The sequence below is a fragment of the Streptomyces sp. NPDC046379 genome (assembly GCF_055587785.1).
In genome coordinates this window covers 1-115,343 of the sequence record NZ_JBVJFP010000019.1, presented here as the reverse complement: position 1 = coordinate 115,343, position 115,343 = coordinate 1, and the positions used below count along the sequence as shown (strand labels likewise).

General features: G+C 72.2%; 85 protein-coding genes and 9 pseudogenes (1 of these 94 running past the window's edge). 57 read left to right on the top strand and 37 right to left on the bottom strand.

The window, feature by feature from the left end; genetic code table 11:
- From ACZ6KF_RS28455 to ACZ6KF_RS28435, 5 genes are all read right to left on the bottom strand, one after another.
- Positions 1 to 413 carry the beginning of an MFS transporter gene (locus ACZ6KF_RS28455; RefSeq protein WP_356632052.1) on the bottom strand. Its footprint begins 1,180 nt before the window's first position, so 413 of the gene's 1,593 nt are visible here — the first part of the coding sequence; its start codon is at positions 411 to 413; its stop codon lies off the left edge, out of view.
- A gap of 312 nt (positions 414 to 725) precedes the next feature.
- Positions 726 to 1,862: an endo-1,4-beta-xylanase gene (locus ACZ6KF_RS28450; RefSeq protein ID WP_469240963.1), complete on the bottom strand. Its 1,137-nt coding sequence runs from the start codon at positions 1,860 to 1,862 to the stop codon at positions 726 to 728.
- Between the two features lie 726 nt (positions 1,863 to 2,588).
- On the bottom strand, positions 2,589 to 3,806 hold the full coding sequence (locus tag ACZ6KF_RS28445; RefSeq protein ID WP_356632048.1) for an FAD-dependent oxidoreductase: 1,218 nt from the start codon (positions 3,804 to 3,806) through the stop codon (positions 2,589 to 2,591).
- Positions 3,803 to 5,221, bottom strand: a complete 1,419-nt coding sequence (locus ACZ6KF_RS28440; protein ID WP_469240960.1) for an FAD-dependent oxidoreductase — start codon at positions 5,219 to 5,221, stop codon at positions 3,803 to 3,805. The genes ACZ6KF_RS28445 and ACZ6KF_RS28440 overlap by 4 nt, the downstream gene beginning before the upstream one ends.
- On the bottom strand, positions 5,218 to 7,443 hold the full coding sequence (locus tag ACZ6KF_RS28435) for a molybdopterin oxidoreductase family protein (RefSeq protein WP_469178928.1): 2,226 nt from the start codon (positions 7,441 to 7,443) through the stop codon (positions 5,218 to 5,220). Before ACZ6KF_RS28435 ends, ACZ6KF_RS28440 begins: the two co-directional genes overlap by 4 nt.
- A 444-nt stretch (positions 7,444 to 7,887) precedes the next feature.
- On the opposite strand from ACZ6KF_RS28435, the gene ACZ6KF_RS28430 reads away from it, so the two are divergent.
- Positions 7,888 to 8,061 (top strand): hypothetical protein, encoded by a 174-nt coding sequence (locus ACZ6KF_RS28430; protein WP_356632042.1) that lies wholly within the window; start codon positions 7,888 to 7,890, stop codon positions 8,059 to 8,061.
- Positions 8,062 to 8,394: 333 nt separating this feature from the next.
- Positions 8,395 to 11,334, top strand: a complete 2,940-nt coding sequence (locus ACZ6KF_RS28425; protein ID WP_469240957.1) for a SpoIIE family protein phosphatase — start codon at positions 8,395 to 8,397, stop codon at positions 11,332 to 11,334.
- A 153-nt stretch (positions 11,335 to 11,487) separates the two neighbouring features.
- On the opposite strand, the gene ACZ6KF_RS28420 is transcribed toward ACZ6KF_RS28425, so the two are convergent.
- The gene (locus ACZ6KF_RS28420) at positions 11,488 to 12,960 is read right to left on the bottom strand and encodes an FAD-dependent monooxygenase (protein ID WP_356632036.1); all 1,473 of its coding nucleotides are present in this window, start codon (positions 12,958 to 12,960) and stop codon (positions 11,488 to 11,490) included.
- 957 nt (positions 12,961 to 13,917) lie between these two features.
- Here ACZ6KF_RS28420 and ACZ6KF_RS28415 point away from each other — a divergent pair.
- The 10 genes from ACZ6KF_RS28415 (at position 13,918) to ACZ6KF_RS28370 (ending at position 24,124) form a co-directional block, all read left to right on the top strand.
- The gene (locus tag ACZ6KF_RS28415; RefSeq protein ID WP_356632034.1) at positions 13,918 to 14,985 is read left to right on the top strand and encodes a type III polyketide synthase; all 1,068 of its coding nucleotides are present in this window, start codon (positions 13,918 to 13,920) and stop codon (positions 14,983 to 14,985) included.
- Between the two features lie 186 nt (positions 14,986 to 15,171).
- Positions 15,172 to 16,167 carry a class I SAM-dependent methyltransferase gene (locus ACZ6KF_RS28410; RefSeq protein WP_356632032.1) on the top strand — a complete coding sequence of 332 codons (996 nt, stop codon included), beginning with the start codon at positions 15,172 to 15,174 and terminating at the stop codon, positions 16,165 to 16,167.
- Positions 16,168 to 16,263: 96 nt separating this feature from the next.
- Positions 16,264 to 16,884: an NAD(P)H:quinone oxidoreductase gene (gene wrbA, locus ACZ6KF_RS28405; RefSeq protein WP_356632030.1), complete on the top strand. Its 621-nt coding sequence runs from the start codon at positions 16,264 to 16,266 to the stop codon at positions 16,882 to 16,884.
- A 169-nt stretch (positions 16,885 to 17,053) separates the two neighbouring features.
- Positions 17,054 to 17,428: a DoxX family protein gene (locus ACZ6KF_RS28400; RefSeq protein WP_469159742.1), complete on the top strand. Its 375-nt coding sequence runs from the start codon at positions 17,054 to 17,056 to the stop codon at positions 17,426 to 17,428.
- Positions 17,429 to 17,563: 135 nt separating this feature from the next.
- Entirely contained in the window at positions 17,564 to 18,547 is a 984-nt protein-coding gene (locus ACZ6KF_RS28395; RefSeq protein WP_356632026.1) for a carbohydrate kinase family protein, read from the top strand.
- Entirely contained in the window at positions 18,544 to 19,572 is a 1,029-nt protein-coding gene (metF, locus tag ACZ6KF_RS28390; RefSeq protein WP_469240954.1) for a methylenetetrahydrofolate reductase [NAD(P)H], read from the top strand. The genes ACZ6KF_RS28395 and metF overlap by 4 nt, the downstream gene beginning before the upstream one ends.
- A 1-nt stretch (position 19,573) precedes the next feature.
- Positions 19,574 to 20,644, top strand: a complete 1,071-nt coding sequence (locus ACZ6KF_RS28385) for a methyltransferase (RefSeq protein ID WP_469178920.1) — start codon at positions 19,574 to 19,576, stop codon at positions 20,642 to 20,644.
- Between the two features lie 230 nt (positions 20,645 to 20,874).
- On the top strand, positions 20,875 to 21,804 hold the full coding sequence (locus tag ACZ6KF_RS28380; protein WP_356632020.1) for an aromatic prenyltransferase: 930 nt from the start codon (positions 20,875 to 20,877) through the stop codon (positions 21,802 to 21,804).
- A 34-nt stretch (positions 21,805 to 21,838) separates the two neighbouring features.
- A complete protein-coding gene (locus tag ACZ6KF_RS28375; protein ID WP_356632018.1) occupies positions 21,839 to 22,300 on the top strand; it encodes a TetR/AcrR family transcriptional regulator in 462 nt (153 codons plus the stop codon).
- Positions 22,301 to 22,597: 297 nt separating this feature from the next.
- Positions 22,598 to 24,124, top strand: coding sequence for a DHA2 family efflux MFS transporter permease subunit (locus ACZ6KF_RS28370; protein ID WP_356632016.1), 1,527 nt, complete (start codon positions 22,598 to 22,600; stop codon positions 24,122 to 24,124).
- 516 nt (positions 24,125 to 24,640) lie between these two features.
- Here ACZ6KF_RS28370 and ACZ6KF_RS28365 read toward each other — a convergent pair.
- A complete protein-coding gene (locus ACZ6KF_RS28365) occupies positions 24,641 to 25,528 on the bottom strand; it encodes a sigma-70 family RNA polymerase sigma factor (RefSeq protein ID WP_356632014.1) in 888 nt (295 codons plus the stop codon).
- Between the two features lie 573 nt (positions 25,529 to 26,101).
- Between ACZ6KF_RS28365 and ACZ6KF_RS28360 the strand changes: the two genes are divergently transcribed.
- From ACZ6KF_RS28360 to ACZ6KF_RS28350, 3 genes are all read left to right on the top strand, one after another.
- Complete coding sequence (locus tag ACZ6KF_RS28360) at positions 26,102 to 27,331, top strand: acyltransferase family protein (RefSeq protein WP_356632012.1); 1,230 nt, start codon at positions 26,102 to 26,104, stop codon at positions 27,329 to 27,331.
- Positions 27,332 to 27,529: 198 nt separating this feature from the next.
- Positions 27,530 to 28,327 carry an SDR family NAD(P)-dependent oxidoreductase gene (locus tag ACZ6KF_RS28355; RefSeq protein WP_356632010.1) on the top strand — a complete coding sequence of 266 codons (798 nt, stop codon included), beginning with the start codon at positions 27,530 to 27,532 and terminating at the stop codon, positions 28,325 to 28,327.
- A gap of 121 nt (positions 28,328 to 28,448) precedes the next feature.
- Entirely contained in the window at positions 28,449 to 30,101 is a 1,653-nt protein-coding gene (locus ACZ6KF_RS28350) for an FAD-binding oxidoreductase (protein ID WP_469159745.1), read from the top strand.
- A 75-nt stretch (positions 30,102 to 30,176) separates the two neighbouring features.
- On the opposite strand, the gene ACZ6KF_RS28345 is transcribed toward ACZ6KF_RS28350, so the two are convergent.
- A complete protein-coding gene (locus tag ACZ6KF_RS28345) occupies positions 30,177 to 30,725 on the bottom strand; it encodes an RICIN domain-containing protein (protein WP_356632006.1) in 549 nt (182 codons plus the stop codon).
- A gap of 288 nt (positions 30,726 to 31,013) precedes the next feature.
- Positions 31,014 to 32,822, bottom strand: coding sequence for a gamma-glutamyltransferase (gene ggt / locus ACZ6KF_RS28340; RefSeq protein WP_469240953.1), 1,809 nt, complete (start codon positions 32,820 to 32,822; stop codon positions 31,014 to 31,016).
- 242 nt (positions 32,823 to 33,064) lie between these two features.
- Between ggt and ACZ6KF_RS28335 the strand changes: the two genes are divergently transcribed.
- Both ACZ6KF_RS28335 and ACZ6KF_RS28330 read left to right on the top strand, forming a co-directional pair.
- Positions 33,065 to 33,241, top strand: a complete 177-nt coding sequence (locus tag ACZ6KF_RS28335; RefSeq protein WP_469159748.1) for a hypothetical protein — start codon at positions 33,065 to 33,067, stop codon at positions 33,239 to 33,241.
- 450 nt (positions 33,242 to 33,691) lie between these two features.
- Positions 33,692 to 35,044 (top strand): glycoside hydrolase family 18 protein, encoded by a 1,353-nt coding sequence (locus ACZ6KF_RS28330; protein WP_469159749.1) that lies wholly within the window; start codon positions 33,692 to 33,694, stop codon positions 35,042 to 35,044.
- Positions 35,045 to 35,372: 328 nt separating this feature from the next.
- On the opposite strand, the gene ACZ6KF_RS28325 is transcribed toward ACZ6KF_RS28330, so the two are convergent.
- The 3 genes from ACZ6KF_RS28325 to ACZ6KF_RS28315 form a co-directional block, all read right to left on the bottom strand.
- Positions 35,373 to 36,272, bottom strand: coding sequence for a S1 family peptidase (locus tag ACZ6KF_RS28325; protein WP_469240951.1), 900 nt, complete (start codon positions 36,270 to 36,272; stop codon positions 35,373 to 35,375).
- A 1,092-nt stretch (positions 36,273 to 37,364) separates the two neighbouring features.
- Positions 37,365 to 38,132, bottom strand: coding sequence for an SDR family oxidoreductase (locus ACZ6KF_RS28320; protein WP_356631998.1), 768 nt, complete (start codon positions 38,130 to 38,132; stop codon positions 37,365 to 37,367).
- Positions 38,133 to 38,442: 310 nt separating this feature from the next.
- Positions 38,443 to 39,408, bottom strand: a complete 966-nt coding sequence (locus tag ACZ6KF_RS28315; protein WP_356631996.1) for a glycoside hydrolase family 6 protein — start codon at positions 39,406 to 39,408, stop codon at positions 38,443 to 38,445.
- 376 nt (positions 39,409 to 39,784) lie between these two features.
- On the opposite strand from ACZ6KF_RS28315, the gene ACZ6KF_RS28310 reads away from it, so the two are divergent.
- The 6 genes from ACZ6KF_RS28310 (at position 39,785) to ACZ6KF_RS28285 (ending at position 46,259) form a co-directional block, all read left to right on the top strand.
- Complete coding sequence (locus tag ACZ6KF_RS28310) at positions 39,785 to 40,798, top strand: LacI family DNA-binding transcriptional regulator (RefSeq protein WP_469240948.1); 1,014 nt, start codon at positions 39,785 to 39,787, stop codon at positions 40,796 to 40,798.
- Positions 40,799 to 41,244: 446 nt separating this feature from the next.
- Complete coding sequence (locus tag ACZ6KF_RS28305; protein ID WP_469240946.1) at positions 41,245 to 42,519, top strand: aspartate kinase; 1,275 nt, start codon at positions 41,245 to 41,247, stop codon at positions 42,517 to 42,519.
- Positions 42,520 to 42,631: 112 nt separating this feature from the next.
- Complete coding sequence (locus ACZ6KF_RS28300; protein ID WP_356631990.1) at positions 42,632 to 43,450, top strand: 2-amino-3,7-dideoxy-D-threo-hept-6-ulosonate synthase; 819 nt, start codon at positions 42,632 to 42,634, stop codon at positions 43,448 to 43,450.
- A 65-nt stretch (positions 43,451 to 43,515) separates the two neighbouring features.
- Positions 43,516 to 44,622, top strand: a complete 1,107-nt coding sequence (griH, locus tag ACZ6KF_RS28295) for a 3-amino-4-hydroxybenzoic acid synthase (protein WP_356631988.1) — start codon at positions 43,516 to 43,518, stop codon at positions 44,620 to 44,622.
- Between the two features lie 867 nt (positions 44,623 to 45,489).
- Positions 45,490 to 45,921 (top strand): hypothetical protein, encoded by a 432-nt coding sequence (locus ACZ6KF_RS28290; protein ID WP_356631986.1) that lies wholly within the window; start codon positions 45,490 to 45,492, stop codon positions 45,919 to 45,921.
- Entirely contained in the window at positions 45,915 to 46,259 is a 345-nt protein-coding gene (locus ACZ6KF_RS28285) for a type II toxin-antitoxin system PemK/MazF family toxin (RefSeq protein ID WP_356631984.1), read from the top strand. Before ACZ6KF_RS28290 ends, ACZ6KF_RS28285 begins: the two co-directional genes overlap by 7 nt.
- A 95-nt stretch (positions 46,260 to 46,354) precedes the next feature.
- Here ACZ6KF_RS28285 and griF read toward each other — a convergent pair whose 3' ends face one another.
- The 8 genes from griF to ACZ6KF_RS28245 all read right to left on the bottom strand — a co-directional run bounded on the left by griF (position 46,355) and on the right by ACZ6KF_RS28245 (position 55,042).
- Positions 46,355 to 47,275: a grixazone synthase gene (griF, locus tag ACZ6KF_RS28280; protein ID WP_356631982.1), complete on the bottom strand. Its 921-nt coding sequence runs from the start codon at positions 47,273 to 47,275 to the stop codon at positions 46,355 to 46,357.
- 49 nt (positions 47,276 to 47,324) lie between these two features.
- The gene (locus tag ACZ6KF_RS28275; protein WP_356631980.1) at positions 47,325 to 47,729 is read right to left on the bottom strand and encodes a tyrosinase family oxidase copper chaperone; all 405 of its coding nucleotides are present in this window, start codon (positions 47,727 to 47,729) and stop codon (positions 47,325 to 47,327) included.
- Between the two features lie 85 nt (positions 47,730 to 47,814).
- Entirely contained in the window at positions 47,815 to 49,191 is a 1,377-nt protein-coding gene (locus ACZ6KF_RS28270) for an aldehyde dehydrogenase family protein (RefSeq protein WP_469159754.1), read from the bottom strand.
- Complete coding sequence (locus ACZ6KF_RS28265) at positions 49,191 to 50,252, bottom strand: AMP-binding protein (protein WP_356631976.1); 1,062 nt, start codon at positions 50,250 to 50,252, stop codon at positions 49,191 to 49,193. The genes ACZ6KF_RS28270 and ACZ6KF_RS28265 overlap by 1 nt, the downstream gene beginning before the upstream one ends.
- A 172-nt stretch (positions 50,253 to 50,424) precedes the next feature.
- Positions 50,425 to 51,774 (bottom strand): MFS transporter, encoded by a 1,350-nt coding sequence (locus tag ACZ6KF_RS28260; protein WP_469178905.1) that lies wholly within the window; start codon positions 51,772 to 51,774, stop codon positions 50,425 to 50,427.
- A 236-nt stretch (positions 51,775 to 52,010) separates the two neighbouring features.
- Entirely contained in the window at positions 52,011 to 53,390 is a 1,380-nt protein-coding gene (locus tag ACZ6KF_RS28255) for an FAD-binding oxidoreductase (RefSeq protein WP_469178903.1), read from the bottom strand.
- Positions 53,391 to 53,518: 128 nt separating this feature from the next.
- Entirely contained in the window at positions 53,519 to 54,310 is a 792-nt protein-coding gene (locus ACZ6KF_RS28250; protein ID WP_356631970.1) for an AfsR/SARP family transcriptional regulator, read from the bottom strand.
- Between the two features lie 114 nt (positions 54,311 to 54,424).
- Entirely contained in the window at positions 54,425 to 55,042 is a 618-nt protein-coding gene (locus ACZ6KF_RS28245; RefSeq protein WP_356631968.1) for an NAD(P)-binding domain-containing protein, read from the bottom strand.
- Between the two features lie 211 nt (positions 55,043 to 55,253).
- Here ACZ6KF_RS28245 and ACZ6KF_RS28240 point away from each other — a divergent pair, with 211 nt between their 5' ends.
- A complete protein-coding gene (locus tag ACZ6KF_RS28240) occupies positions 55,254 to 56,384 on the top strand; it encodes a LuxR C-terminal-related transcriptional regulator (protein WP_356631966.1) in 1,131 nt (376 codons plus the stop codon).
- 370 nt (positions 56,385 to 56,754) lie between these two features.
- Here ACZ6KF_RS28240 and ACZ6KF_RS28235 read toward each other — a convergent pair whose 3' ends face one another.
- The 3 genes from ACZ6KF_RS28235 to ACZ6KF_RS28225 all read right to left on the bottom strand — a co-directional run bounded on the left by ACZ6KF_RS28235 (position 56,755) and on the right by ACZ6KF_RS28225 (position 60,390).
- Entirely contained in the window at positions 56,755 to 57,411 is a 657-nt protein-coding gene (locus ACZ6KF_RS28235; protein ID WP_356631964.1) for a lytic polysaccharide monooxygenase auxiliary activity family 9 protein, read from the bottom strand.
- Positions 57,412 to 57,495: 84 nt separating this feature from the next.
- Positions 57,496 to 57,942, bottom strand: a complete 447-nt coding sequence (locus tag ACZ6KF_RS28230; protein WP_469178899.1) for a DoxX family protein — start codon at positions 57,940 to 57,942, stop codon at positions 57,496 to 57,498.
- A 78-nt stretch (positions 57,943 to 58,020) separates the two neighbouring features.
- Entirely contained in the window at positions 58,021 to 60,390 is a 2,370-nt protein-coding gene (locus ACZ6KF_RS28225) for a family 49 glycosyl hydrolase (RefSeq protein WP_469240944.1), read from the bottom strand.
- A 743-nt stretch (positions 60,391 to 61,133) separates the two neighbouring features.
- Here ACZ6KF_RS28225 and ACZ6KF_RS28220 point away from each other — a divergent pair.
- The 5 genes from ACZ6KF_RS28220 to ACZ6KF_RS28200 all read left to right on the top strand — a co-directional run bounded on the left by ACZ6KF_RS28220 (position 61,134) and on the right by ACZ6KF_RS28200 (position 67,449).
- Positions 61,134 to 62,315 (top strand): ROK family transcriptional regulator, encoded by a 1,182-nt coding sequence (locus ACZ6KF_RS28220; RefSeq protein ID WP_356631958.1) that lies wholly within the window; start codon positions 61,134 to 61,136, stop codon positions 62,313 to 62,315.
- Between the two features lie 56 nt (positions 62,316 to 62,371).
- The gene (locus tag ACZ6KF_RS28215) at positions 62,372 to 64,105 is read left to right on the top strand and encodes an alpha-glucosidase (protein ID WP_356631956.1); all 1,734 of its coding nucleotides are present in this window, start codon (positions 62,372 to 62,374) and stop codon (positions 64,103 to 64,105) included.
- 47 nt (positions 64,106 to 64,152) lie between these two features.
- Positions 64,153 to 65,469, top strand: coding sequence for an ABC transporter substrate-binding protein (locus tag ACZ6KF_RS28210; protein WP_356631954.1), 1,317 nt, complete (start codon positions 64,153 to 64,155; stop codon positions 65,467 to 65,469).
- Positions 65,470 to 65,629: 160 nt separating this feature from the next.
- Complete coding sequence (locus ACZ6KF_RS28205; RefSeq protein ID WP_469178894.1) at positions 65,630 to 66,523, top strand: carbohydrate ABC transporter permease; 894 nt, start codon at positions 65,630 to 65,632, stop codon at positions 66,521 to 66,523.
- Between the two features lie 2 nt (positions 66,524 to 66,525).
- On the top strand, positions 66,526 to 67,449 hold the full coding sequence (locus tag ACZ6KF_RS28200) for a carbohydrate ABC transporter permease (RefSeq protein ID WP_356631950.1): 924 nt from the start codon (positions 66,526 to 66,528) through the stop codon (positions 67,447 to 67,449).
- Positions 67,450 to 67,578: 129 nt separating this feature from the next.
- On the opposite strand, the gene ACZ6KF_RS28195 is transcribed toward ACZ6KF_RS28200, so the two are convergent.
- On the bottom strand, positions 67,579 to 68,514 hold the full coding sequence (locus ACZ6KF_RS28195; RefSeq protein WP_356631948.1) for a helix-turn-helix domain-containing protein: 936 nt from the start codon (positions 68,512 to 68,514) through the stop codon (positions 67,579 to 67,581).
- A gap of 128 nt (positions 68,515 to 68,642) precedes the next feature.
- Here ACZ6KF_RS28195 and ACZ6KF_RS28190 point away from each other — a divergent pair, with 128 nt between their 5' ends.
- From ACZ6KF_RS28190 to ACZ6KF_RS28180, 3 genes are all read left to right on the top strand, one after another.
- Positions 68,643 to 69,686: a saccharopine dehydrogenase family protein gene (locus tag ACZ6KF_RS28190; RefSeq protein WP_469240942.1), complete on the top strand. Its 1,044-nt coding sequence runs from the start codon at positions 68,643 to 68,645 to the stop codon at positions 69,684 to 69,686.
- Positions 69,687 to 69,892: 206 nt separating this feature from the next.
- Positions 69,893 to 70,396: a hypothetical protein gene (locus ACZ6KF_RS28185; RefSeq protein ID WP_356631944.1), complete on the top strand. Its 504-nt coding sequence runs from the start codon at positions 69,893 to 69,895 to the stop codon at positions 70,394 to 70,396.
- A gap of 106 nt (positions 70,397 to 70,502) precedes the next feature.
- A complete protein-coding gene (locus ACZ6KF_RS28180) occupies positions 70,503 to 72,032 on the top strand; it encodes an SPFH domain-containing protein (RefSeq protein ID WP_356631942.1) in 1,530 nt (509 codons plus the stop codon).
- A 280-nt stretch (positions 72,033 to 72,312) separates the two neighbouring features.
- On the opposite strand, the gene ACZ6KF_RS28175 is transcribed toward ACZ6KF_RS28180, so the two are convergent.
- Both ACZ6KF_RS28175 and ACZ6KF_RS28170 read right to left on the bottom strand, forming a co-directional pair.
- Entirely contained in the window at positions 72,313 to 75,651 is a 3,339-nt protein-coding gene (locus ACZ6KF_RS28175) for a GH32 C-terminal domain-containing protein (RefSeq protein WP_469240940.1), read from the bottom strand.
- Positions 75,652 to 76,024: 373 nt separating this feature from the next.
- Positions 76,025 to 78,958, bottom strand: coding sequence for a GH32 C-terminal domain-containing protein (locus ACZ6KF_RS28170; RefSeq protein WP_469240938.1), 2,934 nt, complete (start codon positions 78,956 to 78,958; stop codon positions 76,025 to 76,027).
- A gap of 257 nt (positions 78,959 to 79,215) precedes the next feature.
- Between ACZ6KF_RS28170 and ACZ6KF_RS28165 the strand changes: the two genes are divergently transcribed.
- The 7 genes from ACZ6KF_RS28165 to ACZ6KF_RS28135 all read left to right on the top strand — a co-directional run bounded on the left by ACZ6KF_RS28165 (position 79,216) and on the right by ACZ6KF_RS28135 (position 86,875).
- Positions 79,216 to 80,268 (top strand): LacI family DNA-binding transcriptional regulator, encoded by a 1,053-nt coding sequence (locus tag ACZ6KF_RS28165; protein ID WP_356631936.1) that lies wholly within the window; start codon positions 79,216 to 79,218, stop codon positions 80,266 to 80,268.
- Between the two features lie 142 nt (positions 80,269 to 80,410).
- Positions 80,411 to 81,715, top strand: a complete 1,305-nt coding sequence (locus ACZ6KF_RS28160) for an extracellular solute-binding protein (protein WP_469159767.1) — start codon at positions 80,411 to 80,413, stop codon at positions 81,713 to 81,715.
- A gap of 78 nt (positions 81,716 to 81,793) precedes the next feature.
- Positions 81,794 to 82,729: a carbohydrate ABC transporter permease gene (locus ACZ6KF_RS28155; RefSeq protein ID WP_356631932.1), complete on the top strand. Its 936-nt coding sequence runs from the start codon at positions 81,794 to 81,796 to the stop codon at positions 82,727 to 82,729.
- A gap of 1 nt (position 82,730) precedes the next feature.
- Positions 82,731 to 83,603, top strand: a complete 873-nt coding sequence (locus tag ACZ6KF_RS28150; protein WP_356631930.1) for a carbohydrate ABC transporter permease — start codon at positions 82,731 to 82,733, stop codon at positions 83,601 to 83,603.
- A 44-nt stretch (positions 83,604 to 83,647) separates the two neighbouring features.
- Entirely contained in the window at positions 83,648 to 85,120 is a 1,473-nt protein-coding gene (locus tag ACZ6KF_RS28145; protein WP_469240936.1) for a glycoside hydrolase family 32 protein, read from the top strand.
- A gap of 226 nt (positions 85,121 to 85,346) precedes the next feature.
- Entirely contained in the window at positions 85,347 to 85,790 is a 444-nt protein-coding gene (locus ACZ6KF_RS28140; RefSeq protein WP_356631926.1) for an ATP-binding protein, read from the top strand.
- A 122-nt stretch (positions 85,791 to 85,912) separates the two neighbouring features.
- Positions 85,913 to 86,875, top strand: coding sequence for a carbohydrate kinase family protein (locus ACZ6KF_RS28135; protein WP_356631924.1), 963 nt, complete (start codon positions 85,913 to 85,915; stop codon positions 86,873 to 86,875).
- A 264-nt stretch (positions 86,876 to 87,139) separates the two neighbouring features.
- On the opposite strand, the gene ACZ6KF_RS28130 is transcribed toward ACZ6KF_RS28135, so the two are convergent.
- Complete coding sequence (locus tag ACZ6KF_RS28130) at positions 87,140 to 87,469, bottom strand: helix-turn-helix transcriptional regulator (RefSeq protein ID WP_356631922.1); 330 nt, start codon at positions 87,467 to 87,469, stop codon at positions 87,140 to 87,142.
- A 132-nt stretch (positions 87,470 to 87,601) separates the two neighbouring features.
- Here ACZ6KF_RS28130 and ACZ6KF_RS28125 point away from each other — a divergent pair, with 132 nt between their 5' ends.
- The gene (locus tag ACZ6KF_RS28125) at positions 87,602 to 87,991 is read left to right on the top strand and encodes an STAS domain-containing protein (protein ID WP_469178879.1); all 390 of its coding nucleotides are present in this window, start codon (positions 87,602 to 87,604) and stop codon (positions 87,989 to 87,991) included.
- A 207-nt stretch (positions 87,992 to 88,198) separates the two neighbouring features.
- Here ACZ6KF_RS28125 and ACZ6KF_RS28120 read toward each other — a convergent pair whose 3' ends face one another.
- Positions 88,199 to 89,047 carry an SDR family NAD(P)-dependent oxidoreductase gene (locus tag ACZ6KF_RS28120; protein ID WP_356631918.1) on the bottom strand — a complete coding sequence of 283 codons (849 nt, stop codon included), beginning with the start codon at positions 89,045 to 89,047 and terminating at the stop codon, positions 88,199 to 88,201.
- A gap of 288 nt (positions 89,048 to 89,335) precedes the next feature.
- On the opposite strand from ACZ6KF_RS28120, the gene ACZ6KF_RS28115 reads away from it, so the two are divergent.
- On the top strand, positions 89,336 to 90,502 hold the full coding sequence (locus tag ACZ6KF_RS28115; RefSeq protein ID WP_469240933.1) for an alpha/beta hydrolase family protein: 1,167 nt from the start codon (positions 89,336 to 89,338) through the stop codon (positions 90,500 to 90,502).
- A 334-nt stretch (positions 90,503 to 90,836) separates the two neighbouring features.
- Here the strand turns inward: ACZ6KF_RS28115 and ACZ6KF_RS28110 are convergent, their stop codons facing one another.
- The gene (locus ACZ6KF_RS28110; protein WP_469240931.1) at positions 90,837 to 90,989 is read right to left on the bottom strand and encodes a hypothetical protein; all 153 of its coding nucleotides are present in this window, start codon (positions 90,987 to 90,989) and stop codon (positions 90,837 to 90,839) included.
- Between the two features lie 1,526 nt (positions 90,990 to 92,515).
- Here ACZ6KF_RS28110 and ACZ6KF_RS28105 point away from each other — a divergent pair.
- Together ACZ6KF_RS28105 and ACZ6KF_RS28100 are read left to right on the top strand one after the other, a co-directional pair.
- A pseudogene (locus ACZ6KF_RS28105) lies at positions 92,516 to 93,303 on the top strand (class I SAM-dependent methyltransferase); the annotation flags it as partial.
- A gap of 191 nt (positions 93,304 to 93,494) precedes the next feature.
- A complete protein-coding gene (locus tag ACZ6KF_RS28100) occupies positions 93,495 to 93,695 on the top strand; it encodes a hypothetical protein (protein ID WP_469240967.1) in 201 nt (66 codons plus the stop codon).
- Between the two features lie 215 nt (positions 93,696 to 93,910).
- Here ACZ6KF_RS28100 and ACZ6KF_RS28095 read toward each other — a convergent pair.
- Positions 93,911 to 94,078, bottom strand: a pseudogene (locus ACZ6KF_RS28095) (hypothetical protein); the annotation flags it as partial.
- 62 nt (positions 94,079 to 94,140) lie between these two features.
- On the opposite strand from ACZ6KF_RS28095, the pseudogene ACZ6KF_RS28090 reads away from it, so the two are divergent.
- The 3 genes and pseudogenes from ACZ6KF_RS28090 to ACZ6KF_RS28080 all read left to right on the top strand — a co-directional run.
- Positions 94,141 to 95,106: pseudogene (locus ACZ6KF_RS28090) on the top strand (TerC family protein); the annotation flags it as partial.
- 412 nt (positions 95,107 to 95,518) lie between these two features.
- Positions 95,519 to 95,907: pseudogene (locus ACZ6KF_RS28085) on the top strand (transposase); the annotation flags it as partial.
- A gap of 1,758 nt (positions 95,908 to 97,665) precedes the next feature.
- Complete coding sequence (locus tag ACZ6KF_RS28080; protein ID WP_469240929.1) at positions 97,666 to 99,078, top strand: hypothetical protein; 1,413 nt, start codon at positions 97,666 to 97,668, stop codon at positions 99,076 to 99,078.
- Positions 99,079 to 99,436: 358 nt separating this feature from the next.
- Here the strand turns inward: ACZ6KF_RS28080 and ACZ6KF_RS28075 are convergent.
- A pseudogene (locus ACZ6KF_RS28075) lies at positions 99,437 to 99,589 on the bottom strand (IS5/IS1182 family transposase); the annotation flags it as partial.
- 553 nt (positions 99,590 to 100,142) lie between these two features.
- Between ACZ6KF_RS28075 and ACZ6KF_RS28070 the strand changes: the two are divergent.
- From ACZ6KF_RS28070 to ACZ6KF_RS28055, 4 genes are all read left to right on the top strand, one after another.
- Positions 100,143 to 100,250, top strand: coding sequence for a keywimysin-related RiPP (locus tag ACZ6KF_RS28070; RefSeq protein WP_356631907.1), 108 nt, complete (start codon positions 100,143 to 100,145; stop codon positions 100,248 to 100,250).
- Between the two features lie 135 nt (positions 100,251 to 100,385).
- Positions 100,386 to 102,257: an asparagine synthase-related protein gene (locus ACZ6KF_RS28065; RefSeq protein ID WP_469178866.1), complete on the top strand. Its 1,872-nt coding sequence runs from the start codon at positions 100,386 to 100,388 to the stop codon at positions 102,255 to 102,257.
- Entirely contained in the window at positions 102,254 to 102,511 is a 258-nt protein-coding gene (locus ACZ6KF_RS28060; RefSeq protein WP_469160899.1) for a lasso peptide biosynthesis PqqD family chaperone, read from the top strand. Before ACZ6KF_RS28065 ends, ACZ6KF_RS28060 begins: the two co-directional genes overlap by 4 nt.
- Before the next feature lie 78 nt (positions 102,512 to 102,589).
- Positions 102,590 to 103,006 (top strand): lasso peptide biosynthesis B2 protein, encoded by a 417-nt coding sequence (locus tag ACZ6KF_RS28055; RefSeq protein ID WP_469178864.1) that lies wholly within the window; start codon positions 102,590 to 102,592, stop codon positions 103,004 to 103,006.
- A 236-nt stretch (positions 103,007 to 103,242) separates the two neighbouring features.
- On the opposite strand, the gene ACZ6KF_RS28050 is transcribed toward ACZ6KF_RS28055, so the two are convergent.
- On the bottom strand, positions 103,243 to 103,929 hold the full coding sequence (locus ACZ6KF_RS28050) for a DUF2238 domain-containing protein (protein WP_469178862.1): 687 nt from the start codon (positions 103,927 to 103,929) through the stop codon (positions 103,243 to 103,245).
- A 1,825-nt stretch (positions 103,930 to 105,754) separates the two neighbouring features.
- Between ACZ6KF_RS28050 and ACZ6KF_RS28045 the strand changes: the two genes are divergently transcribed.
- Entirely contained in the window at positions 105,755 to 106,285 is a 531-nt protein-coding gene (locus tag ACZ6KF_RS28045; protein ID WP_469178932.1) for a hypothetical protein, read from the top strand.
- 308 nt (positions 106,286 to 106,593) lie between these two features.
- Entirely contained in the window at positions 106,594 to 107,364 is a 771-nt protein-coding gene (locus ACZ6KF_RS28040) for a hypothetical protein (RefSeq protein ID WP_469178860.1), read from the top strand.
- A 572-nt stretch (positions 107,365 to 107,936) separates the two neighbouring features.
- Here ACZ6KF_RS28040 and ACZ6KF_RS28035 read toward each other — a convergent pair.
- Positions 107,937 to 108,158 (bottom strand): hypothetical protein, encoded by a 222-nt coding sequence (locus ACZ6KF_RS28035; RefSeq protein WP_469178858.1) that lies wholly within the window; start codon positions 108,156 to 108,158, stop codon positions 107,937 to 107,939.
- Between the two features lie 240 nt (positions 108,159 to 108,398).
- Between ACZ6KF_RS28035 and ACZ6KF_RS28030 the strand changes: the two genes are divergently transcribed.
- Positions 108,399 to 108,863, top strand: coding sequence for a hypothetical protein (locus ACZ6KF_RS28030; RefSeq protein WP_469178856.1), 465 nt, complete (start codon positions 108,399 to 108,401; stop codon positions 108,861 to 108,863).
- A 215-nt stretch (positions 108,864 to 109,078) separates the two neighbouring features.
- Positions 109,079 to 109,195: pseudogene (locus ACZ6KF_RS28025) on the top strand (IS5/IS1182 family transposase); the annotation flags it as partial.
- A gap of 109 nt (positions 109,196 to 109,304) precedes the next feature.
- On the opposite strand, the gene ACZ6KF_RS28020 reads toward ACZ6KF_RS28025, so the two are convergent.
- Positions 109,305 to 110,393, bottom strand: a complete 1,089-nt coding sequence (locus ACZ6KF_RS28020) for a hypothetical protein (RefSeq protein WP_469240927.1) — start codon at positions 110,391 to 110,393, stop codon at positions 109,305 to 109,307.
- A gap of 206 nt (positions 110,394 to 110,599) precedes the next feature.
- Between ACZ6KF_RS28020 and ACZ6KF_RS28015 the strand changes: the two genes are divergently transcribed.
- Complete coding sequence (locus ACZ6KF_RS28015; RefSeq protein ID WP_469240925.1) at positions 110,600 to 111,016, top strand: hypothetical protein; 417 nt, start codon at positions 110,600 to 110,602, stop codon at positions 111,014 to 111,016.
- Between the two features lie 12 nt (positions 111,017 to 111,028).
- Here the strand turns inward: ACZ6KF_RS28015 and ACZ6KF_RS28010 are convergent, their stop codons facing one another.
- The gene (locus ACZ6KF_RS28010) at positions 111,029 to 111,880 is read right to left on the bottom strand and encodes a helix-turn-helix domain-containing protein (RefSeq protein WP_469178852.1); all 852 of its coding nucleotides are present in this window, start codon (positions 111,878 to 111,880) and stop codon (positions 111,029 to 111,031) included.
- Between the two features lie 189 nt (positions 111,881 to 112,069).
- Positions 112,070 to 112,315: pseudogene (locus tag ACZ6KF_RS28005) on the bottom strand (hypothetical protein); the annotation flags it as partial.
- A 1-nt stretch (position 112,316) separates the two neighbouring features.
- Between ACZ6KF_RS28005 and tap the strand changes: the two are divergent.
- A pseudogene (tap, locus tag ACZ6KF_RS28000) lies at positions 112,317 to 113,599 on the top strand (telomere-associated protein Tap); the annotation flags it as partial.
- 12 nt (positions 113,600 to 113,611) lie between these two features.
- Positions 113,612 to 113,959 (top strand): annotated as a pseudogene (gene tpg, locus ACZ6KF_RS27995) (telomere-protecting terminal protein Tpg); the annotation flags it as partial.
- A 1,028-nt stretch (positions 113,960 to 114,987) separates the two neighbouring features.
- On the opposite strand, the gene ACZ6KF_RS27990 reads toward tpg, so the two are convergent.
- Positions 114,988 to 115,188, bottom strand: a complete 201-nt coding sequence (locus tag ACZ6KF_RS27990) for a hypothetical protein (protein WP_469160481.1) — start codon at positions 115,186 to 115,188, stop codon at positions 114,988 to 114,990.
- Positions 115,189 to 115,343: the final 155 nt, after the last annotated feature.

Genomic DNA, 115,343 nt, shown 5'->3' with positions numbered 1-115,343 from the left:
ATGACGGCCAGGGTGATGGGCATGATGATCGCCGCGCCGACGCCGCCGGCCACCCGCGCGGCGATCATCACCTCGGCGTTCGGGGCCAGGCCCGCCACCACGCTCGCGGTGCCGAACAGGAGCAGACCGGCGATCAGCATGGGCTTGCGGCCCAGGCGGTCGCCGACCGCGCCGAGCGGCAGCAGCAGCGCGGCCAGGGTGAGGGTGTAGATGTTGATGATCCACAGGACCGTGTTCTGCGACGTGTCGAAGTCGACGGCCATGTGCGTCTGGGCGACGTTCAGCCCGGACATCGACGCCATGACGGCCATCAGCGCGATCGAGGTGGTGATCAGGATCGCGCGCAGCTGGCGCGCGTCCAGCGCGCCCCCGCCCCCGTCGGCGGGTGCCACCTGTTCAGGGTTCGTACTCATGGAGACCTCTCGGAGGAAGAGCAGGGCGCGCCCGGACGTCAGGCGGTGGAGCCGGGGGCCGCGCCGGCGGTGAGGCGCAGACGGCCGGGGGTGTCGTCCCTCCGGCCGGCCGGCGTCGGCCGACAGCTTCTGGAAGCCATAAGTAAATGATAGCAGCTCTCATTTTAGAGCCGTTGGGGTATGGGAGCGTCTCGCTCTTGTCCGGCTGGAGACGGCCGCCCGGACACGCGAAAACGCCCCCGCACCGGCCTGGAGGACCGGTGCGGGGGCGGCGGACCCCGCCGGGCGGACGGGGCCCGGCGGGGGAGCGGCTCAGTTCTCGCGCGCCTCCTTCAGGGTGTCCCGCAGCGCCCAGAAGGCGGGCTTGCGGGTGTAGTCGCCGGTCATCACGTTCGCGAAGCCCTCGCCCTGGAAGAACACCGGCACCCACGAGTACTTGTCGGTGAAGCCCCAGATGGTGAAGGAGTTGCAGCCGTCCACGGCCAGGCACGCCTCGAGCGCCCGCTGGTAGTAGTCGGCCTGCTTCTGCTCCATCGCCTCCGTGGGCACGCCGCTCTCCGGCAGGTCCATGCGCACGTCCAGCTCCGTCACGGCCGTCTCCAGGCCCAGTGCGTCGAACCGCCGCAGGTTGCTCTCCAGGTCGCCCGGGAAGCCGTAACGGGTGCTCAGGTGGGCCTGCACGGAGAAACCGTGCACCGGCACGCCCTGCGCCAGCAGCTGCTTGGTCAGGGCGTAGTAGGCGTTGCTCTTGGCGTTGACGCTCTCGACGTTGTAGTCGTTGAAGAACAGCAGCGCCTCGGGGTCGGCCTCGTGGGCCCAGTGGAAGGCGTCGGCGACGATGCCCGGGCCCAGCTCGCGGATCCAGATGTTGTCCGTCGTGCGCAGCCGGCCCTGGTCGTCGAAGATCTCGTTGGCGACGTCCCACTGCTGGATCCGGCCGGCGTAGCGGCCGACGACGGTGGTGATGTGGTCGCGCAGGATCGCCCGCAGCTCCTCCTTGGAGAAGCCGCCCTGCTCCAGCCACGCCGGGTTCTGGCTGTGCCACAGCAGCGTGTGGCCGCGCACCACCTGGCCGTGCTTCTCGGCGAACTCGACGATCGCGTCGGCCTGCCCGAACTCGTAACGGTCCTTCTCGGGGTGGACGAAGTCCCACTTCATCTGGTTCTCGGGGGAGACCGAGCTGAACTGGCGGGCCAGGACCTTGCGGTACTCCTTGTCCGAGGTGAACGGGTCCGGGTAGTCCTGCTCCAGGTGGTGGCCGCCGCCCGCCACGGCGGTGCCCACGACGAAGCCCTCGGGAGCGGCCTCGCGCAGCCGGTCGAACCGGGCCTCGGAGTGCGGCGCGGCCTGGCGGCCGTCCGCCGGGTCGGCCGTGGCCACACCCGTCACGAGCGGCAGGGACAGGGCGGCGGCGCTCACGGCCACGGTGGCGAAGCGAATGGGTCTCATGCGGGGAGTCTCATTCCGTCGTTCTTCGAATGTTTCGAAATGGAGCCCGAAACATTTGGGAATGAGGGAAGCTAAAGGCCCGCCGAGCGCAAGGTCAATACCCGTGCACGCACGCCCTGCGCCCGCCGTCCGGCGCCCGCCGGGCGGTCGCGGCGGCCCGCGGCGGCACGGCGGGCATGACGGTCCGTCAGAAGACGTGTGGGGCTGACTGGTTGGCCGCTGCCGTGGTCCGGGCCGGCCGCTGCGGAGCGGGCCGCCCGCCGCACGGAAGGCCGGCGCCGGGATGACGGCCGGGGACCGGGCGCGGCGGCGGGCAAGCGCCCGGCCGGGGAGGCGCGCTTTCGGAAAGCCGCGGCGGACCGCCCGGGCCGGTCAGGCGCCGGTGCGGCGCAGGCCGGTGGGTTCGTCCGGGTGGATCCGCAGGCGCGGCGTGCGGATGAGGCCGCTTTCGACGTCGAAGGTCACCCCCGGCCGGCTTCCGGCCGGCGCGCCGGTTTCTCACCGGCATCCCCCCGCGGCCCCGCCCGAGGGGCCGGCCGGCGGGCGCCGCCCCGCACAGGCGCGGCCGCACGTCGCCTTCTTGGCGACGCCGTGGGCGGAGCCCGCGACGGTGGTGGCCACATGGGCGCCGTGACCGTTGCCGTCCTGCGCGACGCTGTCCCCGTCGACGGGCGGCCCGGTGTCTGCCGGTCCCGCGGTGCCCGGGACCGGCAGACGCGGGGCGCGTCAGGCTCCGGCCGCCCGGGCGAGCAGTTCGTCGGGGGACGCGGTCAGCTCACGGCCGGTCAGGGCGCGCAGCGCCGGGTAGGCGCGGGTGTCCCCGGCGAGGACGCCGCCCAGGACGGTGCGCCCGTCCGCGGCCAGGACGACCTTGGCGTAGGCGCCGGCGCGCCGGTCCTCCCGCACGTACGCGATCGCGCCCTGCGTGCGGGCGTGCGCGTCGCCGAAGCCGGCCGCCGGTGCGCCGGCCAGCTTGAGTTCGGCGGCGTCGTCCGTGCCGTCGAACGCCTCGCCCGGTTCGCCGAGCAGCAGGCCGGCCACGGTGCGGGCCATCCGCAGGCCGGGGGCGGCCAGTCCGTGGCAGCGGCCCGCGACGGCCGCGCACTCGCCGATGGCCCAGATGTGCTCGTCGGCGGTGCGGCACCAGCGGTCCACCAGGAAGCCGCCGCGTTCGCCGCGGGCCAGCCCGAGCGGGGCGGCGAGTTCGTCGCGCGGGCGGATCCCGGCGGCGAAGACGACGAGCGCGGCCTCCAGCACGCTCCCGTCGGCCAGCTCCACCCCGCCGGCGCGGCCGCCGGGGCCGGCGGTGACCGCGCGCACGCCCGTGGAGCAGTGCACGGCCATCCCGAGCCGCTCCAGGGACCGGGCCAGCACCCGGCCGCCCGTCTCGTCGATCTGCTGCGGCATCGGCCACGGGGCGAGCTCGACGACATGGGGCCGCATGCCCAGCCGTTTCAGCCCGTCGGCCGCCTCCAGGCCGAGCAGTCCGCCGCCGACGACCACCGCCGCCCGGCCCGGGCAGGCGGCCCGGCGGATCGCCGCGACGTCCTCCACCGTCCGGTACACGAAGCAGCCGGGCAGGTCGTGGCCGGGCACCGGGGGCACGAACGGCCGCGATCCGGTGGCCAGCACCAGGGCGTCGTAGCCGATCTCGGTGCCGTCGTGGCAGGTGACCGTCCGCCTGCGCGGGTCGGCGCCGGTCACCCGGGCGCCCAGGCGCAGGCTCACCCGGTCCGCGCGCCCGGGGGCGGGCAGGGCCAGGTCGCCGGGCGCGGCGCCGGACAGCAGCGACGACAGCGCCACCCGGTCGTAGGCGGGCCGCGGCTCCTCGCCGAGCACCACGATGCGCCACCGCCCCTCGCGGTCGCGGGCGGTCATCTCCTCCACCAGCCGGTGGCCCGCCATGCCGTGCCCGGCCACCACCAGCGTGCGCGTCGCCGTCACCGCAGCTCCCCCTCCCGCTCGCCGGCGCCCGCGCCGGCGAGGTCCGTGCACAGCGTGCGCACCAGCGAGGCGCAGCTGCCGCAGCCCGTGGTCGCCCGGGTCGCCCGGGTGAGCGCCGCCTCGTCGCGGGCGCCGGCGTGCCAGGCGTCCTCCAGGGCCCTCCTGGTGACGCTGTTGCAGTGGCACACCACCGCGTCCGGCGGGAGCTGCCCGCCGCCCGCGTAGACGCCGTCGCCGCCGGCCAGCAGGGCGAACAGGTCGCCGGGCACGGGAGCGCCGCGCAGATGGAGCCCGCTGACCGCGGCCACCGCACGGGGCGAGCCGATGACGACTCCCTCACGGATCCGGTCCCCGTCCAGGACCAGGCGGGCGTAACGGCCGCGCGCCGGGTCGGCCAGGGCCACGGTCCGCTCCCCGTCCCCCGGCGGCCGGGTCCCGTGCGCCGGCAGGACGACCAGGTCCTTGCCCGGGGTGCGCGGCCGCAGCACCCGCCGCCCGGGCGTGTACGGCCCGCCGCGGCCGGTGAGGAGCAGGGCGAGCGCCTCGGCCTGCTCCCACGCGCCGAGCACCGTGCGGCCGAAGGCGCCCGCGGGTGCCGTGCAGTCGCCGATCGCGTGGATGTGCGGGTCGCCGGTGCGCAGCAGCCCGTCGACGACCACCCCGGCCGCCGGCCCGTCCTCGACCTGGAGACCGCAGGCCCGGGCCAGCCCCGTCTCGGGCACCGTGCCCGTGCACAGCAGTACCGCGCCCGCCGCCAGCACCTGGCCGTCGTCGAGGACGACCTTGCCCGGCCGGTACTCCTCGGCCCGCCGCCCCAGGCGCAGGTCGACGCCCTGCCCGGCCGCCCACCCGGCCAGGACCGCGGAGGCCTCCGCGTCCAGGTAGCGGTCCATCAGGCGGCCGGCGGGGTGGACCAGCACGGTCTCGTGCCCGGCCCGGCGCAGCGCCAGCGCCGTCTCCACGCCGCGCACCGAGCCGCCCAGGACGACGGCGGGCCCGGGCGGCAGCGGGCGGCAGTCGGCCAGGGTGCGCACCGTGCGCACCCCGTCGGCCGGCCGCCCGCACGGCCGGAGCAGGCCCCGCACCCGCGGCAGCCTCGGCCGGGCCCCGGTGGCCAGCACCAGCACCCCGTAGGGCAGCTCGCGGCCGTCGCCGGTGCGCACCGTGCGCGCGGCCCGGTCGACGGCCCTCACCTCCACCCCGGTCAGCCGGCGCACCCGGTCCGGCAGCGCGGGCAGCGCGGTCCGGCCGGCCTCGAGCGTGCCGTCCAGGACGGAGCCGAGCAGGGCCCGGTTGTAGGCGGGCCCCGGCTCGGCCCCGATCACGGTGACGGGGCCGGGGTGGCCGTGGTGGACCAGACGGGCGGCCAGCCGGTGCCCGGCCGGGCCGCCGCCCACGATGACGACGCCGCTCACGGACGCTCACCCGCCGGGGCCACGCGCACCGCGCTCACCTTGAACTCCGGCATCCGGCTGCGCGGGTCGAGCGCGTCGGACGTGAACAGGTTGGCGCGGCCGGCGCCCGGGAAGTGGAACGGCACGAACACCGTGTCGGCCCGCACCGCGCCGGTCACCCGCACCCGCGCCCGCGCCGTGCCGGACACGGAGGACACCTCCGCCAGGTCCCCGTCGGCCAGACCGAAGCGGCGGGCGGTGTCCGGGTGCATCTCCACCACCGCCTCCGGCGCCGCCCCGGCCAGCTCCGCCACCCGCCGGGTCTGCGCGCCCGACTGGTAGTGGGCCAGCACCCGCCCGGTCGTCGCGTACAGCGGGAAGTCGCCGCCGGGCTCGCTCGCCGGCGGCCGGTGTTCCACGGCCGTGAACCGGGCGCGCCCGTCGGGGTGCGCGAACCGGTCCAGGAACGCCCGCGGCGTGCCGGGATGGCCCTCTTCGGGGCAGGGCCAGTGCAGCGCCTCGCCGGCGTCCAGCCGGTCGTAGCTGATGCCGCTGTAGTCCGCGATGCCGCCCGCCGTGGCGCGGCGCAGCTCCTCGAAGACCTCCCGAGGGCGGGTGGGGAAGCGGTGCGCGGGCTGCCCCAGGCGCACGGCGAGCGCCCCCAGCACCTCCAGGTCGCTGCGCACGCCCGGCGGCGGGGCCAGATGGGCGCGCCGGCGCAGCACCCTGCCCTCCAGGCTGGTCATCGTGCCCTCCTCCTCGGCCCACTGCGTCACCGGCAGCACCACGTCGGCCAGCGCGGCCGTCTCCGAGGGCACGAAGTCGGCCACCACCAGCAGGTCCAGCGCGCCCAGGCGTTCGGTCACGTGCCCGGCCCGCGGCGCGGAGACCACCGGGTTGGACCCGAACACCAGCAGGGCCCGCGGCCCGCCGTCCGTGCCCAGGGCGTCCAGCAGCTCGTAGGCGCTGCGGCCCGGCCCGGGCAGCGCGCCGGCGTCCACGCCCCACACCCCGGCCAGGTGCGCGCGGGCGGCCGGGTCGGTCAGCGAGCGGTAGCCGGGCAGCTGGTCGGTCTTCTGGCCCATCTCGCGCCCGCCCTGCCCGTTGCCCTGCCCGGTCAGGGTGCCGTAGCCGCTGCCCGCGCGGCCGGGCAGGCCCAGCGCGAGGGCGAGGTTGATGAACGCCGAGGCCGTGTCGGTGCCCTTGCTGTGCTGCTCCACCCCGCGCCCGGTCAGCACGTAGGCCCTGCGGGTCGCCCCCAGCATCCGCACCGCCGTGCGCAGGTCCTCGGCGGGCACCCCGGTGACCTCCTCCACCCGCTCCGGCCACCAGGCCGCGCACGGCTCCCAGGCCGCGTCGAAGCCGCTGGTGCGCTGCTCGACGTACTCCTTGTCCAGCAGGCCCTCGGCGACGGCCAGGTGCAGCAGGCCCAGCGCCAGGGCCAGGTCGGTGCCGGGCACGGGCTGCAGGTGCAGCGCGGCCAGCTCGGCGGTGCGGGTGCGGCGCGGGTCGACGACGATCAGGTCCGCCCGCTCCAGGTGGCGCATCAGCGGCGGCATCGTCTCGGCCGGGTTGGCCCCGGCCAGCAGCACCACCTCCGCCCCGTCCAGGTCCGAGACCGGGAACGGCAGCCCGCGGTCCAGGCCGAAGGCATGCCCGGCCGCCGCGGCCGCCGACGCCATGCAGAACCGGCCGTTGTAGTCGATCTGGCTGGTGCCCAGGGCGACCCGCGCGAACTTGCCCAGCGTGTAGGCCTTCTCGTTGGTCAGCCCGCCGCCGCCGAACACCGCGACCGCGTCGGCGCCGTGCCGGGCGCGGATGTGCGCCAGCCGCCCGGCCACCAGGTCCAGCGCCTCGTCCCAGCCGGCCGGCGCGAGTTCACCGTCCGCGCCGCGCACCAGCGGCGTCACCAGCCGGTCGGCCACGCCGAGCACGGCGGGCGCCGTCCACCCCTTCTGGCACAGCCCGCCCCGGTTGACGGGGAAGTCCGCCACCGGCTCCACGGACGTCTGCCCCCGCCCGCCCGACAGGACGGTGGCGCACTGCAGGGCGCAGTACGGGCAGTGGGTCGCACTGCGCGACGGCGCGGCCGTGCCCCCGGCCGCCGCGTCCCCGGCCGCCGCGTCCCCGGCCGCAGGGTGTCCGACGGCCGTGTGCTCGGCCGCCGCCTGCCCGCCCACCGTGTGCTCGGCGGCCGTGTCCCCGCCGGTCGCGTGCCCGGCGGCCGTCTGCTCAGCGGACACGGTGACGCACCTGCCCCGGCGCCGGTATGGAACGGTACGGACGGTCCGCGGGCCCGCCGACGGGCCGGACGGCCTGCTTCCGTCCTTTTTCGTCACCGGGGTTCGCGTGCGCGGTCAGCCGCCCGCAGGCGACTCGTTGGCTGATCATCTTCTCCTCGGTTCCCTCCGGGTCGTGCCCCCCGCGGCCCGGCCCGCCAGGCGGCGGCCGCTCCAGTGCGAGCGGGGCGGATCGTACAGCCCGCCAGGTCACGCTACGGCACCGGGCTCGGGCCCGACTCGCCTGCCAGTAGGGCCAGTTGAGCCCGCCCGCACCGCCGCACCGCCCCCGCCCGCACCGCGGCCCCCCAACCCGCCCGCGCCGGCGGGGCCGGGCGCGGCGCCGCCGACGCCCGGGAAGCGATCACCGGCGGCGCACCGGCGGCGGCCCGCCTAGGATGCACAGTCATGTTCCAGGAGACCCCGATCTACACCCGTCTCGTCGCCGAGCGCGGCGACGTCCCCGCCCGTGTCCGGGGCGAGGCCGACCGCATACACCGCGACCTGGCCCGGGTGATGCGCTCCGCGCCGGCTCCCGGCGTCCCCCACGGCGGGCACCTCCCCAGAACCCCGGGCGGCTGACGGCGGGCCCCGGCCGCACGGCCCCGGGAAACCGTCCGCCGGAGCCCGGAGCCCGGAGCCCGGAGCCCGGAGCCCGGAGCCCGGAGCCCGGAGCCCGGAGCCCGGAGCCCGGGCCGCGGGCCGCGGGGCGGGCGTGCCGTGTCCGCCCGCGCGCTTACGATGGAACCGTATGACGGCACTGTGGACGCATCTGCCGGACGCGGGGTGCACGGGCTGCACGGGACCCGGCACGCCGTGCCCCTCACCGGCCGGTCGTCAGCGCCTCCTCGTCACCCAGGTCGCCGACGCCGCCGGTGTCGCCGACATCACCGACCATTCGTCCAGGACGGGCCCATGACCGATCCGTGGAGCGGTGCCCGCAGGATTGCCCGGGCCCACGAACTCTTCCTGCACCACGGCCGCGAACCGACCGATGAGGAGGTCAGGGAGGCGATCCTGGCCTCCTGGCGGCGCTCGCGGTCCCTCGGCGTCAGCCAGCAGCAGCTGGTCGTGCCCCTGGAACCGGACCTCGACACGGACACCCGTCTGGTACGGGCCTGCACCCCGGCCCTGGACGAGCTGAACGACCGCCTCGCGGGCGTCCCGGTCGCCATCCTCGTCACCGACGCCCAGGGCACCATCGTGGCCCGCCGCGGAGACGCCGCCCAGCTGTCCCTGATGGACGACGCCTCCCTGGTCCTGGGGGCCAGCTGCGCCGAGCGGCACATCGGCACCAACAGCATCAGCATGGCGCTGAGCACCCGCGCCCCGTTCGTCGTGGTCGGGCAGGAGCACTTCTTCCACAGCTTCCAGGTCCTGGTCTGCATGGCGGCCCCGGTGCACGACCCCATCAGCGGCGGCGTCGAGGCCGTGCTGAACCTCTCCATCCCCCGTGACGCCGCCCACCCCAGGATGGCCGTCCTGCTCGAGGACGCCGTCCGCCGGGCCGAGCACCGCCTGCTCGAACTGAGCACGGCCCGCGAGCGCGCGCTGGCCGGGCAGTTCCTGGCCACCGACCGGCCCGCGCACACCGTGCTGGACACCCGCCCCGGCGCTGCGGCCGCCTCACCGGAACCGCTGCGCACGCTCAGGGGCGAGGACCGCGCCGCCCTCCTGCACAAGGCCACCGAGATGATCTCCTCGGAAGGCGCCGCCCTCGTGGAGGTGCCGCTGCACGGCGGCGGCACGGCACTGCTGCGCCGCCGCTCCGTGCACCACGGGGAGGCCTACGGCGTCGCCATCGAGGTCAGCCTCAGCCCCGGCCCACCGCACCACCGGACCCACCACCCGCTCCCCGGCCGCGCCGCCCCGGCCCCCGTGCCCCCCATACCCCCCGCGGCCGGACCCCTCGCGCAGCCCTCCGCCGCGGGACCCCCCGCGCAGCCCCCCGCCGCCGCCCGCCCGGCGCCCCCGTCCCTCGCCCTCGCCGCGCCCGGTGGCCCCGCCGGCCAGGACGACCACCGGCTGCTGCTGGTGGGGGAGCCCGGCGTCGGCAAGCTCGCCGTCGCCGCCCGGCAGCGGCTGTCACTGCTCAACGAGACCGGCGCCCGCCTCGTCGAAACCCTGGACGTCCGCCGCATTACCGAGGTGTTCGCCGCCACGCTCGCGCCGCGCCTGGCCGATCTGGTCACCGTCGACCTGGCCGACGGAGTCGTCCGGGGCGCCGAACCGCCCCCCGGCCCCCTGCCGCCGTCCGCCCTCCTGCTGCGCACCGCGGCCCACGCCGGCGCCGTCCCCGCCGCGGGCGCCGCCCCTGCCGCGGGTGCCGCAGGCAGCCGCTTCGGAACGGGCCAGACCTTCGCCTACCCCCCGCACACCCCGCAGGCCCGCTGCCTCGCCCGCGCCCGCACCGTCCTGGAACCGGTCCTGGGCGAGGCCGCCGACGCCGCCCCGGACGACGCGCCGGCCGCCGCCGCCCGCCACCTCGGCCCCGGCGAGCACTGGCTGCTGGCCGTCCCGCTGCGCTACGGCGACCGCGTCCTGGGCATCGCGACCTTCTACCGCGCCGGAAGGGACCGCCCCTTCGAGCAGGACGACATCTCCCTCGCCGAGGAACTGACCGCACGGGCGGCGACCTGCGTGGACAACGGCTGCCGCTACACCCGCGAACGCCTGGCCAGTCTCACCCTCCAGCGCAGCCTCCTGCCCGGCGACATCACCCCCTCCCTCGCCGTGGAGGTCGCCTCCCGCTACCTGCCCGCCGACGACCGCACCGGCGTCGGCGGCGACTGGTTCGACGTGATACCCCTCTCCAGCGCCCGGGTGGCCCTGGTCGTGGGCGACGTCGTCGGACACGGCCTGCACGCCGCCGCGACCATGGGCCGCCTCCGCACGGCCGTGCGCACCCTCGCCGACCTCGACCTCCCGCCCGAAGAGGTCCTCGCCCGCCTCGACGACCTGGTCAGCCGCCTCGCCCCCGACAGCGAGGCCGAGGACCCGGCCAGCGGCGCCACCTGCCTGTACGCCGTCTACGACCCGGTCTCCCGGCAGTGCACCGCCGCCCGCGCCGGCCACCCGCCGCCCGTCCTGACCACCCCCGACGGCGCCACCCGCCTCCTGGACCTGCCCGCCGGCCCCCCGCTGGGCCTGGGCCGCTTCGTCCCCTACGCCTCCGCCACCACGGACATCCCCCCGGGCAGCGTCCTGGCCCTGTACACCGACGGCCTGGTCACCTCCCGCGGACAGGCACGCCCCGGCGACCGCCTCGACGACCTGCTGACCGCGCTCGCCCGCCGCGAGCCCTCCCTGGAACGCGCCTGCGACGACATCACCGCCGCCCTCGCCCCCGACGGCCCGCACGACGACATCGCCCTCCTGCTGGCCCGCACCCGCGTCCTGGCCCCCGACCGGGTGGCCCAGTGGGAACTGCCCCCCGAACCCTCCTCCGTCCGCGAGGCCCGCGCCCTCGTCGACCGCCGCCTCACCCGGTGGGGCCTGGACCACCTCGCCCACGGCACCGCCCTCATCGTCAGCGAACTGGTCACCAACGCCGTCCGCTACGGCGGCTCCGGCCCCGTCCAGCTGCGCCTGCTGCGCGGCGAGTCCCTGGTGTGCGAGGTCACCGACCACAGCAACTCCTCCCCGCGCATACGGCGTGCCGGGGCCTCCGAGGAAGGCGGCCGCGGTCTGTTCCTCGTCGCCCGCTACTCCCACGCCTGGGGCGCCCGCTACCGCACCCGGGGCAAGACGGTCTGGGCCGAACAGCCCCTGCGGGAGTCCCTGCCGCTGTCCCTGGACCCCGGCGCCGAGGAAGACCTTCTGCTCAGCCTCTACGACGACCCCTACGACCGCTGACGGGAACGCGGAAGGGCCGGCACCGCACGGGCGCCGGCCCTTCCGCGTTCCCGTCAGCGCCGGCCCCGAGGCCCTCGGCCAAAGCCCGGGGACCCGCCGTCGCCGTCGGCACGGCGCCCCGCACCCGCGCGCGGCGGCGGACGGCTGGTCGTCTCAAGCGGGGTCGGGGTCGCCGAACCAGCGGCGCAGCGCCTCGTCGAGCCCGGGTCCACCGTCGCCCGCCCAGGCGATGTACCCGTCGGGGCGGACCAGGAGCGCGGCGACCTCGTCGAAGGGGGAGGACAGCGTACCGGCGACGGTGGTGACCCGTCCCTTCCAGCCGGTCGCAGCCTCCCGCACCCCGGGCGCGCCGGCCAGGTCGAGCAGGACGCCCTGCGCCTGGTGCAGCAGTTCGGGGGTGCGGACCGGCCCGTCCGGGGTCTCCAGCGTGCGCGGCGGCAGCCGGCGGCCGGCCAGCGGATGGGCGTCGGGACCGACGTCGTAGCGGATGTCGAGGTGGCTGACCGCACCCGCCAGATGCCGTCTGACCTCCTCCAGGTCGATCAGTTCCGCGTACAGGTCGCGCAGCGCCTGGGAGTCGTCGCCGCCGAAGATGGTCATGCCCTGGGCGCGGGTGTTGGACAGCAGCCGGGCGCCCACGGGGTGGCGTTCGTCGTGGTAGGTGTCCAGCAGGTTCTCGGGCGCCCACCCCCCGACGGTGGCGGCGAGCTTCCAGCCCAGGTTGACCGCGTCCTGGATGCCGGTGCTCATGCCCTGGCCGCCCGCGGGCAGGTGGATGTGCGCGGCGTCGCCGGCGAGCAGCACACGGCCCTTGCGGTACTGGGCGGCCTGGCGGGTGGAGTCGGTGAAGGAGCTGACCCACAGGGCCTCCCCGCCCGAGATGTCCTCGCCGGTCACCCGCTGCCACGCCGCGGCGACTTCGGCGAACCCGGTGCTGCCGTCCCCGTCCTCGGGCGAGGTGCCGTACTCCGAGAGGATGATGCGGGCCACGCCGCCGGGCATCGGGAAGACCTGCACCAGGCCGCCCGGCAGCCGCTCGCCGAGGGGGCGCAGCCGCACCCCGCTGCCCGCCACGTCGGCGAGATGGATGAGCTGGGTCCCGGAGGTGCCGGGGAAGTCGATTCCCGCGGCCTTGCGCACCGCGCTGTGCCCGCCGTCGGCGCCCACCAGGAACAGCCCGCGCAGCCGCTCCCGTCCGCCGCCGGGGGCGGCAACGGTGACCGTGACGCCCTCCTCGTCCTCCTCCAGAGCGAGGAACCTGTGGCCTCTGCGGATGTCGGCGCCCTGTTCGAGCGCCCAGGCCTCCAGGATCGACTCCGTCTGCGACTGCGGGATCCCGCGGGCCCCGAAGTGCGCGTCCTCCAGGACGGTGTAGTCGAACGGGACCCCGCCGAAGTGGCCCATCGGGCTGGTCTCCAGGTCGCCGAAGCGCGGGACGAGCCCGCGCTGGTCCAGCGTCTCCAGGGTGCGGGCGGTGAATCCCAGGGCGCGGGACTGGCCGGTCGGCTGCGCCAGTTCCTCGGCGACGATGACGCTCGCCCCTCCGAGGCGCAGTTCGCCGGCCAGCATCAGTCCGGTGGGGCCCCCTCCGACGACGATGACGTCCGCACTCGATGTCCTGTCCATGTGGGTTTGTCCTCACTGTACGGCAGGGCGGTCATGCTTCTTCTTGTCGTTCTGTGGGATGCGTTGCCCGGGCGGCGGTGCGGCGAGGGCCGGCACGGCGTGGAACAGCAGGCGGGGGCAACGCGGCGCACCGCGCCCTGAACAGGCTGTCTCTTTGTGCCCGTAGTGGACCATTGCGGGCTCAACCCGACCTCGTGTCCGCCTGGAAGGGCGCTGAAAGGCCCTGGTGAAGGGGGAGTCGGACCGCCGGCGGGCGGGCGCCCTCCGGGCCGTGGGCCTCCCGGCCTCCCGGCCGCCCCACGGCGGACCCCGCCCGGCCGCGGGCGGCGGCGGCCACCGCGAGGCGCCGTCCGCCTGCCGTCGGGGCTGCCGCCCCGGAGCCGCCGCCCCGGAGCCGCCGCCGCGACCGGGCTGCGGCGCCCCTTCCCGCGCGCGACGGCCCGGAGCGTTCTCGCGGCCCGCCCCGGCATCGCCCCGCAGGCAAGGCCCGGCCGGCGTCCGCCGGAGGGGCGTCATCCGGTCAATGTGATCCACGTCACTTTCTGCCGACCTTGGTTCGGGAGACGCGCGCGTGTCACTATTCCCGCACGTCTCCCCTGCCTGGAACCTTCTAACGGCAGTGGTTCGAGGTCGTGACCGCCGGTTCGTCCGGGCGGAATCAGGCCATTTGAAGCACTCGACCCCCCCTCCGCCGTGCCCGCAGCCCGGGCGGGCGAGGCCCCGGATCGCGCAGGACCCGCCTCCCCGCGCACCGTGCTGCTCGGCAAGCCGCCGCGTCCCCTTCGCCGGAAGGCGTCCCCGGGCGCCGGCGTCCGGCTCCGAGGAAGAGTCCGCAGCCGAACGACGCCGCCGCACCGGCCGACGCCACCGGGCTCACCGCCTGGTCCGCCGGGAAACGGCGGACCAGGCGGCCTGCCACCAGCTCGACGTCTCCTCTCGCAGAAGTGGATTCCAGATATGCCGAGGCTGTGCAAACCGGCGATGAGCGCGCCGGAACATGTCATCACCGTGGAAGAGACTCTGGAGTTCGCCGAACGGGTGCACGCCGGGAAACCGCAGCTCCCGTTGGCGCTTCGCCTGATCCGGAACACGGGTGTGCGCAAGCGGCACATCGTCCAGCCCATCGAGAAGACGCTCACCCACCCGGGGCTGACCGAACGCAACCGCATCTACGAGCTGGAGTCGAAGAAGCGGGTCCCCGCGGTCGTCGAACAGGCGCTGGCCAACGCCGAGGTGACGGCCCGTGACATCGACGCGATCATCTACGTGTCGTGCACCGGGTTCTTGATGCCGTCGCTGACGGCCTGGCTGATCAACAGGATGGGTTTCCGTTCGGACACCCGGCAGATCCCGATCGCGCAGCTGGGCTGTGCGGCGGGCGGCGCGGCGGTGAACCGGGCGCACGACTTCTGCGCCGCGCATCCGGGCAGCAACGTGCTGATCGTCTCGTGCGAGTTGTGCTCGCTGTGCTATCAGCCCGACGCGGACGACGTGGGTTCGCTGCTGTCGGACGGGCTGTTCGGCGACGCGGTCGCGGCGGCGGTGGTGCGCGGGACCGGGGGAGTGGGGATCGAGCTGGAGCGCAACGCCTCCTACCTCATACCGGGCACGGAGGAGTGGATCTCCTACGACGTGCGCGACACCGGCTTCCACTTCCAGCTGGACCGCCGGGTGCCGGGCACGATGGAGCCGCTCGCGCCGGTGCTGCGGGAGTTCGCCAAGGACCACAGCTGGGACGCGGGCAGGCTCGACTTCTACATCGTCCACGCCGGCGGGCCGCGCATCCTCGACGACCTCGCCAAGTTCCTCGAGGTCGACCGCACCATGTTCCGGCACAGCTGGGCCACGCTGAACGAGTACGGCAACATCGCCAGCGCCGTCGTCCTCGAGGCGGCCCGCCGCCTGTTCGAGGAGGACGCCCCCGCTCCGGGCGCCACCGGCCTGATCGCCGGCTTCGGACCCGGCATCACCGCCGAGATGGCGCTCGGCACCTGGGCCGCCGACGTTCCGCAGCCCGTCGCCTGAGCGCACCCGGCGCCCGTCCCGGAGACCGGGCGGACCCGTCTGCGTCCCGGCGGACCCCTTCCGCCGCGACCGCGCCATCCCCTTGCACGCCGAACCCGGCGAGAACCGGGGCGAACACGTGGTGAACGCCCTGCGCACCGCGGTTCGCACCCACTTCGCCTCGACCCGGTCCCTAGGAGGGACAGCATGATCAAGCACCAGCCGCGCCCGGACAACATCATGCGGCTGATCAACGGCTACTGGGCCACCGGGATCCTCGCCGCCGCAGCCTGCCACGAGATCTTCACCCACCTGGAGAACGGCGCGGGCACGGCCTCCGAGCTGGCCGCCCGCGCCCAGATCTCCGAGCGGGGCGCGCAGGCCCTTCTCGACGGACTCGTCAGCGTGGGCCTGGTCGAGCTGCGCCGGAGCCGGTACCACAACACCGCCGAGGCGTCCGCCTACCTGGTCGAGGGCAGACCCGCCTCCCTCGCCAGCTTCGCCCGGCTCAAGCTGACGCACATGGCCAGCGTGAGAGACCTGGCCGAGGTGGTCCGCGCCGGGGGACCGGTGACCGACCCCGTGGTGGAGGTCGCCAACAACCCTCACTGGGAGGGGATCGTCACGGCCATCGCCGCCCAGTCCGTTCCCGCCGCGACGCTCGCCGCCGAGCTGCTCGGCCTCGCCGGGGCCGGCGAGATCTCCATCCTCGACGTGGGCGGAGGGTCGGGCATCTACTCGGCCACCTGGCTGGAGGCCAACCCGGCTGCCCGCTCCACCCAGATCGACTGGGAGCCGATCAACGCGGTCGCCCGCCGGCTGCTGGCCGAGCGCGGGGTCGCCGACCGCTTCACCTGCGTCAACGGCGACTTCCACACCACCGACTTCGGCGCCGCGCAGTACGACGTCGCCGTGTACTCCCACATCGCCCACCAGGAAGGGCCGGAGAGCAACATCGAGATCTTCGGCAGGCTTCGCCGGGCCCTCAAGCCCGGCGGCACCCTGGTCGTCAACGACTACGTCGTCGACGACGACCGCAGCGGCCCCGCCTTCCCGCTGATCTTCGCCTCCGAAATGCTGCTGAAGAGCAAGAGCGGCAGCACCTGGCGGCGCAGCGACTACCACGAGTGGCTGACCAAGGCCGGGTTCGAGGAGATCCTCTTCCACTCCGCGCCGCCCGGCACCCTGGTCCTCGCCCGGTAGCGGCACATAAGATCCGGGCCGCCCAACTTCCTTTCACCGCAAGGCAGTTATCGACTCCGGCACGGTCGGACGAACAGCTAGCAAAGGAAATCGACCATGGCATCCGTGAACGTATCGATCATCTACTACAGCTCCACCGGCAACGTGCACGCGCTGGCACAGGCCGCGGCCGAGGGCGCCGAGAAGGCCGGCGCGACCGTGCGCCTGCGCAAGGTCCGCGAGCTGGCGCCGCCGGAGGCCGTCAACGCCAACCCGGCATGGGCCCGGCACATGGAGGCCACCGCCGACGTCGCCGAGGCCACCCTGGAGGACCTCAGCTGGGCGGACGCGCTGCTGTTCGGCACCCCCAGCCGTTTCGGCAACGTGGCCAGCCAGCTCAAGGCGTTCATCGACACCGCCGGCGGCCTGTGGCACCAGGGCGGTCTCGCCGACAAGGTCGTCTCGGCGTTCACCGCCAGCGGCACCGCCCACGGCGGCCAGGAGTCCACCATCCTGGCGCTGAGCAACACCTTCTACCACTGGGGCGGCATCATCGTGCCCCCCGGTTACACCGACCCGGTCCAGTACCAGACGGGCAACCCCTACGGCGCCTCGCACGTCACGGGCGTCGGCCCCGCCGCTTCCGGCCCCGACGAGGCCGTCCTGCAGTCGGCCCGGCACCAGGCCCGGCGCGTCGTGGACATCGCCACCGCCCTCAAGGCCGGCCGCTCCGCCTGACGCCGCCACCGCGGGCGGGCGCCCCGCCCTTCGCCGGGCCGGGCGCCCGCCTCGCCACCGCCGCCTGCGCGCCCGCGCGTTCCTCCGCCGTGCGCCGCAGGCGGCGTCCTTTTCTCTGCCCGCGGGAAGCAGGGCCGCCGCGGGGTCCGGGCCCTGGAGGGGAACTCTCATGAACATCACGTTGTGGATCGTCGCCTCGGTGCTGGGCGCGGCCTTCCTGGCCGGCGGCGCCATGAAGCTGGCCCAGCCCAAGGAGAAACTGGCCGCCTCCGGCTGGGACTGGGTCGAGGACTACGACGGCGGCGTCGTCAGGGCCATCGGCGCCCTGGAAGTACTGGCCGGCGTCGGGCTCATCCTGCCCGCCGCCCTCGACGTCGCGCCGGTCCTGACGCCGCTGGCCGCCGCGGGCCTGGCCGTGCTGATGGCGCTGGCGGCCCTCACCCACGTCCGCCGCAAGGAAGGGCAGGGGGCCGCGGTGACCGTGGTCCTGCTCGCCGCCGCCGTCTTCGTGGCGTGGGGCCGCTTCGGACCGCACTCCTTCTGAAACACGCCCCGCCCGCGTCCCCCGCTCCGGCCTCCCGCCCGAGCGAGGCGGCCGCACGACGCCCCCGGGCCTGCCGGGCGCACCCGGCCCAGCACCGGCAGGTTCCTCCCGTCCCGGAGTCCAAGGAGCACTTCTGTGCGTATCGCCGTGACCGGATCGATAGCGACCGACCATCTGATGGTGTTCCCCGGACGTTTCGCCGAGCAGCTGATCGAGGGTCAGCTGGAGCGGGTCTCCCTGTCGTTCCTCGCCGACCGGCTCAAGGTGCACCGCGGCGGCGTCGCCGCCAACATCGCCTTCGGCCTCGGACGGCTGGGCCTGGACCCGCTCCTGGTGGGCGCGGCGGGCATGGACTTCCCCGAGTACGACGCCTGGCTGCGGGCCAACGGCGTCGACACCCGCGCGGTGCGGGTCAGCGAGACCCTGCACACCGCCCGCTTCGTGTGCACCACCGACCAGGACCAGAACCAGATCGCCACCTTCTACGCCGGCGCCATGGCCGAGGCCTCCCGCATCGACCTGGCCGAAACCGCCGCACGCTGCGGCCCGCTCGCCCTCGTCCTGGTCGGCGCCGACGACCCCGCCGCCATGCTGCGGCACACCGCCGCCGCCCACCGCCTGGGCGTCCCCGTGGCCGCCGACCCCTCCCAGCAACTGGCCCGCATCGACCGCGACCAGGCCCGCCGACTGGTCGACGGGGCCACCTGGCTGTTCACCAACGCATACGAGTCCGCGCTGCTGCGCGAACGCACCGGCTGGAGCGAGGACGACCTCCTCGCCCGGGTCGGCACCTGGATCACCACGCTGGGCGCCGACGGGGTGTCACTGGCCCGCGCCGGCGAGCCCCGGCTGCTCGTGCCGGCCGTCCCCGCGGACCCGATCGCCGACCCCACGGGCGCGGGCGACGCCTTCCGGGCCGGCTTCCTCGCCGGCGTGCTGTGGCAGTGGCCGCACGAGCAGGCCGCCCGGCTCGGCTGCGCGCTGGCCGCCACCGTGCTGGAGTCGGTCGGCACCCAGGAGTACAAGCTGCTCGCCGCCGACCTGACCGCGCGCATCGGCCGCGCCTACGGCGACGACACCGCCCGCGCCGTCGAACCCCGACTGGCAGGCGCGCTGTGAACGGCCACGCACGCCACGCGCCTGAACGCCCGGGGCCGCCCGTGACGACGTTCTCCTTCGAGTTCTTCCCCCCGAAGACGGCCAGGGGAGAGCAGACGCTGTGGCGAGCGATCCGGCGGATCGAACCGCTCGGGCCGGACTTCGTCTCCGTCACCTACGGCGCCGGCGGCTCCTCGCGGGACCGGACGGTGGCGGTCACCCGCCGCATCGCCGCCGAGACCACCCTGCGCCCCGTCGCCCACCTGACCGCGGTCGGCCACTCGGTGGCCGAGCTGCGCCACATCATCGGCCAGTACGCGGACGCGGGCATCCGCGACGTCCTGGTGCTGCGCGGCGATCCGCCGGGCGACCCCAAGGGGGCCTGGACGCCGCACCCGCAGGGCCTGCGGTACGCGTACGAGCTGGTCGAACTGGTCCGCTCGCTGGGCGACTTCAGGATCGGGGTGGCCGCGTTCCCCGAGAAGCACCCGCGCTCGGCCGACTGGGAGTCCGACATCCGGCATTTCGTCGCCAAGTGCCGGGCGGGCGCCGACTACGCGATCACGCAGATGTTCTTCCGCGTGGAGGACTACCTGCGGCTGCGTGAACGGGTCGCGGCCGCCGGCTGCGACGTTCCGATCATCCCGGAGATCATGCCGGCCACCGACCACCGGCAGATCGCCCGCTTCGCCGAACTCTCCGACGCGGCCTTCCCCCCGGCCCTTGCCGCGCGCCTGCACGCGGCCCGGGACAGCCCGGCGGACGGCCACCGCATCGGCGTCGAGTACGCGACCGCCATGGCCGAGCGTCTCCTCGCCGAGGGCGCCCCCGGTCTGCACTACATCACCCTCAACAAGTCCACGGCGGCCCTGGACATCCACCGCAACGTCCTGGGGTCGCCGCCGAGCACGGCAACCGCCCCCGTCCGCCCCGCCCCGCCCGGCGTGAAGCCGGGCCCGCCCCGCCCCGGGCAGGCCGCGCGCCTCGGCGTCGGGACGAGGGCCCCTTCAAGCCGGACCACTACCGCTCCCGAGAAAGGCCGGTGACATGACGCCAGAAGCCACGCTGGCTCGGTTTCGCGAATACATGGTGGGACCCTCCCGCTTCATGACCCTGCTGTCCTGCTTCGAGCTGGGCCTCGTCGACGCGCTGCGGGACCGGCCCGGACTGACGGCGGACGAACTGGGCGAGGTGGCCGGCGCCAAGCCGGCCGCCGTGGAACAGCTCCTGCTGCTGATGGTCAAGGAAGGCTTCGTCGCCCACGACGAGGCCTCCGGCACCTACACCCTCGACGCGCTCGCGGGCGTCGCCGAGAAGGACCTCGAGCAGGCGCTCGCCGATCTGGACATGATCAAGGCGGTCACGCTGAGGCAGCTGTTCTACCTCACCGAGAGCGTGCGCAGCGGCACGACCGTCGGCCTCAAGGAGCTGTACGGGTACGACGGCGACCTGTACGGCGCACTGGCCCAACTGCCGGAACTGCGCGAGCCCTGGGCGAAACTGATGAACACGGTCACCGCCCACGTCGACCCCTGGTTCTTCTCCCACATCGACATCCCGGCCGGCTCCCGCGTGCTCGACCTCGCCGGGAACACCGGCCTCGGCGCCGTCAACACCCTGAGACTGAAGAACTCCCCGGGGCTGCGGGTGACCACCTTCGACCTGCCCGAGAAGGAGGAGGAGTGCCTGCAGAACTTCCGGGCCCACGGCGTCGAGGAACAGTGCTCGTTCATCGGCGGTGACGTCTTCGAAGAAGTCCCCAGGGGATTCGACGTCGTACTCGTCAAGCACTTCCTGCCCATGTTCGACAAAAGCGACGTCCTCCGGATTCTCGAAGGCGTCCACAAGTCACTGGAAGTCGGCGGACAGGTCCACGTCCTGGTGCCGGTGTTCCCGGAGAATCTGAAGGACACCGAAAACTACACCGTCGACTTCTACCCCAGCTTTTTCATCGGCTGCACCATGGGGCAGGGCGGGCCGCAGAAACTGTCGACCTGGCAGAGCTGGCTCGAGGAATGCGGATTCACGGTCACCAAGGCCGTCACCGACGACCCGGCCAATCTGCCGCCGCACGCCCTCACCGTGGAAGCCCTGCTGTCCGCGACGAAGACCGCCTGACGGGCCGGTCCCGGACCTGCGTGATCACCCGCCTGCGGCGGGCGCGAACACGTCGAGCCGATATCAAGCCGAGGTCGAGCGGATATCGAGCAGAGCACCTGATCAAGCGACGGGCGAATGATACGGTCACGGAAATGGACCCCGTCCAGGCCCGAGCCCGGTAAACACCTTATGTCTTCCGTCGCTTCATTTCCTGTTCCCTCGGGAACGCGGTTGAACCTGGAGGATGAATGTCGGGAACGAAGAACGCAGAAGCCGTCTATTCGGCCATCGAGGAAGCGGCCGGGCTGCTGGACATCCCCTGCTCGCGGGAGAAGGTCCTCTCGGTCCTGTCCGCCTTCGGCGACGGGGTGTCGGAGGAATCCGTGATCGTCCTCGCCATGGCCGGCGGCGAGCGCCACGGAGGGGACATCGACTACAACTTCACGGTGCCGACCGAGGTGGGCGACCCGTACGAGATCGCCGTGGCGAACGGCTGGATCGAGGCGACGGACCACCCGGTCGCACGGCTGCTCCCGGAGATCGTGGAGGCCTGCCCCGTCACCTTCTACGGGGTCGAGAGCGGCGTCGTCGGCGGCTTCAAGAAGACCTACATCTTCTTCCCGCTGGACAACCTGGGGAAGCTGTCGACGCTTGCGTCGCTTCCGTCCATGCCGCCCAGCGTCGCCGAGCACGCCCGCACCTTCGCCGGCCTGGGCATGGGCGACCGGATCTCGATCATCGGCATCGACTACATACGCCACACGGTCAACGTGTACTTCATGGCGGGATCCCTCGAGGAGAAGGCCGTCCTGTCGCTGCTCCAGGACACGAAGCTGCCGGCCCCCGATCCGCAGTTCCTGGAGTTCGTGCAGAACTCCTTCTCGATCTACCCCACCTTCGGCTGGGAGTCCCCGGACGTCCGCCGGATCTGCTTCTCCTCGGTGAGCCCGGACGACACCGCGTACCCCACCACCCTCCACGAGGAAATCGCCCGGTTCGCACGCAACGCCCCCTACGAGTACGGCGGCGCACGGGTCCTCGTCTACGGCGCCACGATCTCGCGCACCGAGGAGTACCACAAGCTCGGGGTCTACTTCCGCAGGCCGCCCGCCTTCTGGGACAACCTGCCGCTGGCCGCCACGTTCGAGAAGCTCGCCGCCGCCCACCGCGGCGCATAGCAGCAGCACCGACGACCGACCAACAGGAGGAGAAATGTCGGAAACCATCGGGGCCGACGAGCGCGCCGCCCTGGACTCGCTGGGAGGCGTTCTCGGCGAGGCCGGCGCGGAGGCGCTCAACGGGCCGCGCGACCAACTGGCCGAGAGCCTGCTGCGGGCGGCCTTCGAACTGTGGGAAAACCCCCAGGTGCGGCCCAAGCTCCTGGGCATCCTGCACGCCGCGGTCAACAGCGAGGAAGGCGCGGAGCAGATGCGCCAGTTCCTCGCCAACCAGCTCTTCGCGCAGGCGGGCAAGGCGCTCGGCATCGCCGGCATGGACATCTACCAGGCGGCGGAGACCATCAAGGTCCCGGCGATCCACATCAACGCGGCGGCAGGACAGGTCTGGGGCGTCGTCCTGCTGCGCTACATCGTGAAGCTGGAGCCGATCGCGTCGGCGTCGAGCGAGGAGCTGATCCAGCTGCTCACCCCGACGATCCGGCGCTACCTGGGCTGACCGCCGGTCAGGCGGCGTTCGCCCACCGGCAGGTCACGGCCGGCTCCCGTCCCGTGACCCTGCCGGAGTCCCCCTCCGAGACGGCCCTGCGGCCCCGGAGACGGCACAGCGAACGCCGAGGCAGGCGCGCTGTGTCACATCTGTGGAGATCGTTTCGTCGTACTGCTGAGACACACCATCCCGCGTACCGGCGGGACGGGCGACCGGCCGGCGCCCCCCTGCATCGCGGGGGGCCGGCCGGTCGCCCGGGCCGGCGGAATGCCCGGCCACGGACCATTTCGGAGGAACGAGTTAGGTATGAGTAGCGCAGACAAGGAAACGCGGGGCGGGAGCGTCCTCGCCGACGCCGACCCGAAGCGGTGGACGGCGCTGGCCGTTCTGACGGCGATGCAGTTCATGCTCATGATGGACGTCACCGTCGTGAACATCGCCCTCCCCGAGATGGAATCGGACCTGGACTTCTCCCCCGGAGGTCTCGCGTGGGTGGTCAACGCCTACGTGCTGACCGCGGGCGGTTTCCTGCTGCTGGGCGGACGGCTCGCCGACATGTACGGCCGCCGCAAGATCTTCATCGCCGGTGTGCTGGTCTTCGGCATCTCCTCGGTCGTGTGCGGCGCCGCGGCCAACTCCGGGATGCTGGTCGGCGGCCGCTTCGTCCAGGGCTTCGGTGAGGCGCTGGCCGGCCCGGCGGCACTGGGCCTGATCCCGGTGCTGTTCCGCGACGCCAAGGAGCGCGCCAAGGCGCTGGGCATCTGGGGCGGCATGGCCGCGGTGGGCAGCGCGGTCGGTTCGGTCGTCGGCGGAGCGCTGACCGACCTGGTGGACTGGCGCTGGATCTTCTTCATCAACATCCCCGTCGCCGTGTTCGCGCTGATCATGGTTCCCCGGGTCATCCCGGAGAGCCGCATGACCCGCTCGAACGGCCAGGGAGTCGACGCGGTCGGCGCCATCGCCGCCACCGGCGGTCTGGTCGCGATCGTCTACGGCCTCCTGCAGGCCGCCGACGACCCGTGGGGCTCCGCGGACGTGCTGGTCCCGCTCTTCGGCGGCATCGCCCTGCTGATCTTCATGGCCGTGTGGGAGTCCCGCGTCCCCGCCCCGATGATCCCGCTGCGGTTCTTCACCAACCGCACCCGGGTCACCTCCAACGGCGTCAGCGTGCTCGCGCTCGCGTCCTTCTACACGTACGCCTTCCTGCTGACCCTCTACCTGCAGCAGGTGCTGGGCTACTCGCCGATGAAGACGGGTCTGACCTACATCCCGTTCACCGTCGCCATCGGCGTCGGGATGGGCGTGTCGACAGCGCTGATGCCGCGCCTGGGCGTCAAGCCGATCCTGATGCTGTCCTTCCTCGGCAGCGCCGGCGGCCTGCTCCTGGCCGCGGGCGGCCTCGCCACCGACGCGTCCTTCCTCACCGGGATCATGCCGGGCCTGCTCGTGTACGGCTTCTTCAACGCCGTCGGCTTCCCCGCCCTGACCAACGGCGCGCTGCACGAGGTCACCGGCCAGGACGCAGGTCTGGCCTCCGGCGTGCAGACCGCCATGCAGCAGGTCGGCGGATCGCTCGGCCTGGCCACCATGGTTCCCCTGGCCCTGCGCTACGTCGAGGACCACATCGCCGACGGCGACCTCCCGCAGATCGCGCAGACCGAGGGATACGCACTGGCGCTGCGCACCGCGGCCGGCGTCCTCGTCGTCGCGACCGTGCTCGTCCTGCTGCTGATGGACAAGGTGGACTCCAAGCCGCGCGACGCGGTCGCCGAGGCCACCAGCGGGGCCGCCGCCGCGGAAGAAGAGGGCGCCCGCACCCCCGCCGCCTCCTGACCGCACGCCGCGCTCCCACCGCCCCCGGGCCATCCCCCGGGGGCGGTGCCGTGTCGCCGGCCGCGCCGGCCGCGTGAGCACCCGGGGGGCACCGCCGGCCCGCGGCGCGAAGCCGGCCGCCCCGCCCGAGCGGACGCTGCGGCCATCCCCGCGGCCGGCCTTCCCGGTGCCCGGGCCCGCGCACCGCCAACGGCGCACCGCCGGCCCCGCAGCGGGCCGGTCCCGAGACATCCGGCGCCCCGGACGCCGCCCGCGCCCGGCGGCTCGCGCCGGCCCGGGCAGGGCGGCCGACGCCTGCGATCGCCGGCGGCGGGCCCGCCGCCAGGACGCTTCGCTGCCGCGCCGCACGCCTGCGGCGAGCCGGCCGGCCCGATCGGGCAACACCCTCCCGAACCGCTCCGGCTCCGGCCGCCGGCGCGGCCCCCGCGATTGCCCTCCGGGATCCGGTCACACATGCGGCGCGCCGTTCGTCAAGAAGACCAGGGCCGCGCGGAGCGGTCCCCGCACCGCGGACGGTCACATTCCCCCGCGCCGTCCGCGGTGCGGCGGCCCCAGCACCGCCAGGTCCATCCCGCGCAACTGCTCCGGGTCGGTGACGACGTCCATCTCGAGGATCTTCCCGCCGGAGATCTCGAACGTCATCGCACGCATGCCGCCGTTCTCCTGCTGCGCGAGAACCCCCGGCGATCCGTTGACGAGCGCCAGCCAGGCGACCTGGAGGAACGGCGCGAACCTCGACGCCCCCCGGGCCACCGCCACCGAACCCAGCGCCACGGGCACGCCGTTGTTGCGGGCCACCGCGTCGGGGTCCAGGACCGCGAGCAGCGCGTCGAAGTCGCCGTCGCGCGCGGCGGCGAGGAACGCCTGCACGACCTCCCGCTGCTGCGACGCGGCCGGATCGGCCGCCGATCGGCTGCCCCGCACCCGGTGCCGCGCACGGCTCGCCAGCTTCCGGGCCGCCGCCGGGCTGCGCTCCAGGATCGCCGCCACCTCGTTGAAGGGCACGCCGAACATGTCGTGCAGCACGAACGCCAGCCGCTCGGCGGGATCCAGCGTCTCGAGGACGACCAGCAGCGCCTGCCCCACCGAGTCGGCCAGCACCGCGTACTCCTCGGGACCGTCGTCCTCGTAGAAGGTGGCCACCGCGGGAACGAGGTCCTCCAGGGAGTCCTCCCGGCGCGCACGGCGCTGACGCAGCATGTCCAGGCATACCCGCCCCACCACGGTGGTCAGCCAGCCCCGCAGGTTCGTGATCTCGTCGTCGTGGGACCGGCTCAGCCGCAGCCAGCACTCCTGCACCGCGTCTTCCGCCTCGGCCGGTGAGCCGAGCATGCGGTAGGCGACCGACTGCAGATGCACCCGGTTCTCCTCGAAACGATCCGCCAGCCATTCAATCTCGTCCATCGCCGCTCCTTGTGGGCCTCGGCACCCCGCCCGGGCTGCCGTTCACCATGCGACGCCCGCACGGTCCCGGCGACCGGCCGGCCGGCGACGGCCGACGACGTCCGGGCTCGCAGATACGGGCGGTCACGGTCCCTCGGGATCCGCGGAGTGCTCTCACTGCACTGACGAGCGGGACACCGAGGTTGTGACCGGCGGCCGGCGCATCCCCCCGAAAAAGGCCCGGCTCCTCGGTCCCCTGCCGCACGCCACGAGCCACCAGGATGCCACCGCCGCCCGAACGCACCGCCCGCCCCCCGACCCGCCTTCGAGCCCTCTTCGATCCCCGCAGCGGCAGGGCGCCGCGACCGCGGCGCTTCCAGCAGAGCCGAGCACGCGCCGAGAGGGTCTGCGCACGGGTTCGCCGCACAACAGCGACACGGCCGTCGCGACCTTCCGGCCCGGCGTCCTCTCTCCCGCTCCAGGGGCTCGGCGACGCGACGGCCGGCCGCGCCGCCCAACCCCCCCGCTTCGCCTGCGAGTCCACCACGCGCTGACCACCCAGCACACCGCGTCCCCGACCGAAAGGCAGTGCACATGGCAGACCGAACCGCAGCACCGGCGCCCAGCGGTTCACCGCAGCGCCCGGCCACGCTTCCCTCGCTCACCGGCCTCCGGTTCCTGGCGGCCCTGCTCGTCTTCGTGTACCACGCCTCCTACCTCGTCGGCCCGCTGCGGCCGGACGCGCCCATCACCTTCTTCGCCGACCTCGACGTCGCGCAGCCGGTGGCCGACTTCTTCCTGCCCGCCGGACGCATCGGGGTGTCGTTCTTCTTCGTGCTCAGCGGCTTCGTCCTGGCATGGTCCTCGATCCCCGGCGACCGGATCACCGCGTTCTACCGGCGCCGTGCGCTGAAGATCTACCCCAACCACATCGTGACCTGGGCACTGGCGCTGTGGCTGTTCGCCTCCTCCACCCCGGTGGAGGCATGGCTGTCCAACCTCTTCCTGGTGCACACGTTCAGCAACCGGGCCGACATCGCGATGAGCGTCAACTTCCCGTCCTGGTCACTGTGCGCGGAGGTCCTCTTCTACGCCCTCTTCCCGCTGTTCATCGTCCTGGTGAGACGCATCGGGGAACGCAGGCTGTGGCTGTGGGCCGGCGCCATGGTCGCCGGTGTGGCGGCCATGGCGGTCGTGACGAAGCAGTTCATGGCCGGCGGCGCCCCGAGCCCGTTCGGCGACCTGACGGCGAACCAGGAGTGGTTCGGCTACGCCTTCCCGCCGCCGCGCCTGTTCGAGTTCGTCCTGGGCATGATCCTCGCCCGCATCGTCGCCGCGGGCCTGTGGCCGCGCATCGGCCTGCTGCCCTCCACGGCCCTGTTCTGCCTGGGCTACTGGGCCGCGCTCACCGTCCCGGACCCGTACAACTTCAGCCTCGCCACGGTCGTCCCGATCGGCATGATCCTGTGCGCCGCGGCCTCCCGCGACCTGCGGGGCGAAGGCGGTCCGCTCGCCGGCAGGCCCATGGTGTGGCTCGGGAACGTCTCCTTCGCCTTCTATCTCGTCCAGGGCATCGTGGTCTTCTACGGCCGGCCCGAGGTGCTGGGGACCCGCACCTACGAGACCCTGCCCGCCCTGGGCATGCTGGCCGTGCTGTTCCTGGCGAACCTGCTGGCGGCCTGGCTGCTGTACAGCCTCGTGGAGCAGCCGGTGATGCGCCGCTGGAGCCGCAGCAGGAAGCGGCCCGCGCCCAGCACGGCGCCCGAGACCGCGCAGACCGCTCCCCCCAGCAGGGGCCCCGTGCCGAGCGGCGAAGCCGTCTGAACCACGCCGAAGAGGTGCGGCACACCGGCGACGGCGAGGCTCCGCCCGCCAACCGCCGCACGGGTGCGCCGAGTTCCAGTACCGATCAAGAAGACCTATAGCAGCGGCGTGGAGAGTCGCTCCGAGCCGGAACCGAGCCCTCCCGGTCGGGAGGCCGGCGTCTGGCGGCCCTGCCCCCCCTGACCCAGGAGTCGTTCCATGCTCAACCTCGACCTTTCCCAGCGCACCGCTCTGGTCACCGGATCAACCGCCGGCATAGGCAAGGCAACCGCCGCCAGGCTGGCCGCCGCCGGCGCCCGGGTCTACGTGAACGGCCGCACCGAGGAGCGCGTGCACACCGCCATCGCGGACATCCGCAAAGCCGTCCCCGACGCCGACCTGCGTGCCGCGCCGGGCGACGTCGCCACGGTGGACGGCGTCCAGCAGATCATCGCCGCCCTCCCGGACGCCGACATCCTCGTCAACAACGCCGGCACCGCCGAACTGGGCCGCTTCACCGAGCTGGCCGACGAGAACTGGCAGCATCTGTGGGACCTGAACGTGATGAGCGGCGTGCGGCTGTCCCGCCACTACGTCACCGGGATGGTCGACCGCGGCTGGGGCCGCATCATCTTCGTCAACAGCTCCTCCGCCCTCGACATCCCGGCGGCCATGGTGCACTACGGCGTCACCAAGACCGCCCAGCTCGGCGTGGCCCGCGGCCTGGCCGAGTCCTACCCGGCCTCCGGAGTCACCGTGAACGCGGTGCTCCCCGGCCCCACCCACTCCGAGCTGAACGACCGCTACTTCGCCTTCCTCCAGCAACAGCGGCCGGACGTGCCGCTGGAGCAGATCCAGGAGGAGTTCTTCAAGGCCACCCACCCTCACTCGCTGATCGGCCGCTTCGCCGAGGCGGAGGAAGTGGCGAACCTCATCGCCTACGTGGCCTCGGACCTGTCCAGCGCCACCAACGGCGCCGCACTGCGCGTGGACGGCGGCGTGGTACGCCACGTCTGATCCGGCGCCCCGGCCTCCCGTCGCCTCCGCGCCGCAAGCCGCCGGCCGGCGACAGGAGGCCGAACACTCACTGATCCGTCAGAACCCGGGGGGTTGCACGATGGCACGTAATGATCAAGGTATGCACAGGCGGAACTTCCTGGCCGGGGGAGCGGCCGCCGGGGGAGCGGCGTTCCTGACGCAGACGGCCCTGGCCCCGCCGGCCGCGGCCGCCGGGACGGCGGTGGAGCCGGTCACCACGGTGACCCCCGGCGACAAGCGGTACCAGGACATGGTGCGCGGCTACAACCAGCGCTGGACCGCCGCGCCCGAGGCGGTCTGCCTCGCCGAGACGACGGCGCAGGTCCGGGCGGTCGTCCAGAGGGCCGTGCTGCAGGGCAAGCGCCTGACGGTGCGCAGCGGCGGCCACTGCCACGAGGACTGGGTCTACAACTCCGACGTCGACGTCGTCCTCGACATGTCCAAGATGAACAAGGTCTACTTCGACGCCGAGAAGAACGCCGTCTGCGTCGAGACCGGCGCGCAGTTGCTCAATGTGTACGAGCGCATGTACCGCTCCTGGGGCGTCACCATCCCCGCCGGCATCTGCTTCCAGGTCGGCGCCGGGGGCCATGTCAGCGGCGGCGGCTGGGGCCTGCTGTGCCGGCAGCTGGGCCTGGTGGTGGACCATCTGTACGGCGTCGAGGTGGTGACGGTCGCGGCCGACGGCACGGCGAGGGTCGTCGTGGCGACCCGCGAGCCGGGCGACCCCCACCGTGACCTGTGGTGGGCCCACACGGGCGGCGGCGGGGGCAACTTCGGCGTGATCACCCGCTTCTGGTTCCGTTCCCCGGGCGCGACGGGAACCGACCCCGCGCAGCTGCTCCCGCAGCCGCCGCCCGAGGTGTTCGTGCACGCCGTGTCCTGGCCGTGGGCCGACATGACCCGGGACCGCTTCCAGCGCCTTATCCGCAACTGGGGCGACTGGCACGCCAAGTACCTCAAGCCCGGCACCGTCAACGACCACCTGTTCAGCGCGCTGTGGCTGAACCACAGGTCGGGCGGCTACATCGGCATGGTCACCCAGCTCGACGCGACCGTCCCGAACGCGCGCAAGGTGCTGGACGACTTCCTGGCCGCCGTGACCGCCGGCGTGGACGTGGCCCAGGAGCCGATGACCACCCACATGGGAGAGATGGCGGCCATGACGGGTCTCGCCGAGCCGCGCCGGATGCCGTGGTTCCAGGCCGCCCGCTACGCCGGCACCACCAACCCGACGCTGAACGACCCCAGCCTCAAAAGCGACAACAAGTCCGCCTACTACCGCACTGCCATACCGGCGGCGCAGATCGACAGGATCTACGAACAGCTGACGCGGGACGACCTGGTCAATCCCACCGCCAACGTGCAGCTGAGCTCCTTCGGCGGCAAGGTCGCCGCCGTCGCCCCGGACGCCACCGCCTTCCCGCACCGCGAGGCCGCCTTCAAGGCGGCATGGTCGATCTGGTGGACCGACCCGGCCGACGAGGCGATGTCGCTGCGGTGGCTGCGCGAGTTCTACCAGAGCGTCTACGCCGACACGGGCGGCGTCCCGGTCGTCAACGAGGTGACCGACGGCTGCTACGTCAACTACCCGGACATCGACCTGAGCGACCCGAAGTACAACACCTCGGACGTGTCCTGGCAGGAGCTGTACTACAAGGGCAACTACGCCAGGCTCCAGCGGGTCAAGCAGAAGTACGACCCGCGCGACGTCTTCCGCCACAGCCAGTCCGTCAAGCTCCCCGGCGCGTAAGCGCACACGCGCAACGGGGCAGGGCCGGCGCCCCACGGGCGCCGGCCGAAGACGTCCGGCCGCGGCGCGGCACTCCTACTCCGCCTCCTCCTCGGCGGAGGGGGCGGGGATGAGGGTCCAGCCGTGGTAGATGGTGGGCTGGTTGTTCCACATGCGGATCAGGCGCATCTCGGCGTCGTTGCTGAGAACGTTGTCCACCATGCCGATGGCGTAGGACGTGCCGCGGGCGACGATGGCGCGCACCGGCGCCCGCCCGGGCGTGTCGGCGAGGCCGGGGACGGGCACCAGGTCCCAGTGCTGGCTGGCGGCGCCGTCGTCCTTGGGGTGCAGGCGCACGGGAGTGTTGCGGGCCGCCTCGCCGACGCGTGTGACGTGCTTGGTCCCGTTGGCGCTGCTGATGCGGTAGGAGCCGTTCTGCAGGCGGGTGAAGCGCCACAGCACCGCCGCGTTGTTCCACAGCGGGTCGGCGGTGAAGTTCTGCAGTTCGTCCCGGTCGTTGGTGTCGTCGTCGTTGACGCGGTCGGGCATCCAGTAGGAGTTCGTCACGGCATGGACGACCATGACCTGTCCGGTGGGCGCCGGGCTGGGCGCCGGGTACTCGAGATCCTGCTCGGATGTGGGCATGACAGACCTCTCTCTGTCCGGATGCGCGGTTCTCGCGCGAGGAAGGGCGAAACGGCGGCCGCAGCCCGGTACGCCCGGTCGGGCGTGACGGCCACGGACGACGGACGGACGGCCGCACCGCAGCTCCGGCGCCGACCACTGCGAGTGGCGGGCCGCTACGGGGAGCTACTAGTGGCCTGCCCGGCCCCGGCGCCGATATCCGCACCCCACCCGCATGGGCGACAAAAGGCAGATCATCACCCCGCCTGCCGCCTGCCGCCTGCCGCCTGCCGCCTGCCGCCTGCCTGCTCAGGGGTGGACGACCATCGCCGACCCGCCGCCCCTGCGGGTCCTCTCCGCGGCCGCCAGCCAGCGCCCGCCGGGCAGGCGCTGCACGCCGGTCGCCGCGCCGATCTCGGGGTTGGGCCGGAAGACGTGCCCGATCGCCTCGAGCCGGCCGCGCAGGACCGTGTCGTTCCACAGGCCCGGTTCCAGCTCGGTGGCGGCCTGGTTGCGCTGGCTGGCGCGCGGGGCGGCGATGGCGTCGACCAGCGGCAGATGCCGGTCGAGGTGACCGGTCAGGATCTGCAGCACCGTGGTGATGATGGTGGCGCCGCCCGGGGAGCCCACGGCGAGCACCGGTTCGCCCCGCTCCAGGACGATGGTGGGCGCCATCGAGGAGCGGGGCCGCTTGCCGGGGCCGGGCAGGTTGGGGTCGGGCACGGAAGGGCCGGCCGCCGGGGTGAAGGAGAAGTCCGTCAGCTCGTTGTTCAGGAGGAACCCGCGTCCGGGGACGGTGATGCCGCTGCCGCCGGTCTGCTCGATGGTCAGGGTGTAGGCGACGACGTCGCCCCACCTGTCGGCCACCGTCAGATGCGTGGTGCTCTCCCCCTCGTGCGTGGCCGGTACCGGCGTCCCGCCCGCCGCGCACGGGGCCGGTCGGCGCGGGTCGCCCGGCGCGAGCGGGCTGGCGAGGGCGGCGTCGTCGCGGATGAGGCAGGCGCGGGTGTCCGCGTAGTGCTGCGAGAGCAGTTCCCGTGTCGGCACGTCCGTGAAGGCGGGATCGCCCACCCAGCGGCCCCGGTCGGCGAAGGAGACCCGGGCGGCCTCGATCAGACGGTGCAGGTACTGGCTCTCGCCGAGCCGGGAGAGGTCGGTGCGCTCCAGGATGTTCAGGGCCTCGCCCACGGTGGTGCCGCCGGAGGAGGACGGCGCCATGCCGTACACGTCCAGTCCGCGGTACGCGACCCGGGTGGGGGCCCGCCGCTCCACCTCGTAACCCCTCAGGTCGGCCAGGGTCATCCGGCCCGGACGCACGGTGCGCTGCGAAGCGGCGTCGACCGGGGGACGGTTGACCGTGCCGACGATGTCGCGGGCCACAGGGCCGCGGTAGAGGGCGCGGGCGCCCTTGCTGCGCAGTTCGGCGTAGGTGCGGGCCAGGTCGGGGTTCTTGAGGACGGAGCCCACCTCGGGCAGCCGTCCGCCGGGCAGGAACAGTTTCGCGGTGGCGGGGAAGTCCGCGAAGCGGGCCTGGTTGCTCTCGGTCTGGGCGCGGAAGGTCGCGTCGACCGTGAACCCCTCCCGGGCCAGCCGTTCGGCGGGCTCGAGCAGGGTGTCCAGCGAGGCGCTGCCCCACGCGTCGAGCGCGGCCTCCCAGGTGGCCGGCGTGCCGGGAACGCCGACCGCCAGGCCGCTGGTGACGGCTTCGGCGAACGGGACGGCGGCGCCGTTCTCGACGAAGAGGTCCTCGTCCGCGGCGCGCGGCGCCGTCTCGCGGCCGTCGATGGTGTGCACCCGGCGGGTTTCGGCGTCGTAGTGGACGAAGTAGCCGCCTCCGCCGATGCCGGCCGAGTACGGCTCGGTGACGCCGAGCGCCGCCGCGGTGGCCACGGCCGCGTCCACGGCGTTGCCGCCTTCGCGCAGCACCTCGATGCCCACCGCCGAGGCGTCCGCGTCCACACTGGCCACCGCGCCGCCGTGGCCGACGGCGACCGGGCTCTTCGCCGCGGCCCCCGGCGGGGCGGTCGCCGAACCGGGCGGTGCTCCCGCCGCGACCGACACGGTGACGGCGGCGGCCGCCAGGAACGAGATTCGGCGCAGGGCGAGTCGACGACGCATCTTCGCGTACCTCCCGACGGCGGTGTGCGCCGAGCGTAGTCGACCGGCCGCCGGCAGTCAGCGGACCGGCGCGCCGCCCGCAGCCGCGGGCAGGGGACCGGAAGGGCCGCACGCGCCGGCCGCAGGCGCCGGCCGCACCGGCCCGCTCGGCGAGCACCCCGGCACCCTCCCGTGCCAGGCTGGTCCCGACGGCAGCTCGGCGCCGGAACGGCGCCGCACCCCTCGGCGATCGGAGACAGGCGATGGACCAGATCGGCGACAAGCCCGAGGACGTGCGCGAGCACCTCGCGCAGGAGCAGAAGCCTTCCGGCGGAAAGCCCCCGCAGCCGGACCCGGAACACCGGGGCGGGCAGACGGGCGACGACGAGACGGCCGCACCGGCCCGGAACGAGACCGACCCGCCGCCCACCCGCCAGTAGACCCGCCCCACGCACCCGCGGCGGCGGAACGCCCGCCGCCGCCGGCCCGGGCGCCTGCCGCCCTCGGCCCGGACGGTACCGGCGAAGGCGGCGACGCCCTTGGCCGGTACCGCCAGGGCCGGCGGGGCGGGCGCCGGGCCGGGTGGCCGGAGCAGGCGACGACGCGGTGGCCGGGGGAGGGCCTCGGTCATGTCATGCCGACTTCCTTCTGCGCGTGGGCAATCGGGGTGAAACCGGCACTGGCGGCCGTCACGCCGGGGCGCCGGTGGGACGTGCCGTAAAGGTTGGCGCCGGACCAGGGCGTACGGCAGGGGAGGGGCGCAGCCGATCGCATCCCCGTGTCCCGCGCGGCTCCGGTGGCGCCGGACGTCTTGACCGCAATGGTCCAGACCAATAGGTTCCTTCCGTCTTGCCCATGGAACCTTCCGGCACCGCACAGGAATGAGCCCCATGCGTCGAAGAACCCTCTCCGCCCTCGCCGTCGGCGTCAGCTCCCTCGCCCTCCTCGCCGGCCTGGCCCCGTCCGCGACCGCCACCGGAGACCGCGAGGACCGGGGCGGAGGTGCTCACGAGAACTCCACGCGTGCGTACAAGCGCGTCGGCTACTTCACCCAGTGGGGTGTGTACGGGCGGAACTTCCAGGTCAAGGACCTGGAGACCAGCGGCACGGCCGCCAAGCTCACCCACGTCAACTACGCCTTCGGCAACGTCGGCCCCGACGGCAAGTGCTTCATCGGCAACGTCCCCGGCGAGGCCGACGCCTGGGCCGACTACGTCCGCCCGCTGGACGCCGCCGGCTCCGTGGACGGCGTGGCCGACACCGCCGACCAGCGGCTGGCCGGCAACTTCAACCAGCTCAAGGAACTCAAGGCCCGCCACCCCGGCCTCAAGGTCCTGATCTCCCTCGGCGGCTGGAGCTGGTCCACCCACTTCTCCGACGCCGCCCGCACCCCCGCGTCGCGCAAGGCGTTCGTCTCCTCCTGCATCGACCTCTACATCAAGGGCAACCTGCCCGTCGACGGAGCGCGCGGCGGCGCCGGCGCGGCGGCGGGGGTCTTCGACGGCATCGACCTCGACTGGGAGTGGCCGGGCTCCGAGGGGGATGCCGACACCGTCTTCCGGCCCGAGGACAAGCAGAACTTCACCGCTCTGGTGCGGGAGTTCCGCACCCAGCTCGACGCCTACGGCGCGACCCTGAAGAAGCGCAAGCGCTACGAGCTGACCGCCTTCGTCCCCACCGCCCCGGCCAAGATCGACGCGGGCTTCGACGTGCCCCGCATCATGCGGGACCTGGACTTCGTCAACCTCCAGGGCTACGACTTCCACGTCTCCGGCGAGAAGACCACCGCCCAGCAGTCCGCACTCTTCGCGGACGGCGACTTCAGCGTCCACCAGACCGTCCGCGACTGGCAGCGCCGCGGCGCCCCCGCCCGCAAACTCGTGGTCGGCATGCCCTTCTACGGACAGGGCTGGACCGGCGTCACGGGCGGCGGCGACGGCCTCGGCCAACCCGCCGCCGCACCCGCACCGGCGACCTGGAGCCCCGGCTACGAGGACTACAAGGTCCTCAAGAAGCTCGCGGACTCGGGCACTTACACCCTCCACCGCGACCGGCGCAACGGCCACGCCTGGCTCTTCGACGGCACGACCCTGTGGACCTACGACGACCCGCAGGTGCTGCGCGTCAAGTCCGCGTACGTGCGGGCCCAGGGGCTCGGCGGCGCCATGTTCTGGTCGCTGGACGGGGACACGCCGGACGGTGAACTCATCACGGCCGTGGACCGCGGCCTGGACGGCCGCTGACGACCCGTCAGGACCCCGGCTCCCCGCCCGCCCGCACGGACCGCCGCCCCGGCGGCGGTCCGTGCGGGGACGGCCGCGCCCGCGCGCCGGCACAGCCCCCGCAGTCCGGCCGGCCGCGCCGGGCTGCGGGGGCTGTTCCGGGCGCGCCGGCCGGCGGTGAGCACCCCGGCGCCGCACGGGTTCCCGCCGTCACCTCCGGCAGCCGGGGCCCGGCCCGGCGGGCGGAGGATCCGGACGCCGCCGCGCACCGGGCCGCCGCGCACGGACCGGAGGCCGCCGGCGACGGCCGGCGGCCTCCGGGACCTGCCTGACGGGTAGTGCGGCGGGGCTAGAAGACGCTGAGGCCGTACAGGCTCAGCGGCCGGGTGACCGGCTCGTAGAACGTGGTGCCGCCGGTGCTGCAGTTGCCGCTGCCGCCGGAGAGCAGGCCGTAGGCGGTGCTGCCGGCGAAGAGCGGGCCGCCGCTGTCGCCGGGCTGGGCGCAGGCGTTGGTCTGGATCGTGTTGTAGACCAGCTGGCCGTTGCCGTAGTTGACGGTGGCGTTCAGGCCGGTGACGGTGCCGGTGCGGTAGCCCGTGGTGCTGCCGGAGCGCTCGATGCGCGTCCCGACGGCGGGGCTGCCGGCGTTGACGATGTCGCGGTACGTGCCGTTGTACAGGTACACGCGGCCGTCGGAGGCGGCGGGGTTGGAGTGCTGGATGACCCCGTGGTCGTAGGTCGGGAAGACGGTCTGGCCAGGCACCGCGGTGCCGATGCTCCAGCTGGACCGGCCGCTGGTGCAGTGGCCCGCGGTGAGCGCGAAGTTCGTGCCCGCGGAGTTGCGGACGTTGAAGCCGAGGGAGCAGCGGACGCCGGAGGAGGTGATGGCCTCGCCGCCGGCGATCAGACGGCTGAACTTGCCCGGGGTGCGCTTGATCTGCAGCGCCCCGGACTGGGCGCCGGCCGCCTTCCTGATCTTGTTGATCTCCGCCGCCGAGACCGTGCTGTCGGCGGTGACGACGACCTTGCCCGACGCCTCGTCGGTGTACCAGGCCGTGCCGCCGATGTCGGCGCCGAGCACCGCGTCGCCGACCAGGGCGAGCTGGGCCGCGGTGGGCTTCGCGTCCGCGGGTGCCGACGCCAGGGCGGTGGGGGTCACGAGCGCGGACACGGTCGCCAGGGCGGCGACGACGGTGGCGGCACGGGCTCTTCGGGAGGCGCCCGACGACAGGAACGTCTTGACCTTCACTTGTCCTCCGGTGAGGGGTGGTCGTGGGCCCGTTGGATGTCCGGGCCCTCGGTTCACGTCTGCGGCAGTCCCGCGGACAGTGCGGGCGTCCTGGAGGTGCCGCATCGGTGGTTGAACCTTCGACGTGATATGCCCCTGTCAACAAGCGGCGCTTTCGGACGCTTCGGCGAGGACCTCCTGGCGCGCCGGAGGGTTGGCACGAACAAGCTCTTGCGGGATCCCGTCCACAGGGGAAACGGCAGATACCTGATGGCTCGTCAATTGACGGATCGTCACCCCTCTTTTGTCGCGGGGTGGTTCCCGGCGTCCGGCGGCCGGAAAACAATGCGCCACTCATCTCGGCGCGCACGAGTCCCCGGTGCCGCCGGCGTCGGACGGCGCGCGGCTGCTCAGATCGGCCCCGGCGCCGGACGGACGGCACGGCTGCGCCGACCCGCCGGAAAGCGTGGCTGATTAGTGAAGATCAAGTGGAGTATTCCGGTATGCCATGTGATGCGGCGGAGGAGACGGGCCCCGTGCCGCACCCGCCGCCCGTCCCCGGCGCCGGGGCGGGCGGAAGGCCGCGCCGTGCCGCGCGCGTTACGGCGGGAATGCTCCGGCGGCTTCCGCGAGACCGAACCCGTATGGGCGGATTGCCCCTTGCGGCGTCCAGGGCCGGTGGCCGGTTCGGCGCCTTCCGTGCGAGAGCGCTCTCACGACGCTGTTCACCAGTTCGTCCTCCCCGTCCCGCGGTCACCATCCCTCCCACGGGTTCCGGGCGCCGCCCCGGCGCCCACGGCCCGGCACCGCAGCAGGCCGCCGCCGCGCTGTCGGTGCGCCGGGCGACGGTGCGGGGCCGGGAGCCGGTCGGGAGGCGGCCGAGCCGCGCGGTTCGGAGCGAGAGGCGTACGCACGGCTGCTGACCGAGCCCCCGCACCTCTGCCCCGCCCTGTGCCCGCACCCGAGGCCGGGCCGGCGCCGCAGCCGCGCCGGCCCCGTCCGCCGGCTCGCCCGCCCCGGTGGAGCAGATCCGCACCTCGGGCCCGGCCGCGCAGGCCGGTGCGGCGCCGAGCTCGGCGTCAGCCCCGGACCGGTCGGGCGCGAGGCCCGCCATCACCAGGGCACAGGGCCCTCCTCGCCGAAGAACCCGGCGGTCGGGCCGTCCTCGCCGAGCGTGGCCAGGCGCACCACTACCGCGGCGCCCTGCGCGACCGTGAGGAACCCGGCATGGTCGTTGCTGTCCGTGGCGACGAAGCCGGGGGCGACCGCGTTGACGAGAACGCCCTCCTTCCGCAGCTCATTGGCGTACTGCACGGTCAGCGCGGTCAGTGCGCTCTTGGACGGCGCATACGCGGCCGACGGCAGCAGCGCCGCGAAGGGGCCGTCCGGATCGCTGGTGAGAGTCAGCGACGCTGCGTGACTGCTGACGTTGACGATGCGCGGCGCCGGTGACCGCCGCAGCAGCGGCAGCATGGCGTTGGTCACCGCGATCACGCCGAAGACGTTGGTCTCGAACACCGACCGGACCATGGCCAGGTCGACGGAGCTGGGGACTTGATCGCGGGCGTCGTCGGGTGCGACCTGCCCGGAGCCGGTGATGCCCGCGTTGTTGACCAGCACGTCGAGATGGCCGAAGCGCTCCTCGATCTGCTTCGCGGCCTCCTGGACGTCGGCCTGGTCGGTGACGTCCAAGGTGACCGCGTGCACGTCACCGCCTGCCGCGCGCACCGCCGCAGCGGCCTCCTCGCCGCGCCTCGGGTCTCTGGCGCCGATGAGGACCGTCATGCCCAGCGCGGCGAGCTGCTCTGCAACCCCGCGACCGATCCCCTTGTTCGCCCCGGTGACCAGGGCGATCCTCCGATGTGTGGTCTTCTCGCTCATCGCCGGCTCCTTGTTGACGAGGTGGGTTCTTCTCAGAACCTCTTCGCAACATGGGACGAAACAGCCCGGCCATCTCTGACAGGCGGACGGAGTGAACTGCTCTCGGCCGAGGCAGTCCGGCCGGAGCCGGGCAGGACGGCCTCCCGCCCTCGGCCTGCCCGAACGACGCGCAGCCGGCCGAGTGGAGCGCCCGGTCGCAGTCGGCGGGTCGTCCCCGCTCCTTGAGGAAGCACCCGCCGCCCGCCGCCCGCCGCCGCCCCCGCCCGGCGGACTGCCGGTCGGCCGGGCGGCGGGCGGGGGCGTCCTGCCGTCAGTAGCCGTAGATCATCTTGTAGGCGACCTCGGGAAGGAACTGCCCGGCCGTGGAGCCCGCGCCCACGCCGCAGTTGCCGTCCGACTCGCCGGGGGTTTTGATCCACAGCAGCATCTCGGCGCCTCCGCCCGTCCGGGTGGGCGTGCCGATGCGGCGGCCGGAGGGGTTGCACCACTGGCCGTTGGAGCCGTTGCCGTTGCGGCTGGTGTCCACGACGAACGGCTTGGTGTAGCCGTAGCGGGCCGCCAGTTCGCTGTTGACGGCGTTGCCGTAGGCGGTGTTCTGCGCGGTGGTGAAGTAGTTGGAGATGTTGAGGGAGAAGCCGTGGGCCTGGCGGAGGCCGGCTTCGTGCAGGCGCCTGGCCATGGTGGCCGCGTCCGCCCAGCCCGGGTTGCCGGCGTCGAGGTACACCCAGGTGTTGGGGGCCTGTCGGTTGAACTCGCCGAGGGCGCCGGTGAGCATCGCCTCGCGTTCGTCGATCTGGGCCTGGGTCATGCAGCCGTAGTCCCCGAGGGAGTCCGGTTCGAGGATGACGACGGCCGGGCGGCTGCCGATCCCGCCGGCGAACTGCGCGATCCAGGACGCGTAGGCGGCGGGGGAGGAGGCCCCGCCGGCGGAGTGACCGCCGCAGTAGTCGCGGTGGTAGACGTTGTAGGCGACGAGAATGGGCAGCTTGTCCCGCTGGTCCGCCGCCCCGACGTAGGCGCCCGTGGCGGTGCCGATGGTGCCGCTCCACGAGCCGAACCAGCGGGCCATCGGCGTGTTGGCGATGGAGGCGTTGATCGCGGCCGCCCGCCCGTCGCCGGGGTTGGCGGCCGCCCACCTCTTCGCGCTGGAGTCGGGGTCCACGTAGAACCCGCTGGTCATGCTGGTCGGGTCGGCCGCGTGGGCGGACGGTGCGGCGGTGAACGCCAGCGGCAGGGCGCACAGCGCTGCGGTCAGGGCGCGGAGTCTGCGGCGCATGTCTGGACCTCGTTCTCCTGGAAGGGATGCGTCGCACGCTCTCGTCCCGAGCATGCGACGCGCTGAAGAAGTGCGATGGGACCACCTTTGGGAGCGCTCCCACTGGAAGCGCTCCCAAAAACAGGGCGGGACCGTTGGGGTGTGGTCGGTATCGTGTGACGGGGCAATTGAGCTGTCAAGAGTCAACGCACCGGTGTCCGCCACCACTTGCCCGTGAAGAGCTGTAAGAGAAAGGGGCCGTGAGACTGGAAGCGGTCCCAGTCGGTCGGGTGGTGAGGGTCCTTGCCGGCTTCGCATCGCCGCCCGTGCGGGTGGCAGCGGCCCGGGCCGAGGTGACATGCTGCCCGTCCGGTCGAGAGGGAAGGGCTTCTGGTTGATGGCTGAGGATGCGCCGCGTCGGCAGCCGACGCTCGACGAGGTGGCCGAACGCGCCGGCGTCTCCCGTTCCGTGGCCTCCCGCGCCCTCAACAACGCTCCGCACGTCAGCCGCGCCAAGCGGGAGGCGGTCGAGCGGGCCGTCCGGCAGCTGGGCTACGTGCCCAATCCGACCGCCCGCGCTCTGGCCACGCGGCAGACGGGAGCGGCCGCCCTGGTCGTCTCGGGAGAGGATCCGTCGATCTTCGCCGATCCGTTCTTCGCCCAGGTGATCGTGGGGGCGTCGGCCGCCCTGGAGGAGGCCGACCTGCATCTGATGCTGTGTCTGGCGGCTTCCGACCGGGGCCGCAAGCGGGTCGAGGAGCTCCTTCGCTCCAGGGGCGCGGACGGGGTCATGCTGATGGCGCTGCGCGAGGACGATCCGCTGGCGCGGATGGCCGAGGAGGCGCAGATGCCCGTCGTGTTCGGCGGCCGCCCGGTCGGTCCGGCTCCCCGGTGGTACGTGGACGTGGACAACGTCGGCGGAGCGCGCGAGGCGACCGAGTACCTGCTCTCGCGCGGCCGCAGGCGTGTGGCCGCGATCTGCGGGCGGCTGGACACCGAGGCCGGGCGCGCCCGGTACCGCGGCTACCGGGACGCCGTGCTGGGCGCCGGTCTCGATCCGTTCCCTGTGCGGGAGGGCGACTTCACCGAGCCCAGCGGTGCCGCCGCGATGGCCGCGCTGCTGGCGGACCGCCCCGACGTCGACGGCGTGTTCGCCGCCAACGACAACATGGCGGCGGGAGCGCTGCGCACTCTGCGGGAGGCCGGCCGGCGGGTTCCCGACGACGTCGCCGTGGTCGGCTTCGACGACCTGACGGTCGCCCGGATCGCCGATCCGCCGCTGACCACCGTCCATCAGCCCATAGAGGCTTTCGGACGGGAGATGGCGCGCATGCTCGCCGCCCTCGTCGACGGGCAGGACCCCACCCCGCTGATCCTCCCCGCCCGTCTGGTCGTCCGCTCCAGCGCCTGACGGCCGCGACCGGCCTCTGGCCCCCGCGCCCGGGCCCCGCGCCCGGGCCCCGCGCCCGGGGGTCCGGCACCCGGCCGGGCCGGTCGCCCTCCGGGAGCGGAAGGAGTGCCTGCCGTCCGGCCGGAAGGAGTGCCTGCCGTGCGACGGGACGGCCTCGGCCGGACGGCGGCAGGGAGCCGTCCTGCCGGGCCGGTGGATCGGTTCAGGGCGTGGTCGGTTCGACTGTGGCGCAAGTCACCGAGGGTGCGCGTGCCTGCGCCACCGCCCGGTGGAACCGCCTGAGCGTTCCGGTGCTCAGGGGGTTCTCCCGTCCTCCGGCCCGGTCCGCCGCCCGGTGATACGCGCCCGATGCGGGCGCGGTGCGGTCCGGTAGCGGTGGCGATACCCGGCTCGCGGAAGCTCGTCGCGGCAGTCAGCGCACGGGTTCTTCGACGAGCGGGGGCGAGATGACGACGCCGGGCGACGGGCGGACGAGCGACATCGTGGTGCAGAAGTACGGCGGCAGCTCGCTGGCAACGGCCGGCCAGGTGCGGGCGGTGGCGGAGCGGATCGCGGCCGTCGCCGCCGGCGGACGGCGGGTCGCCGTGGTGGTGTCCGCGCAGGGCAGGACGACCGACGAACTGCTCCGTACGGCGAGCGAGATCAATCCGCGCCCCGAGGGGCGGGAGCTGGACCAGCTGCTCGCCACCGGCGAGGCCGCTTCCGCGGCGCTGATGGCCATGGCCCTCCAGCACACCGGGGTCCCGGCGTCCGCGCTCGCCGGGACGCAGACCGGCATCCTCGGCTCCGGCCCGCACGGGGCCGGGGTGATCGCGGCGATCGACACCGAGCGCGTCGACGGGCTCCTCGACCGGGGCCGGGTCGCGGTGATCGCCGGGTTCCAGGCGGTCGGTCCCGAGCTGGACGTCATCACGCTGGGGCGCGGCGGCTCGGACACGACGGCGGTGGCCGTCGCGGCCGAACTGGGCGCGAGCCACTGCGAGATCTACACCGACGTGCCCGGCGTGCTCACCGCCGACCCGCGTCTGGTGCCCACCGCGCGGCTGCTGCCGGAGCTGGACATGGAGGTGATGGCGGAGATGGCGTTCGCGGGCGCCAAGGTCATGCACTCCCGCGCCGTCGAACTCGCCGCCCTGTGCGGCGTCGACATCCAGGTCGCGCACTCGGCCGGCTCCGGTCCCGGCACCCGGATCCTCACGAGAGACGGAGAGAGCATGCTTGAGACCCGGACCGCCGTCGTGGCGGTCGTCCACGACCAGGATGTCGCACGGGTCACCGTCCGCACCGGACACGGCCAGGAGCACGGGGCCCTCAGCGTCTTCCGCGCCCTGGGCCGGCAGGCCGTGCCGGCCGACATGACGACCGTGCTCAAGGAGAGCGACGGCGGCCACGCGGTGAGCGTGACCGTCCCGCACGACCGGGTCGACGCGGTCCGCCGGTCGCTCGCGGACCGCGCGGAGGCGGTGGCCGTGGACACGTCCGTGGCCAAGGTGTCGATCGTCGGCACCGGCCTGCTGAGCCGTCCGCAGTACGCCGAGCGGATGCTCTCCGTCCTCACCGACCGGGGTATCCACGCCGGTTCGCTGTCCGCCTCCCAGTCGCGGGTGTCGGTCACCGTCCCCCGCGGCGAGGTGGAGCGGGCCGTACGGCTGCTGCACACCGAGTTCGGCCTCGACGCCGCGCAGGACAGCGGCCCCCTTCCGGTGGCGGCCCGGCCGTGACCGGCCGCCCCGTGACCGGCCGCGTGAGCGGCTGCTCCGTGACCGGCCGCCCCGGGGGCGGGCGCGGGCCGGGGCGCCGCACCATCCGTACCGCGAGACCACGGGAGACCCGATGAACGCCCATCTGCCCTTCGCCCGGAGGCTGCGGCTCCAGCGGCTGCACCGCCACGCCCCGGACCGGCTGCTGATCGTCCCGCTCGACCACTCGGTCACCGACGGCCCCGTCACCGGCGGGAACCGGCTCAACGCGCTGGTGGGGGAGCTGGCCTCGCACCACGTGGACGCCGTGGTGCTGCACAAGGGGTCGGTCCGCCAGGTCGATCCCGAGTGGTTCACCCGGACCTCGCTGATCGTGCACCTGAGCGCCAGCACCGTGCACGCGCCGGACCCGAACGCCAAGTACCTGGTGTCCAGCGTCGAGGAGAGCCTGCGGCTGGGCGCCGACGCGGTCAGCGTGCACGTGAACATCGGCTCCGGCGAGGAGGCCCGGCAGATCGCCGACATGGCGGCGGTGGCCGACGCCTGCGACCGGTGGAACGTTCCGCTGCTGGCGATGATGTACCCGCGCGGCCCCAAAATCGACAACCCGCGGGACCCGGCCCTGGTGGCCCACGCCGTCCAGCTCGCCGCCGACCTGGGCGCCGACCTGGTCAAGACCCTCTACGTCGGCTCCGCCGCCGAGATGCGCGACATCACCCGGACCGCGCCGGTCCCGGTCGTCGTGGTCGGCGGACCCCGCACCGGCGACGAGGCGGCCGTCCTCGCCTACGTCGACGAGGCCCTGGGCGCCGGCGCGGCCGGCGTGGCCATGGGCCGCAACGTGTTCCAGGCCCCGGATCCCGGCGCCATGGCCGACAAGCTCTCCGACCTGATCCACGGCGGGCGGGCGGTCCCCCGGACCGGCCCCGCCCACGGAGCCGTCGCCGCCTGAACGGGACGCGCTACCGCGCGCACCTCACGCCGTACCGCCCTACTCACGATCCGAAAGGTACGACCATGAAGATCAGCTGGCTCGACATCCGTTCGCTCGGCGAGGCCCGCGACGCGATCGTCCAGGAGGCCCTGCACCACCGCGTGGAGGCGATCGTCTCCGACGACGCAGCGGACCTGAAGGACCTGCCGCCCACCGTGACCAGGGTGCTCTTCCCGCAGGGCAGGCCGCTGCCGGAGGACTTCGGCGAGGCCTCCGTCGTCATCGTCGACCCGGCCCGGCACGGCGTGACCCCCGCCGAGCTGGCGCTGCGTCACCCGGACGTGGAGTTCGGCCGGTTCGTGGAGATCGTCGACGCCCCGACCCTGGAGGACGCCTGCGAGTCGGCGCGCACCGAGAAGTGGAGCGTGCTGCTCTTCCGCGACCCGACCAAGATCCCGCTGGAGATCGTGATCGCGGCGGCGGCCCGGTCCACCGGTTCGCTGATCACCGTCGCGCAGGACGTCGAGGAGGCGGAGATCATCTTCGGTGTGCTGGAGCACGGCTCGGACGGCGTCATGATGGCCCCGAAGAAGGTCGGGGACACCGCCGCGCTGAAGCGTGCCGCCGAGGCCGACGTGCCCAACCTCGACCTGGTCGAGCTGCGGGTGGTGGAGACGACCCACATCGGCATGGGCGAGCGGGCCTGCGTCGACACCTGCACGCACTTCCGCGAGGACGAGGGCATCCTGGTCGGCTCGCACTCCAAGGGCATGATCCTGTGCGTCAGCGAGACCCACCCGCTGCCGTACATGCCGACGCGTCCGTTCCGGGTCAACGCCGGCGCCATCCACTCGTACACGCTGGGCAAGGACGAGCGCACCAACTACCTCAGCGAGCTGAAGGCGGGCAGCAAGGTGACCGCCGTCGACGTCAAGGGCAACACCCGGCTGGTGACCGTGGGCCGGGTGAAGATCGAGTCCCGTCCGCTGATCTCCATCGACGCCGAGGCGCCGAACGGGCAGCGGGTCAACCTGATCCTCCAGGACGACTGGCACGTGCGCGTGCTGGGCCCGGGCGGCGCGGTGCTCAACAGCACCGAGCTGAAGCCGGGCGACACGGTGCTGGGCTACCTGCCGAGCGAGGACCGGCACGTCGGCTACCCCATCGACGAGTTCTGCCTGGAGAAGTAGGAGAGCGCAGAAGCAGGACCGTTAGGAGCACGTCCACGAGGCCGGCCGGGGAACCCCCCCGCCCCCGGCCCCTCGCCCCCGGTCCCTCGCCCCCCGGCCGTGCCGCCCCGACCCGGGCGGCACGGCCGGGGGCGTTTTCGGGCCCGCGGGCCGGTGCGGCGGAACACCGCCGCCGCCAGGGACGACCGGGCCTGCGCCCGTCACCCCGGCCGCCGCGGGGAGCGGGAAAGCCCCGCTCCGAGCGCCCGCGGTCGCCCAGGACGCCGCCCAGCCACGGGCCGAACACCGCGCCCGGCCGCCCCGCGCCGGGCATCCGGCCGAGGCCGGGCGCGCGCAGCGGCTCCGGGTGGAGCCGGCCGGCCACCGCGCCAGACCGCCGTCGAGGCGCTGGAGCCGGACGGACGCCGGTGACGGTGATGAGGACGTACGTGGCCGGTACGGGCGGCCGGACCGCGAGCAGCGGCACGGCCCCGGCGGTGAGGACGCGCCGAGCAGCATGCCGAAGGCGGTCCGGCTGCCCGCTGCCGGCAGCCGGACGGGTCGAGCCCGAAGTCCGGGTCGTCGAGGAGGCGGGCAGCGCGGCGCCGTGGACCATGGCGCCGAAGCCGTCGAAGAAGAAAGTCATGCCAACTCCGGAGGCCGGGCGCCCCCTTGCGGGGCCACCAAGAAGGTAATGGGGTCTGTCTGACCGCTGCCCCACCTCCTTCCGCGGGTTGGATCGGGCAGCGGGACAGCCGGACAGCCAGGACACGGTCCTGCCCCTGGCAGGCTCACTGCCGCTGATCAGTTGGCTTGACCGGTCTCGTTTCAACAGAGAGACTGGCTGTATGACAGGTGTCATACATGACGGTCTCGGGAAGGAGGATGATGGCGACTGAAACCAAGGCGAAGAAGGCGCAGCAGACCGCAACTCGTGTGAAGAGTGGTGAGCCCACCACGGACCTAGTGGCGAAGCCAAGGGTGGCGAAGAGCACCAGGGCCACCAAGAAGGCTGCCGGCTCACGGCGGTCTGCCGCCCCCCGCCATCAGAATGCGGCCGGCGGCACTGGCCGCGTGGCGCAAGTCAGACTCGGGCCGGATGAAGTAGCCGCCATGGAACAAGTGATGCAGGCGCTCAACCTGGGCTCCACTTCGGACGTCCTCCGTGAAGGACTGCGCCTGCTGGCCCGCAAGGCGGCCGAAGTCGCTGCCGCCGAGGAGATCCGCGGCTTCTACCGGGGAGAGCCGGCTCCCATGCCTGATGGCGCGTTGGCCCCCACCTCTGAGGAGCTTGCAGCCGCAGACGAGGCGGAATGGTGAATCCGGGAACGGCGATGCGGGGAGAGGTCTGGATCTGCGCCTTCCCTGCACCGCCCCGCGGCCCCGGCCCGCATCCGGTGGTCGTACTCACCGTCAATGGCATTGCTGAGCCACTCTCAGCGGTGACGGTGGCTATGATCACCGGGACGTCCGGTCCGTCATCCACACATGTTCCTGTCGGGCCCGACTCGGGGCTGACCAAATATGCCGAGTCCTATGTCAACTGCACCGACATTCAGACGGTGGGAAAATCAAGGCTCCGAAGGCGCCGTGGCTCGTTGTCCCCCAGCGAGATGCAGCACGTAGAAGAGCGTATTCGTGTAATCCTGGGGCTGTAGCGCACAAAAGCCCATCCGGAGTGGACGGCGGCGCAGACACGGCGGCGCCGGACCGGGGGCGGGTCCTGCACCCCGGTCCGGCGCCGCCGGACGGCCTACTTGTCGTACCGGTACCACTTGGTGTGGTCGATGAGGTCCCGCGGCGTCATGGTGTGCCAGGGGCCCAGCGGGGTGTCGATGTCGGGGACGTCCTGGGTGTCCTCCAGCGGCAGGTAGTGCGGCACGTCGGGGTGGCGCTCCTGCCACAGGGCCCAGCACCGGTCGATCATGCAGTGGTTGAGGAAGAAGACCGGGTCGTTGGGCGAGCCGATGTACATCATGTGACCGCCCACCCAGACGTGTCCGGCCGCGTGCAGCTTGCCGACCTTCTCCTCCCAGGGGAACTTGGTGTAGCCCTCCAGGTGGTTGCGGAAGCTGTTGTACGGGGCCTCGCCGCCGGCGGTGTGGTTCCACGGCGGGCAGTCGTAGACCGGCAGGTCGAGGGTGTCCTCCAGCTCCTTGGGCGTGGGCAGCCTGTCGGTCAGGGTGCCCATGTCGCGGACGAGGTAGTCGCGGTCGTCGTGGGTGTAGTTGCCGTTGAGGGCGGGGTGTTCGTCGCCGACGGGCACCACGCTGACGTTGAGGATCCAGCCGTTGTCCCGGGCGAACGGGCCGGTCATCACCCGGCGGTCGCCCGGGCGGCCGTTGCCGCCCATGAACTCCTCGTCCCACAGCGGGGAGTCCTCGCCGTGGTCGGTGGTCCAGTCCCAGTAGGGCAGGGTGACGCGCGGGTCGACCTTCTGCAGTTCCCGCTCGAAGCGCATCAGGTACTGCCGGTGCCAGGGCAGGAAGCCGGGGTTGATGTGGCCGAGCCGCTTGCCGGTCTCCTTGTCGAGGTAGTCGCGGGAGTTGATGCGTATGTGCAGGTCGACGAACTTGTCGTAGATTCCTCTGCGCTTGATCTCGAGGACCGCGTTGACGAAGCGGCGCTTCTCCTCGGCGGTCATGTCCAGGTGGTTCTTGCGGATGTGCACCATGACGGGTCCCGTTCGCAGAAAGGGGTGGGGAAGGGCGGGGGCGGTCCGCTCAGACCGTGGTGACGTGGGAGTGGGTGCCGGGCGCGGCGGGCAGCAGGGCCGCGCCGCGCAGTTCCTCGACGGCGCGGCGGGCGGCGTGCAGCGGGGTGGGCGCCATCTCGTAGTGGCACATGGAGCTGAGGTAGGCGTCGTCCGCGAACTTCATCAGGTGCAGCGGACGGCCGTCGATGAACACCCCGCCGCCGGCCGCGGCGGACGCGATGCGGATGGTGCGGCCCTGGTACCGCTCGGTGTACTCGTCGCCGGCGGCGCCGGTCCCGGCCTGCCCGGCGGCGGCCCCGGTGCCGGACGGGTGGGAGCCGGCGGCGCCGGTGGCGAAGGGGACGGCGGCGGCCGCGGCGACCAGGGCGGCGCCCGCGGTGAGCTTGACCATCTCACGGCGTTCTATTGTCATGATCATGACCTTTCGGTGGGTGTGCTGCATGCGGGTGACGGAAAACCGGAGAAGAGGCGGGTGGGCGGAGGTGTGCGGGGCGGGCTCAGGCGGCGGACAGGCCCGCGCCGGCCACCACCACGCCCTTCGGCTCCAGCAGGAACTGGGTGTAGTTGTCGTCGTGCGGGATGCCGGGCACGGCCGTCCACGGCAGGACGGTTCCGCGGGTCACCTTGCGCACGCTCGGCTCCCGCACCGCCGCCTCCACCAGTTCCGCGCGGTCGGTCAGCAGGTTCAGCACGAGCGAGTCGCGCAGCGGCGCCACGCCGTCCGCCTCGGTCCACGGGGCGACGACGACGAACGGGAACGGCAGCTCCACCCCGACCGCCGGATGGTCCGCCCGGTCGGCGGCGAGCACCACGGGCCGCAGCACGAACGAGCCGTCCGCCAGCTCGACAACAGGACCCGTGCCGTCCACCCGCGCCGAGTGGTCGACCAGGCCCGCCCGCACCGCGTCGAGCTGCCCGCGGATCCGCTCGGCCCGCTCCCGGTCCGCGACCAGCAGTGTGGCGTCCCGCTGCGTCGCGGGCAGCGACGGCAGCGCCGCGAGCCGCCGGGCCAGCTGTTCGGCCACCCGGTCGACCGGGCGGGTGGTGAGCACGGCGGACAGGTTGGTGCAGCGGGTGCCGCCGTCGAAGGACGCCGACAGCGCCAGATGCCCGATCACCGCGTCGTCCGGATCGACGTCCAGGAACGCCTTGGTGCGGCCCGGCCCGCGCACCGCCACCGACTCCTGGCCCTGCCACCGCCGCACCGCGCTGTCCCCGCCGTAGACGATCCCGCGGTCGGCCTCCCGCAGCAGGAACTCGCCGGTCTGGTGGGACGCGGGCAGATACGCCACCTTGTGCGCGGGCAGTCCGGCCGCCAGCAGCGCCCGCATCAGCCGCCGGGCCGAGAAGGGATCGCGGCTGCCGGGCTTGACGGCCACGCTGTAGCCGTGGAACAGCGCCTGCGCCCAGGTCACGTTGGGCACCGGGTGGTTGCTCGCCATCACCGCGGCGAAGACCCGGCCGCGCGGCACCCAGCGGGTCTCGAAGCCCTGCCCGAAGCCGGTGGACGGCAGTTCCGCGGCGGTCGTCTCGGGCAGTTCGCGCAGCTCGGCGGTCAGGTCGGCGACCGACTGGGCGATCGCCGCCGCGGTCAGGCCGGTCGCGTGCGCCACCCGCTCGGCGTACTCGCGGGGGCTCTCGTCCTCCAGCGTCGCCGTGGCGAACAGCTCGGCGGCGCGCACGAAGACGTCCTCGCCGGGCGGCCGCCCGTCGGCGTGCTCGCGCAGCTCCCGCAGCGCGGCCAGCGCCATCAGGCGCGACGCGGTCCCCACGTCGGCGAGGTCGCCGCCGCGCACGTCCGGCAGCCGCGTCCGGTCACCGCTGGACACGGTCCGGCCGCAGACCACGGGGTCGACGGTCAGCGGGCTCGTCATCAGTAGACCCCCTCGATCACCCGCACGTCGTCCAGCCTGCTGAACGTCTGCACGTCCGCGAGGCCGTCCACCGGGGAGCCGGCCCGGGCGGGCACGCGGATCGCGCTGTCCCGTTCCAGCACGTTGGGCAGGAACATCTCCTCGCTCACCAGGTGCAGCCGCACCCGTCCGCGTTCGCCGGGGCCGACCGGGCGGCCCTCGTCGTCCACCAGCTCCAGGCGGGTGGTGTCCGGGAACGGTTCGAACACGCAGCGGTGCGTGTCGCCGGGGACGGGCGGCCGCTGCGGGGCCACGCCCATCAGGCTGTTGCCGTAGATGCCCACGACCGTCGCCTCCGGGAAGAACACCTCGTCGAGCTGGCGCAGGTCCTCGGCGCTGATCGAGGTGCCCGCCCAGATGATCGCGCGGACCGTGCCGCGGACCGCCTCGTGCAGCGCGGGCCGGGCGCAGATGGCCTCCAGCAGCGGGGGAGTGGTGTTGAGGACCGTCACCTCCTGGGTGGCCAGGATGGTCTCCGCCTGGTCCAGCAGGTGCTGCACGTACTCGTCGGCGTCGGCCTCCCGGCCCTGGGCGAGCAGCCGCTTCACCCAGCGCGGGTCCAGGTCGACCGTGTGGAAGAGGCCGTTGCCGAGTGCGGCGTAGCGGGAGACGTCGTAGCCGATGACGTGCGGGCCGCTGGGGCCCAGGTGCAGCCAGTCGCCCTCGGCGGGCACCCCGGCCTCGATCAGCCGCTGCCGCGCCCACACCAGCATCCGCGCGCGGTAGCCGCCGTCCACGATCCGCTTGGGCGATCCGGTGGTGCCGCCGGAGTCGTAGACCCGGAACGGTTTGTCGCCCAGGCCGCGCGGGATCAGGTCGCGGACGGGGACCTCGCGCAGCTCGGCGCTCACGTCGGGGAACCGGGTCAGGTCGGCCAGTCCGTGTATCTCGGTGACCGGGTCGAAGCCGAGCGCGGCGCGCTTGGCGAGCCAGAACGCCGAACCGGTGTCCTCCCCGAAGTGCCAGGCCATCGACTTGCGTATGTGCGCATCGAATGCGGTGTTCGTGACAGGTGTGGTCATGGCTGGATGAGCTCCTCAACAGCTCCTCGACACGGACAGGCGCCGACGGGTTCATCCTTCGGCCGGCGCCTATCACTGCTGTATCGCCACTGTTTTTTGCCGCCGGGGCGCGCCGCTCGGCACCGCGGACGCCGGGGCGTCGGGCGGCGGGCGCCGGGGCGCAGGGCGGCGGTCAGCCGTCGCGCCGGCCCAGGGTCAGCGCGGCCAGGGCCCCCACGAGCGGGAAGACGGCGACGACGGCGAGCAGGTCGGTCAGGGACATCGACTTCACCAGGGCGCCCGCCGTGGCGCTGCCCACCCCGCCGCCGACGAAGAAGGTCAGGTTGAGCAGGCCCATCGCGCCGCCGCGCAGGGCGGGTTCGATCCGCGCGGACATCAGGGCGGTGGTGATGACCTGGGTGACCGCGAACGCGGCGAAGCCGAGGGAGGCGCCGATCACCGCAGGCGCGGGGTGGTCCGGGACGGCGCAGAGCGCCAGCACCACCGCCATGGCCGCGGCGATGCCGCTCAGCAGCAGGCTGCCGCCCCGGCCGCCGGTCAGCCTGCCCGCCGTCCGGGAGAGCACCGCGCCGACGGCCGCGCCGGGCAGCAGCCACGCGCCCACCGCCAGCACGCTCCAGCCGTGCTCGCCGACCAGGATCTGCGGCACGGCGTACATCGCGGCGAACAGACCGGCGTAGACCCCGATGCCGGTCGCCGACGCGCGCAGGAACGCGCCGTCCGTGACGAGCCGGCGCGGCACGAAGGACGCCTGCACCGCGCGGACCCGCAGCAGCAGCCCCGCCCCCGACACCAGCAGGGCCACGGCGAGCCCGATCACGGGCGCGGCGGACAGCCCCAGCGCGTACGACTGGATCAGCACCAGGAACGACATCGCCGCGACCGTCAGCAGCAGGGCGCCGGGCAGGTCCAGCGCGCGGCCGCTGCCCTTGCGGGCGGCCGCGGCGCGCAGGCACAGCGGCACCGCGAGCAGCGACAGCGCGGGCAGCACCAGGGTGATGCGCCAGGTCACCCACTGGGTGAACACGCCGCCGGCGAGGGTCGCGCTGGCGGAGAAGACCGCCATGGTCGCGCCGAACCCGCCGAGCACCTGGGGCCGGTCGGCCGGCGCGGCCGACGCCGACAGCGCCAGCGCGCCCGAGGTCATGGCGCCGGAACCGGCGGCCAGCACGAAACGGCCCGCCACCAGGGTGGTGATGTCCGGCGCCGCCAGGCAGATCACCGTGCCGGCGGCGAGCACGAGCGAGCCCAGCAGCAGGGAGGCGCGGATGCCCCGGGAGTCGGCGAGCCGCCCGAACAGGGCCGTGCCGACGCCGAGCGCGAGGGCGTGCGCGGTCAGCACCCAGGCGGCGGCCGCCGGCGTGGCGTCCAGCGCCCGGGCGACGTCGGGCAGGGCGACACCGGCCGCGGTGACACCGAAGACGGCCGGCCCGAACAGGGCGCCGTACCGCAGCCCCGCGGAACGGGCGCTGAGCGCGGCGGTGTGATCGGCCGTGGCGGGCACGGCCTGCTCTGTGGTCATGGGAGGTCCTCTCTGGCAGACGGGCGGGTGCCCGGGGCACGGGGGCGGCGGCACCGGTGCGGGTGCCGGGGCGACGGCCGGTGGCGTACGGGGGCCCGCGGGTGTGGTGCCGGGCGGGCGCGGCAGCGGAGCCGGCGGGCGGGCGGCGGGCGGCGCGGAGGTGGGGCCGGCGTCGCGGCGGGCCGTGCGGGCTGTGCGGGTCGTGAGGGTCGCGCGGGCCGTGTGGCCCGGAGGGCTCAGGCCGGCCCCGGCTTCAGGGCGTGGCCGCGGCGGAACAGGTTCTCCGGGTCGTACCGCTCCTTCAGCAGGGTCAGGCGGGCGCGGGTCGGCTCGTCGTAGCAGTCCGCGGCGGCGTCGGCGGTGTCGGGGCCGGCGAGGAAGTTGAGGTACCGGCGGCCCGTGCCCCAGCCCGACAGGGGGGCGAGGACCCGGTCCGGGGAGCCGGGCAGGCAGAGGGTCGACAGGGTGAAGGCCCCGTCGCGGCTGCCGACGGCGTTGGGCACGGCCGGCGGCCGGGACAGCGCTCCGCCCAGCTGCCGCACCTCGACCATCGGGTCGGTGCAGTCCGCGTCCGGCCCGGCCACCTCCAGCAGCCTGGCCAGCGCCGCGTCGTCGAGGTCCCGCAGCACGATGTTGCGCTCGTGGTAGGGCAGCGGCTCGGTCGGATCCTGGTGGATGTCGGCCACCGAGGTGTACGGCATCTCGGCGACGGTGTCGGCCAGCATCGGGCCGGCCTCCCGCAGCGGGCGCACCAGGCGCTCGCCCTCCTCGGCCGGCCCGGTGAAGGCGATCCGGACGTGGACCGCGAGCCGCCCGGCGGGGTGGTCCGGCACCCCGGGCAGGCCGGGCAGCCGCAGCAGGGCCAGCGACGAGGTCATGGCCTCGGGCGCCTGCCGGGTCCAGTCCCGCCAGGTGCGCAGCAGCGCGGCGGCCGATTCGCCCGGGAAGTACAGCCCGCCGCCGTAGAGCCGGCGCACCGGCATCAGCGCGAACTCCAGCGCGGTGACGACGCCGAAGTTGCCCTTGCCGCCCCGCACCGCCCAGAACAGGTCGGGGTCCGCGTCGGCGGTGACGGTGCGGTGCCGCCCGTCGGCGGTGACGATGTCGAACCGGGTCACGTGGTCGGCCGCGTAGCCGTACTGGCGGCCCAGCGGTCCCAGGCCGCCGCCCAGGGTGTAGCCGACGACGCCGACCAGCGGGGAGGAGCCGTTGAGGGGGGCGAGGTGGTGGGGGGCGGCGGCCGCGATGACCTGGTGCCACTGGGCGCCGGCCTCGGCGCGGGCGGTCCGCGACGCCGGGTCGACGGCCACGGTGTTCATCCGCCGGGTGCTGATCAGCACCGTGTGCTCGTCGGGGGCGGCGATGCCGTGACCGGTGGCCTGGACGCCGACGGCGAGCCGCCGCTCGCGCGCGAAGCGGACCGCGGCGACCACGTCCTCGGCGTGGACCGCCGCAACGACCAGGGCGGGGCGGTGCCGGGCGATCTCGTTGAAGCCGGCCAGCTCGGCGTCGTAGCCCGGGTCGCCGGGCAGGAGCACCTCGCCCTTCACCCGGCCGACGAGGCGGTCCACCGCGCTGTCCTCGACGTCGGGGTGGTGCTGCGCTGAGTTGGTCACGGGCCAGTCCCTCTCTGTGCGTGCGGCCCCAGGGGCGCGGGCCGCGACCGTCGACGGCACCGAGTCTTTCCGCCGCCGGAAAGCCGGGCCATCCCCAGCCGGAGAGGGAGTCGTCCGCCGCCGCCTCCCTAAATTGAGGGGGAGGGCAGCAGCGGGCGGCGCGGGAGCGGACCGTCCGCCGGGGCGGCGGTGCCGAACAGCAGGTCCTGCCACTCCTCGGAGCGGGTGCGGGCCTCGGAGCCGCCCAGGATGAGCCGCTCCAGCGCCCGCAGCCGCTCACCGGGCTCGATGCCCAGCTCCTCGCTGAAACGGCGCCGGGTGGCGCGGAACAGCGCCAGCGCGTCCGCGGTGCGCCCGGACTGGAACAGGGCGATCATCAACTGCGCGATCAGCGTCTCCCGGAAGGGGTGCTCGGTCACGTGGTGGGTGAGCTCGCCGAGGATCCGCCGGTGATAGCCCAGGCGCAGCTCCAGTTCGAAGCAGTCCTCGAGGGCGGAGTGGTAGTCCTCGTGGTACTTCAGGGCCACGCTGTCCAGCAGCGGGCTGCCCAGACCCGCGCCCAGCGGCCCGCGCCACAGCGCCAGGGCCTCGCGGAACAGCCGGACCGCGTCGCCCGGCGGCCCGGTGCGGGCCTCGATCCGGGCCTGCGCGAGAAGCCGCGCGAAACGGTACAGGTCGATGCCGTCGTCGCAGACCCGCAGCTGGTATCCGGTCTTGTGGGTCTCGATCGTGGCGGACACATCACCATGGGCGAATTGCCGGCGCAAGGAGGAAATACAGATGCGTATCTGGCTGCGCGCGGTCACCGGCGGCGAGTCGTCCCAGATGGCTCGTATCAGACGCTCCACCTCGATGACCCGATTGCTTTCCAGCAGCAGCATGGTGAGCAGAATGCGCTGCCGGTCGCCGCTGAGTTTCACCTCCCCGTTCACTCCATGCACAACCAGAGGACCGAGCGCAAGAAAAGAAGGATTATTTGCCATGATCCCCCCGCTCTCCGGGGCGGCGATACGGAGTCGCCGCCTCTCCGTAGCTCACCAGCTCGGCAGGAACTTTAGTCCCCACCCTTCCGCAGCAGCGAGCTGGTGGCTTATTTCCCTCCCCAGTCGCACCATTTCATCCAGCAGGCGGGCCCGGTCGAGGCCCCCTGCATCCAATGCTCTTAATCCTGAACGATTGACCAACTCGACCATGAGAACTTTGGCCGTCTCGTCGTCCGAGGCCACAAAGACGTCGACGGGCTGCCCGTCCAGCTCCCCGCGGTAGATCGACGCGGCGTCCCCGGCAGGACAAGCCCTGACCCAGCGCGCCTGCGGGGCGAGGCCGACAAGATCGCGCATACGGCTCGCGCCGGTCCGCTCGTGCGGTGCGGTGACCTCCACGAGAATCTTGCCCGCGAGCCTGTCCGCCCTGGTCCGCAGGGCTTCCAGGGACTCCGCGCGCGGCGCCGCGAGAATGACGAAATCTGGCTGAAAGGAAACCCGGGCGGTGGCGGCCACGACGACCCCGGGAGTTCCGGCGGAAGCATCCTTCGCCACCTTCCGGGCCCGCGCGATGTCGCGGTCGGCCAACAGCACGGACGCGCCGGCGATCGCCGCCCGCCGAGCCATCGCCCTGCCCATTTCGCCCGCCCCGATGATTCCCACTTTCATGCTCAGGTCGGCTCCCGGTCCTGGAGTGCGCGGACGGAACGTGATCGGGCACGGGCGGCCCGCCCGGACCGCCTCGTTCCGCGCGCCACCTTTCCAGACCCGCCCGCGGTATTTCATCCCCGCATTCGAGGGGGAGTTCGCCCCCGCCGGGAAGGCGGACCCCCTCAAGTGCGGGGTTGGCCGGGCCAGGGGGATCTGGGACGATCGAGCAGTGACCAGTGCATATCCGACCCGGGTCGACACCGGACGCACCGAACTCCTCGACCGCGCCGCGCGCAGCACCGATCCGCTCGGCATGTTCGCCGAGGCATCGCACCACCTGCGCAGGCTCATGCCGTACGACGCCGCGGTCTGGCGGGTCACGGACCCGCAGACCGGGATGATGGCCGCCCCCATCCGCGCCGAGAACCTCGACGAACAGGGCTGCGCCGTCTACTGGGAGTGCGAGCTGTTCACCGAGAACGTCAACCTCTTCCGCGACCTGGCCCAGGCCGAACGGCCGGTGGCCGGGCTGCGCGAGACGACCGGCGACCTGCCCGCGCGCAGCAGCCTGTACCAGTCCTTCATGAAGCCGCGCGGCCTCCAGGACGAGTTACGGGCGGTGCTGCGCGTCGGCGGCCGCCCGCACGGACACATCAGCCTCTTCCGCGAGAAGGGCCGCCCGGCGTTCGCGGCGGCCGAGACCAAGCTGGTCGAGAGCCTGATCACCCCGCTGGCCAGGAAGCTGCGCTCGTTCGCCGGGACGGTCCCGCAGTGCCTGCCCGACACCCGGCACGGCCCCGGCCTGCTGCTCTTCGACGCGGCCGGCGCGCTGCTGTCCGCCAACGACGACGCCCTCGCCCACCTCGACGACCTGCCCGAGGGCCCGGCCGTCCGCACGGCCTCCGGCATGCGGGTGCCGGCCTGGATCCAGTCCACGGCGCTGAAGGCCCGCGCCATCGCCCAGGAACGCGACCGGGGACACGCCCGGGTGCGGGTCCGCGCCCGCAGCGGCCGCTGGCTGGTGTGCCACGCCTCCTGCCTGCGCGAGGCGGACGGCTCGCTCGGCCCCTCGGCCGTGGTGATCGAACCGGCGAAGACCTCCGAGGTCGTCCCCCTCATCGTGGACGCCTACGAGCTGACCGAGCGGGAGACGGAGGTGACCCAGTGCATCGCCCGCGGGCTGTCCACCGGCCAGATCGCCCAGCAGCTCCACCTGTCGCCGCACACCGTCCGCGACTACGTCAAGGCGGTCTTCGAGAAGGTCGGCGTCTCCAGCCGCGGCGAACTGGTCGGCAAGCTCTTCACCGAGTACTACGCCCCCCGGGCCGAACCGGGCATCGTCCGCGTCCACGACAGCTGAGGCGTCCCCTCCCTCCCGTCCCCGGCCGGGCGGACGCCCCCGAGGGCGCTGCCCTCGGGCAAGGCGCGGGGCAACCTTCGGGCCGTCCCGTGCTGCGCACCCTTGTCGGTCGTACCGTGCGCACCGTGTGGGAGGGCGCCTTCCCCGAACTGGCTTCCCGCACCCGGGCAGCCGCGTGAGGGACATGCCCGAGCTGCACACGCGGCTCCCGGCGGACGTGATCGCACTCGGCTCTCCGTATCCCCCGGTTCGGCAGGAAGCCTCCGTGAGGTGACCCGGCATCGGCGGCCGGCCGGTAAGAGGGGGGAAGGCCCCGCGAGGTGTGCGCCTCGCGGGGCCGGTGTGCCGGCTCAGCTGCGTCGCGCCGGTGTCAGCCGAAGTTGACGTCGCTGCACAGGAAGTACTTCTGGTCCATGTGGGACGCCTTCCAGACGGTGACCACGACGTGCCGTCCGCTGTAGCCGGAGGTGCTGACGTCCGTGACGTAGTGCGCCTGGTAGGGGTAGCGGCCGGTCCGCTTCACCAGCTCGAGGTCGTTCCAGCCGATCAGCTGGTACTCCGGGTTGAAGCCCTGCTTGGTGACGTAGACCTCGAGCCAGTCCGCGCCGTGCCGGGCCTCGTCGTAGAGGTCGACGGTGAAGTCGGCGCCGATGTCGGTCGTCTTCCACGGACCGGGGCGGTCCAGCGGCCGGTAGTTCGTCTCGCCCTGGCCGCCGGCGCTGCAGATCTGGCCGTCGGGGATGACCTGCTTGTAGTTGTCCCCGGTGTTGTTGGCGTAGACGGCCTTCCACGCCCCGATGGCGTTCGGGTTCTCGTGGTAGGTGCGGTAGCACATGGGGTCCTGGGCCTCGTTCGGCTCGTTGTAGCCCCACCGCTGCAGGCAGCCGTAGTTGCGGGTCTCGGGGGCGATCACCGTGCCGTGCGCGGAGGCCGTGGGCGCTTGGACGAACACGCCGAGCAGGCCGGTGGCCAGGACGGCGGCGCCCAGTGCGGTGCGGCCGGCCGCGGTTGCGGGTACGCGGTTCATGGTGCTCTTCCTCCGGGTGTCTCGGGGGATCACAGGCCGGAACGACCCATGATTTACGTGTGCATGACAGACTGCGGGGCGGGTTCAGGTTCCGGGGGCGTCGCTCACCTCCTTTCGCCCGGGCTGCTTGCGGTGTGCGGTGAGGACCGGCAGGTCGGTCAGGGACCACCGGCCGGGGCCGAGGGCGGCGATGAGCAGGAAGGCCCAGCAGAAGAGAGCGGCCGGCTCACCGCCGTTCTCCAGGGGGAACAGTGCGTCCGGCTGGTGGTGGACGAAGTAGGCGTAGGCCATGGAGCCGGAGCACAGGACGGCGGCCGGCCGTGTGGCCAGTCCGAGCAGGACGAGGGCGCCGCCGGCCAGCTGGATCACCGCCGCCCACCACCCGGGCCACTCGCCGGTGCCGGGCGGCTGCCCGTGGCCTCCGCCGAGGACGTCGAAGAGCGTGGCCGCTCCGTGGCAGGCGAACAGCAGCCCGAGCACGATCCGGAACAGGCCCAGAACCGTGCCCTGGCACCTGGTGGGTGTCTCCACGGTGTGCCCTTTCTGCGGCGGGGGATGAGGGACCGGGTGGCCGCCGGCAGGGGGATCGCCGGCGGCCACCGGGGAGGGTCAGGTGGTGAGGGTCCACTTCTGGCTGGCCCAGCCGCCGCAGTCCCACAGGTGCAGACGGGCGCCGTCGGCGGTGCTCTGGCCCTGGATGTCCAGGCAGCGTCCGGACTTGAGGTTCTTCAGCGTGCCGTCGGACTGGAAGGCCCACTTCTGGCTGTCCCACGTGCCGCAGTCCCACAGGTGCGCCTTGGTGCCGTTGGCGGTGTAACCGCCTTCGACGTCGAGGCACTTGCCGCCGGACTTCAGCTGCTGTCCGTCGAGAGTCCAGGTCATCGAGGCGGCGTTGGCGCAGGTCCACTGCTGGACGGCGGTGCCGTTGGCGGTGGAGCCGCCGGCGCGGTCGACGCACTTGGAGGTCGCGCCGTTGACGATCTTCCCGCCGGTGACCGGGTCGGGGTCGGGGTTGGTGCCGCCCGCTCCCCAGGCGTTCCAGTTGTCCCAGGTCTCGGCGTCGAAGCCGATCCGGCCGAGCTTGTCGGCGGCCCAGTTGGTGCCGGACTTGCTGATGACGGTGCCGCCGACGGTGTAGTTCTCCAGCTTCAGGCCCCGGCTGTCACGGGTCTCGTTGCCGAGGGTCACCTTCTGGCCGGCGGAGTTGGTGTACCGCTTGAGGAGGCTGACCTGGGAGGACGGGTCGAGCTGGCTCCAGGCGTCGATCCTCAGGTTCTTGACGTGGATGTTCTCGGTGCTGGAGAGGGCGAAGACGCGGATCGTGCAGTTGGTCATGCCCTCGACGGTGATGTTCTCGAAGGTCATGTTCCTCACCCACGCGTTCGGGTCGGCCTTGGTGGTCGAGCCCATGTCCTCCCAGTGCGAGGAGGAGTTGAGGATGCAGGTGTTGTACTTGACGTCCTTCCAGTACATCCGGTTGTGGATGACGTGGGTGTTGCTCACGCGGACGTTGTCGATGTTGCGCGGCGTCCAGCCCCACTGGATGACGGGGCCGTTCTCGTTCTTCCAGATGACGGTGTTATCGATGCTGACGTCGCTGTGGTACATCTTCAGCACGTCGTCGTTGGCGTTGAAGAACGTGTTCTTCATGGTGCTGCCGCGGTACAGCTCGATCCCGTCGGTCTGCCAGTACCAGGAGCCGACCTGCTTGTAGTTGTCGACCCGCATGCTGAAGGTCTGCTCGTCGCCGTAGACCACGAAGGAGTGGTACGGCGGCTCGTTGACGGTCACGCCCTGCAGGTCCAGGTGCTGCTGGCGGCCCTGCGCGGACTGGAACTGCAGCATCTTCACGCAGCTGGCGTGGCAGTTGGAGGCGCCCGAGAGGTGGTCGTAGTTGTTGTTGGTGTCCGCCTCGTAGACGTACTGCTCACCGGAGAGCACGCCGTAGCCGGTCACCTTGTACAGGCCCTGGCTGTCGTCGGGGAAGCGGATGGCGCCCTTCACGTACGCGCCCGGGGCCAGGTAGACCCACTTGACCTGCTTGGGCAGCAGGGCGTGGTACTTGGAGGTCATGTAGTAGGTGCCGGGCCGGAAGTACACGATCTCCTCGCTGATCGTGTTGAGGTGGGTGACCCGGCCCTGCTGCGGGTAGTGAATGCTGCCCGAGGCCGCCGTCGGGATCAGCCGGTCCTTCTCCGCGCCGGCCGGAGCCGGCTCCGCGAAGATCATCATGGAGTTGCGGGGCTCGGTGTGGACGGCGCGGTTGCCGCCGCCGCCCTGCGTGGTGAGCTTGCCGGCGTCGGTCGCGGGGCCCGACATGTCGTTGTAGGCCGTGTACAGCTGCGGCTCGAACTCCACGGAGAACCGGTAGCCCGTCGCGTCGTAGGGGACCTTGATGCGGACGGTGTCGCCGTCGACCAGTTCCTTGGTGAAGTTCAGGCTGCTGGGCCTGATCCTGACCTGGTCGGCCGACGAGATGGTCTGCCCCGTCCTGAGCGAGACGTCGACCCACGCGTCGGCGGAGTACTGGAAGGACGACCAGCTCATGGTGAGGTTGGCGGACGCGGAGAACTCGGCCCCGTCCTCCTTGGTGTAGCCGATCTTGCCCTTCCCGCTGCGCGGGATGCTCATGTAGGCGAACGAGTCGTACTTCGTCGCCGGCGCCGCGGCGGTGGCGACCTGCACGTCGTAGAACGACGACCGCCGCACCTTGTCGCTCGCCACCGGGCTGCTGGTGTTGAACTCGTGGTTGTCGTGCCACCACGTCTTCAGCTGGGCGCTGTCGGCGGTGGAGACGGTCGCCTCCGCCGCGGCGGAGGCCGCCTGGCGCGGCAGCGTCTTCGCTTTCGCCGCGTGGGAAGCGGCATGGGGCGGGGGCGTCCCCGCGCTCGCCGTGCCGACGGGCACGACCGTGCCGGCCAGGGCGAACGCCAGGCCGGCGGCGAGCGCCGCCAGCCTGCTCATTCTTGCTGCGGGCATGACGAAAGTCCTTGTCTGTGGTTGCTGGTTGCCGCTTGCCGGACGGCAGCCTTCGGGCGCCGGTCCCGCCGCGAGCGGGCGCGGGCCGCCGGCAGGTGGAACACACCGGGACGCGGACGCCCCGGATCGCGTGCCGCCCACCGGGCCCTGATGGTGCGGCGCGCGCTGCCCGGGCAGGCCGCGCGCACTGCCGGGTGATCGAACTCCCTTCACGCCGGTGCCGAAGTGGAACGCGTCCGGGACCGTCCGGGAGACCGGGACACCCGTGTGCCGTCCGGAACACCCGGGCCGAGGACGCCCTGGCCAGGGAGCGGACAGGCGGAAGGCCGACGCCCCTTGCCCTGCGGTGTGCTTGCGGCCGCGCTGCGGTCGGTCGCCGCGCTGCGGTCGCCGGTTAACGTCCCGTCATTTCTTCGCCGTGTCAATGAAATAAACAAGATCTCTTCCTCCTGTCGGCACGGAAGGGTGGGTCAATGGGGCATAAGCGGGCCAAAGGTCGAACCTTCCGGAGAAGGCGGCGGTCATCACGGTTACGTAACGCGGTGTTTTCTTTCTTGACGCACGAAAACGGGCGGGCAAGACTCCTGCCATACGCAGTCGGCCGACCAGCCCGGCGGCCGCCGTGATACGCAGGGAGGCCGTCGTGACGGTCGCCGTACTCGCCTTACCGCCCCCCATCTGACCGCGTGGCCGAGCGGCCGCCGCCGCTCTCCCGATCGATCACTGCTTCGGAGGCATGTGTGATGAGCCCTTCCAAGGTCCGTTTCTCGGAGCTTGTCGGTGAGCAAACCCGCGCGGAGATCTTCGCGACCGTCCTCACCGCGGGGCCCATCTCGCGCACCCAGCTCGCGCAGCGGCTCGGGCTCGTCCCCTCCAGCGTGACCCGGATGCTCCCGCCGCTTCTGGAGCACGACTATCTGCGCGAGCTGGACACCGCCCCCCAGGGGCGGGGCCGGCCGCAGAAGATGCTCCAGGTCAACGCCAAGAAGCACATCGTCGTCGGCGCGAAGATCGGCCCGGCCCAGGTCTCCGCGGTGGTCACCGACATGGCGGCCGGCGTCCTGGCCCGGGCGGAGGAGCCGATCGGCGACTGCACCCCCGAGACCGCCCTGTCCGCCGTCGCCGACCTGACCCGGCGGCTCCTCGCAGAGGCGCCCGAAGCGGCGGACAGGGTGCTGGGCCTCGGGGTCGGGGTCAGCGGCCACGTCGACTCCGGCGCCGGGATCTGCCGCTACTCGGCGCTGCTGGACTGGAACAAGGTCGACGTCGCCGGCCCGCTGCGCGAGGCGACCGGGCTGCCGGTCGTCGTCAACAACGACGTCAACACCCTCGTGGTGGCCGAGCGCTGGTTCGGCCAGGGCCGCGACGTCGACTCCTTCGCCGTCGTCACCGTCGGCCCTGGCATCGGCTGCGGCCTCCTCCTCGACGGCGCCCTCTTCTCGGGCGCCACCGGCCTGGCCGGCGAGCTGGGCCACCTGCCCCTCGACCTGGTGGGACCCATGTGCAGCTGCGGCCGCCGCGGCTGCCTGGAGGCCCTGGCCGGCGACCGCGCGGTGCTGGGCCATCTCCGCGACGCCGGCGTGTCCTGCGCCGGCATCGCCGAGGCGAGGGAACTGGCCCGCACGGGAACCGGCTCGGCGCGCACCGTCGCCCGCTCCGCCTTCACCGAGGCCGGAACCGCCCTGGGCCGGGGCCTGGCGGTCCTGTGCAACCTGCTCAACCTGCAGAAGATCATCATCGCCGGGGAAGGCGCGACCGCCCACGACCTGTTCGGCCCGGCCATGACCCAGGCCCTGCAGGCCCACGCCTTCTCCACCGCCGCCCACGACTGCGACGTCCACGTCGACCCCGTACGCCACGACCTGTGGGCCCGGGGCGCCGCCTGCCTCGTCATCCAGGACGCGGTCGGCGCCGCTCTGTCCTGACCCATCCGGCTCACCGCACCACCCATCACACCCGAGACCCACGATGAGGATTTGACGTGCCCGAAAACGCGGCCGGCCCCGCCGACTCCTGGTGGAGCAACGCGGTGGTCTACCAGATCTACCCGCGCAGCTTCGCCGACTCCGACGCGGACGGCGTCGGTGACCTCCAGGGCGTCATCGAGCACCTCGACTATCTCAGCGAGCTCGGCGTCGACGTGCTGTGGCTCTCCCCGGTCTACCCCTCGCCGCACGACGACAACGGCTACGACATCAGCGACTACCAGGACATCGACCCGCTGTTCGGGACGCTGGCCGACTTCGACCGGCTGCTGGACTCCGTGCACGAGCGCGGCATGAAGCTCGTCATGGACCTCGTGGTCAACCACACCAGCGACGAGCACGCCTGGTTCACCGCCTCCCGCGACGGCGGCCCCGGCGGACCGAAGCGCGACTGGTACATCTGGCGCCCGCCCCGCGACGGCATGGAGCCCGGCACGCCGGGCGCCGAACCGAACAACTGGGGCTCCTTCTTCTCCGGCCCGGCCTGGACCTACGACGAGGCGAGCGGCGAGTACTACCTTCATCTCTTCTCCCGCAAGCAGCCCGACCTCAACTGGGACAACCCCGAGGTCCGGCAGGCCGTGTACGCGATGATGCGCTGGTGGCTCAAGCGGGGCGTGGACGGCTTCCGCATGGACGTCGTCAACCTGATCTCCAAGGCGCAGGGCCTGCCCGACGGCCCTGTGCGCGAGGGCGACCGGTACGGCGACGGCAGCGTCCACTACGTGTGCGGACCGCGCATCCACGAGTACATCGCCGAGATGCACCGCGAGGTCTTCGCCGGCCACCCCCGCCGGCTGCTCACCGTCGGCGAGATGCCCGGCGTCACGGTGGAGGAGGCCAAGCTCTTCACCGACCCCGCACGCCGCGAACTCGACATGGTCTTCCAGTTCGAGCACGTCGGTCTCGACCAGGGCCCCGGCGGCAAGTTCGATGTCCGCCCCCTGAAGCTGACCGACCTCAAGGCCAGCCTCGGCCGCTGGCAGACCGGCCTCGGCGAGACCGGCTGGAACAGCCTGTACTGGAACAACCACGACCAGCCCCGCGTCGTCTCCCGCTTCGGCGACGACACCGCCCACCGCGACCGCTCCGCCAAACTCCTGGCCACCGTCCTGCACCTGCACCGCGGCACGCCCTTCGTCTACCAGGGCGAGGAACTGGGCATGGCCAACGCCCCGTTCACCTCGATCGAGGACTTCCGGGACATCGAGTCGCTCAACCACCACCGCGACCAGAGCGCCCTGGGCGTCGACGAGGAGCGGATCCTGGAAGGGCTGCGGCACCGCGGCCGCGACAACGCCCGCACCCCGATGCAGTGGGACGCCACCGAGCACGCCGGGTTCACGGCCGGCACGCCCTGGATCGCGGTCAACCCCGACCACGCCACCGTCAACGCCAAGGCCCAGCTCGCCGACCCCGACTCGGTCTTCCACTACTACCGCCGCCTCATCGAGCTGCGGCACACCGAGCCCGCCCTGACCCACGGCGACTTCCGCATGCTCCACCCGGAGCACGAGCAGCTCTACGCCTTCCTCCGCCACGACGCGGCCAGGGCCACCGAACTGCTCGTCCTGGCCAACTTCGGCGGAACCGACCTCACCGTCGACCTCCCCGACGGCTGGGAGCACAGCGAGACCCTCATCGCCAACGTCCCCGCCGACGCACCCCTCACCAGCCCGCACACCCTGCGCCCGTGGGAAGCCCGCGTCCACCGCCGCGCCACCGCCTGACCCCACAGCCCGCCCTTGCCGCAACGACGCACATCAAGGAACCAGCCATGAACAACCCCCGCCCCCGCACCACCGCCCGCAGAAGGCCCCTCCTGCTCGCGGCCTGCGCCCTGGCCCTGCTCGCCCCGCTGACCGCCTGCGGCGGCTCCGGCACCGCAGCGGGCGACGGCAAGACGCTGCGTCTGTGGCACTACGAGCAGGAGGACGGCGCCCTGAGCAACGCCTGGAACGCGGCGATCACCGAGTTCAAGAAGACCCACCCCGACGTGAAGGTCGTCTTCGAGCGCAAGACGTTCGAGCAGATCCAGCAGAACGCCGGCATGATCCTCAACTCCGACAAGGCGCCCGACGTCATGGAGTACAACAAGGGCAACGCCACCACCGGCCTGCTCGCCAAGCAGGGCCTGCTCACCGACCTCACCGCCGTCGTGGCCGAACGCGGCTGGGACAAAAGGATCAGCGAACGCGCCTCCGTCACCGCCCGCTACGACGACAAGGGCGAGATGGGCGGCGAGAAGTGGTACGGCATACCCAACTACGGCGAGTTCGTCCTCACCTACTACAACGACGACCTGTTCAAGAAGCACGGCGTCGACAAGCCCACCGACTTCAAGAGCTTCGAGGCCGCCCTGGCGAAGTTCAAGGCCGCCGGCGTCACCCCGCTCGCCAACGCCGGCAACGACCACCCCGCCGGCCACTGGCTCTACCTGCTCGCCCTGTCCGAGGCGAACGACGCCTGGGTCGACGACTACCAGCTCTACCAGGGCAAGGTCGACTTCCACGGCCCCGAGATGACCTACGCCGTGAACAAGTACAAGGAGTGGGTCGACAAGGGCTACTTCGACAAGAAGGACGTCGGCCTCAAGGGCAACGACATGACCGAGCAGTTCGTCTCCCAGAAGCGGCCCATCATGGTCGGCGGCAACTGGTGGTTCGGCGGCCTGTCCACCGACATCACGGACTTCGCGTGGTCCACCGCCCCCTACCCCGGCAGCGAGGACACCCTCGGCTCCGGCGGCAACCACTGGGTCATCCCCGCCAAGGCCAAGAACAAGCAGCTCGCCGAGGACTTCATCGACATCACCATGTCGGACAAGATCCAAAAGCTCATCGGCGAAGAGGGCAACGTCCCCCTGGCCGTCAAGGCGGACACCATCACCAACACCAAGGCCAGGGAACTGATCACCGCCTTCAACACCTACCAGGACGACAACGGGCTCGCCTTCTACCCGGACTGGCCGGTGACCGGCTACTACGACACCTGGCTGAGCGCCACCCAGAACCTGATGAACGGCGCCAAGCCCCACACGGTCCTCGACGAACTCGAGGCGCCCTACGAGAAGTACATCGCCACCAGGTCCTAGCAGCACCGCGGCCACCAGCACCGGCCGCACCCCGCACCGCCCGGGGACACGACCGACCCGCCGCCGCAGGCCGGGCCGCCCCGCCCCCGGACGCCGCGCCGCTTTCAGGGGACGGCGGCCCGGCCCGCCGGGCCGCCGTCCCGCCCACCTAGGAGCAACAGTGAAAACCACACGTCACCCGCGGTCCACGGGGTACGCCGTCTTCCTCGCACCGGGCCTGCTGCTCAGCCTGCTCTTCCTCGTCGTCCCGCTGGTGATGACCTTCTACTACAGCCTCACCAAGTGGCAGGGCATCGGCGACCCCGCCTTCACCGGCCTGGACAACTACACCCGCCTCTTCCAGGACGCCGACTTCTGGGCCTCCTTCCGCAACATCGCCTTCGTCATCGTCGGCATCGCGGCCGTGCCCACCCTGCTCGGACTGTTCCTCGCCGCCCTGCTGTTCGACTACGTCGGCAAGAAGCACGGCGACGGCATCGTCGGCGTCCTGCGCTCCGGCCTCTACCTGCCCCAGGTCATCCCCGTCGCCGTGACCGGCCTGATGTGGGGCTGGATCCTCGCCCCCGAAGGCGCCGTCAACAGCATCCTCGACACCATCGGCCTGGCCTCGCTCACCCAGAACTGGCTCGGCGACCCCGACCTGGCCCTGTGGGTCGTCCTCGGCGTCCTGGTGTGGATGCAGCTCGGCTATCCCCTGGTGCTGTTCATGTCCGGCCTGCAGCGCATCGACCCCGAACTGCACGAGGCCGCCTCCCTCGACGGCGCCACATGGTGGCAGCGCTTCACCCGCATCACCACTCCCATCCTGCGGCCCGAGGTCTACGTCGTCCTGGTCACCACCACCATCGCCGGCCTGAAGGTCTTCGCCCAGATCTTCGTCCTCACCGGCGGCGGCCCCGGCAACTCCACCCTCGTCCCCGCGTACTTCGCCTACCAGAACTTCTTCGAACGCGCCGACGTCGGCTACGGCTCGGCGATCTCCAGCACGATCACCCTGCTCGTGCTGATCATCGCCGCGACGATGCTCACCCGCCAGGCCCGCGAGGACGGATGACCATGACCACCCACACCACCGACATCGCCGCCGGCGACCTCAAGACCGCGACCCCGCCGCCCGGCCACACCGCGCCCCGGCGCCGCAGAAAGACGACGGTCGACGGCCGCACCCCGGGCTCCTACGCGGTCGTGGCCGCGGTCACCGTCTTCGTCCTCGCCTTCCTCGCACCGTTCCTCGTCATCCTGGTCAACTCCTTCAAGACCAGCGCCGACTACCGCGCCAACGGCTCACTGTCCTGGCCCGAACAGTGGAACTGGGCGATCATCGGCGACGTCTGGGAACGCGTCGACTTCACCCAGAAACTGATCAACAGCCTCCAGATCAGCCTCGGCGTCGTCGTCATCGCCGTAGCCCTGGCCCTCTTCAACGCCTACGCCATCGGCATCGGCCGCATCCGATGGCGCACCGCCTTCCTCGTCTTCTTCCTCGGCGTCAACGTCGTGCCGCAAGAAGGCCTGGTCTACCCCGTCTACTACCTCTTCAAGGAACTCGGCCTCTACGACGGCAAACTCGGCTACACCATCCTCGTCGGCATCACCTACAGCGCCTTCGGGACCTACCTGCTCTCCTCCGTCTTCAGCAGCTTCCCCCGCGAACTCATCGAGGCCGCCTCCCTCGACGGCGCCGGCCGCTGGACCATCCTCTGGCGCATCATCCTGCCCATGAGCTGGCCCACCCTGTCGGTGATGTGCGTGTTCTTCTTCGTCTGGAGCTGGAACGAATTCCTCTACCCGCTCGTCCTGCTCATCTCCAACGACAACCAGACCGTCCCCCTCGGCCTGTCCGTCATGCAGGGCCAGTACACCAGCGACCCCACCGCCATGAGCGCCGCCGCCCTCCTCGGCGTCATCCCGATGATCGCCTTCTTCCTCGTCTTCCAGCGCACTCTCACCCGCGGCCTCACCGCCGGCGCCGTGAAATAACACGCCACGGGTCACCCGCCACCCCGGATCCGGCCCCAGCCGCCCCGCAGCCGGATCCGGGGTACAGCACCGGCCCTCCGCCGCAACGACACAGGAAGGACGGGCTGCCGGTTCCCCGGAACCGTTCCTTCAGGGGCGGAAGGTGCGGCGGTAGGTGTCGGGCGGGACGCCGACGGCGCGCTGGAAGTGGCGGCGCAGGGTGGTGGCGGTGCCCATTCCGGCGGCCTCGGCGACGGCGTCGACGGTGGCGTCGGTGGTCTCCAGCAGCTCCTGGGCACGGCGGATGCGTTGGGTGTGGAGCCACTGCAGGGGTGTGGTGCCGGTGAGGTGCTTGAAGTGGCGGGCCAGGTGGCGTGAGCTCAGGCCGGCCCGGCGGGCGAGATCCTCGACGGTCAGGGGCCGGTCGAGGCGCTGGAGGGCCCAGGGGAACAGCTCGCCGAGGGGGTGGTTGCCCGGTTCGGGGACGGGGGTGGCGATGAACTGGGCCTGGCCGCCGTCGCGATGCGGCGGGACGACCAGACGGCGGGCGATCTTGTTGGCGTTGGCCGAGCCGTGGTCGAGGCGGACCAGGTGCAGGCACAGGTCCATGGCGGCGGCCTTGCCCGCCGAGGTGAGGACGTCGCCGTTGTCGACGTACAGGACGTCGGGATCGACGGTGGCGGCCGGGTGCCGCCGGGCCAGCTCCCGGGTGTGGGCCCAGTGCGTGGTGGCGCGCCTTCCGTCGAGCAGGCCGGCGGCGCCCAGGACGAACGCGCCGGTGCACAGCGAGGCCACCCGGGCGCCTGCCGCGTGGGCCGCGCGCACCGCGTCGACCAGTTCCGCCGCGGGCTCGCGGTCGGTGTCGGCCCAGCCGGGCACGAGCACGGTGTCCGCCTGTGCGAGGTGGTCGAGCCCGTGGTCGGGCTCCAGGCGGAAGCGGTTGATGCGCACCGGCCCGGGCCCGCAGAGGGCGAAGTCGTACCAGGGGTCCACGACGTGCGTCAGGTCGGCTCCGAAAATCTCCAGGGCCACGGACAGTTCGTAGTGGAGCATGCCGTCGGTGACGGCCAGCGCGACGCGATGCATGTCCGAAACTGTATGCGGCGTGTCGTTTCCGACGATAGTGCGGGGGGCCTCCGGAGGGACAGGATGCGGAGGTCAGGCCGCCGGCGATCGACATCGCAGCGGACGATCGAGTACACGGGAGCAGTCTCATGGGGTCAGGCCGGCTGGTGGCGGTGTTCGGTGCGTACGGTCACACCGGACGGTTCGTGGTCGCGGAACTCGCCGCACGCGGGTTCGTCCCGGTGCTGTCCGGACGCAACGCGCGGACGCTGGGCGAACTGGCCGACCGGCACGGGCTGGAGGCCCGGGCGGCATCGGCCGACGACCCGGCCTCGCTGGACCGGGCCCTGGCCGGTGCGGCGGCGGTCATCAACTGCGCCGGCCCGTTCGCCTCGACCACCGGCCCGGTGATCGAGGCCGCGCTCCGGGCCCGGATTCCCTACCTGGACGTGGCCGCCGAGATCGAGGCCAACCTCGACACCTTCGCGCACTTTCGCGAGCGCGCCCGGGACGCCGGAGCGGTGATCGTCCCGGCCATGGCCTTCTTCGGCGGCCTCGGCGACCTGCTGGCCACCGCGGCGATGGGCGACTGGACCGCGGCCGACGAGGCCCACATCGCCTACGCGCTCAGCAACTGGCACCCCACCGCCGGCACCCGGCTGTCGGGCGCGGTCTCCCGCGAGCGGCGCGGCAACGCCCGCCTGCGCTACCGCGCCGGACAATGGGAGCGCCGCACCGATGCCGCGCCCACCACGCAGTGGACCTTCCCGGAGCCGGTGGGACGCCGGTCCGTGATCGCGGAGTTCACCATGGCGGACGTCGTGACCGTCCCCCAGCACCTGCCCATCCCCGACGTGACCACCTACATGAACGCCGAGGCGGCCCGCGACCTCGCCGCCCCCGACACACCGGCCCCGACCGCCGCCGACGACAGCGGCCGCTCCGCCCAGACCTTCCTCGTCGACGTCGTCGTCCGCTCCGGTGACGCCGTACGCCGGGCCACGGCCGCCGGCCAGGACATCTACGCCATCACCGCACCCCTCGTCGTCGAAGCCCTCGACCGCGTCCTCACCGGCCGCACCAGGGCCGTTGGCGTCACCCCGGCCGGCGAGATCTTCGACGCCCCCGACTTCCTGCGGGCGCTCGCCCCCCGCATCGCGTTCGACCTGCACGCCCAGGAACAACTCGCCTGACGCGGCGTCATCCGCCCGGCCGCCCCGTGAGCGCATGGCGGGGATACCGAGCGCCCTCGGGGGCGGCCCGGGAGACCGTTCGGCTGTGCCGGGGGCGGCATGGAAGCGGCGTGAAGACTGCCGGTGCCGGGCAATGTCCCGCCCCCCGGCCGCGTGTGACGATGCGTGCGCCGGCGGGGGAGGGCACGGAGAGGCGGTGTGCGGGGATGGCGTGGTTTCTGGGGCTCGGCATTGCGGGGGTCGTCCTTCTTGCCCTGTCGTTCGTCCTCGACGGTGTGCTGGAGGGGCTCCTCGACGGCATCTCCGTCGGGGACGGCCTGCTGTCGCTGCCGGTGATCGCCGGGTTCCTGTCCATGGCCGGTTTCTCGGGAGCGATCGTCCTGGGGACGACCGGGCTGGGCACGGCGGGCGCGACGGCGATCGGGGCGCCGGCCGGTGTCCTCACCGGCTGGTTCGCCTGCCGTCTGAGCCGGGCGCTCATGCGTGACGCGTCCGGAGCGGCTCCGCGGGACGGTGACCTGGTCGGCGTGTCCGGCTCGGTCGTGACCGCCATCCCCGCCGGCGGCTACGGCGAGGTGCTGGTGCGCCTGGCCGGGCAGCCGGTGAAACTCGCGGCGAAGAGCCCGGTCCCGGTGGCCCGGGGGTCCGAGGTCTGGGTCGAACAGACGCTGTCGCAGTCGGCGGTGTCCGTACGCCCGGTCGACGGCTGACCAGGCGCCCGCACGGCCGCTTGCGTTACGGCACCGCCGCGGCGCTGCCGTCATCCACGCACCCTTACCGACCGCCGTCCGCAGGGAGGGCTGAGGGGACATCATCATGAGTTCTGTCGTCATCGCGGCAGGAGGAGTCGTCGTACTCCTCGTGCTGATCGCACTGGTCGTCGCCGGCCGGTACAAGGTGGCCGGTCCGAGCGAGGCGTTCATCGTCACCGGGCGGCGCGGGAAGCAGGCCACCGACCCGGCAACCGGCCGGGTCTTCACCGACAACAGCGGCCAGAAGGTCGTGGTCGGCGGCGGCGTGTTCGTCGTGCCCTTCGTCCAGCAGAAGTTCACCCTCGATCTGTCGTCGCGGCACATTCCCGTGGCGGTGCGCGGCGCGGTCACCCTGCGCGGGGTGAAGGCCAACCTGGAGGGTGTCGCCATCGTCAAGGTCGGAGGCACCGAGGACGCCATCCGCGCTGCCGCGCAGCGGTTCCTGATGCAGCAGGACGGCATCGTCGGCTTCACCCAGGAGGTGCTCTCCGGCGCGCTGCGGGCGATCGTGGGCCGGATGGCGGTGGAGGACATCATCCGCGACCGGGCCGCGTTCGCCGGGCAGGTCGCGGAGGAGGCGGAGGCGAGCCTGTCGGGGCAGGGACTGGTGCTGGACGCCTTCCAGATCCAGGACATCACCACCGAGGGCTCCTACCTGGAGGACCTCGGCCGCCCCGAGGCCGCCCGCGCCAAGCAGGAGGCCGACATCGCCGAGGCCGAGGCGCGGCGGGCCGCCGAGCAGGCCCGTCTGAAGGCCGAGGAAGCGATAGCCGTCGCGCAGCGGACCCTGTACCTGAAGCAGGCCGAGATCAAGGTGGAGACCGACCGGGCCGCCGCTTCCGCGAACGCCGCCGGCCCGCTCGCCGAGGCCGCCCGGCAGCAGGAGATCCTCACCGAGCAGGAGAAGGTGGCCGAGAGGCAGGCCGCCCTGACCGACCGCCAGCTCGACACCCAGGTGCGCAAGCCCGCCGACGCCCAGCGCTACGCCGCCGAGCAGGAGTCCGAGGCGAAGCGGGTCGCCCGGGTCAAGCAGGCCGAGGCCGAGCGGGCGGCCGCCATCGCCGCCGCGCAGGCGGAGGCCGAGCGGTCGCGGCTCACGGGTGAGGGCGAGAAGCAGCGGCGCAGCGCGCTGGCCGAGGCGCAGGCGCTCGAGGGCCTCAAGCAGGGTCAGGCGGAGCGCTCCCGCCGTGCCGCGATCGCGGAGGCGGTGCGGCTGGAGGGCGAGGCCGAGGCGGCGGCGATCGGCGCCAGGGGCGCGGCCGAGGCCGAGGCGATGCGGAAGAAGGCCGACGCGTTCGCCCAGTACGGCGACGCGGCCGTCCTGCAGATGCTCGTCGAGGTACTGCCGCAGGTCGTCGCCAAGGCGTCCGAGCCGCTGAGCGCGGTGGACAAGATGACGGTCATCTCCACCGACGGAGCAGGCCAGTTGTCCCGTACGGTCGCCGACAACGTCGCCCAGGGCATGGAACTGCTCGGCTCCACCACCGGAATCGACCTGGCGGAACTGCTGAAGGGCCTCACCCGGCGCGACGGCGACGTCCGGCCCGCGGCCACGCCGGCCGCCGAGGCCAACGCGAAGATCCCGATCGGCTGACTCGCGAAGAACGGCGGCCCGCCGCGCCGTGCGCGGCGTCGCCCCGGCACGCAGCGAGCCCGGGCGGCTTCGCCGGCCGCCGGGGCCCGTGCGGCACGTCCTTCCGTTCAGGCAGGCGATGCATCGCGGACCGCGCGGCGGCAGGGGCCGTTCGCCGCTGTGCTCCGACGCAGAAGCCCCGTCGGCGTACCGACGGGGCTCCGGCGAGGGCTGCGTTCCGCTGAGGCCGGACGGCCGGGAAGGCAGGTGCGCCCTTCCCGGTCGTCCGGCGCGACCCGTGTCAGCTGGTCATGCTCTTCATCTTCCAGACGGTCATGGACTTGACGGTGCTGCCGTCACCGAACAGCCGCAGGCCGAGCGCGTCCTGCCGGAACGGGTAGGCGCGCGTGGTGATCGACTTGTGGGAGTTGGCGTAGGCCTCGATCACCGAGCGGTCGACGAACACGTCCAGGGTCAGCTGCCCGTTCGCCAGTGCCAGCGGCCCCTTGTGGACGCCGAGGTTCGGCTCGGCGCTGGAGTTGTTCCCGGACCTCGTGCGGTCCACGCCCAGCTGTCCCGCGGGAGCGTCGTAGAAGAGGCGGGTGCGCTCTTCGTCTCCCGGGCTGCGCAGCACGTCGAGACCGAAGGCGCCGGCGCTGCCGCGTTCGAGGGTCAGCTTGATGTGGAGCATGTCGCCCTTGACGTTCGCCAGGCGCTCGTTCGCGGCGGTGACGGACGTGGGAGCGGTGATGTCGACGAGGGGCTCGCCGTCGTGGAGACGTGCGACCTCCTCGACGGGGCGGAATCCGAGGTCTCCGTCGGGCCGCATGGACAGCTCGATGGGCAGGCCCGCGTTGTGCGCCCATCCGGCGTCGTAGTGGGCGCGCTCGGTGCGCCGGTCCTGCGCGATGCTGAAGACCAGCGAGCGTCCCTCGTCGTCCACCATTCCGCTGGGGCCGGTGAAGTGGTCGCCGTAGTCCATGAGCTTGGGCTCCGTGGTGTCCGGCGTCCAGCGGCGGGCCTGGGCGTCCCAGGTGCCGACCCAGTAGTACACGTACTTGCTGCTGTACTCGCCGGGGCCGGCCGGGAAGGCCGGGTTGATGAGCAGGGCGCGGCGCTCGCGGCCCTGGGCGTCCTTGCCGATCGGCAGGAAGGTGGGCAGTTCCCACACCTGGCCGGTCTTGGGGTGGGCCGCCACGTCGCCGGTCATGAGCGGTCCGACGTACGTCCAGTCGGTGAGGTTCTTCGACGTGTACAGCAGGGCCGTGCCGCCGATGTCCCTGCCGTCGGTGGTCTGGACGCCGGAGCCCATCAGCTGGAACCAGGTGTCGCCCTCCTGCCACACGAACGGGTCGCGGAAGTCGCCGAAGCGGACCTTGCGTCCGGCGCCGACATGGAGATCGGCGGTCTGGCCGGTGACGAGAGTGGGGTGCATCTTCCACTCGACCAGGTCGCTGTCGGCGGGGTCGACGGGGCGGGCCAGGCCGGTGGCCTGGTTGGGGCGCTGGGAGTCGTTGCCCGCGGTGAACAGCAGGACGGGCACGCCGTTCTCGTCGTAGGCGGCGTCGCCGGACCAGACTCCGTCGGGCGCCACGCTGTCCTCGGTGGGCGCGAGGGCGACGGGCAGGTCGCGCCAGTTCACCAGGTCCTCGCTCACCGCGTGTCCCCAGGCGATGTTGTGCCAGTAGGGGCCGTGGGAGTTGTGCTGGTAGAAGAGGTGGTACTTGCCCTTGTACTGGATCGGGGCGTGCGGCTCGTTCATCCAGTGGTTCGGGGCGGTGAAGTGGTAGCCCGGACGGTAGCGGTCGCCGTCGTAGCGCGAGCGGTCCATCTCCATCCGCGCCGCGGGAGTGACGCCGCCGGCGAAGGTCTGCACGTCCTTCGCGTGCCCGGCGGCCACCAGGGCGGGAGTGAGCGCCCCGCTGTGGATCTTCACCTCGTCGATCAGGCCGTTGAACATGTTCACCGCGAACGTGCCGTTGACGATGGCGGGCTGGTTGTGCCGGCCGATGATCAGCGGAACGTCGGCCTTGGCCAGCCGCGCCCCGGCGGGGACGGCGGTCTGGGCGACCTGCTCGCCGTTGAGGAAGAGCCGTATCGCCCCGTCGACCGGCGCGAACACCGCCGACAGGTGCGCCCACTTGCCCGCGGCCAGCGCCGCCGACTTCGGGACGGTCACCTCGTACCAGGCGTCGCCGGTTCCGATGCCGAACTGCCACCTTCCGTGCCGGCCGACACCGAGGACGAAGCCCCGCTTGGCCCCCTTGTCCTGCTGGTTGACGACCGCGGAGGGCTTGCCCTCGTCACCCCACTCGAACGCGCGCGGAGCGACCCACGCCTCGACGCTCAGGCCGTCGGTGGGCAGCTGCGTCTGCGCCGCGGCGCGGGTGACCCAGGTGGAGTAGCCGTCGAAGAGCAGAGCACCGGAGAGCACGCCGTCGTCCGCGCGCGCGGGGCGCCACAGCGGGTCGCTGTCCGGCTTGTACTGCGCGTCGTTGAAGACGTAGCTGATCGGGTCGGCGGCCTCGCTGATCTTCTCCCTGGTCGTGGTGCCCTTGCCCTCGGAGAAGTCCCAGTGGGCGGCGAGCCCCGTCGTGGAGGGGTCGGGCGCCTTGTCGACGCCGACGCGGACGTCGTCGAGGCTGATGTGGCCCCAGCCGCCGGTCGCCTTGTCGACGACGGTGATGCGCAGCTGTGCGCCGAGGTGTTCGCGGGCGTCCCAGGTGACGCGGCGGTAGGTCTCGTCGTCGGTGCCCGTGGCCTTCTTCAGGACGGTTCCGTCGGCGGTGGTGAGGGCGACGTAGAGGTCGTTCTCGTTGCGTCCGCCGGAGACGAGGGCGCTGACCATGCCGGTGCCGGTCAGGGTGAACGGCTCGGAGGTCGCGGTGCCGGTGGCCGCGTCGCCGCCGGCGGCGAAGCCCCACAGGTGGTAGGTGCCCTGGTGGTTGAAGCAGCAGCCCCAGCCCCAGCCGGGCTTGTCGGTGACCGCGCCGGTGAACGCCGTCCCGGTCGTCGTCCAGCCGCTGAGGTTGCCGCTCTCGAAACCGGGGTTCGACAGAGCGGCCACACGCGGCGCCGGATCGATTCCGACGCGGACGTCGTCGAGGTTGATGTGGCCCCAGCCGCCGGTCGCCTTGTCGACGACGGTGATGCGCAGCTGTGCGCCGAGGTGTTCGCGGGCGTCCCAGGTGACGCGGCGGTAGGTCTCGTCGTCGGTGCCCGTGGCCTTCTTCAGGACGGTTCCGTCGGCGGTGGTGAGGGCGACGTAGAGGTCGTTCTCGTTGCGTCCGCCGGAGACGAGGGCGCTGACCATGCCGGTGCCGGTCAGGGTGAACGGCTCGGAGGTCGCGGTGCCGGTGGCCGCGTCGCCGCCGGCGGCGAAGCCCCACAGGTGGTAGGTGCCCTGGTGGTTGAAGCAGCAGCCCCAGCCCCAGCCGGGCTTGTCGGTGACCGCGCCGGTGAACGCAGTCCCGGTCGTCGTCCAGCCGCTGAGGTTGCCGCTCTCGAAACCGGGGTTCGACAGAGCGGTCCCGCTCGCACCGGCGGGCGACGCCATCAGGGGCGAGGCCAGGCCGAGACACATCGCGAACGCGAGGAGCAGCCTGACGAGGGTGGGTGAGGGCCTGGTCGTGGCTCTCACAGGTGAGCGTGTGCGCATACGGGTACCTCCTGGTGCGGGGTGGTGCGGGACAGGGGAGGACGGCCGCCGTGCCCGGCGGCCGAGGTCGGGGGAGGGGCGCGTCCGGCCCCGCCCCCCGCGTGACTGCCCTGCGCGGGCCCGGCGGGTTCGCGCAGGGACGGTGCGGTGCGGGGCGGCGACGTGAGCGGCGAAGGCGCAGGCCGCCGGCCGGACGCCGTACGCACCCAGGGGTGTCGGGCAGCGGCGGGGCGCGGGACGGCCGCTGTGCGGTGCGCGCGGGGCGAGTGCCCGCGCGCCCCGCGAACGGACGCCGGACGCAGGGCGCGTGCACGGCACTGCCGCTGCCGGGACGGGCGCCCTGGCAGAGCGGGTGTCAGGACCGGCGGACGGGAACGTTGACGTCGTCCACGTTGATGTGGCCCCAGCCGCCGGTGGCCCGGTCGACGACCTCGACGTAGATCCGCTCGCCGATGTGGCCGGCGAGGTCGAACACGACGCGGCGGTACTGCTCGCCGCCGCGGCCGGTCGCCTTGGCCAGGATCTTCCCGTCGTCGGCGCGGACGACGGCCGCGTAGAGCCGGTCGGGGTCGTTGCCGCCGGAGACGAGCAGGTCGACGACGCCGTCGCCGCCGAGGACGACGGTGGCCGAGCGCAGCACCCCGGTGGCGTCGTCGCCGCCCGCGTCCGGGTTGAAGCCCCACAGGTGGTGGCCGCCCCGGTCGTCCCCGGTGTCGGCCTGGTGGAAGGGGCCGCCCCAGCCCCAGTCGGTGCGGGTGGTGACGTTGGCGTCGCTGAAGGTCGTGCCCGAGACGACGGTCCACCCGGTGAGGTCCCCGGTGGCGAAGTCGTGGTTGGGCAGGGCGTCGACGTCCGCCGGGCGGGGCGGATCGTAGACGGCCGGGGCGACGGGGGCGTCGTAGGCGCCGTTCATCCGCCAGACGTCCAGCTCCACGACGTGGGCGGCGCCGCCCTCGGCGGTCAGGCGCAGTCCGGTGGCGTCCTTGCGGGTGGGGTAGACGCGGCTGGTGATGCTGTTGGTCCCGTTGACGTAGGCCTCCAGCATCGAGCGGTCGAGCAGGACCCGCAGCCGCAGCCGCCCTTCGTCCAGTTCCACGGCGCCCCCGTGCACGCCCTTGCGCACATCGGGGTCGAGGCTGGAGCGGCCGCGGTCGATGAAGAAGCGGCGCTCGGCCGTGTCGTACGACAGCAGCGTCTCCTCGGCGCCGTCGGCGCACGCCCTGACGGCGAGGGTGATCGTGCGGGCGCCGCGCGGCTCGATGACGGCGCTGACGTCCAGCAGGTCGCCGCCGACGCCGGCGAGGCGGCGGTCCGCCTCCTTCAGGGAGGTCCGGCGGATCCTGGCGAGCCGCTCGCCCCGCAGCCCGGCGGCCTCGGCGATCGGCTCGACGCCGAGGCGGCCGTCCCCGCGCAGCGAGACGCTGACGGGCATCCCGGCGTTGTGCGCCCAGCCGGACTGGGCGTGCTGCTGTTCGCTGCGCCGGTCCTGGGTGATGCTGAAGACCACGGACCGGCCGTCGGGGGTGACGAAGCCGGACGGGCCGGTGAAGTGCTCGCCGAAGTCGAACTCACGGGGCTCGTCGTGGTCGGGCAGGAAACGGCACGCACGCTTGTCGAACGTGCCGATCCAGTAGTAGGTGTGCTTGACGGCGTTCGGGTTGAACCCCTCCCACCAGGGACAGATCAGCAGGATGTGCTTGCCGGTGCGCCTGCCGCCGGGGCCGGGCAGCGGCAGCAGGACGGGCAGCTCCCACACCTCGCCGGGCTCCGGCCGGGTGGCGAGGTCGTTGAAGTGCAGGGGGCCGCGGTACGTCCACGGGCCCTCGGGCCGGCGGGCGGTGTACACGAGGGCGGTGCCCCCGTGCTTGCGGGCCACCCGCGTGCCGTCGTAGTCGACGATGCCGCTGCCGACCAGCTGGTACCAGACCCCGTCCTCCTCCCAGACGAACGGGTCGCGGAAGTTCTCCGCCCACGCGGCGCCGGGGCCGGCCGCCAGACCCGCCGGGGCCTCGGTGACCGGCTCGGACTTCATGGTCCAGGTGGGCAGGTCCGTGTCCCGGTCGGCCGGGTACGTCGACACGGCGAGCCCGGTCCGCTGGCGGTGGGGCAGCCGGTCGTCGCCGCCGGTGAAGAAGAGGACCGGCCCCCGGTCGCCGTCGACGAAGGCCGACCCCGACCAGCAGCCGTCCGGCCCGACCGACCCGGCGGCGGGCGCGAGGGCGACGGGGAGGTCCCGCCAGTGCACCATGTCGGTGCTGACCGCGTGCCCCCAGTGGATCTGCCCCCAGTAGGGGCCGAGCGGGTTGTGCTGGTAGAAGATGTGGTATTTGCCCTTGAAGTACACGGGCGCGTGCGGCTCGTTCATCCAGTGCCACGGCGGCATCATGTGGAACTGGGGCCGGTGCCGGTCCCCGTCGAAACGCGACCGCTGCGGGGTGAGGTCCGGCCGCGGCACCCGCCGGCCGGGAAGGGCGGCGACCTGCTCGGCGTGCTCCCGGTGCGCCGCCGTGTCGTCCAGGGCGCCCGGACGGATGACGAGGCTGTCCATCAGGCCCATGTACATGTTGGCGTGGAACTCGCCGTTGAGCAGCGTGGGGCGGTTGTGCCTGCCGATGAGCAGGGCCTCGTCCGGCGCGAGCACCGGGGCCTTGTCGGGGGTGGCGGCGGCGCCGATCGGGCGGCCGTCGCGGTACAGGCGCAGCTGCCGGGCGGCGGGGTCGTAGGTCGCCGTCACGTGCGTCCACCGGTTCTTGGGCGCCGGCTCGTCCGGGGCGCCCTTGACCTCGACCAGGCCGTCGCCGAAGCCGAGCTGGAAGACGATCTGCCCGAAGCGGCGCAGGCCCAGCAGGAACCCGGTGCCGGCGTCGGGGTTGTGCTGGTCGACCAGCGCCTGCGGCTTGCCGTCGATGCCGTGCTCGTAGGCGTAGGGCGCGATCCACACGTCCAGGGTGATCCCGCCGGCGGGGTCGAGGCTGCCCGGGCCGTCGGCGGTGACGACGGTCGAGTAGCCGTCGAAGTACAGGGCCCGGCCGCGCACCCCGCGGCGGCGCAGGGGGGCGCTGTCGGGCTTGTAGCGGGCGTCGTTGAAGACGTATCCGACGGGGTCGGCCGTGCCGGAGACCGCCTCGAGGGCGACTGCGCCCGTCCGCTCGTCGAAGTCCCAGCGGGCGCTGGGAGGCGAGGGCAGGGCCCGGCCGCGTGCGGCGGCGGGTGCGGAAGCGAACGAGAACGGGACGAGTCCGCCCCCGACGGCGGCGGACACGACACTGAGGGCCGTTCTTCTCCTCATGGCTGACTCCTGAGGCGGTGCGGCAGGGCTTCGCCATGCCAAATCGGTTTAACTGCGTGGCTCGGAATCGTTGGCGCGACCCATGGGCTAACGCAAGGGCTAACGCACGGCGATTTACCTCGGCGTCATCCAGAAATCGAACAAGTCGAACAAAATGGGACGAAGCGCGGCTGTTGTCGGTTCGAGATGTCCCGGGGTGTTGACATCGGGCCACCGGCGATTCAATCTCGTCACACCCTTGCTAATCCGATTTAACGATGGAGTGGGAGCTGCTGATGTCGGAACGCCGCGTCACGATGGCCGACGTCGCCCGCATGGCAGGCGTCTCGCCGACCACCGCGTCGTTCGCCCTGTCCGGCCGCACCGACATGCGCATCTCCGACGCCTCCCGCGCACGCGTCCTGGCGGCGGCGAAGGAACTGGGCTACCGCCCCAACGTCACGGCACGCAGCCTGCGCACCAAGTCGACGCAGACCATCGGGTTCGTCTCCGACATGATCACCACCACCCCGTTCGCGGGCGACGTGATCCGCGGCGCCCTCGAGGCCGCCCGCGAACGCGACCACCTGCTGTTCATCACGGAGGCCGGCGGTGACCGCGCCGCCGAGGCGTCACTGGTCCACGCGCTCCTCGACCGCCAGGTCGACGCCGTGATCTACGCGGCCATGTTCACCCGCTACATCACCCCGCCCAAGGAGCTCTACGGGCAGCGGGTGGTGCTGCTGAACTGCCTGGCCCCCGGCTTCGACGCGCCCTCCGTGGTCCCCGACGAGCTGCAGGCCGGCCGTGACGCGGCCCAGGCCCTGCTGGCCGCCGGCCACACCAAGGGCATCTGGGCGATCGGCGGCCACCTGGCCGTGCCCGCCACCCCCGAGGGGAACATCGCCGGCAACGAACGCATGCGCGGCCTCGAAGAGGTCCTGCGGGCGGGCGGGGCCCGTCTGGACGGCGTCGTCGAGTGCGACTGGAACACCCAGGACGGCTACCGGGAGGTCTCCGCGCTCCTCGCGGCGGGCCACCGTCCGCGGGCGCTGGTGTGCCTGACCGACCGCTTGTCCATGGGGGCCTACCAGGCGCTCGGCGAAGCAGGGCTGTCCGTGCCCGGTGACGTGTCGGTGGTGTCCTTCGACGACCAGGACATCGCGGCCGTCCTGCGCCCGGCGCTCACCACCGTGAAGCTGCCGCACGCCCGGCTCGGCCGCCTGGCCGTCGAACTGATCCTGCGTCAGGGGCCGCTCGAAGCGGCCGTCCACCGGGTGGCCATGCCGTTGCAGGAGCGAGATTCCATCGCCGCCCCCGCCGCGGAGTGACGCAGGCCCCACACAGCGGCCGTCCCGCCGCCCGGAAGGGAAATCCCCGGGCGGCGGGACGGTCACCGAAAGACGGCGACCGAGGCAACCGGTCGCACCGGCGGGTCCGGCAAGACCCGCCTCAGTGAGATGGAGGAACCCCGTGGAGTGGAAAACAAGGCGCCTCGCCAGTGCGAGTGTAGCCGTCGCGGCGGCGACCGCACTGGTCGCCGGATGCGCCTCCGGCGACGGCGGCAGCACGTCCGGAGCCAGCGGCGACACGCTGACCCTGTGGACGCACAACGCCGGCAACTCGGCCGAGCTGGACGTCGTCAAGAAGATCATCAGCGATTTCAACGGCTCCCAGGACACCTACGAGGTCAAGCTCCAGGCGTTCCCGCAGAACGACTACAACAGCTCCGTCGTGGCCGCGGCCTCGGCCCGCAAGCTGCCCTGCCTGCTGGACGTGGACGGCCCCAACGTGGCGAACTGGGCCTGGGGCGGCTACCTCGCCCCCATCGACGTCGCCGGCAGCGAGGTCCCCCTCGCCGACCAGCTGCCCAGCACGGTCGGCCGCTACCAGGACAAGGTCTACGCGTTCGGCTTCTACGACGTCGCCCTGACCCACTTCGCCCGCAAGTCGGTGCTGAAGGAACACGGCATCCGCATCCCCACCATCGACAAGCCCTGGACCAAGGCCGAGTTCGACGCGGCCCTGGCCAGGCTGAAGGAGAGCGGGAAGTTCGACTACCCGCTGGAGATGGGCACCGGCGGCAGCGGCGAGTGGTGGTCGTACGCCTACTCGCCGCAGCTGCAGAGCTTCGGCGGCGACCTGATGGACCGCGACGGCTACGAAGCCGCCTCGGGCACCCTCGACAGCGCGAAGTCGGTGGAGTGGGCCACCTGGTTCCGCTCCCTGGTGACCAAGGGCTACATCGCCAAGAAGTCCGGCGCCGACCCCAACAAGGACTTCCTCGCCGGCAAGAGCGCCATCCAGTGGGACGGCAGCTGGAACGCGGCCAAGAACGCCGAGAAGCTCGGCGACGACCTGGCGATCATCCCGCCGGTCGACTTCGGCAACGGCCCCAGGATCGGCGGCGCCTCCTGGCAGTGGGCGATGAGCTCCTCGTGCTCCAACAAGGAGGGCGCCCAGGCGTGGCTGAAGTTCTCCCGCCAGACCAAGTACTTCGTCGATTACGCCAAGGCCACCGGCACCCTGCCCGCCACCGAGGCCGCGGCCCAGCAGATCGACGGCTACGAGCCCGGCGGGAAGTTCAACGACCTCGTCACGTTCGCCCGCGAGTTCGCCGTGGTGCGCCCGGTCACCCCGGCCTACCCGTACATCTCCACCGAGTTCGAGAAGGCGGCCAAGGACATCCTGTCCGGCGCCGACCCCAAGGACGCGCTCGGCCGGGCCGCGAAGGACATCGACACCAACCTCAAGACGAACAACTACTACGCCGGCTGACCCGCCCCGGTCCGGTTCGGGCCATGACCACGCCTCACCCCGCACTGCCCGAACCGGGCCGGACCTCCTGGAGCTCCCGTGACCACCAAGACCGCAGCCCCCGGCCGGCTGCGTCCGGTAGACAGAACACGACCGACACGCACCCGCCGCCGCGAGAGCCTCACCGCCCTCGGCATGGCCGCACCGGCCGTCGTGCTGCTGATCGTCTTCCTCGTCGTACCGGTCGTTCTCGCCTTCGCCCTGGCCTTCACCGACGCCAGGCTCGTCTCGCCCACCCCGGCCCGCTTCGTGGGCCTGCGCAACTTCACCCTCCTGTTCGACGACCCGGTCTTCTACAAGTCCCTGCGCAACACGGCCTACTTCGCCGCCGTCGTCGTCCCGCTGCAGGCCGGCCTCGCCCTGGCGCTCGCACTGCTGGTCAACGCGAAGGTCCGCGGCGTCAACTTCTTCCGCACCGTCTACTTCCTGCCCGTCGTCACCTCGATGGTCGTCGTGTCCCTGCTGTGGACGTTCCTCTACCGCCAGGACGGCCTCGTCAACCGGGTCGTCTCCGCGCTCACCCTCGGACACGTCGACGGCCCGGACTGGCTGGGCGACCCGGCCACCGCCATGCCCGCCGTCATCCTGATGTCGGTGTGGCAGGGCGTCGGCTTCCACATGGTCATCTGGCTGGCCGGCCTGCAGACCATCCCCGCCGAGCTGTACGAGGCCGCCGACCTGGACGGCGCCACCCGCTGGCACCGCTTCCGCCACGTCACCTGGCCCGGACTGCGCGCCACCCGCACCTTCGTGCTGGTCACCATCACCATCGCCGCGTTCAGCCTCTTCACCCAGATCAGGGTGATGACCCAGGGCGGCCCGCTCGACTCGACCACCACGGTCGTCTACCAGGCGGTCCACGCCGGCTACGACCAGCAGCAGACCGCGTACGCCGCCGCCATCTCCCTGGTCTTCTTCGTGCTCGTCCTGAGCGTGTCCCTCGTCCAGCGTTTCCTGACCCGGGAGAAGGGCTGACATGACCTCCTTCCTCAAGCACCTCGGCGGACACGCCGGCCGGATCGTCCTGGCCCTGGTCTTCGCGCTCCCGCTCGTGTTCATGCTGGTCTCGTCGTTCAAGACGGACGACCAGATCTTCGCCGACCTCGGCTCCCCGCGCGCCTTCCTCCCGGTCGGCGCCCTGTCCCCGGACAACTACACGGGCGTCTTCGAACGCGTCCCCGCGGCGCAGTTCCTGCTGAACTCGGTGATCATCTCGTCGGTCACCGTGATCCTGGGCGTCGTCATCAACAGCATGGCCGCCTTCGCGCTGTCACGCATGGTCTGGCCGGGCCGCAAGGTCGTCATGACGGTGGTCATCGCCACCCTGATCGTGCCCTTCGAGACCTTCGCCCTGCCGCTGGTGTGGTGGGTCAACCAGCTTCCGCTGCTCCGCGTCAACGGCTTCCACCTGGAGTGGACCACCGGCTGGATGGACACCTACCAGGTCCAGATCCTGCCGTTCGTGGCCAACGCCTTCTCCATCTTCTTCTTCCACCAGTACTTCCAGAGCATCCCCAAGGAGATCGACGAGGCCGCCGTCATGGACGGCGCCGGCTGGTTCAAGATCTACCGGCGCATCATCATGCCGCTGTCCGGACCTGCCGTCGCCACCGTCGCCATCCTCACCTTCCTGCCCGCCTGGAACTCCTACCTGTGGCCGCTCATGGTCGTGCAGAGCGAGGAACTGCGGCCGGTGATGGTGGGCATCTCCTACTTCTTCCAGCTCAACGTGGGCTGGGGCCAGATCATGGCCTACTCCTCCATGATCACGGTGCCGATCCTGGCCCTGTTCGTGGCCTTCCAGCGCTCCTTCGTCAACAGCATCGCCTCCACCGGCGTCAAGGGCTGACAACGCTCCCTCGACACCCCGTGAAAGGACCTCGCGTGTCCGTCATGCCCGCAGACCCCCATCTGCCCGTCGCGCACCTGCGCCCGCCCCGCAACTGGGTCAACGATCCCAACGGGCTGGCCCACCACGACGGCCACTACCACGTGTTCTTCCAGTACAACCCGTACGGGCCGGAGCACGCGAACATGCACTGGGGCCACTTCCGCAGCGCCGACCTGCTGACCTGGGAGGAACTCCCCGTCGCCCTGACCCCCACCCCGGGCGGGGACGACGCCGACGGCTGCTTCTCCGGCAACGCCGTCTCCGACGGCGACCGCATGATCGCCTTCTACTCCGCCCACCGCACCGACAACTGGGCCCAGCCGGTCACCACCGCCGAGTCACGCGACAGCGGCCGCACCTGGACACCGCGCGGCAGCCTGCTGATACCCGACCTCCCCCACGACGCCACCATGTACCGCGACCCCTACGTCTGGCGCCAGGGCGGCAGATGGCGGATGCTGGTCGGCTCCGCCCTGGCCGACGGCCGGGCGGCGGCCCTGCTGTACGAGTCCCCCGACCTCGAACACTGGCAGTACCAGGGCTCGTTCCTCGACCGGGCCCCCCAGCCGCTGGCGCCGGGCAAGGACACCGGACTCGGCTGGGAATGCCCCCAGTACCTGCACACCCCCGACGGACGCGGCGCCCTCATCCTCAGCGCCTGGGACCCGCAGCTCGGGCCCCGCCGCACGGTCGTCTACCCGGGGCGCGAGCACGAGGGCCGCTTCCACGCCGCGGCCCCCGCCCTGTTCGACCACGGCCCCGACTTCTACGCCCCGGCGCTGCTGCCCGCCCCCGACGGCCGGTGGCTGCTGTGGGGCTGGTCGTGGGAGGCCCGCGACCAGCAGTGGGCCAAGGACGCGGGCTGGGCCGGACTGCTGACCCTGCCGCGCGAGGTCACCCTCGCCGAAGACGGCTCCGTACGGCAGCAGCCGGCCGCGGAACTTCTGTCGCTGCGCGCCGAACGCGCGCTCACCGCCTGCGGGGAGACCTCCCAAACCGCCGTACTGGGCACGGTGGGCGCGAGTTTCGACCTGACCGCCCGTCTGGAACGAAGCAGCCCCGCGACGGCCGGCGGCCTGCGCCTGGTGACCTCTCCCGACGGCGGCGAGTACCTCGACATCCGGTTCGACCCGGCCACCGCCGAACTCGTCGTGGACCGTGACCACGCCTCACTCGACCCCCGTGCACACGGCGGGACGTACCGCATCCCCTGCTTCGAGGCGGGCGCGGACTGCGGGGCCGCGATCGAACTGCGCCTCGTGGTGGACCGTTCCGTGGCCGAGCTGTACCTCCCCTCGGGCCGGACGCTGACCCTGCGGTTCTACCCCACGGGCGCGAACCCCTGGCGGATCGAAGCCCGCGCTGAGGAAGAGAGCGTCCTCGGCTACACCGTCGCCGCCTGGAACCTGCGTCCGGACACCCTGCGGCACGAGGCAGAAGGGAGCACCCGGCCCGCGCTCGTCGAAGCGCCCTGACCCGTGATCGAGACCCGTCGCCGGCCACCCGGCGCCGCGCCCGCCGCGGAGCCGGGGCCGCGACTGCAGCGGCCGGCGGCGGGAGACCACTCGCCGAGCCGCGCGGCCCGGCTCCACGAGTGGACATGCCCCCCGACCTCCGGGAAGCACCATGCACCTCATGAGCACCTCCCGCACAGCGTCCCGCCGACTCCAGCCCTCGGCCGCCCGCCCCCGCGGTGCCCGCGTGACAGCACCGACGAAGGCCGAATCCGTCGGCCTCCTCAGGAAACGCGCGTGCGTTCTGTTCACCGCCTGGGCGATGAGCGCGGACGACCGGGCCGCTGCGGAGCTGGTGATCAGCGAGCTGCTGACCAATGCCGTGCTGCACGGACGCGAGGTGATGACCCTCGCGGTCACCCGCGCCGGTCCGGTGCTGGACATCTCGGTCACCGATCACGGACAGCCCCATGCGGCCACCGCGACCCGCGATCCCGACGAGCACGGCCGCGGCCTGTCGATCGTCGCCGCGCTCACCCAGGACCTGCGGATCGACCAGGCGCCACAGGGCTGGCGGGTCCGCGTCCGCATGCACCTCGACTCCGCGCCGTCCAAGGACCCGACTGCCCGACGGCGCTCCCAGGACAGCCGTCGGCCCGCGCCGGCAGGACGCTCACCCGAGCCACGCTGACGCACGCAACCCCTCCTGCCCGTCACCGATCGGCAACGCCCGCGCCCATCGGCCGAAGCAGGCCGGCCGACCGGGCGCACCCCGCCCATCCGCCCACACCGCCCCCGAAAGAAGAGCAGCCCATGAGCCCGCGTCCGATCACCGTTCTCGGAGAGTGCATCGCCGATGCCTTCACCGAGCCGGCAAGCGCCTCGAACGAGCTGGCCCTTCGGGTACTGCCCGGCGGCGGACCCGCGAACACGGCGGTCGCCCTGGCCCGCCTCGGCACCACGGCCCGCCTTCTCGCACGCCTGTCCGACGACGTCTTCGGCCGCCTGTTCCGCACCCGTCTGCAGGAGTCCGGCGTCGACCTCTCGTACGCTGTCACGGCCACCGAGCCCAGCACACTGGCCGTTGCCGAACTGGACCCCCACGGACAGGCCGCCTACTCCTTCCACGCCCAGAACACGGCCGACTGGCAGTGGACTCCCGCAGAGCTGGCGGGAGCCGACCTGTCCGGGACCTCATGTCTGCACACCGGGTCGCTCGCCCTGGTCCGGCAGCCCGGAGCAGCGGCGGTGGAAGACCTCCTGGCACGGGCCTCGGCCCGGGTGACCGTCAGCATCGACCCCAACGTCCGCCCGCTGCTGGTGCGCACGGAGGTCTACCGGGCCCGGCTGGCGCACTGGTGCCGCCTCGCGGACGTGCTGCGGCTGAGCGAGGACGACCTGCGCCTCCTCCTGCCGGGCGCCCTGCCGGAGCAGGCCTGCGACACGTGGCACACGGCCGGGGCACGACTGGTCGTGATCACGCGCGGCGCCGACGGCGCCCTGGCATCCCTCGACGGCGAACGGGTGGAGGTGCCCGCGGTGGCGACACGGGTCGTCGACACGGTCGGGGCGGGAGACTCCTTCACCGCCGGCCTGCTGCACCACCTCAACGCCCGCGGACTCCTCGGCGGCCGGCTCACCGACCTCCGCCTCGACGACGTCGAGGAGGCCTGCCGGTTCGCCGCCCGGGTGTCGGCCCTGACCTGCTCGGTCGCCGGCCCCAATCCGCCGTGGCGGGACCGACTGGCACAGTTCGCGACAGCCGATCAGCCCTGACCGGCAGACGGACCGCGCCCGCCTTCGTCCGGACGCCGAAGGCGGGACGAGCGCACCGCGGCGCGTCAGCGACTCGGGCGACAGCACCTTCTCGGGCACCGGTTGCCTTCGGGCCGCGTCCCGGACGACCGGGAAGCCTGCCGTGAGCAGAGTCCGGCAGTACCCCTCACCGCCACCGGACACCGGTTGCCGGCGGCATGACGGCGAGCGACTCGTGGGCCCACTGCACACCGGGCGCCGCAGAGCCTGCGGGACGGGGCGCTGTCACGGGGCGACGGGCTTGTGGGTGCGGTCGGTCTCGTCCTGGACGAGCAGGGAGAGCAGGGAGGCCACGGGCAGTCCGGCCTCGGCGGGGTGGCGCAGAACCTTGTCCGGCTCGATGCGGTAGGTGTTGGTGCGTCCGTGGCGGGTGTGGGAGAGGTATCCGTCGCGTTCGAGGTCGGTGATGATGCGTGCCACGGCTCGTTCGGTGAGCCGGCAGTGCGCGGCGATGTCGCGGATGCGGATGTTCGGGTTGTCGGCGATTGCCGCCAGGACGCGCGCGTGGCTGGTGATGAACGTCCATCCGGTGTGGGCTTCGGGCACTTCGACCATGTGCCGGATTCTAGAGCCGGGTGTTGCGTGAAACCAGTTACATGACATAGTTTTCAGGCAATCGTTGACCTGCTTCCAGTCGAGAGCGGCAGAAGGGGCCTGAACATGTCCAGGGGCGAGGCCAGTATCGTCATGCCGAGGCCGACAACCAGCGCCCACACGCAGCTGGCCCCGGTGCCGGAAGAGGCAGACCGCGACCATGTCGCGAAAAGCCCGACGGTCACGCAGTACCCCTGGCGCGGCTCCTGGGTCATCGCCGCCCACGGAGACTTCGACCTGCACTCCGTTCAGCCCCTCGCGGACGCCCTGCAACTCGCGGTCGGCCGGCACCCGAGGGTGGTCCTGGACGCCTCCGGCATCACCTTCGCGGATTCCACGCTGCTGAACCTGCTGGTCTACACCCATCAGACGGGCGACCTGCGCGTGGCCGCGCCGTCGCCGCAGGTGCGCAACCTCTGCGAGATCACCGCGGTCGACACCCTCCTGCAGATCCATCCCACGATCGACGCCGCAGTGTCCTGACCCGCCCACCGCGCACAGGCCCCGGGCGCGCTCGAAGGCTCCTGACGGAAGCAGGCAGGCGCGGGCCGGGCCGGCCGCCGACCGCACTCGCGGTCGGCGCCCGCGGCAGCGGTGCTGCGTTGGGGCGGTGGCGCCCGCCCCTTTCCAGGCCGTCGGCGTTCGAGGTGGAGAGGCCGGGGCCGTCAGCAGTCGATGCGCGGCGCGGCCCTACGGCGTGGCGGACGGCAGCGATGACGGTCCCCCGGTCAGGGCGCGGGCGGCGGCCAGTTCCTCGCGGGCGGCCTGCTCGGCGGTCTCGAGGTAGGTGTAGGCGTCGTCGCCGACCGGGATGCGCAACGGGGTGGGCGCGTCGGCGGCGACGATGCCGAGGATCCGGGCGGCGTAGTCCTGGGGCCGTCCGATGGCGGGGTTGTCCGCCATGCCGCGTACGGCGTCCAGGGTCTCGGCGGTGACCGCGGCGTACGCGGGCAGCCGGCGGCCCGACTCGGCGAGCGACGTCCCGTAACGGGTCGCGAAGCCGCCGGGCTCCACCACGGTGACACGCACGCCCTGGCCGGCCACCTCCGCGGCCAGCGCCTGGCTCATACCCTCCAGGGCGTACTTCCCGGCGACGTACGCGCCCAGTCCGGGGAACGCCATCCGGCCCGCCAGGGAGGAGACGTTGACGATGTGCCCCCGTCCCTGGGCACGCATGAGCGGCAGGACCAGGCGGACCAGCCGCCAGGGGCCCACGATCAGGGTCTCCAACTGGTCGCGCAGCTCGGCGTCGGAGACTTCCTCGACCGCGCCGAACAGGCCGGCGCCCGCGTTGTTCACCAGGACGTCGACACCGCCCAGACGGTCGGCGGCGGTGCGGACGGCCTCCTCGCACTGGGCGGCGTCGCGCAGTTCCAGCGGGAGGGGGACGATCCGTCCGGGCCAGGCGGCGGCCAGGTCGTCCAGGGCGGCGGTGTCGCGCGCGGTGACCGCCACCTCGTGCCCCTCCCGCGCCGCCGCCTCGGCCAGCGCCCGCCCCAGTCCCGAGGAGCACCCCGTCACCAGCCAACGTCGCCCCATCGCTGCCTCCCGCGCGCTCTCGACGGCCCTCGCCCTCGTGGCTCCGGTCCCGCCCGGCCCGCTCCCATGGTTGGCGCAGGAGCGCCGACGGTCATCCCCCCACGCGGGAGCGCCCCGGTGCACGCCGGGGGCGTTCGACGGCGGATCCGCGCCTCCGTCCGTGCCCCGTAGGGGGACGCAGGTGCGCGGGTCCGCCTGCGGGCGGACAGGGGCATACGCCCCGGGGCCGACCGAGTTCGGGCCGTGGACGGACGTCCCGGGCGGGGCCCGCTGCCTAGCCTCGCCCGTATGGATCACTTGTCTCGCGGCGCAGCCGCCGCTCTGCTCGGTCTGTCCCTCGCCCTCCTCGGCACGGGCGTCGCCCAGGCCGCACCATCCGCGCCCGTCCCGGTGCCGCCGGATGCCGGGATCGTCCAGGTGCGCCCCGAACTCCCGGCGCCCACCGGCGCGTACGCGGTGGGCCGGGACAGCCTGCACCTGGTCGACGAGAGCCGCCCCGACCCCTGGGCGCCGGAGGCCGGGGCGCGCGAGCTGATGGTGTCGGTGCACTACCCGGCACGGGCCGGCGGCGGACGGACGGCGCCGTACATGACCGTTGCCGAAGCGCAGGCCTTCATCGACGACCGTGACCTGACCGGCCTGGTGACCGCCGGCACGCTCAGCGGCACCCGCACCCACGCACGCCCCGCCGCCGCACCCGCCCGCGGGACGTTCCCGCTCCTGGTGCTGTCGCCCGGGTTCAGCGTCAACCGCTCCACCCTCACCCTGCTCGCCGAGGAACTGGCCAGCCACGGCTACGTCGTGGCCTCGGTCGACCATGCCTACGAATCGGTCGGCACGGCCTTCCCCGGTGGGCGCCTGCTGGGCTGCGCCGCCTGCGGGAAGACCGCGCCCGGCGGGTACGGCGCGGTGCCCCGGGGCCGGGCACAGGACGTGTCCTTCCTCCTCGACCGGCTGCTCGCCGGCCACCGCCCCGCCTGGCGGCACGCCCGCATGATCGACGCCGCGCGCATCGGCATGGCCGGCCACTCCATAGGCGGCGCCTCCGCCGCCACGACCATGGCGGCCGACCCGCGGGTGCGCGCCGGGGCCAACATGGACGGTTCCTTCATGGAGCCGGTCCCGGCCCGGGGACTGGACGGGCGTCCCTTCCTGCTGCTGGGCACCGGCGACGGCGACCGCTCCTGGACGCGCGACTGGCCCCTGCTCGACGGCTGGAAGCGCTGGATCGACGTCACCGGCGCGAACCACTTCACCTTCACGGACGTGCCCGTCCTGGGCGACCAGCTCGGTCTGCTGCCGCCGCAGGAGCCCTTGTCGGGCAGGCGGTCGCAGGAGATCACCCGGGCGTACATGACGGCGTTCTTCGACCTGCACCTCAAGGGCGTGGACCGGGGGTTGCTGGACGGGCCGACCGCCGGGCACCCGGAGGTGATCTTCCACCCGGAGGACTGACCGGCCCCGCCCAGCACGCCGGCCGTACGGAAACCGTACGGCCGGCGTGCGAAAGGGCACCGGACGGGCTCGGGTTGGGGCGGGGCAGGCATCAAGCGCGCCTGCGTTCCTCCAAGCGGCCCGCACAACCCCGTCGGCCAGCGCCGGTTGCGGCACGGCTCCGGCCGCACGGCGACCGGACCGGTATGGCGTGGTCGTGGCAGTAACGGCCGGCGCCCCGCAGCCGGCGATGGTCGACGCGGTCGACCGTGTCCGGCGGCGGGGTTTCGCCACGAGCCCCCGGGCCGACGCTGCCCGCCAGGCACCAGCTCAGCGGGGACAGGCAAGGAGCCGGTCAGCTGATCGCGCGGCCGTGGGCGTCGATCGGCGTGGGCGGCGTACGCAACCGCTCGGCCAGGCCGTGCGCGGTCGCCCCCATCGCGGTCGGCCGGGCATCGAGCTGCCGCAGCCGGGCGCGGGCCGTGGACCGCAGCCGAGCAGCCGGCACCCGGTCGAGGACATCGTGGCCGCGCTGTGCGGCGTCCTGCGGAGCGTCGCGGACTTCGGCCCGAGCGAGGACCAGGGAAGCCGCTGCCCAGCCGGGTGTGCCGGGAACGCAGTCCGTGACCGAGGACCCGAACCCGGGCGTCGGCCGAGCGGTCCAGGACCGGACAGGACTCCGCCCGGTGCAGGGCCAACTCCGCGTCGTCGCATCCCCGAGCGACCCGGCGCCTGTGTCTGCGCCGCCGCTTCCCGTTCCCTTGTCGCCGTCGCGCGGCCGGTCGCGCCGGATCCGCGGCCGTCGGCCTCGGTCCGAAAACACTCCAGCGACTGGGCCCGGGACTGCGCATGGTGGGGTGACCTGCATGGCCAGGTTGGCCGCAGACCCATGGCCGGGGCCGTGGCGAGTGCATGGTCGGGGGCGGCTGCGCACCCCGATGCGTAAGGGCTGCACAGCCGGGCTGCGCGGTGCCCAAGGGCTGGACGAGTGCGCATCGGCCGGTGTCCGGACGGCGCCTGACCTGCATGGTGGGGGGCAGTCGAGCCGTGGTGTGGGTAGTTGCCGGCCCGTGGTCAGGGTTGGGGCAGCCGTGGCCGGAGTGTGCTGACGTGCATGGTCAGGGTTGCCGTCGAGTCGTGGTCGGGGACCGGGGTGGGGGTGGGAGTGTGTCGGGGCGGGGGCACGCCGACCTCCCCAGGTCTTGTGCGTGCCGCCGCCCCGACCGTGTGCCCGCCAGCACCGGCATCGGACTCCCACTGCGTCGTCCAGCCGTACGTCCTGCTACCCCGCCGGACTTCGCTCATGTCCGCGAGGGCGGTTGTCGTGAGGCTGGTGTTCTGTCTGGGACGGTTTCACCGTGCTGCCCGGAGGACTTCGGCGTCACCCCGTCGAGCCTGATCCACGACCGCGCCGTGGACAGGGCTGACAACCCGTCCGACAACCGCGCTCTCACCGGCCCGCACCCTTCCGGGCATGACCTGCTTATCCGCAGGTCATCACACGATCTCATTCATGGCCGACAGCCTGACATCCCCCTCTGCACACCCCTCGCGACCCCCGGAGCAGGAAAAGGAAGTGGGAAGGGACGGGCGGGGCGGGTCGAGGCGTGCCGTCGGGGGATCGGGCCCGGCTGGTGTGGTCTCGCGCGTCGGCGGGCCGCCGCGCTGTGTGCCGGTCCCGGCGACACCGCACCGGGGGAGCATTGCCTGGCCGCGTTCGCCCTGGTCCTGGCGATCACCAAACGCAGCGACGAATACGAGGCTTCGTGGTGCTGCCCAAGCGGTGGATCGTCGAGTCGAAAGAACGACGGGTCGGTCATGAAGACCGCCCACCGGATCGCCGCCGGCGGCTGGGAGGTCGACCTGCCCCTGTGGGCCGACGCCGCCGGCTGCGGCCCCTGCCCCCCGGCACCGACTCGCACTGACCGCACACGGGCTCCCGGGCCCCCGGCCGACGACCCGTCGGCCGGGGCCCGGCGCGCGTACAGGTGAACACGGGCAGAACTGCCCCACCACTGCCTCAAGCCCGCAAAGATGTGGCGGGTGACTGCCACCGCCGCAGACCTCTGGCACCACTACGGCCGCACCCGGGCGGCCACGGACCGGACCGTCCCCGCCGAGTTCCGCTGGAGCTGGAGCCAGGACAGCGGCCCCGGCGCGGAAGTCCTCGGCGACCTGACCGGGCGCATCGTCGGTGACCTCGGCGCCGGGACGGCCCGGCACGCCGCCCACCTGGCCGTCACGCACGAGCCGTTCCGGGTCGTCGCGGTCGACGCCTCCTCTGCACAACACGAGATGGCCACCGACCTGTTCGGCCACCTCGCGCCCCGACTGCACATCGTCGCCGGCGACGTCCTGGACCACCTGCGGACCACGAGGCGCACCTACGACGTGCTCTACAGCGTCTTCGGCGCGGTGGACTTCACCGACCCGCAGGAACTGCTGCCGGCGGTGTTCTCCGCGCTACAGCCCGGCGGCCGACTCGTCTTCTCCACTCTCGCCCACTACCTGAGCGGCGCGCCCGCCCAACCCGACGTGACTCCCGCCCACATCCCGGCGAAACACCCGGGGGTGAGGCCGCAACCATGCGTCGGTGGGTCCTCGAGGAGCACGTCTGGACGAAAGTCCTGGACGAGGCCGGGTTCACCGGCATCGACGTCGACGTGCTCCCCGCTGCACAAGGGCCGCGCACCGCCCGCACCCTCCTCGTGACGGCCCACCGCCCGAAGGACCGAGTGCCCAGCGGCACCGTCATCGAGACCGGCACCGACTCCTACCGCCTCGCCATCACCCGAGCACGCGCCGCGCACGCCGCAGCCGGCCGCGCAAACCCGTTGTTGGATCCGACTACTGGTGCGGCGCTGGGTATCGCGCTCTCGTTGACGTTTCCGTCCTCGTTGACCCAGGTGGGGTGCTCGGGAATCGGCGGCGGTGCCTCGTCGGATGCAGCGGCGGACCGCTGGCACGGCTGGCCGGCTCATACGGGACGTGGACGTATGCAGCCTGGCAGGACGTGCTGCTGAACGCGCGCAGCAGGGAAGGGCACTATGCACATAGCGCGGGAAAACGGGGAGTGATTGGCCTGCTCCTTCAGGCGGGCGTCGGGCTGGCTGCGCTGGCGCTGCTCGCCGGGCTGCTGAAGGAAGCGATTTCGGACGGTGCGGTAGCGGCCGCGACCGGGGAGGGCGGCAGTGTCCAGCCGTCTCGGTTCTGACAGCCCTCTGCAACGGGGCGCTGGCAGCCGCAGTCTGCGCCGCGCAGCTTGCACTGCTGCTCCTCTGCCTCAAGGGCATCCGGTTCTGCTGGTCCCGCTGGCGCGGTCGGCGACCGAAGCCGAGGGCAGCCGGCTGGAGCACGGCCTCGGACAAAGGCCCGGGAACGCAGGCCGGTGATCTCCTGGTACTCGGGGTCGGTCACCATACGGCTGAACGCCGCGCGATCGGGATAGGGGACGAGCAGCACTGCGTCCCACGCCTGCTCCTCCTCGGCGACCAGGGGAGTGCTGCCGTCGCCGGCGTGCAGCAGTTCGCCTCCGTACCGCTTCGTCAGGGCCGGTCCCGCACTGTGAACCCGCTCCGCGTGCTTCCGGGAGCACAATGCCGGACACTCCTTGCATAGGGGTCGACGTATTTCGCGCGGGTCGTAGTGGGGTGTTAGGCGTGCTTGAGGTCCCGCTCTGGCTGTGGGGGGCGTTCGCCGCGACAGTGGTGGTATCGCTGGCGGTGGACCTGCTGTCCCACCGCACCGCGCACGTCATCGGCTTCAAGGAGGCCGCCGCCTGGAGCGCCCTGTGGGTGGGCCTCGCGCTGGTCTTCGCCGCGGTCGTCTTCTTCGTCCTGGGCACCACGGCGGGCACCGAGTACACGACTGCTTGGCTACTGGAGAAGAGCCTGTCGGTCGACAACCTGTTCGTCTTCGCCGTGATCTTCGCGTACTTCAAGGTGCCCCGCGCCTACCAGCACCGTGTGTTGTTCTTCGGTGTCATCGGCGCGCTGGTCTTCCGCGGGATCTTCCTCTCCCTCGGCGTGGCCGTGGTCAGCCGCTTCACCGCGGTGTTGTTCGCCTTCGCGGCGGTCCTCTTCTACAGCGCCTACAAGCTCCTCAAGGACGAGGAGGAGACTTTCGACCCGGGCAAGAGCTTCGCCGTGCGGATGCTGCGCAAGCTCATCCCGGTGCGGGACGAGTACGCCGGGGCGAAGTTCTTCGTCAAGGAGGCGGGCAAGCGGATCGCGACACCGCTGCTCGCGGTGGTCGCCGCCATCGAGGCCGCCGACCTGATCTTCGCCGTCGACAGCGTCCCGGCCGTCCTCGCGGTCAGCGACGACGCCTTCATCGTTTACACCAGCAACGCGTTCGCCATCCTCGGGCTGCGGGCTCTCTACTTCATGCTCGCCGGCCTGCTGGACCGGTTCCACTACCTGAGCAAGGGCCTGGCGATCATTCTCGCCTTCATCGGGGTCAAGCTCATCCTCCAGGCGTCCCACAAGATGATCAGCACCGGCATCCCGGAAATCCCCTCACCGGTCAGCCTCGCGGTCATCGTCGTCGTCCTGACAGGGTCCGTGCTGCTGAGCATCAGAAGGCCGGCCCCGCTGGGTGTTCTGGCACAGGTTGCCGACCCGGACGCCGCCGCGGCCACCGAGCCGTCCCAGACGCCCGGCGCGCCGCCCGTGACGGCCTCTGGTTCCTCCGCTGGTCCACCCCGGAGCAGTGAAGGCCACCCCCACGCGCGCCGGCAGGGAGGCGGAGCACTTCCCGATGCGCCAGTACAGGCTTATCGTAAAAATATGGTCAAAATGAAGCGCAAGCCTGAAGCGTATGTGTGCCCGACCTGCAAGAAGCCCGTGCCGGCCGCGGCCCACCGCCACAAGACCCTCGGCGTATTCGTTCCCGCCTGGGGCCCGGGCGCATGCCAGAACCACGACTGTCCCGACTTCCGGCTGGATCCCGGCCACCGCAAGCAGTCTCCGTCCCGGTGATCTCGTCGGTGCCGACCATGCCGCTGTGGCGGTGACCTGCCCGTGGTCGACATAGGCGATGGACCGCCGGGGCCTGCCCTTGCCGATCGGCAGTTACGCCGCGAACCTCCACGACAGTCAGGCCCTCATCCCGCTCGTCCGCGGCATCCCGCCCTTTGCTCCCGTCGTGGCCGCCGACGCCGACGGCCCGGGAAACTGCGCGGAGACAAGGGCTACGACTACCAGCACCGACGATGCCGGCTGTCCTCCCGAGGCATCCGGCACCGCATCGCCCGCAAGGGCATCGAACCCTCCCCAACGACTGGGGCGGCACCGCTGGGTCGTGGAACGAACCGTGTCCTGGCTGTCGGGCCGTCGGCGACTGCACCACCGCTACGAGCGCAAGCCCGAGCACTTCCTCACCTTCACCGCCAGGCGCCCCCCATCTGCCACCGCAGACTCACCAACTGCAATGGCCTCTACATCGCTGAATGTCCCCCCGGCACGAGGGTCATGCCGGGGGAGGGGGTCGAGGAATGGGGCCGGAAGAATTACGTAACGGGCTCACCGAGGAGGATCTGCGGCTGTCCACTGCGGAGCGAGCGACAAGCGACCGCGAAAAACACAGAGCTTCAGCAGCGAGTCACCGAGCTCGAAGACGACTTCGCCGCAGCCCGCACCAGCCTCCGCCGCATGATCCGTGACGAGAACCGCCCGCTGCCCGCTCCCTGGAGCAGCCCGGCAGCCGCCAGGCCGGAGGGTGTCTACTTCGTCGACCCGCCGGAGCCTGTTTCTTCCCGCCGCGAGATCATGCCAACGTGGCCCCTTGGATCCGCGCTACGACGACGAGAGCGACACCTGGTCGTACATCGAACTCGACGCCAACGGATGGGTGCTACGGCAGGTCGCCCTGCAAGGACCTCGACGCCGGCCCGTGGCTGCGGCTTCCCTGACGGAGGTCATCGAGGCCCGGGACCACGCCGACCCCGCGGCGATGACCGGCCTACGAGCGGAAGTATGGAGTCCTCGCGGAGGGCGGTCTGCACGGGTGGCAAGATGCCATGGCTCCGGGGTCGGCATGACGGGGGCGGCGAGGTAGCGCTCTACTCCGTGATCAACTCGTCTCCTCGGCGCGATTCACGTCGGGGGTCTCTCGCGCAGCGACCCAGGTCGACTCGAATTCATGCTGGGTGATCTCGGTAGGCCGTCAAGGTTCGGGCGGCTGCGGTCGGTCCTGCGCGGGTCTTGGTGGGGGCGCGCATGCAGGAGGCTTACGCGGGCGTCGGCGTTGCATTCGGGCGCAGTGAGGCGAGCGGCGGGCGTCGGCTTTTCACCGCGCTCGGCTGCTCTCAGTCTGTCTCGGGGGGACGACCATGTCGGCGGATGCTGTGGTGTAGAGCGCGACGTCGACAGCCCGGGGCTGGCACCTTCGCCAACGGCAACACCGCCCCCGAGGTCCCGCTGCTCAACGAGACCGGAGCGCCGCTTTACGTGCACTGGGACAAGGACTGCAAGCAGCCCCCGCAGGGGCTCCTGAGCGGTGACGAGCTGAACGGGGTCAGCCCGAACAGCGCCAGCATCTACATCCCGCCCTCGGCTGACGCACCACGCATCCGGCCTGGCAGCGCTACAGCCGCAGCCGGCGCCAAGGCAGCGGCCGACCTCAACACGACCGTCAGGCCGGATGCGTCCCCTCCCTGAACAGCTGTCCTTCGTGCCCCAACGCCCTCGGCCACTGCAACGCCGCCGACCACGTCGAAGTAGCGATGCTGAACGCCATCGGCTGAGCTGCCTGGCACCCGGCACCCGGCACCCGGCACCCGGCACCCGGCACCCGGCGCCCGGCACCCGGCACCCGGCCGACGATCCCTCAGCGAACTGGCCTCCAGCACCGGCTGAAGGCCAGCTCCGCGTTCCTCCGTACGCCCACATGGCGACCATGTCGCTCGACCCCACCGGCAGGGGCCAGGCAGGTTGGATGCCGATGAGGGACAACGCATGTGTTCACCCCTCTGCGGGGCTGTGGTGGTGACCCGACGAAGCGGACGGCAGCGTGGTCGCATGCCTCTGCTCCACGACGGCAGCGCACGACAGCCGCGGCGGTCCGCTCGCACCAAGCCGCACTCAGCCGGTGGGTGGCTCTGGCTCGTGCCGGTCGCTGCGGCCTTCGTACTCGCGCAGTTGGCGTTTGCAGGACCCGGGACGGGACTGACGTGGGACGAGATCGTGCACGTCAGCCAGGTCGACCCGCGCCGTCCTGCGGCCTTCTTCAGTCCGGCGCGCGCCAGGGGGATCACGTTCCTCGCAGCTCCGGTCGTCGCGGTCACCTCCTCCACCGCGGCCTTGCGCGTGTGGCTGGCGCTGCTGTCCGGATGCGGTCTGCTGCTGGCGCTCATGACATGGCGGCGGATCGTGCCACCACCAGTGCTGGCCACGGCGGGAGCACTGTGGTGCACGCTGTGGGTGACCGTCCTCTACGGCTCCCAGGCGACTCCCAACCTGTGGGTCGCGCTGGCCGCACTGACCGCCACGGGATGGGCACTGCGCGCGGCGCACGACCCTGGCGACAAGCGGGCCGTCCTCGGTCTGACCACGGCGGTGGCATTCGCGGCGCTGATGCGGCCGATGGACGCGGTGTGGCTGGCGCTGCCCCTCGAAGCGCTCGTGCTCCACAGAGCATGGCGTGAGCAACCGGATGCCCCCAAGCGGCAGCCGGTGCAGCTCCCCTCTCGGCCGTGGCGGCACGTCCTCATGGCACCCGTGGCCGGGCTGGCGGTCGGCTGCCTCCCGTGGATCGCCGAAGCTTACGCTCGCTACGGAGGCCTCCGAACCAGGCTGCGCCGGGCCAGCGAGATCCAGGGCAGCCTTGGATGGCACTGGGCTGTCGACGACCACCTGCGGGCCCTGTCCGGCCGCATGCTGTGCCGCCCCTGTGACGTGCCGTGGCCGCACCCGGCCGTGATGGCATGGTGGCTCGCACTGCCGATACTCGTCATCGGCGGACTCCACGCGGCCCGGCGCGCCGGCCGGAGCGCCGGCTCCATGACGGCGACCGCAACCGGAATGTGCCTAGCAGCGCCATACCTGCTCACGGTCGACTACGCAGCCCCACGCTTTCTGCTGCCCGCCTACGCCTTGCTCTCCCTGCCCGTGGCCGAGCTCCTGGCCCGGACCGCTACGGGCAGCGCACCAGTACGCACGGTGCTCTGCCTATGCCTGGTCGGCCACCTGACCATGCAATACCGTGTGCTCGAAACCGTCACCTCCCAAAGCAAAACTGTTCACGCCACCGAACTCCGCATGGCGGCAGCGCTGCGCCGCGCCGGCGTGCGACCGCCGTGCGTGATCTCCGGCCAGCGGGCAATCCCCCTCGCCCAACTGACCGGGTGCGCCTCCCGCCAGGTGGACAGTGACGAGGCGAGCAGCACCTGGCAGGACCTGAGGGACACCGCTTCACTCCAGCCGGTAGCCGTGCTCGTCGCCATCGAGCAGCCCCCGCCCCCACAGGTCCGCGACTGGCCGGTGGTACAACTGCCCCCCTACGACGTGCGGCCGCAGCACGGGGCTCAGCACCTCCGGGCCCACGTCTCACCAACCGATCACCACACCGACCCTCGACGACCCAACGCCGTGGGATGACCTCGAATCGCTTGACTTACGCTGCGGTCAGGTGAGAACGGCCTCGCCCCCGTCTCTCGGCGTTGCTCGGATCCTGGTTTCGGATCACTTTCCGTGCAACGCTGACGGACGGTCACGGGCCGTGTCGGCCGCTGGACAGTCACATGGCCAGGAGGACCGCTGCGTAGCAGGGCCAGGCCCGCCCGGCCGAACATCTGCCGCTTCAGCATCTTGATCCGGTTCACCTCTCTTCACCGCCCTCGAGCTGAACGGCAGGGTCAACCCCCGCAGAGCACACACGACGCCGTTCACGAACGACAACAGTGACTTTCGATCATCGATGACGACCTGAACTACCGGTACTCAACCAACCACCAACCCGGTCCTCCAGCGCCAGGCTCCAGGGCCGGCCCTTGCGGACCGGGGCGGCACCCTCGCGCCGCAGCGCGGTGACGAGCTTGCCGAACTGCCGCGGGCTCAGCCCGGTGAACGGGGCTCCAGGAGGGTCCGACGCCGTGATCACACCAGACACGGCGCACGGTGATGCGCCGCCGCCCAGGGGCGGCTGGTCTCGCCCGCTGCCCACCGCGACGCCGTCGCAGCCCCGACCCGTCTGGGTGCGCGCCTCGATGGCAGCGCCTGGCGTCGCTGCGGCCGGAAGCCGCAAGGACGGCGTCCCGGCCAGCAGGGCGGCCATTGGCCGGCCGTCGTCGTCAATCGGAATTCTGGTTGCCGTATCTTCCGACGTCAGAACGGTGTCACCGCGCATGGTGCCGCCCGTACGACCGGCGCGACCTGGCCAAAAAGCCTTCCCACCCTCAAGGAAGAGCAACGCGACTACCCCGTCCCGAGCGGAACATGACCGATCGCTCGCATCATGTGAACTGTGAGGCAGATGTGCCGAAGGCGCCGGGGCCTAGGTAGGCCCCTGATGGCTTGTGGACACCGTTGTGCCGGGGGAAACCGCACGTCTAGCTTTGTCCACTGCGTCGGCGCCCCGCTCGATGGTGCGGCGCGCCGGCTCAGGTATCAGGCGGGACATCCCGCGCTCATCGACGGCACGTTCATCGACGAAGGGATATGCGATGGCTTACGAGCGTCCCACTCTCACCAAGGTCGGCGACTTCCAGAAGGTCACGGGCCTGGCCGGGACGGGCAGCCCCGACCTGCTGGGCGGCCACAACCTGCTCTGACCTTCCCCGACCGACCCGTTGATTGACATGCACACGTAATTCACAGGGTTGGTCGAGCGCGTGGGCGGCGCCGCCGGTGCCGCCCACCTGCTTGACCGCACACCGCCGACCGTCCCCGACCGGAAGGACCCGCCCATGGTGACCGGCCCGTCGACCACCGCCGGGACCTGCTGGTTCCTGGTCTTCCCGGACACCGATGCCGTCGCGGCCCTCGCCGCGCGAGCGCGGTCGTGCGCAACCCGGGAGATCCCGCATGCGTCGGGACGGCCGTGGCTGATCGGCCGCTGGCCGGACCACGCGCTGACGACAGTGACGTGCGGGCCTGCCCGGCTGGCCGTGCTCGGACAGCACGCGGTGACCGAGAAGGAAGCGGCACACGCGGCCCGCGCCGGATCGCTCGAGGCCGCCGACGCGTACGCGAGGAAATGGGCCGGCAGCCACCACCTGATCGCCGGTCTCGACGGCAGGACGCTGGTCCGCGGCACCGTCACCGGCGTCCGCAGCGTCTTCGTCGCCCAGGCGCCCGGCACCCACGGCGCCCACCTCGTCTCCGACCGTGCCGACGTCCTGGCCGACCTGGCGGGCGCGGACCTGGACGAGGCGCGCCTGGCCGTGCACCTGCTCAGTCCCGGAATCCTGCACCCGCTGACCACTCAGACGGTCTGGCGCGGCGTCGACGTCGTCCCCGGTGACCGGCGCGTCCTGCTCGACCGCGACGGCCGGCTCCGCACGAGCCGCTGCTGGAGCCCGCCCCCGGCCGAACTGCCGCTCGCCGAAGGCGCCCGGCTGGTCCGGGAGCGCCTCGCCGACGCGGTCGCCGCACGGATCACGGGCCGCGAACTCATCAGCGCCGATCTGGGCGGAGTCGACTCCACCGCGGTGGTCGCCACCGCCGCCCGCGCGGGCGCGAAGACCGTCGCCTACACCGCCGCCGTCCACGACGTCCTCGGCGACGACGTCGCCTATGCGCGCCGCACGGTGGAGGCGCTGGATGCGGTGGAACACCATGTGGTGCCCGCGACCGCCGTACCCCTGACCTTCGACCGCGTCGACGCGCTCGACGACGACCTCGACACCCCATCGCTGTACGCCGTCAACCGCCATCGGCGGATGCACATCATCGAGCGGGCCGCGGAGCGCGGCTCCCCTGTGCACCTGAGCGGAATGGGCGGCGACGAACTGTTCAGCGGTGCCTCGGCACACGTCCACGGACTGCTGCCGCGCCATCCCCTTACGGCCTGGCGGCTCGCCCGCGGCTTCACCTCCCGGCACCGCTGGTCCCGCCGCACAGCCATCGCCCAGCTCCTGGACCGCCGCCCGTACGGCTCCTGGCTGGCCCGGGTCGCGCACGACCTCACCCTCCCCCAACCCCCCATGTCCGTCCCGCTGTTCACCTGGGGCACCCCGCCGCGACTGCCCCCGTGGGCCACCAGGCCGGCCGTCGAGGCCGTGCGCGCGCTCATCCACGAGCAGGCCAAGGACACCGAACCGCTCGACCCGGGCCACGGCGGACACCGGGAGCTGGCCACCCTGCGCACCCTGGCCCGCTTCGCCCGGCACGTCCAGCAGATGTCCGAGCCGCTCGGCGTGACCTTCGCCGCGCCCTACTACGACGACCTGCTCGTCGAGCCCGCCCTCGCCGTCCGCCCGCAGGAGCGGGTGACGCCATGGCGGTACAAGCCGCTGATCGAGGAGGCCATGCGGGGCGTCGTCCCCGAGACCGTCCGGCACCGGACCACCAAGGCGCACGCCGCCCTGGAGGAGGAGACCGGACTGCGCCGCCACCGCTCCGCACTGCTCGCCCTCTGCGAGGACTCCCGGCTGGGCGAGCTGGGCATCGTCGACGAGGCGGCCCTGCGCGACTGGTGCGTCCGGCCGCTCGCCGCCGACTTGGAGAGCGCGCTGCTGCATCCGACCGTCGGCTGCGAGGTGTGGCTGCGCGCACGCGAACGAAGCCGCGGCCCGCTGCGGCCGGCGCAAACCGACACAGGAGGTATCACAGCATGACGATGACCCTGCGCCCCGGAGTGGTGACGGCCGACACCGAGTACGGCATGGCGCTGCTCGACCAGAACAGCGGCGAGTACTTCACCCTCAATCCCACCGCCGCGCTGATCGTGCGGACCCTGCTGGACGGCACGAGCAGGCAGCAGGCGGTGACGGCGCTCACCGACCGGTACGACGTGACCGCCGAGCAGGTCGAGGAGGACATCACCCGCATCCTCCAGGAACTGCGCGCCGCAAGGCTCCTGGCCGCCTGACCCGGAGTACCGCAGTCCGTCCCCCCGCTCCGGGCCCCGACCCGCCCGTCCCGTCCTCGTCACGGAGGCATCGCCACAGTGTCCACCTCGCAAGTCGTCCCGCACGACCCCCGGTCGGTGCCCTTCGGTCCGCGGCTGGTGACCCGGCTGGCCGTCGGCTGCGCCCACCTGCTCGCCCGGCAGCCCCCCGCCCGCATCCGCAAGGTCCTGCTGCGGCTGCGCCCTGGAGCCCGGCCCGCGACCCTCGCCGAAGCCGCCCGGGCGCGGGAGACCGTCCTCGCCGTCAGCCTGGCCGCCGGCGGCCAGAAGGGTTGCCTGCCGCGTTCCCTGGCCACCGTGCTGCTGTGCCGGTTGCGCGGTCAGTGGCCGACCTGGTGTGTCGGCGTCCGCACCCAGCCACCGTTCGCCGCGCACGCCTGGGTGGAGGCGGACGGCGTCCTGGTCGGCGAAGGCGCGCCCGCCGACTACTTCCAGCGGTTCATCACGGTGGACTGAGCGACAGCGCGTCGGCATTGCCAGTGGCGATCTTCATGCGTCCCGCACGTCATCGCCATCACCTACGAAGTGCTCGACCGGGCGACGAAAGCACTGTCGGCGCACGTACCGGCCGACGACCTGATCGAACACCTCGTCAAACGGCAGCACGCGTCACATGAACAGATGCGGGCAAGCCTCGCAGCTCTCACCACGAGGCCCCTGGCTCCGCACACGACGCCGGGCCGGGGACCGGTTCAGTCCCTCCCGGCAAGCGCCAGGCGGGTGAGACTGCGGTCGTGCAGGCGGCTGAGGAGCAGCAGCGAGCAGGTGGCGCCGATCAGAGCGCAGAACATGTCCCACTGGGTGTCCCACACATCGCCCTGGGTGGCCAGGAACGCGTCGGCGGCCTGCCCGCCGATCACGGCCGCCGCCCACTCCAGCATCTCGAAGACCGCGCTGAAGGCGAGGCAGGCGCAGACGGCGAGCGGGGCGAGCCAGCGGCTGCCGCGCAACGGCGAGGTGCGCAGGAGGAGTTCGCGGACCAGGATGGCAGGGACGAAGCCCTGCATGAGATGGCCGAAGCGGTCGTAGGGGTTGCGCTCCAGGGCGAACCGGTCGCGCACCCAGTCACCGGCCGGGACCTCCGCGTAGGTGTAGTGCCCGCCCACGATCAGGACCAGCGCGTGCGCGGCCAGCAGAACGATCAGCAGGCCGCTCAGCGGAAACCGCCGACGCAGCAGGACCGCCAGAGGCAGACCCACCATCACCCACACCGTCTCCAGCAGCCAGGTGGTCGGGTCCTTGGCGCCCCACGCCGACATCCCGAGCGCCGCGGCGACGGTGACCGCGAGAACGGCGGGCAACCGGCGGCCGACTGCGGCTTGCGGTGGGACCGGCCGTGCGTCCGGCGACGGGCTGACGGCCGGGTGGATGGCGGACATCGCTGGCTCCTCGTGTCTGGGCGTGCCCACATCCTCGGATCCGCCGCCAGCCCTGGGCATGAGTGTGCGTACTCAATCCCTTTGCCCGAGTACGCAGTTGGAGCTCCTCCCGAGGCCAGTGTTCTGTGATCTCCTTGATCCAGACGCCGCGGTCCACCCGGCGGCGTAGCGGCAGGGGCGTCGGTGGCGGGAGGGGGGCAGCCACTGGGCGGGGTCCTGGTCGCCTGAACGTCGGTGAGCGTCGCGGCGGGGGCGGGAACCTTCTGGACGCCCGCAGCATCGACCCGCCGATGCTGCGCTCCCGGTCGCACCGGTAATACAGCAGCGCGTCCGGGGCGACGACGGCCACGCCCTCTGCCCTTCCAGCACTGACCGACGGACTCCATCAGACGGCGTTCGCAGCCTGATCGGACGGGTCCCCGTGGCACCCTCAGCAATGCCGAGTCGTTCAGCGGCACATGGTCCACCCGGCAGTCCTTCACGACCTCGTCGGGCTTGCTGATACCGCGCCGGGCCAGCCGGCACCGCCCCGGGCATACCTCTGTGCTCGGGACACCCGGGAGATGATGGCCCGTCAGCCGTCCGTACCGGCACCACGCGCTGAAGGCCGGTGACTTGACTCTGCCGAACTGTGGCAGGCGCTGGAACTGATCATCTCTGTGAGGGCCGACACAGGCCGGATGGGTGTGGGCACCGGGGAACCAGGGGAAGATCAGGCAGTCTTGAGCAGGGGACGACGCCGCTGGTCTGGGGGGCGTGCACGCGGCTGTCCGATGGGTGACTCGCAGGCCTCTCTGCAGCGGCCGGGAGTGTTCTTGCACAGGCGGTTCGGCTGGACATCATCATTCGATCGAAGGAGCGACTGTGCGCAGTATTCGCCGGTATTTCGGCCTTGCAATGGCGGCAACTCTGCTCGGCGCAGGGCTAGCGGCTGGATCCACGGGCACCGCCCAGGCAGCTGCGTCGGACTGCGAGGGAGGCGCGAACGGCTTCACCGACATTCCCAACAGCCTCAGTGGGCGCGGTGTGGCAGGTGGCGGAGGGCTGACCGTGCGGAATTCCGCCGGCCAGTATTCCGTCGCGTCATTTGGGATGCAGGCCGGCTATGTCGCTGGGAGGGAGATGGGTTGGGGGTATCTGCAGACCTCCAGCACGTGGGCCGCCGGCACGACGGGCAGTGTCTGGATGGACGTCACCAACAACAGTGGGAGCTCCTGGATCCAGTGTGGCCCGTTCTGGACGTCCAGCTCCAACACCAGACTCACGACCGCAGCCTACCCGACGAGTTCCTCTTCGAGTCGGCAGTTCCGCGTCTGCGCGCATCTGATGTTGGGCAGTGCCGACGGCGGCATTACGTGTACCAACTGGTGGTAGACCGCGGCTGCTGGCGTTGACGGCGCCCGATGAATGCCTCCGTGGCTCGGACGCGCCCAGGCGCCGGCGCGTCCGTGCTGCTGCTCCGGGCGGCGGGCGCGCATCGGCTGGTGTGTGCGCATTGCGCCGACCTGGAGGGTCGGGGTTGATCGCGGCGTGGTCAGGGTTGTGTGGGGCGGTGGCGCGCGACCTCCCCAGGTCTTAGTGCGCGCCACCGCCCGCGACAGCTTTCCCCGCCGGCACCCGGAGGTCCGCTGCGTCGTCAGCCGCAGGTCCTGCTACCCGGCCCGCCGCTGCTCATGCCCGCCCGCAGGCGGCTCGCGCCGCGCCGGCTGGGCGCGGTGCGCCGGCCGGTCGTGGCGGTCCTCCCCGGCCGGGTCAGGGTGCCGACGGGTAATGCCGGTGGTCCACGGCACACGCTGGCCGGGGTTCTGCACGGGCTGCCGGACCGGTGCGCCGGATCCGGCTCAAGGACGTACTGGCCAACCGCCCCGAACTGGACGCACTGGCCGGACACGTCCGCTCCTTCGCCCACATGCTCGCCCTGCTGCAAGGCCACCAACTGCCGGCACGGATCGAAGCCGCGGCCACCGCAGACTTCCCCAGCCTCAAGAGACTCGCCCGGCACCTGGAGCGCGACCTCGACGCCGTCACCGCCGGACTCTCACAGCAGTGGAACTCCGGCGTCGTGGAGGGGCATGTCAACCGGATGAAGATGCTGAAGCGCCAGATGTTGGCCGTGCCGGCTTCGACTCCTCCGCAAGCGCGTCCTGCTCTACTCCTGAGAAGGCTGCTCAGGACGTATCGTCGATCAGCCCGAAGCCCTCCGGGAACGCCTTCAGGAACTCGCGGCGAGCCGGGTTGCTCTCGGCGGCCGCCATCTCCCGACCAGCTTGACCAGCTCCTGCCGCTGGGCTGGTCACTTGGCAGCGTGCCGACCACGTGGGCAACACCCTCCATGACCTTGACCGCGTCGTCCTGATCCATCTGCTCGTCCTCGCTACCGTCGATGAACCGCAGGGACATCCACCAATGCCTCGCCAAGGCACGAGTCAGGGACGGGTACGAGGACGTCAGGGGCCTCCCAGCGGATCAACGGCAGAGTCAGGCCGTCCCAGCACGCAGCACTGGCATCACGGTCCGTGAGCCTCCAATCGTATTCTTCGGGCCCCGTCGAGATGCGGCCGGGGAAGTAGGAGTTCTTGTATCCCCGGATCCATCCCCATGCATGTGCCCGCGCTTTGACCGCATACAGTCAGCGAGGTTCAAACAGGGGAGGGGAACCCGCACGTGAAGCACCACTTCGCCAACCGCGCCGCCATCGCGTTGCTCTGCGCCACCACCGTGATCATCGTCGGCTGCAGCCCGGGCAGTACCGAGACCGGCGCGAAGGGCACCGCGTCGGCGACCAGGGGGAAGCACCCCTTCGACGCCATGACGCCCGAGCAGATTGAGGATCAGGCCCGGGAAGCCGTCGAGGACATCAGGAGCATGCGCGTTACCGGCACGGCCAACAGCGACGGCCGGCAAGTGGAGGTCAACCTGGCCATGGACGTCCGTGGCTCCTGCAACGGCACGGTAGGCAACTCCTCGGGCACCGTGCACATCATCAAGAAGGGTTCTCTGGTCCACGTCAAGGCCGGGGAGGACTATTGGCGGGCCACCTTCAGCCGCGGGATGGCAGCCGAGCAGGCCGAGGAGATGGTCGCCCTCTTCACAGGCCGCTGGATCAAGCCTCCCGCAGTGATGTCGGAGGCTCTTGGGCGTGTGTGCAACGGTTTCGACGCCCTCATCGAGGAACTGAGCCTTGTATCTGGCGGGAACCTCACCCGCGAGGTCGATGCCACCGTGGGCGGCCGCCCGGTCGCCGTGCTCGCCGAAAAGACCACGGCGGAGACCGCAACCGTCTACATCGCCAAGGAAGGCGAGCCGTACCTCCTCAGGGGCACGGTCACAGGCGGCAACGAGCCCGTGGACCTCACCTTCACCGACCACGACAAGCCCGTAGACACCACCCCGCCCCCGCCCGACCAGATCCTGGACCCCACCACGCTCCGCTGATCCCGCGCGGGCCGCCGGCGCGTCCGGCGGGCGCGTATGCCAGGGGCACCGGCCGGCCGCCCGGTACGGCGCCTGGCCCGCTCGCTTCGGTCCGCCCGCCGCCTGCCCACCGCCATGGCCGCCCCGCGACCACCGCTTACCCTCGCGCGCGGCCGGGTTCCGCCCTCGCTGCGCCGCCCCGCGCGCGACAGACGAGAGTACGGCACCGAGCAACGGGCGGCCAGTTGCCCGGACCGTCGCTCCGGTCGGCGACTGCCCCGCTCGGCCTCCGGGGCTGGGCGAGCGCTCCTCCAACTCGGCGGCGACGGGCCCACGTTGCTTCATCGAGAGTGAAGTGAGGGTGGAATCGGCGGTCCTCCCTGTCGCCCTTTTTGACGGTGGAACGTCACCGCTGTCGACGACGACGGCGAGCCGAAGTTCCTGCCCGTGGTCTCCGAACGGGCCCGCGTCAAGCTGCACCCGATCGCCGCTCGCAAGACCCGTCCGCCCAAGCAGAACACCCGGCCGCTCGCGCAGCTGCGCGAGCGGTAGAACGAGCGCGATCCTCACCTCCGGGGTGGCCGCCGGCGTCATCAGCTCCCTCCTCGAGTAGGCCCCGCGCCGCGGCTGCCGCGATCCGGGCCCGGGTCGCCGACGTGGGCGACGTCGCCCTGGCGGCTGTCGATGTCGCCGCGACGGTGTTCGTGATGAACGACGGCGGCCGCTTCCACCGCCGGGACCTGCTCGCCGAAGCCTGCCGCCACCTCGCCCTCGTCCTGCGCGGCCGCCGCCCTCTCCGCCCACTGCCTGGACATCAGCGAGCCGCAGACCGCGCGCGGGATGGAGGCCGACTACCGCCTCTACGCCGCCCGATGGGCCCTGCCCGACCTCCCCGCCCGGTGCCGCTCGCCCATCCCCGCACCAGCAACCCCGGCTGATTCCGGCGAGCCGGCTGCGTCCTGGCCTTCAGGCCAGGACGCGGGGGAGTGGGAAGCACCCCGCGTCCCGCTGCAGTACGAGCGGGCTGTCCCCGCCGGCGCGGTGGTGCGGGAGAAGTGCGCACCACCGCCACCGCCATCGCCATCGCTCTGCAGGGCCGGGCGTACGACGTCGCCCGGCACCAGCAGGCGGCGATGCCTGAACAGCTGCTCGCGCCCGCGACCGCCGATCCCGAGACCGACGATCAGGAGCCGGAGGCCGGACGGCAGGAGGCGATCGACCTGACGGCGCTGCGGGCCTTGCGGGAGTCCCGTGCGGACGGGGAAGCCCTCGGTCTCACTGCCGAGCGGCTGCGCCACCTCGGTGCCTCCTTCAGCGCGGCGGCTGACCGAGCCCGCGCCACCATTAACCGTTACGCCGGGCAGGACGACGCCGACGCAGTACGCCCGGTGCGCCAGGACGACCAACGCACGCACCGCCCAGCGGCGGGACACACGCCAAGGGCCCCACGGTCCCGGCCGCTGACCCCACCTGCCGGGCGTACGGAGGAGAGCCGTATGCACCGTCACCCGGACGAATGAATGAGCTGCCGCAGCGGCGAGTCGGCTGCGCTGGCGCGCTGTACTGGCGGCGCACTGCCGGGCGGCCCTCATCGGTGGTGGGCCAGCATCCCCGCAGGGCGCTCACCGGCCAGACGCCCTGATGTCTTACGGCGGATGCGAAGGAACCAGGCCTTCACCCCATGCTGCACAACGCAACCCGTTCGCACCTACCTGTGCGTACTGGGGCCGGACGGTCCTGGCCGCACGGCTTCCGACGCCTGCGCATCCGGTGGGAACCACGTGACGGCATCCACGAGGCCTTCCTCGGACCCGCCGTCTGCCTGATCACCCACCGGCACGTCCACAGGATTTGTCAGGGCCGGCAAGCGGCGGAGGACCGGGGGCGTGGGATGTCCCCGTGCGGCACGCGGAACGCCCGGCGGGGCCGAGGGCCGGCGCAGGGCGTTCGTCTCGTGCCGCTCAGGGCTGAGTCAGCCTCTGGAAAAGCGCGGCGATCTCGGTGTCGTCGGCCACCAGGGGGAGCGTGTCGAAGAAGAGTTCCCACTCGGCCCCGGGCCCGAACCGCTCGACGATCCCGAACGGAACACGCGCTCCCTTCTCGCTGGTCACCCTGCCGTGCCACTCCACATAGCTGGTGGACTCGCCGAAGGCGACCTGACCTGCTTTCAACTCGACATCGGCGCGGTCGAAGAGCTTTTGGAGGTAGGCGGCCCTGCCCGCGGGGGTGACCAGCGGCCGGGACAGGCCCGGAGCGGTCAGCCGGGCGCCGCCCATCCGGTCGGCCAACGCGGAGACGTCCTCGCCGTTCCACGCCGCAAGCCGGGCCGTGATCTCATCTGCCCGAAACCGCTTAGGCGCCCCGCCGGTCGCACGACCCGAGTCGGCGACCCCCTCGAACAGGTTCCGCAGCTCCGGAGCGGCAGACCCGAACACGGTGTACCGGTCGTAGTAGCGCCGAGCCTGGATGGTCTTGCCGTCGTCGGACAGCACGTTCCTCGCGATCTGCGGATAGGCCACCTTCTGGCCCTTGATCGTGACCTCGTTCCACTGCCCGAACATCATCACCGCACCGTCGGCCACCACCTCGGTCCCCGTGTACCGCAGGTCGGGGACGAGCCGCAGCGAACCGATGATCGAGTTGCCGATCGTGGTGTGCCCCCGCTGCGGCGCACCACCCGCCTCCCAGAGGGTCGCCTCCTCGTCGAAGATGTCCAGATAGGCCTGCACTCTCGGGTGGTCGAACCCGCCCGGGACCGGCGGCGTCCCGGTCGGCGCCTCACCGAAAGCGATCTGCCGCTCAATGAACGCACATGTGTTCGGGGTGATCAGGCCTTCCAGCCTCTCGACCTTCTTCCGCGCCTCGGCGCACTCGCTTCCCTGCGCCACCGGGCCGGTCGCCGGTCTGACCGAACCGGTGGCCGACGCCGCCGGTTCGGTCGTCACCGTGGCGAAAGCCATCACCGTGGCGAGCGCCGCCGGCAGCAGTCCGCTCCGTCCGAGCACCGCCGTCTTCCTGTTCCCGCGCCGCACTTGCTGACCTGTCGTCATGCCGGCTCCTCACCGAGATCCCTGCGCTGGCGAAGCCACCCTGCCCGCCGACGCGCGGAGCATCGATTACCCGAGGGGTAATCGACCCGTTCCGCGCCGCACGGCACGGTTGCGACACCAGGACCCGACCGGCGCAACCGGCCGGGACCCACGCCCCGACCAGCGCACTGCAGCGCGCACACCACCACACCGGAGGACGATCAGCCATGTCCGCGACCCTCATCACCGCCCTCGGCCGCAGCAACGAGCCCGTCACCCTGCTGCGCCGCTTCCTCGCCCTGGACGCCGTCGTCACCACGGCCAACGGCCTGGCCTACCTCGTCGCGTCCGGCCCTCTCGGGCGGCTGCTCGGGGTCGACTCCGGGCTGCTGCTCGGGATCGGGGCGTTCCTGGTCCTGTTCGGCGCCGGGGTCGGCTCCGTGGCGGCCCGGAGACTGCCCCCGGCCCTCGCCGTGAAGTGGGTGGTCGAGGCCAACCTCGCCTGGGCGGTGGCGAGCCTCGTCGCGCTGTTCGCCTGGTTTGACGCCAGCCCTGCCGGGACTGTGTGGATTCCGGCGCAGGCCCTCACCGTCGCCGGGTTCGCCGCGCTCCAGCACATGGCGCTGCGCGCTGCCGAAGTCTGAAAGGCCACGCCATCAACGGCTGCGGCGGCCCAGGTAGGCGGCCGTCTCCGCGTCGGCCGGGAGGAACGTCTCGATGGCCAGCTCGGAGACGGTGACGTCCATCGGCGTGTTGAAGGTGCTGATGGAGGAGAGGAAGGACAGCACCCGCCCGTCGTGCTCGACCTGCAGGGGCAGCGCGAAGTACGGGTGCGTCGGTCCGTCCTCGGGCGGCCGCCCGGCGTCGTTCCCGGCCGCCCCGGTCGCCCCGGTCGCCTGATCCTCCGGGACCGCCGCAGCCACCGGATAGGCGGCCACCTCCTCATACAGGGCGCGCAGGGAGTCCGAGCGCAGATGAGCGATCTGACGTTCCATCTGGGCCAGCAGGTGTCCGCGCCACTCCGCCAGGTTCCGGATCCTGGCAGCCATGCCCTGCGGGTGCAGGGTGAGCCGCATGGCGTTCAGCGGGGGCGTGAGCAGATGCTCCGGCACCCCCTCCAGCAACATCAGGATCCCCTGATTGGCGGCCACCACGTTGTAGCAGCCATCGACGACGATCGCCGGATAGGGCTCATAGCCGCGCAGCAGCCGCTCGATGCCCTCCCGCAGCGCGCCCATCGCCGGATCCTCCAGGGAGGTCTCCCTGTAGTGCGGCGCGTAACCGGCCGCCAGGAGCAGCGCGTTGCGTTCCCGTACGGGTACCTCCAGGTGCTCGGCGAGCCTGAGAATCATCGCCTCGCTCGGGCGGGAGCGCCCCGTCTCGATGAAGCTGATGTGACGGGCCGACGAGTCGGCGCGCAGCGCCAGCTCCAGCTGGCTGAGCCGACGCCGCTCGCGCCAGCCGCGCAACAGCGGTCCCACACCCGTGTCGAGGGAGGCAGTCGTCATGTGATGACCGTATCGCGGTCCGAGATCACCGGAGGAAGAGCAATGACGCCGACCGGACCGCTGGTCGTCCCGTCGCTCATGGGGCCGCGACCGCTCCGTGGACGGGGCCGGCAACCCGTCCGACAACCCGCTTCAGCCGGCCGCCCGCATGCCGACCCTGGTGGCGAAGGTGCTGCCCGTTGCTCAGGTTGCAGGCGCGCCGTCCGTGCCTGCCACGGGGCGTCGGCGTTGGATGACGTCGATGGGGATCATGACCAGCGCGGTCGTGCCGCCGGAGTCGGACGGGCGCAGCTGGATGCGGATGCCGTGGCGCTGCGAGAGGCGGCCGACCACGAACAGTCCCATGCGGCGGGAGACGGAGACGTCCACGGTGGGCGGCGAGGCGAGCCGCTCGTTGATTGCGGCGAGGTCCTGGGGGAGAGGCATGTAGCCGGTCATCCCGCCGGCCGAACTCGCCCGCGTGCTGGGCGTGTACGCCTCGCGCGTGATGACGCCGCGCGGCTCGACCGCGGTGACCGGCCTGGAGCTGATGACCGCCCTGCACCCGCCGACCCGCGCCTCCGAGCCCGACGCCGACGGCAAGCGGCACTCCGAGCACAACCCCGGCTCGCTGGGCAAGGACGCCACCGACCCGATGAACTGGCCGCCGTGCGAGGTCCCCGACGGCCACCCGGTCCTCAAGGATTTGCCCCGCTTCCACGTCCGCGGCCCGGCGGAGAAGCTGTTCGAGGAGGCGTACGACTGGGCCCGGCCGATGACTGACGACGAGTGCACCCTGCGGCACCTGGTCGGCATCGACGTCAACATGGCCTTCGCCGCCGGCGCCAACGGCCTGAACGTCGGCCTCGGCGAGGCAACGCACGTCACGAACCCGGTGTTCGATCCGAAGCTGCCCGGCTCGTGGCTGGTCGACCTCAGCCACGTCGACCTGTCGCGGGTGAAGGCCGGCAAGGAGTGGGTGGAGCTGGACGGCAGCCTGCTGCCCTCCCCGTTCACGCCGAAGGGCGAGCGGCCCGAAGGCCCGGCCTGGTACGCGACGCCGACCGTGGCTTACGCGGTGGAACTGGGCTACGAGGTGCGCCCGATCGAGGCGTGGGTCCGCTACGAGAACGGCCGCTACCTGGACGGCTGGTACCAGCGGCTGCGCGACGCCTACCTCGCCACCATGGCCGACCTCGGCGTGCACGCGGACATGGAGCCGGCCGACCTCCTCGCCGCGATGGACGGCTACAAGGAACGTGACCCGGAACTGGCGATCGTCGTCTCAGCGATCAAGGCGACGGTCAAGGGCGGCCTGGGCAAGCTGCGCGAGCGGCCCCGGGGTGAGGGCTGGCGGCCGGGCGAGCCGTGGCGGGCCCTGTCACGGCCGACGTGGCGGCCGGACATCCGCGCGGCCGTCATCTTCCGCACCCGCATCAACCTCCACCGCAAGATCGTCAAACACGCGGCGTTCACCGGCCAGTACCCCGTCGCGATCTGTCCGACTGCGTCGTCTACGCCGCGAACGGACCAAGCCCGCTGGACTTCCTGCCCTACCGCGACGGAAAGCCGCTGCCCGGAGGCTTCAAGCTTGGCATCAACCCAGGCCTGGTCAAGCACGAAGGCACCCAGAGCGTCCTGTGGGGCGAGGAAGTCCGGGAGCGGTTCAACGCACCGGAACTCAACCTCGCCCGCTACATCAAGGACGGCACCGTCACCGACCTCGACAACGGAGAGTAGGAGAAGGCCACGATGAGCCTGTTCGGGGACGGCCTGGATGCCGCAGTGCACAAGGCCTTCACCCGCCCGGCACCCAGGAGCGCGCCCGCGCAGATGCGGTACCTGGTCAAGCAGCTCAAGAGCACCAGGGCGGTTGTCCAGATGCTGCGGGTCTCGCAGCGCACCGTCGAGCGGTACGTCAAGGGCCAGTTGAAAAAGCCCCGCCCGGACCTGGCCGCGCGCCTGGAACGCGAGGTGAAGAAGCGCTGGCAGCCGCAGATCCGGGCCAAGGCCAAGGCAAAGGCGGCGAGCACGGGCGGCATCGTCATCGACACCCGCGCACGCCTCGGCTACACCGCACCGATCGGCTCCACCGACCAGTCAGTCGGGGCACGCCAGGCTGGCCCGCTACCGGAACTACGGATTTCTCAGGACCGACCAGTGATCAGTCTCGAACGTGCAGCGGAGCTGGCCCGGCAATTCGTGGCCGGGGATCCGCTCAACGCCCAGGTGGACCTGGTGCCTGTCGAGGGTTACGTGACCGTGGTCGGCGAGGCCGCCTACTTCGGATTTCAGAACCGGGCCTACCTGGAGACCGGAGACCCCTCTCGGATGATCATCGGCATCGGCGCCGTCAGAGTCGATCTGACCTCGGGCGACTGCAGGATGCTCGGCTCGCTCGAGGCCAAGGAGCTGGGCCTGACCGACATCGATGAGCTTGCGCTGCCGGGGCCGGGTGGCTGGCGGCTGGTCCCACCCGAGCTGATGGACGCCTGGCGGGCAGCTTTCGACGCGGAACCGGCCGCGCCCGACCTGTCGGCGCGCTGTCCCCAGTGCGGCGCGGCGGACCTCCACCGCTGGTACCGGGTGGAGGAACCGCTGGACGCAACCTTCGACGGGGTCCGCGCCGTCGCCTACGGCTGGCGAACCGAGTGGTGCGCCTCATGCCACCTTTGCCACGAGGACGGTGACACCTTCGTGCCGGACTACTGGCAGTCTCCATACGATGTGCCCGAGGCGTTCGAGATGAAGTTCGCCCCGAGCTACATCGAGGCCGCTCGGCAGGCGAAACTCAAAGCCGAGGCCGAGAAGCCGAGCTTCGCACCGCCGATGCGGCAGAGAAACGGCGCGCAGCTGAGTGGCCGTGGGACATCTGGTGCCGCATTTGCCTATGCAGGGTGGGAAGCCACCGCACCGAGGTACTTGCCTGCGAGGTGGCAGACCAGCACGTAGCCGTGTACCACGTGACCCAGTCCGAGGCGCACGTCTTCCTGGCGGCTGGACGCATTCCCGCGCCCGAGCCGGTAGTCGCCACAGGTCGGGCGTGCTGGAGCACGTACTGGGATCGGGCGGCCGAGCGGTGGCAGCCGGTGAACCCTGATGCGTAGGTAGGAGCTGTGCGAAATCCGCTAGGCCCGTGTTGGATCTTTGGCGAAGCGGTGGGGGTGGGCGGCCTCGACGTATTTCATGGCGGTGGTGTCGCTGATGCCGAAGACGCGCATGAGATGGACGGGGTCGGCGGTCTCGTGGGCTTCGTCAAGGAGCCGGTCGATGCGGAGTTGCCCAGGCTGGATGCCGAGACTCAGGAAGAGGGGAGCAGGCCCCGTCACCTTCTGCCGTACTGCCCTGCAGGCGCCGTGCGTGAGAATTATGAGACTGTCTCAAGACTAACTGATCATTTCAGAATGAGTTTTGGTTCAGGGCTTGGCAGTTGGGCTGGCGGGCGGCAGAGTTCTGCGGGTGTCGGATGATCTTGTGCCTGATG

Coding starts and splice junctions, on each gene's coding strand:
- ACZ6KF_RS28335 (WP_469159748.1), top strand. CDS start 33,065: ATGGACCAGATCGGCGACAAGCCCGAGGACGTGCGCGAGCACCTCGCG.
- ACZ6KF_RS28185 (WP_356631944.1), top strand. CDS start 69,893: ATGGCGTGGTTTCTGGGGCTCGGCATTGCGGGGGTCGTCCTTCTTGCC.
- ACZ6KF_RS28270 (WP_469159754.1), bottom strand. CDS start 49,191: ATGACGAGCCCGCTGACCGTCGACCCCGTGGTCTGCGGCCGGACCGTG.
- ACZ6KF_RS28065 (WP_469178866.1), top strand. CDS start 100,386: ATGGTGACCGGCCCGTCGACCACCGCCGGGACCTGCTGGTTCCTGGTC.
- ACZ6KF_RS28165 (WP_356631936.1), top strand. CDS start 79,216: ATGGAGTGGGAGCTGCTGATGTCGGAACGCCGCGTCACGATGGCCGAC.
- ACZ6KF_RS28355 (WP_356632010.1), top strand. CDS start 27,530: ATGCTCAACCTCGACCTTTCCCAGCGCACCGCTCTGGTCACCGGATCA.
- ACZ6KF_RS28370 (WP_356632016.1), top strand. CDS start 22,598: ATGAGTAGCGCAGACAAGGAAACGCGGGGCGGGAGCGTCCTCGCCGAC.
- ACZ6KF_RS28135 (WP_356631924.1), top strand. CDS start 85,913: ATGAGCCCGCGTCCGATCACCGTTCTCGGAGAGTGCATCGCCGATGCC.
- ACZ6KF_RS28010 (WP_469178852.1), bottom strand. CDS start 111,880: ATGACGACTGCCTCCCTCGACACGGGTGTGGGACCGCTGTTGCGCGGC.
- ACZ6KF_RS28195 (WP_356631948.1), bottom strand. CDS start 68,514: ATGCATCGCGTCGCGCTGGCCGTCACCGACGGCATGCTCCACTACGAA.
- ACZ6KF_RS28415 (WP_356632034.1), top strand. CDS start 13,918: ATGCCGAGGCTGTGCAAACCGGCGATGAGCGCGCCGGAACATGTCATC.
- ACZ6KF_RS28130 (WP_356631922.1), bottom strand. CDS start 87,469: ATGGTCGAAGTGCCCGAAGCCCACACCGGATGGACGTTCATCACCAGC.
- ACZ6KF_RS28330 (WP_469159749.1), top strand. CDS start 33,692: ATGCGTCGAAGAACCCTCTCCGCCCTCGCCGTCGGCGTCAGCTCCCTC.
- ACZ6KF_RS28035 (WP_469178858.1), bottom strand. CDS start 108,158: ATGTCCAGGCAGTGGGCGGAGAGGGCGGCGGCCGCGCAGGACGAGGGC.
- ACZ6KF_RS28220 (WP_356631958.1), top strand. CDS start 61,134: ATGAGCCCTTCCAAGGTCCGTTTCTCGGAGCTTGTCGGTGAGCAAACC.
- ACZ6KF_RS28305 (WP_469240946.1), top strand. CDS start 41,245: ATGACGACGCCGGGCGACGGGCGGACGAGCGACATCGTGGTGCAGAAG.
- ACZ6KF_RS28170 (WP_469240938.1), bottom strand. CDS start 78,958: ATGAGGAGAAGAACGGCCCTCAGTGTCGTGTCCGCCGCCGTCGGGGGC.
- ACZ6KF_RS28235 (WP_356631964.1), bottom strand. CDS start 57,411: ATGAACCGCGTACCCGCAACCGCGGCCGGCCGCACCGCACTGGGCGCC.
- ACZ6KF_RS28275 (WP_356631980.1), bottom strand. CDS start 47,729: ATGACAATAGAACGCCGTGAGATGGTCAAGCTCACCGCGGGCGCCGCC.
- ACZ6KF_RS28210 (WP_356631954.1), top strand. CDS start 64,153: ATGAACAACCCCCGCCCCCGCACCACCGCCCGCAGAAGGCCCCTCCTG.
- ACZ6KF_RS28350 (WP_469159745.1), top strand. CDS start 28,449: ATGCACAGGCGGAACTTCCTGGCCGGGGGAGCGGCCGCCGGGGGAGCG.
- ACZ6KF_RS28375 (WP_356632018.1), top strand. CDS start 21,839: ATGTCGGAAACCATCGGGGCCGACGAGCGCGCCGCCCTGGACTCGCTG.
- ACZ6KF_RS28315 (WP_356631996.1), bottom strand. CDS start 39,408: ATGCGCCGCAGACTCCGCGCCCTGACCGCAGCGCTGTGCGCCCTGCCG.
- ACZ6KF_RS28225 (WP_469240944.1), bottom strand. CDS start 60,390: ATGCCCGCAGCAAGAATGAGCAGGCTGGCGGCGCTCGCCGCCGGCCTG.
- ACZ6KF_RS28070 (WP_356631907.1), top strand. CDS start 100,143: ATGGCTTACGAGCGTCCCACTCTCACCAAGGTCGGCGACTTCCAGAAG.
- ACZ6KF_RS28345 (WP_356632006.1), bottom strand. CDS start 30,725: ATGCCCACATCCGAGCAGGATCTCGAGTACCCGGCGCCCAGCCCGGCG.
- ggt (WP_469240953.1), bottom strand. CDS start 32,822: ATGCGTCGTCGACTCGCCCTGCGCCGAATCTCGTTCCTGGCGGCCGCC.
- ACZ6KF_RS28060 (WP_469160899.1), top strand. CDS start 102,254: ATGACGATGACCCTGCGCCCCGGAGTGGTGACGGCCGACACCGAGTAC.
- ACZ6KF_RS28125 (WP_469178879.1), top strand. CDS start 87,602: ATGCCGAGGCCGACAACCAGCGCCCACACGCAGCTGGCCCCGGTGCCG.
- ACZ6KF_RS28245 (WP_356631968.1), bottom strand. CDS start 55,042: ATGAAAGTGGGAATCATCGGGGCGGGCGAAATGGGCAGGGCGATGGCT.
- ACZ6KF_RS28320 (WP_356631998.1), bottom strand. CDS start 38,132: ATGAGCGAGAAGACCACACATCGGAGGATCGCCCTGGTCACCGGGGCG.
- ACZ6KF_RS28260 (WP_469178905.1), bottom strand. CDS start 51,774: ATGACCACAGAGCAGGCCGTGCCCGCCACGGCCGATCACACCGCCGCG.
- ACZ6KF_RS28265 (WP_356631976.1), bottom strand. CDS start 50,252: ATGACCACACCTGTCACGAACACCGCATTCGATGCGCACATACGCAAG.
- ACZ6KF_RS28190 (WP_469240942.1), top strand. CDS start 68,643: ATGGGGTCAGGCCGGCTGGTGGCGGTGTTCGGTGCGTACGGTCACACC.
- ACZ6KF_RS28285 (WP_356631984.1), top strand. CDS start 45,915: ATGGTGAATCCGGGAACGGCGATGCGGGGAGAGGTCTGGATCTGCGCC.
- ACZ6KF_RS28015 (WP_469240925.1), top strand. CDS start 110,600: ATGTCCGCGACCCTCATCACCGCCCTCGGCCGCAGCAACGAGCCCGTC.
- ACZ6KF_RS28200 (WP_356631950.1), top strand. CDS start 66,526: ATGACCACCCACACCACCGACATCGCCGCCGGCGACCTCAAGACCGCG.
- ACZ6KF_RS28365 (WP_356632014.1), bottom strand. CDS start 25,528: ATGGACGAGATTGAATGGCTGGCGGATCGTTTCGAGGAGAACCGGGTG.
- ACZ6KF_RS28360 (WP_356632012.1), top strand. CDS start 26,102: ATGGCAGACCGAACCGCAGCACCGGCGCCCAGCGGTTCACCGCAGCGC.
- ACZ6KF_RS28020 (WP_469240927.1), bottom strand. CDS start 110,393: ATGACGACAGGTCAGCAAGTGCGGCGCGGGAACAGGAAGACGGCGGTG.
- ACZ6KF_RS28380 (WP_356632020.1), top strand. CDS start 20,875: ATGTCGGGAACGAAGAACGCAGAAGCCGTCTATTCGGCCATCGAGGAA.
- ACZ6KF_RS28450 (WP_469240963.1), bottom strand. CDS start 1,862: ATGAGACCCATTCGCTTCGCCACCGTGGCCGTGAGCGCCGCCGCCCTG.
- ACZ6KF_RS28120 (WP_356631918.1), bottom strand. CDS start 89,047: ATGGGGCGACGTTGGCTGGTGACGGGGTGCTCCTCGGGACTGGGGCGG.
- wrbA (WP_356632030.1), top strand. CDS start 16,264: ATGGCATCCGTGAACGTATCGATCATCTACTACAGCTCCACCGGCAAC.
- ACZ6KF_RS28410 (WP_356632032.1), top strand. CDS start 15,172: ATGATCAAGCACCAGCCGCGCCCGGACAACATCATGCGGCTGATCAAC.
- ACZ6KF_RS28385 (WP_469178920.1), top strand. CDS start 19,574: ATGACGCCAGAAGCCACGCTGGCTCGGTTTCGCGAATACATGGTGGGA.
- ACZ6KF_RS28425 (WP_469240957.1), top strand. CDS start 8,395: ATGACCGATCCGTGGAGCGGTGCCCGCAGGATTGCCCGGGCCCACGAA.
- ACZ6KF_RS28310 (WP_469240948.1), top strand. CDS start 39,785: ATGGCTGAGGATGCGCCGCGTCGGCAGCCGACGCTCGACGAGGTGGCC.
- ACZ6KF_RS28115 (WP_469240933.1), top strand. CDS start 89,336: ATGGATCACTTGTCTCGCGGCGCAGCCGCCGCTCTGCTCGGTCTGTCC.
- ACZ6KF_RS28145 (WP_469240936.1), top strand. CDS start 83,648: ATGCCCGCAGACCCCCATCTGCCCGTCGCGCACCTGCGCCCGCCCCGC.
- ACZ6KF_RS28420 (WP_356632036.1), bottom strand. CDS start 12,960: ATGGACAGGACATCGAGTGCGGACGTCATCGTCGTCGGAGGGGGCCCC.
- ACZ6KF_RS28180 (WP_356631942.1), top strand. CDS start 70,503: ATGAGTTCTGTCGTCATCGCGGCAGGAGGAGTCGTCGTACTCCTCGTG.
- ACZ6KF_RS28430 (WP_356632042.1), top strand. CDS start 7,888: ATGTTCCAGGAGACCCCGATCTACACCCGTCTCGTCGCCGAGCGCGGC.
- griH (WP_356631988.1), top strand. CDS start 43,516: ATGAAGATCAGCTGGCTCGACATCCGTTCGCTCGGCGAGGCCCGCGAC.
- ACZ6KF_RS28400 (WP_469159742.1), top strand. CDS start 17,054: ATGAACATCACGTTGTGGATCGTCGCCTCGGTGCTGGGCGCGGCCTTC.
- ACZ6KF_RS28290 (WP_356631986.1), top strand. CDS start 45,490: ATGGCGACTGAAACCAAGGCGAAGAAGGCGCAGCAGACCGCAACTCGT.
- ACZ6KF_RS28050 (WP_469178862.1), bottom strand. CDS start 103,929: ATGTCCGCCATCCACCCGGCCGTCAGCCCGTCGCCGGACGCACGGCCG.
- griF (WP_356631982.1), bottom strand. CDS start 47,275: ATGGTGCACATCCGCAAGAACCACCTGGACATGACCGCCGAGGAGAAG.
- ACZ6KF_RS28150 (WP_356631930.1), top strand. CDS start 82,731: ATGACCTCCTTCCTCAAGCACCTCGGCGGACACGCCGGCCGGATCGTC.
- ACZ6KF_RS28300 (WP_356631990.1), top strand. CDS start 42,632: ATGAACGCCCATCTGCCCTTCGCCCGGAGGCTGCGGCTCCAGCGGCTG.